The sequence below is a fragment of the Nocardia sp. NPDC059691 genome, from assembly GCF_042733915.1.
Taxonomy (GTDB): domain Bacteria; phylum Actinomycetota; class Actinomycetes; order Mycobacteriales; family Mycobacteriaceae; genus Nocardia; species Nocardia sichangensis.
Window position 1 is genome coordinate 54463 of record NZ_JBHWFB010000013.1, and the last position, 109919, is coordinate 164381.

Genomic DNA, 109919 nt, shown 5'->3' on the forward strand with positions numbered 1-109919 from the left:
TGTCGACGGAATCGATACCGTTGACGCCGCGCAGTGACGATTCGATCGCGGACGCGGACTCGCGGGTAACGTTGTGCAGAGTAACCGTGTACGTCATGTAATTCGCATTGACCGATCGCGCTCGCTCAAACTTTCCTTTCCGTCCCGTTTGATCGTGGAGACCCCGGGAATAGCCGGGTTGTCAAACGACTCGACGCAACAGGGATTGCCATGATCATCATCATCGGGCTCATCGCCTTGATCGCGGCCGTGATTATCGGAGTGGCCGCGGTAGTGGGCAACACCGGCCCCGCTCAGCAACTGACGAGCGATTTCGCGGTATTCGACTATCACTTCCACGGTTCCACCGGAGCACTGTTCGGTTACGGAGTAACGCTCGGTGCGATCGGGGCGTTCGGACTGGCCCTCGTCCTATCCGGCGCCTGGCGGGTCACCCGCCGCGGCGTGGCCGCGCGTCGTGAACTCGCACAGTCCCGTCGCGAGATGGCGGCGGTGCGGCGCGATCTGGCCGCAGGCACTACCGCGCCGGTGGAGCGCACCTCGCAGGAGCCGGCTTGGCGGCGGTGGTTGCGCACAGGCGGTTCGGGTACTGCCCGCACCGATCGCGGCGCCACGGTATCGACCTCGAAACCCGTGACCGCGAAATAATTGAGAAGAAAAGGAATACGACAATGATCATTCTCGGCCTCATCCTCCTGGTCTTGGGTTGGCTGCTCGGAATCGGGCTGCTCACCACGGCGGGCATCATCGTGCTGATCATCGGGCTCGTGCTGCTGGTGGCCGGTTCGGTGGGCCGTCCGGTGGGTGGCCGCCGCTGGTACTACTAGGGATTCCGCATGAAGTTCGAAGATCGCCTCGCGCATCAAGTGCAAGCGACCAGGGGCAGCGTGAAGAAATTCGTCGGCCGTGCGACCGGCAACTCCCGGCTGGAGGCCGAGGGGCGGCGGGAGCAGGCCCGCGGCAATCTGAAACGCGCCGCGGACAAGGTGCGGGACGCGTTCAAGCGCTGACCGCGCACCGCTCGACCGGTGCCGGGCGAAGGCCGATGGCCTCCGCCCGGCATTGTCGTGTTCTCGCGAAGGAAACGCCCGAATTCGCGCGTGCGCGTCAGACTCCGGCGATTCCGGCCAGTTGCCCGATGCCGTAGGTGACGGCCATCGCCAGCGCGCCGCCGAGCACCACCCGGACCACCGCCCGGCCACGGGCACTTCCCCCCAACCGGGCGCTGACCGACCCGGTGAGCGCGAGCGCGGCGAGCACGGCCGCGAACGTCACCGGAATACGCGCGTCGACCGGCGGCAGCAGGATGGCCAGCAACGGCAGCAGCGCGCCGAGGGTGAAGGCCACCGCCGAGGAGAACGCCGCCAGCCAGGGGTTGGTCAGCTCGGCGGGATTGAGGCCCAGTTCGGCCTCCGCGTGCGCGGTGAAGGCGTCGTGCGCGGTGAGTTCCTCGGCGACCTTGCGCGCCGTTTCGGGCGTCAGCCCTTTTGCCTGGTAGATCCCGGTGAGCTCGATCAGCTCGTAGTCCGGCTCGTCGCGCAGCTCCCTGCGCTCTTTCGCCAGCAGAGCCCGCTCGGAATCGCGCTGAGTGCTGACCGAGACGTATTCGCCCACCGCCATGGAGATCGCGCCAGCCGTCAGACCCGCGATGCCCGCGGTGAACAAGGCCGGTGTATCGGTGGTGGCCGCCGCGACGCCGACGACCAGACCCGCGGTGGACACGATGCCGTCGTTCGCGCCGAGCACACCGGCGCGCAGCCAGTTGAGTTTGGACGCGAAGCCGTTGCCGTGCGGTTCGTGCGGATGTGCGCCGGAGGCGTCGGTCGTGCGATCCATGAAACGCACCCTAATCACCACCGTGCGACGCGGGCGGGAATCGCGACAGCTCGAACCGCTAAGCGCGGGGTTGGCGGGGGACCGCCAACGGATGCGGCGGCATCGTGCGGTGGATGATCTGGAGAATCAGCAGGAACAGCACCGAGAGTCCGGCGGTGGTGAAATCCCCGACCAGAACCGCCAGTACGGCGAACGCGCCGAACACCGGAAACTCCAGCACCGCGCACCAGCGCAGGATCCGCAGCCGCCTGGCGTTGGCGGCCAGCCGTTGCACACCGTCGTCGATGATGGTCAGCGCCGTCTCGTAGCGCACCATGCCGTCGCCGACCTGGACGAACATGTGCACGGCCTGGTCGCGGCTGAGCTCGCCGAGCCAAGCCCGGTCGATCAGCCGCTTGCCCTCCTCGGCGACCTCCTTGATAACCGCGTCCATGCGGCCCCCTTCCCAGTCGTCCGGAGAGTCTAGCGGCCGAATCGCGCCTTCCCAGTGACGATTCAAGCGGGCGGGAAGACGTAGACGCGCTCCGGCACCATCCGCACGATCACCCGCCGCGCCTCCGGTTCCGGCGGCGGCGTCGCGCCGCCCATGTACTTGGCGTACATCGCGGTGAGCAGGGTCTTGTCCGGGTCGTCGGTGAGCTCCACCCGGCCGCGCACCTCCGCGTAGCGGCCGTCGGCGCGGCTGAGCACCAGCAGGCTCACCCGCGGATCGCGCCGCATGTTGCGGGTCTTCAGGCGCCCTTCGATCGTGCTGAACAGCAGGGTGTCGCCGTCGTGGTCGACGAAGATCACCGAGGACTGCGGGCGGCCGTCCGCGTTCGCGGTGGCCAGTACGGCGGCGTGCGGGCCGTCGATCAGGGTGCGCACGATGTCGTCGAGTTGCATCGGAAGTCTCCTCGGTCGGTGCGGAATCACGGTGATTCCCGTAATGCGGACTTCCGCCGCGATCGGAAGGAATCGCCGAGAGCGATTCTTTTTCGGGTCCCGTCCGGTCCATATCTGCGACGGCTCACGCTTCGTGAACCGGGAAAGGACCCGCGGATGACCTCGACCAGTGCGCTACCGGACGCCGAATTCACTCGCCGTACTCAGCCGTATCGCCGGGAACTGCTCGCGCACTGCTATCGCATGCTCGGCTCGATCCACGACGCCGAAGACGTGGTGCAGGAGACCTATTTGCGGGCTTGGCGTTCGTTCGGCGCCTTCGAGGGCCGCTCCTCGGTGCGGACCTGGCTCTACCGGATCGCCACGAACGCGTGCCTGACCGCGCTCGAGCACCACGGTCGGCGCGTGCTGCCGTCCGGTCTCGGCGCTGCGGGCACGGACCCACTGGCGCGGCCCGTGGCCGCGGCGGGCGTCCGGTGGCTCGAGCCGCTGCCGGACACCCTGGTGACGCCGGAGTCGGCGGACCCGGCGGGCGTCGCGGTGGCTCGCGACAGCCTGCGCCTGGCGCTGATCGCGTGCCTGCAACACCTGAACGGCAGGCAGCGTGCGGTGCTGTTGCTGCGCGACGTGCTCGGTATGCCCGCGGCCGAAGTCGCCGGAGTGCTCGATACCAGCACCGCGGCGGTGAAGAGCACATTGCAGCGCGCGCGAGCCCGGTTGACGGAGGTATCGGCGGCGGCCGAGCAGGCGGTGCCGCCGAGCGAGCCGGGGCAGCGCGCGCTGCTCGAGGAGTATCTGACGGCCTTCCGGCGCGCCGACCCGGCCGCCATCGAACGCCTGCTGCACCGGGACGCCGTGCTGGAGATGCCGCCGTCGGCCACCTGGTTCTCGGGTAAGCGGACGTGCGTCGCCTACCTGGCCGAGCACGTCCTCGGCGCTCCCGGCGCGTGGTTGCTGTTCCCGGCCGCGGCGAACGGGCAGCTCGCCGCGGTCGCCTTTCACCGGCAATCGGATTGCGTCTACCGCGCTTTCGGCGTCGCGGTGCTCACCACGACCACGGACTCGATCATCCGGATCACCGCGTTCGGCGACCCGGATCTGGTCACCGCGTTCGGATTCGCCCCGGTCCTCGGGTGAACGAAGGTCGCGATACTCGCACGTGCGCGGTACTTCTTGCCGCGAGTCGGATCGGTCGTGGAGCGCTACCCGCCGCGCTGGATCTCCGGCCGGTCGTCTCGAATGCCGATCCAGGCGTAATCCCGCGCCCTGGTGATCGCGACGAGCTTCTGCCGTTCGGCGAGTTCGGCTCGTTCGCGTCCCGCGCCGGTGCGTGAGTCCGCGCCCGCGGGCCAGGTCGGATGGAAGACCGCCGCGAAATCGAGTCCCTTGGCGCGATGCACCGTGCCGACCTTGACCGCCGCCCGCGGTGTTCCGTCGTAGTCCTCCAGGGGCAGTGTCGCGATGCCGACGGCCTCCAGCGCCCCGGCGAGCCGCCCGGCCTCGTGCCGCGTCCGGGTGAGTACTGCGATATCCGACAACGGCTTTCCGCATCCGCGAATACCGTCGACCAGCGCGGCCTCCAGGTACTGATCCGGTCCGCGCCAGATCCGCACCACGCCGTCGGGCAGGGTGACGTCGGCATCGCGCAGCGGCACGCCGGGCGCGTCGTCGAAATCGCCGAGTTCGTTCACCGCATCGATCCCCGCGGCGTTCTCCCAGACGCGGCGGCGGTTGCGGTAGTTCACCCGCAGGATCTCGCCACGGCCGCGCAGATCGATGCCCGCCTCGGCCATGCGCCAGCCTCCGGCGTACACCTGCTGCTGGCCGTCGCCGAGCAGCAGCAGCGGACTCGACCCGTTGCCGCCCGCGATGGCGTGGGCCAGCCGCAGCCCGGCCAGCGTGATGTCCTGCACCTCGTCGACGACGACCGCGTCATAGGGTTCCGGGAGCGGTTCGTTGCGGATCTCGGCCAGCGCGATGGCGATGACGTCGCTGTAGTCGGAGATGCCCCGCTCGCGCATCTCGCTGACGTACGGCACGTACAGCTTGTGCCACACGTCGGCGCGCCGGTCGTCGCCGAGACGAACAGCGTTGCGCCCGTATCGGTCCGCGCGCTGGTAGACGTCCAGGTCGTCGATCTCACGCCCTTTGATCACCCGGTCGATCTCCTCCCGCCAATAGCTCGCGTGCGGCTCGATGTCCTCGAAGTCGGCCCTCGCCCGTTCCCAGACGCGGCCGAACACGCGGTCGGCTCCGTGCGGGTCGAGTTTCGGCGCGGCGATCCGCTGTGCGAGGAAATCCAGGGCCCAGGCGTGCAGACCGGCGAACTGGACGCGGCTCTCGGTTCCCGGGGCGAGCCTGCGGAAGTAGGTCTCCTGACAGTTCGCGAGCGTCTTCACGAACGTCGTGTACAGCTGACGGCCGGTGGATCGCCGCGCCTGCCTGGCCATTCGGTGCAGCGCCACGACGGTCTTCCCGGTGCCCGCAGGGCCGGTCAGCCGGGCGGGGCCGGTGTAGTTGCGCGCGACCAGGATCTCCTGTTCGGGATCCAGGAAGGTCATCCAGTGCTGGAACGGCCTCTGCAACGCCGTATTCCGCTGCGGCGTGAGCACCTCCGACCGATCGAGCAGAGCGGGATCCGGTGCGCCCTGCGCCGCTTCCTCGAACTCCAGCAAGTCGTATTCGCGGGCCGACTGGTGGGCGACGGTGTTCGCGATGGCCTGTACCCGGGTGGGTCGCAAGTGCCGCTGCCGTGCGCGGATCACCCGATCGAGCTCGCCCGGCCCGGCCACGGCGAACCGGCCGTCCACGCGCACCCCGATTCCGGCGGGTACGAGCAGGACGAGCTGCACGTCATGGGGGACCAGCTTCTCGCGCCCGAACTGCAATCGACCGAATCGCGCCTCGACGTCGCGGTGGATCTCGTCGAGTTCGGCCGGGACGCCCTCGGCGAAGCGCAACGCGAAAAGTCCTGTCCCGCAGAACAGCAACGCATGGGCGTGCGTGGCGGGCAGGTCCACGGGGTCGCGATGGACGAGCAGGTATCGGCCCGGTTCGGCCAGCGCCTCGGCGAGAAATGTGCGCTGGTGCGATGTCAGGCCGGGAATGCGGGTCAGCGTGTCCGTGACACGCGAAAGCCAGGCGTTCATGGAGTCCCCCTTCCGGTGCACACCTACCCCGTCTTCGACGGTAAAGACACCGCGTCGAGGAGGGAATGCGCCGAGGGCTTTCCGGGACAACCGTTATCGAAACGGGCGGATCGGACACCGGACCGTTGTCGGCCTGTCACCCGAAAGTGTTGTGCTGCTGTGTTCTTCCGTCGGATTCCACGCGGCGCAGGGTGGTCGGCGTTGTGCCCCACCATCTTCGGGCGCATCGGGTGAAGGTCGCTTGTTCCGACAGCCCGATCAGCGAGGCGACCTGACTCATCGGCATATCCGTCGTGGTCAGATAGCGCCGGGCCGCGTCCCGGCGGACCTCGTCCAGGATCGCGGCGAACGAGGTGTGTTCGGCGGCGAGGCGTCGTTGCAAGGTGCGCGGGTGCACGGTGAGCAGCCGTGCCACCGCGCCTATCTCGGGCGCGGATGTACCCAGGAGCTGCTGGACGGCGGCGCGCACCTGCGGGGCGAGCGCCGCCGCCGCGTCGCCGGACTGCTCCGCGAGGAAGGCCATCGCCAGCCGGTGCAGGTTCTCGTCACCGCCGGTGAGCGGCCTGCCCGCCAGGCTGCGCGGCATACGTAGCGCCGCGAAGGGCCGCTCGACCCGCACCGGGGCGCTGAAGAATTCCTCGTAACCGGCGAGCGCGGCCTCGGGCCGATAGGGCAGCTCGACCGAGCGCAACCCGTATCGGTCGCCCACCAAGCGCTGAATGGTGCGATGCACGAACGCCAAGCCCAGGTCGGTGCCCTGGACGGGGGTGGGAAGTCCCGGCCGCACGCTGTAGCGCAGCGCGATCACGCCGCGATCCCCGTAGGGGTCCGGTTCCAGCGTCAGGCTCAGCGACCGCGCGTGCAGGAACAGGTACCGTGCCGTGCACTCGAGCACGTCGGCCAGCGACGGGGAATTCCGGATGGCCAGCGCCAGCGGGCCGAGCATGTCCAGATCCTGCCGCTGGGAGATCCGCAGACCCAGATCGGGGCAGCGCAGCTGATGCGCGGCCAGTTCCAGGACGGCCGCGACGCGCTCGTCCGGCACGAGCAGATCGTCGGCGTCCAAGGCGGCCACCGGCAGACCGCACGCCGTGGCCAGCGCCTCCGCGTCGCCACCGAGTTCGGCCACGGTCGCGCGGAAACCGCGCAGCCCTGCGGATCGAATCACCGACATGTCGTCGAGGATCAAATAGTTGTCGCGCAAAGTCAAGATAGCGACCCCGTGGGGCTCGCACACTGGACACATGACGCAGACCGACACAGCACCGGAACACCTCGATGTCGTGATCGTCGGCGCGGGACTATCCGGTATCGGCGCTGCCTACCGCTTGCAGACCGAGTGCAGTGGCAAGACCTACGCCATCCTCGAGGCCCGCGACACGCTGGGCGGCACCTGGGACCTGTTCCGCTACCCGGGCATCCGCTCGGACTCCGACATGTTCACCCTCGGCTACCCGTTCAAGCCGTGGCGGGACGCCAAGTCGATCGCGGACGGTCCGTCGATCCTGCGCTACATCACCGACACCGCGACCGAGAACGGCATCGACCGGCACATCCGCTTCCGCACCAAGGTCCTCGCGGCCGATTGGGACAGCGGCGCCGCGCGCTGGACGCTGACGCTCGAGCAGCGCGACGCGACCGGCTCCACCGAGACGCGCACGCTGACCTGCGGCTTCCTCTACGCCTGCGCCGGGTACTACAACTACGACCAGCCGCACGCACCGGAATTCCCCGGCATCGCGTCGTTCGCGGGCGAGGTGGTGCACCCGCAGTTCTGGCCCGAGGACTTCGACTATCGCGGCAAGCGCGTCGTCGTGATCGGCAGCGGCGCGACCGCGGTCACCCTGGTCCCGGCGATGGCGGAGCAGGCGGAGCTGGTGACGATGCTGCAACGCTCGCCGACCTGGATCAGCGCCGTCCCGGGGCGGGACAAAGTGGCCGACAAGATCCGCGAGCTGCTGCCGCCGCGGCCCGCGCATCGGCTGATCCGAACCAAGAACATCCTGTTCGGCATCGGCTTCTACCAGTACTGCCGTCGCAGGCCGGAGGCGGCGCGCAAGCTGCTCACCGGCCTCACCACGCGCATCCTGAAGGACGAACAGGCCGTCGCCGAGCACTTCACGCCCAGCTACAACCCCTGGGACCAGCGTCTGTGCGCGGTCCCGGACGCGGACTTCTTCAAAGCCATGAAGAAAGGCAAGGCCGAGGTCGTCACCGATCACATCGACAGCTTCGTGCCGGAGGGCATCCGGCTGAAGTCCGGCCGGGTGCTGGATGCGGACGTCGTGATCACCGCGACCGGGCTGCGACTGCTCGCCTTCGGCGGCATCGCGCCCAGTGTCGACGGCGTGCGGGTCGACTTGTCCGAGCAGTTCGTCTGGCAGGGAGCCATGCTCACCGGCGTCCCCAACTTCGCCGTGTGCATCGGGTACACCAACGCGTCGTGGACGTTGCGCGCCGACCTCACCTCCCGGCTGGTCTGCAAGGTGCTCAACCACATGGACCGCAAGGGTTACGCCTCCGTGGTGCCAGAGCCACGGGGCACGCTCGAGGAGCACCCGCTGCTTGATCTGGCCTCCGGTTACGTCCAGCGCTCCATCGGCGACTTTCCCCGGCAAGGCGGCCGTCATCCGTGGAAGGTGCGCCAGAACTACCTGCTCGACTCGGCGACCACGCTGCGCACCGACTTGGACAAGACGCTCACCGCGACGCCGAAATCGGCCGTTCGGCGGCCGGTGCCCGTCGCCTGACCCGTAACGGAGGAGTGGGGTCAGCGCGCCCGGAGTACGACGATGCCCGGTGTCGACCGCACGTACTCCGCGAAGGGCGAGTCCACCACCTTGTCATTGCCCGCGAGCGAGGACGCGTTGCGGAAGACCGGACCGGCGTCGGTCATGACGAAGATGCCGACGTGGGTGACGTCCAGGCCCGGTTGGTCGGCATAGGCGCCGATGTAGTCGCCGGTGCGCAGCCCGCTCACGACGTCCTGGCCGACCGCGGCGCTGGGAATGTAGGTGATCGCGCGATCGACCACGGGCAGCCCCGGAAGATAGGTGCCGCCGTCGGCTTTCGCGTTGAGGTGTTCGGTGACGGTCACCGCAGCGGTGCTCAACGTCGCCGTGATGTCGGTGGCCGCGACGTCGGTGACGTTCGACCAGTCGGTGAAGAAGTGCTTGCGCTGCTGGAAGTCCACGTGGCCGCCCGCGTAGCGCGTGCGGATCAGGTTCGTCGTGAACTGCTCGCGGTCGGTGGAGCGGGTGAGCGCCTCGACGTAATCGAGGAAGGTGAAGCAGTCCACCCGGCGCAAGTCGATGACCAGCTGTTCGGGCTGGGTCGCCGATCCGACGAGCATGTTCGCGCCGTAGGGCGTGCCGAGGAACCGGCGCGACAGCAGCTCGATCAGTTCCGCCTTGCTCGCCGACGCGGGCGCCTGAGCGCGCAGCGACAGCAATTCGTCGAGCTTTCTCGCGGTGACGTCGTCGAGGCGCACGGCCTCCGGAGCGCCGAGTGCCACGGTCGGTGTGGACACCGCGGCGCAGACAAGGGCCACGAGGACGAGCAGTACACGAGCGATGGTGCGCAAGACGCCTCCAGCGGAGTGGGCCGGCCGATCCGTACACGACAGCGACACCAACGGTAGGTGATGAGGGTCGGCAAGACCTAGCGCCGTCCAAACACCCCTTCTGGTGGACTGAACGCCGGGTCACGAGGTGGTGGCCCCACGTCCCCACCGAAAGGGTTATCCGACATGACGAGAATCGTTCGAGCCACCTTCGCTCTGGGCGGTCTGCTCGCCGCGGGCGCGCTGCTGGTTCCGGCGACCGCCTCCGCGCAGCCGCAGCCGGGCGGACTGCTGGAGACGACGTGCAGCTTCGCCCAGATCGATGCCGCCGTCCATGCCCAGTTCCCCGACGCCGCCGCCCGGCTCGACGCGCACCCGGACCGGAAGGCGAAACTCCAGGAGCTCCTGAGTCTCCCGGTCGAGCAGCGCAAGCAGCGCGCCAAGGAATTCCTGGACAAGCACCCGGAGGCCAAGGCCAGGTTCGAGGAGCGCCGCAACTCGCCGGAGGCGCAGCAGCACCGCGAGAAGCTGCGCGTCATCGCCGACACCTGCCACAACTACTGAGCACGCTGCGGGCGAGGTGTCGGACTCGCCCGCACCTCGCTACGCCCGCGCGCGGGGGAGGTCGACGGTGACCGCCAGACCGCCCTCCTGGCGGGCCGTCGCGTGAACGACGCCGCCGTGGGCCTGTGCGACCGAGCGCACGATCGACAAGCCGAGCCCGGCGCCGCGGGTATCGGAATCGGCCGAGCGTTCGGCGGTGGCGAGTCTGCGGAACGGTTCGAAGAGACTGTCGACTTCGAACGCGGGCACCGGGGGACCGCTGTTCGCCACGGCGAGCACCGCGCGCTCGCCTGCCGTTCTGGTCCGGATGCTCACCCAGCCGTTCTCGGGCAGGTTGTAGCGCACCGCGTTGTCGAGCAGATTGTGGACGAGGCGTTCCAGCAAGAGCGGATCTCCCTGCACGGGCGCGGTTTCGAGATCGGCGGTGATCTCGGCCCCTGGCCGTTCGGCTCTGGTCCCGACCGCGTCGGCGGCGAGGTCGGCGAGGTCGGCGCGGCGGTGTTCGGTCAGCCGCTGTTCGCTGGTGGCCAGCACCAGGAGGCCGTCGATGAGCCGTTCGTGACGGCGGTTGACCTCGAGGAGCGTGGCGCCGAGCCTGCGGGTGGACTCGGGAACCTCGGGGTCTTCCAACGCCACCTCGATCAGGGTCCGGTTGATGGTCAGCGGTGTGCGCAGTTCGTGGGAGGCGTTCGCCACGAATCGGCGCTGTCCGTCGAAGGCCCGGTCCAGGCGCTCCAGCATCGCGTCGAAGGTGTCTGCCAGATCCTTGATCTCGTCCTGCGGACCGTCGAGGGCGATGCGCTCGTGCAGGCTGGTGTCGGCCACGCGCCGCGCGGTCGCGGTGATCCGCTGCAAGGGATGCAGGGCGCGTCCGGCCAGCAACCAGCCGAACCCACCTGCGGCGATCCCCACCGCGCCCAGAGATACCAGCGACCACACCAGCATGGCGCGCAAGGTGTCCCGCCGATTCCGCTGGGCTTGCTCGCCGAGCGCCTTGAACAGTTCCGCGGACACCGGAGCACGGTTGCGCTCCGCCCGCTCGAGGAGATACTCCCGCACCACTTGCTGCGCACCGCCGCCGGGCCGTCGCTCCAGCGACTGATTCAGGTAGAAGTACATCAACGCGATCAGTACCGCGCCGGCCAGGAAGAACGCCGTCGCGTACAGCAGCGTGAGCCGCAGCCGGATCGTGCGCCCGCTCATCGGATCCGGTATCCGACGCCGGGCTCGGTCTCGATCAGCCGCGGGTCGCCCAGCTTCCGCCGCACGTTCATGATCGTGTACCGCACCACGCCGGTGAACGGGTCGATGTGCTCGTCCCATGCCTTCTCCAGCAGCTGCTCGGCCGAGACGACGCCGCCGTCCGCGCGCAGCAGTTCGGCCAGCACCGCGAATTCTTTGCGCGACAGGGTGAGCGGTTCACCGTTCCTGGTGACGGCGAACCGGTGCTGGTCGAGCCGGATGCCGGACCGCTCCAGCACCGGGGGAGCGGCGCTGCGTGCCCGCCGCCCGAGCGCCTGGATTCGGGCGACCAGTTCGGCGAAGGCGAACGGCTTGGTCAGATAGTCGTCGGCGCCAAGCCCCAGACCGGCTACCCGCTCCGCCACCGCGCTCGCGGCCGTCAGCATCAGAATCCGGGCCGAGCCGCCGGACTCGACCAGCGTGCCGCACACCTCGTCGCCGGAGACGCCGGGCAGATCCCGGTCGAGTACCACCACGTCGTAGTCGTGCACGCCGGTACGTTCCAGCGCCGCGGCGCCGTCGTACACCACGTCGACCGCCATGGCATGCCTGCGCAACCCGTCGGCGATCGCGTCGGCCAGCAATCTCTCGTCCTCGACAACAAGTACCCGCACCCCGCCATCGTGCCCTCTACCGCTGTTGGGTGGACGTTAGTCCGGCCCCGGCGGGCAGATCTGGGTAGGCTCGCGGACGAACCGGCGCACCCGACTCCCAGGAGAGACAAGCCATGGCAGGCGACTGGAACACCCAGATCATCGAGGAATTTCGCGCCAACCAGGGCAAGGTCGGCGGCCCCTTCGCCGGTCGCGAATTGCTGTTGCTGACCAGCACCGGCGCGAAGTCGGGTCGCCCGCGCACCAATCCGCTCGCGTTCGTTCGCGACGGCGACGACATCGTGGTGATCGCCTCCAAAGCGGGCGCTCCGACCAATCCCGACTGGTTCCACAACGTCCGGGCGAACCCGGAGGTCACGCTCGAGATCGGCACCGAGACCCTGGCGGCGACCGCGACTCCGGTCACCGAAGGCGCGGAGCGCGACCGTCTCTACGCCGCCATGGTCGAGGTGATGCCCGGCTTCGCCGAATACCAGGAGAAGACCGACCGGGTGATTCCCGTCGTCAAGCTGACGCCGCACTGAGCGGAGCTGGGGCGGCGCCGTTCCCGATCGTGGCCGAACCGAAGCGTCAGCCTGCCGTGATTCCGGTGATCAGCGTTTGATCCGTGCCGGTACGGGTCGTGATGAACTGCGTGAAGGTGTTCGCCTCCTCGCCGGGGAACTGCTGCGTCAAGCGGACCTCCCACCGTGCCTGGCCGTCGGGGCCGTCCCCGGCCCGGGAAATCTGCACGCAGTATCGGGTGCCCGCAGGCACCTGGTTGATGCCGCGCTGGATCTGGTCGGCGGGCGATACCGCCGCGTCGGGGGCGACCACCGCGCGAGCCCGGTACCCGGATCGTTCGGCGTAGTAGGCGTACTCGAAGGCGAAGATGGCGTCGGGGCCGTTGCCGGTGCCGCCCGGATCGGTGCCGGAGACGACGTCGGCGGTGCGTTTCTGCTCGCATCCCGGCGTGGCGATGGCCCACGGCGGCCTGACCCGTGAGGTGGACGTCGAGGTGGTCGGCGCGGGTCCGGCCGCGCGCGGCGGTGATGTCGCCGCCGCTGTGCGCGAATTCGCCTCGGAGCCATAGATCATGGCCAGGCCGATCGAGACGGTGGCGATCACGATGGCGAGCACGATCAAGACCGTCAGCGAGCGGTTGCCGCGTTGCTGTTCGGTGCGCCGCGGGTGGCGCACCGGGGTGCCGGGATGAATGCCGGATCGGTTGACGATGACGGGCGCCGTGACGTGGCCGTCCTCGGGCTCGGCCTGCACCGGCTCGGTGGGTGCGCCGCGCTGCTGCGGGGCAACGGGTTGCGGCGGTCGCACAGCGGCGGGCGCGGGTTCGAGCCATTGCTCCCACTCGCCGAGGCGCGGCCGGGTGTCTTGCCGCTCCGGCGGGCGCGGTGGCTCCTGCGCCTCGTACTGCGGCTCACGACGACGAACCTGCTTGCGCCGGCCGGGTGAACGACGTCGTTTGGACGGCTTGCCTGCCGGAATGCGCAGCATCGGCAGACCCGTGTCGAACGGATTGGCCTGGCTCGCGCCCTGACTGGGATGCTCCCGGTCAGGGGGCGTCATCGTCGAATTCGCCCAGCACCGGTACGACCGCTGTCACGGCGGACGGGATGGTCACGCCGAGTTGTCCGTCGCGCGGCTTGTGCTCCTGGTCTTCGCCGCCCGGCGGCGGAGCGGGCGGTACCACCATGCCGCCGGTCGGGCCGGGATGAGCGGGATGGTCCGGGCTGCTCGCGGGCGCGGGTGGCGCGGAGTCGACGGCGGGCGGCGCGACCGCGGGCGCGGGCCTGCTCTCCGGCTTCGGCGCATCCGCTCGCGCGGCGGGCGACGAATTGCCGGGCGGGATCGGCGAACCCGGGCCGCTGGTCGACGACTTGTGCTCCGGCGATCCGCCGAAGTCGAACAACTTCGAGGAATTCTTCGAGTCGTCGCCGGTCGTGCCGGAGTTGGTGGTGGAGCCCGGGTTGATCAGTTCCGGGATCGCCTTGTCCGCGGCCGCGGCGACGGTGTCGATGCCGTGGATGCCGACCTCGGCGATCTTGTCGATGATGTGTGTGCCGATGTCGACGCCCGCGTTGATGGCCGTGGTGCCGAGGTCCACCCCCGCGGAGATGAGCTGCTGCTGCAATTGCAGTTGCGCGACCATGGCCGGGTCCATGGGCTGTGTGGTGGCGGGTGTCGTGGTGCCGGGCACGACTTGCCCGGTGCTACCGGGATAGACGGCTTGCCCCTGGCTGACACCGGACGGCGTGGTGACCGTGAGCGGTCCCATCTCGTCGAGTTTCCTGGTGTGGTCGTCCATTTCGGTGCGCGCGGCCGTCACGGTGGTGAGCGCGTCGCGCAGCGCCTGGGTGGCGCGGGTGATGACGGCGTCGGTCTCCGGTGCGGAGGTCGCGTTGTCCAGGATCTCCCGCGCGTCGCGCCGGAAGTCGGCGATGATCTGGTCGACGCGCCGCGCCGCGCGCCCGGAGGTGGCGTGCGCGTCGGCGAGAACGGACAGGTAGGCCGGACCTCGGTCGGAGATGTCGCCGATCTGGGTCTGCGTGGTGCGCATCGCGGGCACCGCGCTGTCGGCGGCCTGGGAGGTCCAGGTCGATTCCAGTGCGTGCAGCCCTTCGCGGTGCGGGCCTTCGGTGTCGGCCGCCTGGGCGGAGGCGGCCGAGAGCGCCCCGGTCGCGGCCGCGCTCGGCACGCCGACACCGGTGCCGAGTGCGGATCGCAGCGTCAGCAGTGGCTTGACCAGCGCGGCGACGATCGGCGGATCGACGCCAGGTTCGGTGCTCACCGGCCTGGTGGTCTCGGCGGCGGGCTGGGTGGTGTGGGCGCGTTTGCGCAGTCCCATCAGGCTTCTCATGCCGGTGCCTCTCCGGACCGCGTGATCGCGCTCGCCGTCGCGGCGTCGACATCCTGCGCGTTCTCGCTGTAACCGCGCAGCACCCGGCCGTATGCGCTGACCAGCTGTCCGGCCGTCGACAACGCTTCGGCGTGTTCGGACACGGCCGCGGAGAAGCGCGCCGCGAATTCCGCGCCGACGACGCCGAGATCGGCGGCCAGCCGTTCCGGATCCACCGCGCCGGAGGCGACCGTGGCCGCCGACGCCAATTGTTCGGACACCGCGTCCGCGATCGCGGTGTAGGCGGCCACCGCCGCCGGGTCGAGCCTGAGCGTATCCACTGTTCCCCTCCCGGATCCCAGTCTGTCGCTACCGCGCCATGATTCACCGCCAAGGGTACTGTGCCGAAGCCCCGCCATGCGCCTGTTCCTCGGTGGTCGGTTTCGCGCACGGGCCACTCTTTCGCGTGTCGGATACTCCGCGCGGCGCGGGCGCCATCTCGAAGCGTCCGCGGGCGCGTCCTGGCGCGGCGGCCGACATCCCTGTTCATGAGCCCTCCTGCGCCCCTTGCCGATCCGGCCGCGGTGGCGTCCACCTGAGCGAACGCGTGCGTGTCGAGATTGTTATTCGGAACAACAAATTAGCTGTTGTGCGCTGCGTCACAGTCCAATATGTTGCTGTGAACAACATTTGATCCACTCCGACCGGCCGGGGCATCGTCCCGGCCGGTGATGAAAGGCCCACTTATGCGTAAGGGCATCTTCAGCGCCGCCGCGCTGTCGTTCGCGCTCCTGGCCGCCACGCTCACCGCGTGCGGCGACTCCGGGGACTCCGGCGGCAAAACCCAGATCGGCGTGATCCTTCCGGACAGCAAGACCTCCGCCCGCTGGGAGACGGCGGACCGCAAGTACCTGCAACAGGCGTTCGAAGCCGCTGGCGTCAAGGCCGATATCCAGAACGCCCAGGGCGACAAGAACGCCTTCCAGACCATCGCCGACCAGATGATCACCAACGGCGTCTCGGTACTGGTGATGACCAACCTGGACAGCGGCACCGGCAAAGCGGTGATCCAGAAGGCGAAGTCGCAGGGCGTCACCGTGATCGACTACGACCGGCTCACCTTGGGCGGCGGCGCGCAGTATTACGTCTCCTTCGACAATGTGAAGGTCGGCAGGCTGCTCGGTGCGGGAGTCGCGCAGTGCCTGACCGATCACAACGCGGTGCGCCCGGTGGTCGCGTACCTGAACGGCGGACCGACCGACAACAACGCCGCCCTGCTGAAGACCGGCTACGACGGTGTGCTGAAGCCACGATTCGACGCGGGCCAGTACGTCAAGGGCCCCGACCAGGCTGTCCCCGAGTGGGACAACACGACAGCGGGCACCATCTTCGAGCAGATGCTCACCGGCAGGCCGGATATCGGAGGCGTCGTCGCGGCCAACGACGGATTGGCCAACGCCGCGATCGCGGTGCTGAAGAAGCAGAAGCTCAACGGTCAGGTGCCGGTCAGCGGGCAGGACGCCACGGTGCAGGGACTGCAGAATGTGCTGGCGGGCGACCAGTGCATGACCGTCTACAAGGCGATCCAGAAAGAGGCCGACGCGACCGCGAAACTGGCGGTGGGCCTGGTGAAGGGGGAACCCGGCACGACCAACGGCACCGTGCGCGATCCGGAGTCGAACGCCGACGTGCCGTCGGTGCTGCTGGAACCGAAGGCCATCTACCCGCGCAACGTCAAGGACGTGGTGGCCGACGGCTATGTCACCAAGACCGAGCTGTGCACCGGCGAGTTCGCGAAACTCTGCGCGGACAACGGGATCTGATATCGCACGCCCCTTCCGCGGTTCGATGAGGGGATTGCGGAAGGGGCTCCATCCTTCGGAGGAGCCACCCCATGTCCGAACTGCCGGTCATCGAATTACGCGGATTAGAGAAAAGTTTCGGTCCGGTCCACGTCCTGCACGAGGTCACCTTCAGCGCCTTCCCCGGCGAAGTGACCGCACTTGTCGGCGACAACGGCGCGGGCAAGTCCACGCTGGTCAAATGCATCGGCGGCACCCATCCGATCGATGCGGGCGAGTTCCTCTTCGATGGCGCGCCGGTGCAGGTGCACAGCCCGCGCGACGCGGCGGCGCTGGGCATCGAGATCGTCTACCAGGACCTCGCGCTCTGCGACAACCTCGACATCGTCCAGAACATGTTCCTCGGCCGGGAGCGCAAGCGCGGTCTCGTGCTCGACGAGTACGCGATGGAGGAACTGGCCGAGAAGACGTTGGCGAGCCTGTCGGTGCGCACCGTCAAGTCGGTCCGGCAGCAGGTCGCCAGCCTGTCCGGCGGCCAGCGCCAGACGGTGGCCATCGCGAAAGCCGTGCTGTGGAACAGCAAAGTGGTGATCCTGGACGAGCCGACGGCCGCGCTGGGCGTCGCGCAGACCCAGCAGGTGCTCGAACTGGTCCGCAAGCTCGCCGACCAGGGCCTGGCGGTGGTGCTGATCTCGCACAACATGAACGACGTCTTCGCGGTGTCCGACCGGATCGCCGCACTCTATCTCGGCCGGATGGCCGCCCAGGTACGAACCTCCGACGTGACGCACGCGCAGGTCGTCGAATTGATCACGGCAGGCCGTAGCGGCGCGCTCGGCCTCGAGGCGAGCGGAGCGACCCGATGACCGCGGTGACCACCGAGCGGCGACCGGTGGCGGCGCAGGTGACCGACCTGATGAGCGACTACGTCGGCCGCGTGCGCGGCGGCGACATGGGGGCGTTGCCCTCGGTGATCGCGCTCGTCGTCCTGTCGGCCGTCTTCTGGGCGGCGCGCCCGGTCTTCATGTCCGAGGCCAATTTCGCCAATCTGTTCACCCAGGGCGCGGCGATCGCGGTGATCGCGATGGGATTGATCTTCGTGCTGCTGCTGGGGGAGATCGACCTGTCGGCCGGGTTCACCAGCGGGGTCTGCGCCGCCGTGCTCGCGGTGCTGCTCACCGACGAAGGGTGGCCGTGGTATTCGGCGGTGCTGGTCTCGTTGCTCACCGGGATGGTGATCGGACTGGTGATCGGCACGGTCGTGGTGAAGATCGGGATCCCGTCGTTCGTGGTGACGCTGGCGGCATTCCTCGCGTTGCAGGGCGTGGCGCTGAAGATCATGGACAACGGCCGCAACATCTCCATCCGCGACGAGACGATCGTCGCCATCGCGAACAAGAACGTGCCGCCCTTGCTCGGCTGGGCGCTGTACGCGGCACTGGTCACGGGTTTCGCCCTCGTGCAATACCGGAAGTGGCGGGCGCGCACGAAACTCGGGCTCACCGGCACGACGGCGCGTGTGGTCGTGGTGCGAGTCGTGCTGCTGGCGCTCGTGGCCGGCGCGGCGGTGCTGGTGCTCAACGGCGAGCGCAGCCGCAATCCCGCGGTGCACTCGCTGACGGGGATGCCCATCGTGGTGCCGATGATCGCCGCGCTGTTGCTGCTGTGGACGTTCGTGCTGGACCGCACCGCGTTCGGGCGGCACGTCTACGCCGTCGGCGGCAACGCGGAGGCCGCCCGGCGCGCGGGCATCGCGGTGGATCGAGTGAAGATCACCGCCTTCGTGCTGTGTTCGACGATGGCGGCGGTGGGCGGACTGATCGCTGCCTCGCGCGCCAACTCCGTCGACCCGAACACCGGCGGCAGCGACGTGCTGCTCACCGCGGTCGGCGCGGCGGTGATCGGCGGCACCAGTCTCTTCGGCGGCCGCGGGCGGATGCTGGACGCGGTGCTCGGCGCCGCGGTGGTCGCCGTGATCAACAACGGCATGGGGCTGATGGGCTACAGCGCGGGCACGAAATTCGTTGTGACAGGATTTGTGCTGCTCTTGGCGGCCGGAGTGGACGCCCTCTCCCGTAAGCGTGCGCTCCCGCGGCGATGAATCCCAGCCCTGTGACGAAAGCCCGGTGAATGCGAGCAGCACCTTCGCCCGATGAGATCCGCACGCGCAACCTCGCCGCGCTGCTGCGGCACGTCCACCGTGACGGGGCGGTGTCGCGTGCCGCGCTCGCCGAGCGAATGGGATTGAATCGCAGCACGATTCTCGCGCTCACCACGGATCTGGCGGCGGCGGGCCTGGTCAGCGAGGAATTGCCGGGCCAGACCGGACGGGCGGGCAGGCCGTCGCTGGTGGTGCGTCCGCAGGCCGAGCGGGTCTACGTCGTCGCGCTGGACGTCGGCGCGGACCGGCTCGCCGCCGCACGCGTCGGACTGGGCGGGTCGGTGCTCGAGCGCACCGCGACCGCCCGTCCCGGCGGCGCGTTCGACCCGGACGACGTGATCGCCGCGCTCGCGGCGATGGCGCGGGAGATGATCGCGGCGGCCGCTCCGGACGCTCGGTGCGTCGGCGTCGGGGTCGCGTTCTGCGGCATGGTCCGCGAGGCGGACGGCGTCGTGCGGTACGGGCCGAATCTCGGCTGGGTGGACGTCGCGTTCGGCGCCGAGCTGACGCGGGAACTCGCACTCGGCCTCCGCGTCGCGGTCGGCAACAACGCCAACCTCGGCGCGCTGGCCGAACGCGAACGCGGTGTGGGCGAAGGCTTGGCGAACCTGATCTACCTGCACGGTGATGTCGGCATCGGCGGCGGCATCATCATGAATGGCGAATTGCTCGGCGGGGAAGGCGGTTACGGCGGGGAAGTCGGGCACATGATCGTGAATCCCGGTGGGCGGCCGTGCGCCTGCGGTTCCCGCGGCTGCCTCGAGGCCGAAGCGGGTGAACTCGGGTTGATCGCCGCGGCGGGACGGACCGATCCGGCGGGACAGGCGGCGGTCGACGCGATCGTCGAGTCCGCCGCCCGTGGCGACGCGGTGGCCCGCGACGCGCTGCACCAGGTCGGTGAATGGCTCGGCTACGGCGTCGCCAATCTGGTGAACATCTTCAATCCGTCGATGGTGGTGTTCGGTGGCGTGCTGCGGGAGATCTATCTGGCCTCGGCGGCCCAGGTGCGCAGCCGCGTCGCGGTGAACGGCCTGCAAGCCGTCCGCGAGCGGGTCAGGTTGCGCACCAGCGCGCTGGCGGGCGACGCGACCTTGATCGGAGCCGCGGAACTGGCCTTCACCGACGTGCTCACCGATCCGTTGCAGACCTTGTCCCGCAAGCAGGCCGCGCGCGCTTGACGGGTTCAGGCGGCGCCCGCCGCGCTGAACTCCGACAGGTGGGCGGTGAGCAGTCGTACCCGCACCCGCTGTTCCTCGGTGGTTTCCTCGGGGTGGTGGATCTCTATGCTCAGCCGGTCGTCGAAGGTGCTGATGATGATGGTGCCGCTCGGCTGCTGGAGCCGGTGCCCGGTCTTGTCGGGCTTGCCGAGCATGATCGAGCGGAAGTCGGTGATCCGCAACTCGTCCGGCACCCTAGGCCTGCGCACTCGTCCCCAATTGGTGGCCAGCACGATTCCCGGTGCGCGCGGCGGGGGACCGGCGGCGATCTCGGGTATGTGCAGTGGGGTCTGCTGCACGATGCCGGTGTCCAGGCCGGCGCGCAGCGTGTCGCTGATGCCGCGGGCCAGTTCGACCAGTGTCGTGCCGGTCCGCGGCGCGGGGATGAAATTCGCGAAGCCGAGCACGTTGGTGCCTTCGGTCATCCCGATCGGCGGGGACACCCGGGTACGCAGGTCGACCGAGTAGGTGTAGGCCAGCTCGGTCAGCGGCAATCCGCGCAGCTCGGCCTCGGTGAGCAGGATCGCGGCCGAGGCGAGACCGTTGATCGTGGTGTGCTCCCGGTGCCCGAGTTCGATCAGCGCGGTGGTCTGCTGCCGGGTCAGTCTGCAGCGCGCGGTGCGCGGGACGAGGTAATCGGGATCGTCCGGGCCGGAGTAGCTCCGAGCGACGCCCACCGGGCGGTGCGGCATGACCGGTGTGTCGATCTTCCGCACGCCGCGCTCGCGCAGCAGGTCCTCCACCGACCGCGGGAAGCCGTGCGGCGGCAGTTCGGCGGATCGCCTCTCGGTGCGGTCGGTGTAGCACGACCACAGCTCGCCGAACACGGCCAGCGAATGATAGGCATCCGCGACGCTGTGGTGGGTCACCAACGTGATTCCGGCGGTATCGCCGTCCCGCACCACGCACAGCGAGGAGAGCGCTCTGCGCTGGTCCAGCCTGGCTCCGGTGAGCAACCGCTCGGGATCGCCCGCGGCGACCGTCAGCTCCGGTGTGGCGCCGTGGGATTCGAGCAGCAGGTGGCCGCCGCGGCCGTCCGGCTCGAGGTGGGCGCCGAGGATGGGACGGGAGCGAACCACGGCTTCGAACGCCGCCGACAGCGCGGCGAGATCCAACCGACCCGCGACCCGAATCGAGTAGCCGACGAGTACTTCGCTGTTGGCGAAGATCGCCTCGCTCGGCGCCAGCGGGCGGATGACGGTTGCTGCGGTCATGTCGCTTCCTTCACCTGAGCCTGTCCAGAGGCTAGCCCGAAGCCCGGACGCGCCAGGCTTTTTCGGCAGCATCGTGTGTTTCCTGTATCGGGCGGCCGTTGGCCGCTGTTTCGCGTCGTTGTCACAACGACACCTTGTTCGGGTCCGGTCGTCCGACCCCGCAGCTCGCGGTTAGCCAGCGGCCCCTAGAGTGATACTCTAGAGTCCTGCTCTAGAGGAGGCTGCCATGACCGAACTCGTCACCTACCGGCTGGACGGCGGCGTCGCCACGATCACGCTGGACGACGGCAAGGCGAATGTGATGTCCGAGAACATGCTCGGCGCCATCGCCGCCGCCCTGGACCGGGCCGAGGCGGACCGGGCGGTCGTCCTGTTGACCGGCCGCGCGCGCGTTTTCTCCGCCGGCTACGACCTGGCGACGTTCTCCCGATCCGCCGACGACATCCGCCGCACCTTGCGTGCCGGCGGCAACCTGGTGCACCGGCTGCTCGGCTTCCCGTATCCCGTCGTGGCGGCATGCCCTGGGCATGCCATCGCCCAAGGCGCGTTCACGCTGCTGGCCACGGACGTACGGTTCGGCGTAGCGGGGGATTTCAAGCTGGGTCTCAACGAGGTCGCGATCGGGCTGACCATTCCGCACTACGGTGTGGAGCTGGCGCGGCACCGGCTCACCGCGCCTGGCTTCGACCGGGCGGCGAACACCGGGATCCTGGTCTCGCCCGAAGAAGCCAGAGAACTGGGCTTTCTCGACGTGCTCACCACCGATGCCGATGACCTGCGCACGCGCGCGACGGCCGAAGCGCACCGGTTGACCGGAATCGACTTCGCGGCGCACACGGGTACGAAGCTGCGTGTGCGCGCTCAGGTGCTCGCCGCGGTCCGTTCCGGCATCGATGCCGAGTTCGGCGGGTAGCTCGCCGTGCGCACCCGCGAGCGCATTCTGGCCGAAGCCACGGAACAGCTCCTGGCCAAGGGGTATGCGTCGTTCACGGTGGCCGGTGTGCGGGATCGGCTCGGTTTGTCCAGCGGCAGCATGTTCCACGCGTTCGGTTCGAAAGCCGAATTGGCCGCCGCGGTCTATGTCTCCGGGATGCTCGACTACCAGCGGACGATGCTGGCGTGCCTCGATGCGCCGGATGTCGGCGCCGAGCAAGCGATCCGCGCGATGCTCGCGGCTCATCTCGGCTGGGTGGAAGACCGTCGCGACCTGGCCCGGTTCCTGTTCGCCACCTTGCCGGACGAGGTGACCGGCTTCGCGGAACCAGAACTCGCCCAGCACAATCGGGTCTTCTTCGATGCGCTGGCACGCCGGTATCGAGAGCTGCTCGGAACCGCGGAACCGGGTGGCGGCGGCTATCCGATGGCCCATGCGATCTGCGCCGGACCGGCGCAGGAGTACTGCAGGCAATGGGTGCGCGGACGTGTCACGGCGCGACCGCGCACGCTGACGGCGATCTTTCAAGAGGCCGCCATCGCCGCCCTCGCCACGCTGACTCGCTAGGCGGCGGCCGCCGTAGGCCAACCGGCGCAGCGGGTTCGGGTGCGATGCGGCGAACACCGCGTTTGCCACGGCTTCGGCCGAGTGGCGCGTCCCGCCTCGGCGAGCCCGAGATGTGCAGCCGTCGATGACACCGAACCGCCGGTCGGTCTCGCGTGCAGTCGGACCGCGCCGGGCGGCGGGGAGTCGGGAGCATCGGGGCCCGTCGATGCGCCGCGAATCGGTTGCGGAACGGCGACGGGTGATCAACAGTGGTTGTCGAGTTTCGGTGCTGCGACGGGAGGCCACCATGGACCGTACGGACGTCGTTGTCGTCGGTGCGGGATATGCCGGGCTGTGCGCGGCGCGGGCGTTGCGAGCGGTAGGCCGGGATGTCGTCGTCCTGGAGGCGAGCGATCGCGTCGGCGGTCGCACCCGGACCGCGCGGGTCGGCGCCGGATGGGCCGTCGACCTCGGCGGCCAGTGGATCTCGGGCGCGCACACGCGATTCGCCGCGCTGGCCGAAGAGTACGGGGCCGCGACGTACCCACCGCCGGAAGGAGTCGACCTGCTGGTCGAGGGCGTGGTCCGGCGGCGCTTCACCGGAGCCCGCCCACCGCTTCCGACGTTCGTCCTCGTCGTGCTCGCCCAGGCGATGTGGCGGCTGGAACGGATGGCCGCACGGGTGGATCTCACGCGGCCATGGGCCGCGCCGGGCGCCGATCGGCTGGACGCGATGACGGCGGCCACCTGGTTGCGCCGGAATCTGCCGGAGCGGCGGGCGCGGAACCTGGCCGAGGTGATGATCGGCGAGGAGTTGTGCGTTGACGTCGGCAGCATCTCGATGCTCGGTCTGCTCACCACGATCCGTTCGGCGGGCGGCGTCGAGGCCGGAGTCGCCGCCGAGACGGTGAACCGCCTGTTCGTCGACGGCGCCGACGGGCCCGCGCTGGCCGTCGCCGCCGAACTGGGGGACGCGGTGCGTCTCGGTGTGCCGGTGACGCGTATCCGCAGGCGAGCGGATGGCGTTGTGGTGAGTGCCGACTCCGGTGACGTGCACGCCGAGCACGTGATCGTGGCGGTGCCGCCCACCCTCGCCGGACGTATCGCCTACGATCCGCCGCTGCCCGCCGCGCGCGACCAATTGACCCAGCGCATGCCGATGGGCTCGGTGCTGAAAGCGTTCGCGGTCTACGAGCGGCCGTTCTGGCGGGACGACCTGCTCACCGGCCAATCGCTGAACCTGCACGATCCGGTGCCGGTCACCTTCGACGCGACCCGGCCCGGCGGTCCGGGCGTACTCGGCGCGCTGGTGCCCGGCCGGGCCGCTCAGCGGCTCGCCGCCCTGCCCCCGGCCGAGCGTCGCGCCATGATCATCGGTTCGCTCGTCCGAGCCTTCGGGCACGCCGCCCGCGAGCCGATCGAGTGGCACGAGAAGGTATGGGCGGACGATCCGTACACGCGCGGCGGCTACGGGGCCTTCTTCCCCCCGGGCGTCCTGACCACCGCGGGCTCCGCGCTGCGCGACCCGGTCGGTGCGATCCACTGGGCCGGAAGCGAAACCGCGACGGAGTGGTCGGGCTACATCGAGGGAGCGATCCGCTCGGGCGAGCGCGCGGCCGCCGAAGTGCTCGCGTCCGATCGCTCCACGGCCACGGCGTGATTGCCGCGGTGTTGCTGGAACGCTGGCTCTGACCCAGCCGAGGGCTCACAATGGAGAGGTGTTCCAGCGGATCGTGGTGGGCTACGACGATTCACCCGGCGCCAGGGCCGCCTTGACGATGGCGCTCGAGTTGGCGACGGTGCACCACGCCACGCTCACGGTCGTCGCGGTCGAGGAGTACCTGCCGCACTACGGACCGGTGGTCGGCGAGATCGAGGACGAACGCTCGATCGGCGAGGTCACCTGCCGCCGCTGGCTCACCACGGCGGCCGAGACCGCCGAACAGCACGGCATAGCGGTGCGGGCCGAGGTGCGGGCGGGTCAGGCCGCGCGCGAACTGGCCACGGCCGCCGCCGATCACGATGCCGACCTGCTGGTGCTGGGGCGCACCGGGCACTCGGGCATCTGGGGACGGTTCATGGGCAGCACCGCGGAGAAGGCCGCCCGGCACGTCGGTTGCTCGGTTCTCGTCGCGCACGACGGCGACGCAGGGGCCGAGCGCCGGTGAGCGCGGCGGCAGTGGTGCCCGGCGGTGGCGCCGCCGCGGACGGTCGGGTAGAAGATCTGCGTGGCGGGTGAACTGACCGAGGAACCGACCGGCATCGCCGATCGCGCGGCCGGCCGCGCTCGCCGGTGGGAATTCTGGCGTACCCACGGCCCGGTATCGGTCGTCGTCGCCTTCGGCGGGGCGCTCGGCGCGCTCGCCCGCTACGGCCTGGCGCAGGGGTTGCCCGCTCGCCCCGGGCACTTTCCGCTGGCCACCTTCATCACGAATGTCGCGGGCTGTTTCGCGATCGGAGTGCTCATGGTCGCGGTAACCGAGATCTGGGCTGCTCATCGGTTGCTGCGTCCCTTTCTCGGAGTGGGTGTGCTGGGCGGGTTCACCACCTTCTCCACCTATGTCAACGAGATCCGCGCCCTACTGCGGCCCGGCACGATCGTCGTCGCGGCCGGTTACCTCGCGGGCACGCTGATCTGCGCCCTGTCGGCGACCCTCGCCGCCATGTGGCTCACCAGGGCGGGATACGAACGTCTGCGACGCGCGCGAAAGGCGGCTCGATGACGGTGTTGCTGGTCCTGGTGGGCGGCGCGATCGGCGCACCGCTGCGGTATCTCATCGATCGCGTGGTGCAGGATCGCCGCGACAGCCTGTTCCCGTGGGGCACCTTCGTGGTCAACCTGATCGGGTGTCTCGTCCTCGGCGCCCTCAGCGGAGCGGGATCGGCGCTGTCCTCGCCGCTTTTCCTGCTGCTCGGCACCGGGTTCTGCGGAGCGCTGACCACGTACAGCACGTTCAGCTACGAAACCGTGCGACTGGCCGAGCGGGCCGCGTATTTCTACGCGGCGATGAACGTGGTCGTCAGTGTCTCCGCGGGGTTGATCGCCACTGTGTCGACTTATGCGTTGGTGCACGCCCTGTTCGGGTGAGGCGTTCCGTCGATTACCTCTGCGACGTGATCCAGCTCACTAGGCTGCTCTGTCGCCCGCCGCTGGTGGTGGGTTAAGCTGACGGAACAGATGCAGATATGCGCATACATCAGATGCGGGAAGGGCTGGGTCGATGGGACACGAACACGGTCACGCGCACGGGCACGCGCTCTCCGGTCAGGCCGATCGCCGGTGGCTGACCATCGCGCTCGCCCTCATCGTCGGCTTCATGTCGGTCGAGGTCGTGATCGGTCTGCTGGCCAACTCGCTGGCCCTGCTGTCCGACGCGGCGCACATGCTCACCGACGCCGCTTCCATTGTCCTCGCGCTCGTCGCGATCCGGCTCGCGGCGCGTCCGGCGAACGGCAAGTACACCTATGGCTACAAACGCGCCGAGATCCTCTCGGCGCAGGCCAACGGCGTCACGCTGCTCGTGCTGGCGGGCTGGCTCACCTACGAGGCCGTGCGCCGCCTGCTGGAGCCGCCCGAGGTGACCGGCGGGCTCGTGCTGGCGACCGCGCTGGCCGGTGTGGTGGTCAACATCGCGGCCACCTGGGCGATCAGCAAGGCCAACCGCGCCAGCCTCAACGTGGAAGGCGCCTTCCAGCATGTGCTCAACGACCTGTACGGGTTCATCGCCACCGCCGTGGCCGGCCTCGTCGTGCTGACCACCGGCTTCGCCAGGGCGGACGCTATCGCCACGCTCATCGTCGTCGCGCTGATGGTCAAGGCGGGGCTCGGGCTGGTACGCGAATCCGGCCGGATCTTCCTGGAGGCCGCTCCCGCGGGCGTCGATCCGGACGCGTTGGGGCGCGGGCTGGTGGGCATCGATGGCGTCGACGAGGTGCACGATCTGCACGTCTGGCAGATCACCTCCGGTGACATCGCGCTGTCGGCGCATGTGCTGGTCCGGCCGGGCGCCGACTGCCACGGCCTGCGCCAGCGGATCGAGCACCTGCTCGACCACGACTACGGCATCACCCACACCACGTTGCAGGTCGACCACTCCCATGCCGTCGCCTCCTCGCCCGCGGTGGACGCGCAGCGCCTGCTGCCGGTGCTGGAGGACCACTGCGACGACGCCCACGGCCCGGTGCACCGCGACCGTCCGTCGTCCGCGGCGAATGTCGTCTGACCCACCGACCGCCACGCCCACGGGCGACGCGAACATCGGATGGCTCAGCGATCCAGGCGGGGGAACGGTCGTTCGGCCTCGATCAGGTAGGCCAGCTCCAGCAGGGTGCGCTCGTTGCCGCGGGTGGCGGCGAACTGTACGCCGATCGGCAGTCCCGCGTCGGTCAGGCCCGCCGGAACCGTGATCGCCGGCGTTCCCGTGATGTTGTTGATCGGCGTGAAGCAGACGTAGGCGCGCAACCGCTCGATGAGTTCGTCGAAAGGCACGGTCGGGCTGAGATAGCCGAGCTCCGGCGTGGTGTGACCGAGCGTGGGGAGCAGCACCGCGTCGTAGGGTCCGAGCGCCCGCTCGTAGGTGGCCGCCGCCGCGCGGAGCCGGTAGAGCGTGAGCGGGGCGTGCAGTGCCCGGCGCAGGAACAAGGCGCGCAGGCCCACGGTCAGGTCGTCCACGCGGCGCGCGTCGAACCGGCGGTCGAGGAACCGGCCCGTCGTGGTGATCGCGGCCGCGAGCAGGCCCCAATAGTGCAGGAAGGCGCTCTCGATCGCGGCGTCGAACGGCAGCGGCACCGGCTCGACCGAATGGCCGGCTGATTCGAGTGTGCGCGCGACATTTTCGACGGCCGCCCGGGTGGGCCCGGCGGCCAGCGGCCCCGCGAGATTGTCGAGCACCAGCGCTACCCGCATGCGCCGGGTCGGGGGACCGTCGACGCGGCCGATCGGCCGGAGCGCGGGATTGCGCCAATACTGTTCGGCCGCAGCGGCGTACGCGGCCGTATCGCGCACCGTCCTGGTCAGCACACCTTCGCTGACGATGTCGACCGGCAGCGTGCGGGCCAGCCCGGACACCACGTGCCGCCCCCGCGTCGGCTTCAAGCCGACCAGGCCCGCGCACGCCGCCGGAATACGGATCGAACCGCCGCCGTCGTTGCCGTGCGCGATCGGGACGACACCCGCCGCCACCAGCGCGGCCGCACCGCCCGACGAGCCGCCCACGGAATGGCCGGTGTGCCACGGGTTGCGCGTTGGCGCGAGATGCGGGGTCTCGCTGCTGGCGTTGAAGCCGAATTCGGGCATGGCGCTCTTGCCGAGCACGGTGAGGCCGGTGCTGAGGAACTGCCGGGTGTAGCCGCTGTGCGCGCGGGCCGGCCGCGCGCGGAACGCGGCCGTGCCCTGATTGGTCGGCATGCCCGCGACGTCCGTGTTGTCCTTGACGAAACTGGGCACGCCGTAGAAGGCGCCGGTCCGCTCGGCGGGCAGCAGCGGCTCCGCGTAGCTCCGGTAGGCGACGGCCGCCAGCTGTTCCACCCGCTCGGCGCGCGCCACCGCGGCGGCGGCGAGTTCGCGCGGCGACACCGCACCGTCGCGTACCAGCGTGGCCAGAGCGACGGCGTCGTGATCACCGAGTGCGTCGTCGGCGAAGGCGTGGACGCGCGAGGGTAGCGGAAGATGAGCGTCGGCGGTCATGACCCGAATCTAATGTGTCCAGCAGGTAGATCGTCCAGAACAGAAAGGACAGCAGGTGGCCGCGACATACCCGGATCCGGTGCCACCGAAGGGCCGAGTCGGCTCGCTGTTGTTCGCTTTGCCGCCCGCGGGCCGGCGGTGGAGCGTGGCGTTGCGTGCCGCGCTCGCGTTCGCCGCTCCCGCCACGATCATCACCGGTCTCGGCCATCCGGAGGCGGCGGTGTTCGTCATGTTCGGCGCCTTCGCCGTGCTCTACGGCGAGGGGCGGCCGTTCCGGGTGCGCGGCCGGGTGGTCCTCGCCGCGGGCTCGGCGCTGCTGGCCGCCTGCGGGGTCGGCGCGGTGGTCGGCAGTCTGCTGGACACCGGGTTCGGGTCATCGCTGCTCATGGTCGTCGTGGTGTCGGCGATCGCGGTCGTGGCCGTGTTCGTCATCGACGCGCTGCGGCTCGGTCCGCCCGGTGCGCTGTTCTTCGCGCTCGTCTGCGCGGGCGCGATGAGAGCCGCCGAGGTCGGGACCTCAGTATTGACGCTGTTGTTCTGCACGGCCTGCGGTGTCGTCGCGTCGATTATCGTCTCGATGGCCGGGGTGCTGCGAGATCGCCGCAAGCCCGAACGGGTGGCGGTCGGCGCTGCGGTCCGGGCGGTCGACGCCTATGTCGCGGCGCGGGAGGCGGGAACGCCCGCTATCGACCTGCGCCACCGGGCGGGAGCCGCGATGGCGGACGCGTGGGCCGCGGTCTACGACGCGGGCCTGCCCTCGGACCCAGGGGAAGCCGAGCTGCTGGCGACCTTGCAGGAGGCGCGGCGCAACCTCGCCGGGCACGCCCCCGACGACGACACCGACGATCTGCTGGTCGATCCGTTGGTCTCGTTCGCCCGCCCGGGCATCGGTTTCCGGCTGGAGCGTTCCCTGTCGTTCTCCTCGCACGCGGCGATCAGCGCGATGCGCGTCGCCGTGGGCTGCCTTGGCGCGGGTGCGCTGAGCGCGCTGCTCGGTCTGGAGCGGCCGCACTGGGCGGTGCTCAGCGCCCTGATCGTTCTGCAGACCGGACCGGATCGAGTGCGCGGACAGGTGCGGGCCATCCACAGGTTCGTCGGCACCATCGCGGGCCTCGGTCTGTTCGCGCTCATCTACCAGCTGGGGCCGACCGGTTACGCGCTGATCGCGCTGGTCGCCGCGCTGCAGTTCTGCATCGAACTGTTCGTGCCGCGCAATTACGCGCTGGCCGTCGTCTTCATCACGCCGGTCGCCCTGATCGCGGGTGGAGTCGCCACGACGGGCGGGCCGATCGGACCCGTGATCCGTGATCGGTTGTGGGAGACACTGCTCGGTGTCGCCGTCGCCGTGCTCGCGCTGCACGGCGTCGCGCCCCACGGGCACCGGCGCACCTTTCGCCGGCTGGAAAACCGGGTGCGCACCACCGCGCGCGCCCTGCTCGACCGGCTGCGCCGTAAGCCGATGGACGCCGAAGCGTGGGTGCTGGTCCAGCATCTGCAATTCGAGTTGGTCGGCGTGGTGCGCAGCGGCATCGACTCGGCGACCGACGATCCGGAGTGGACCCGCGAATACTGGCCGGAGCACACGGCCCTGGCGCACTTCGGTCATGACCTGCTCGCCGCCTGCTGGGTACTGCGGCCGGGCCAGCGGCTGGCGGACGTGGACGGCTGGGCGGCCCGCTTGGCCGCGGCCCGGTCGGAGCCGGGAGCGGCGTCCGGACCGCCTGCTAGCGTTCGGCGCATGCACGACAGCGTCACGGTCCGGATGGCCGCCCCGGCCGACAAGATCTGGGAACTGGTCAGCGACATCGAGAACACCGGGCGATTCAGTCCGGAGACGTTCGCCGCCGAGTGGCTCGGCGGCGCGACAGGGCCCGCGGTCGGCGTGAAGTTCCGCGGCCATGTCAACCGCAACGGCTGGGGACTGAAATACGCGACGGTGTGCCGCATCGTCGCCTGCGAGCCGGGTCGCGAGTTCGCCTTCACCGTGCTCGGACCACAGGGCATGCCGATCAACACGTGGCGCTATGTTTTCCGGCCGGTGGACGGCGGCACCGAGGTCACCGAGTCGTTTCAGCTGCACAGCAATCCGGTGCTGCGGCTGTATTGGTTGCTGGCCGGGTGGGCGCGCGGCAAGACGAACGTCGAGGGAATGCGCGAGACCCTCAACCGGATCAAGGCCGTCGTCGAATGATCGGGACGCACGAGACCCGAGGCGGGAAAGCATGACCGCTCCCGTGCTCTTCGTGCTCGGCGCCGGTCCCGGTGTCGGGCTGTCGGTCGCCCGCCTGTTCGCCGCCGACGGCTTCACCGCCGTGCTGGCCTGCCGGTTGCCCGAAGAGGCCGAGCCTCTGGCCGAACAGTTGCGGGAGCAAGGGGTCGACGCGGAGGGCGTCGGCGTGGATCTGCGTGATCCCGCCGACGTGGCCCGAGTCGTCGCGGGGGCGGGTGAGCGGCACGGCCGCATCGACGTGCTGCACTTCAATCCCAGCGTCTTCCGCGAGGCCGATCCGTTGCGGCTGTCGGTCGCCGAGTTGCTAGAGGACCTCACCGTGGGCGCCGGGGCGCTGCTGCCCGCCGTGCAAGCGGCGCGTCCCTTCCTGTCCGAGGGCGCCCGCGTGCTGGTCACCGGCAGCGCGGCAGCGGACAAGCCCTGGCATCGGGCCGCTTCGCTCGGTGTCCAGAAGGCGGCGGTGCGCAACCTGGTGACCAGTGTGGACGCCACCCTCGCGCCCGAGGGCATCCGAGCGGTCGCGGTGCAGATCAACGGCGTTCTCGGCGAGGGAGCGTTCACCAGGGACCGGGTCGCCGGGGCGCTCTACGCGGCGGCCACCCGCCCCGCCGAGGGATGGACGCCACACGTCTCCTACGACGGCTGACCTACCTGGGCCGGATCGCCGTGAACTGGATGGGCAGGTGCGCGGGCCCGCGCAGATTGACGTGCTCCCGATACGGTGGCGGGTCGACCGTCAGCCTCGGTGACTCGACTCGTTGCGCGAACCGGGTCAACGCCACCCGCGCCTCCAGGCGCGCCAGGGGAGCGCCGACGCAGAAGTGAGCCCCGAGGCCGAAGGCCAGATGGCGGTTTTCGCGCGCGGGGTCGAATCCGTCGGGGTCGCCGAACATCGCGGGGTCGCGGTGCGCGGCGGCGATCAGCAGCACCACCAGATCGCCGCGCTGAATGTCCGCGCCTCCGATGGTCAGATCGTCGGCGGCGATGCGCGGGATCAACTGGACCGGCGGGTCGAAGCGCAGCGTCTCCTCGACGACGCCGGCCGCGCGGTCCGGTTCCGCGCGGAGGGCGGCGAGTTCGTCCGGCCTGCGCAGCAGGGCGAGGGTCGCGTTGGCGATCAGGTTGACCGTCGTCTCGTGCCCGGCGACCAGCAGCAGCGCGCAGGTCGAGATCAGTTCCGCATGGGTGAGCACGTCTCCGGCGTCTTCGGCGGCGATGAGTTCGGACAGCAGATCGGGGCCGGGAGTGTGGCGGCGGCGGTCGGTGAGTTCTTCGAAGTAGGCGTACAACTCGGTCCCGGCGCGCTGGATCTCCGCCGGGTCGGCGCGGAATTGGGCGGCCGCGCGAGAAGTCGGGTCGAGCGTGCGGGACAGCAGGGCGGACCAGGCGCTGAGCTTGGCTTCGTCCGCCAGCGGGACGCCGAGTAGTTCGCAGATCACGGTCACCGGCAGGGGATAGGCGAAGTGATCAACGGCGTCGAAGCCTCCCGCGCGGGCGCGCTGGTCGAGCAGGTCGTCGACGATCTCGATGATCCGAGGCTCCAGTTGCCGGACGACGCGTGGGGTGAACGCCTTGGACACCAGGCGGCGCAGGCGAGTGTGATCGGGCGGATCCAGGAACAAGAACGAGGGTTTCGCTTGGGCCGCACCGTCTTCCCGCGTGCCGTCGTGGATCGGCATCGAGCCCAGCTGCAACCGGGCCAGCGACCGGTCGACGCTCGCGCGCGGATCGCGCAGCACGGCGGCGCAGTCGGCGTAGCGGGTGAGCACGACGACCGGAGCCGTGCCGATCCGGAACGCGCCGGAGTCACGCAGCCGCGCGAAGACGGGGTACGGGTCCGGCCGCACGGCGGGGTCGAGCAGGCGCACGTAGTCGTCGGTCGGGTGGTTCGTGGTCGTCATCGACACTCCCAGCTGTCCGGCCCGGAGCGGGCACCGGTCTTGCTCGGTATTATTCCGATACCGTCGGTAGGAAAGCAATACCGATGCGGGATGCGAAAATGTCGCCATGACACTGCGGCGCCCGGTCGACGATTCGGTCACCCGCGTCGTCGAACTACTCGGCGACCGGTGGACCATCCTGCTCATCGCCGAGGCGTTCTTCGGGGTGCACCGCTTCAGCGATTTCGCGCGCAATATCGGCATCACCAACCGCAACCTGCTCACCAGCCGCCTGCGCATGCTGATCGACGCGGGAATCTTCACCCGCACCGACCACGGCGGCGGCCGGGTCGACTATCACCTCACCGCAGCGGGCCGCGAACTGTATCCGATCGTCACCGCGATGATGGTGTGGGGCGACAACCACCTGACCGGGCCGGAGGGCAGGCCGATCGTCCTGGAACATCGCACCTGCGGACACGAGACCTCGCCCATGCTGGTCTGCGACCACTGCCGCGAACCGATCGATCCGCGCGATGTGGAACCCAAGGCCGGGCCCGGCTTCCACCAGCCACCCGGGGCCGAACAAGCAGGTTGAGGGATGTGTGAACCCGGACTGGCCCGCGCTCAATCCAGCTGGTTGACGAACGCCTCGGCCAAGTACAGCGGTAGGAGTAGGTAGTACAGCAGCATCGCCATCGAGCCGGCTCCGATCGTCAACGCGGGTCCCACGCGGTGCCGTCGCGGGAACGTCGCGCAGGGATGGGAGACCGGGTGGTCTCGCGAGTGCAGGAATGTAGTGCAGCTTCCCACCATCGGCAACACCGGGCAGCGTGTCGGCTCTAGTGGAGCGCGCTGCCCTGCACCCACTGCTCCCAGGGCACACCCCAGTCACCGTTCTGCCAGACCTCCAGCGGGGCTCCGCCCGTATTGCGGATCTCCACCACGTCACCGGGGACGGCGAAATTGAAGAACCACTGGGCGTTCTCGCCGCTGAGGTTGAGGCAGCCGTGCGAGACGTCGGTGTTGCCCTGGGCCCAGACGGTGGAGTCGAGCTGGTGCAAATAGATGCCGTCGGTGCTGATCCGGGTGGCCCAGCCGATGGCCTCCTTGTAGCCGAGCCGGGAGTTGATCGGCAGGCCGTAGGTGGAGGAGTCCATGATCACCGGATTGGCCTTGTCCATCACCGTGTAGATCCCGGGCTGGGTCCAGAACGTGATCGTCTTGCCTCCGACGACCTCGCTGCCGCCCCTGCCCATCGAGGTCGGCATGGTGCGGATCAGCCTGCCGTTCTCGAAGACCTGGACCTGTTTGGTGTTGTCATCGGCGATCGAGACGTGCGCCGCGCCGATGGTGAACGTGGTCTTGGTGTCCTCTTGGCCGTAGAGCCCGCGGCCGAGTTCCTGGCCGTAGACGTTCGCCGCCACGCTGACCTTGGTGCCCGGCGAGTAGTACTCCCTCGGACGCCAGTGCGCGTTGCGGTCGTCCAGCCAGTACCAGGAGCCCTCCACCGGCGGATCGGTGGTGACCGCGAGGTGCTTCTCCGCCGCGGCGTGGTCGGGAATGTTCTCGTCGAAGTGCGCCACCACCACGGTGCCCACGCCGAACGTGCCGCCGTCGGACAGTGGCGTGCCGCCCGTGGTGGTCAGTGACACCTTCGTCTGGTTGTTGGGGGTCAGCGTGGAGAAGGTCGAGGTGGTCGGGCCGGTTCTGCCGGTGATGCTCAAACCCTCCGCGGTCACGGTGTAGGTGCGGCCGTAGCCGAGCGGCTCGGTGGGTTTCCACGCCGTCTTGTCCGGCGTCATGATCCCGTCGACCGTCTTGCCCTGCTCGTTGGTCATGGTGACCCGGGTCAGCTGGCCGTCGGCCGTGCTCACCTGCACCGGCGCCAGCGGATCGACATTGCCCGCGCCCGAGGAGGGCGTGATCGTGATCGGCGCGGGCGCTGGGCCCGCCGCACCCGGTGTCTTCCCCGGCCCCGACGAGGACGAGCACGCCGCCACGAGCACCGCCATGATCAGGGCGAACCCCGCGACGATTCCGGATCGGACGCGACTGGTCGCCATGAAATCTCCTGTATCCGCCCAGCGCAACGAATGGCGCACCCGCGCCTGTCTATCCCCCTCGCAGTTTACCGACCCGTTTCGCGCGCGAACCCGTGCGGAGCGGGCCCACGGCAGACTCCCAGCCACTACACAGGAAGGGCCTCGGCGGAAAACCGCTGGCTCCCGGGCGGTCGACCTTTCTACCGTCGCGGGGTATGGAGATCGACTACCGATGGCGAGGCGCTCTGAGCGACAGCGAACTGGCCGACTTGACGCGATCGCACGGCGGCGACGCGGACCCGGGATGGTGGGACCGCGCGGCGCGGCACAGCCTCGGCTGGGTCACCGCCCGGACCGGCGCTGACGCGCTCGCCGGTTTCGTCAACGTGGCGTGGGACGGCGGCGACCACGCGTTCCTGCTCGACCCGAAAGTGCGGTCCGAATGGCAGCACCGAGGCATCGGCACCGAACTCGTCGCCAGGGCCGCGCACGGCGCCGGGGCGGCGGGCTGCACCTGGTTGCACGTCGATTTCGAGGATCGCCTCGCGCCGTTCTACTTCGATGCCTGCGGTTTCCGCGCCACGACAGCCGGACTTCTGCGACTGCGCGGCCACGGCTGACGGCCGAAAGTACCGATCGGGACCGCGCCGGTGCGTGCCATGCTGAGGGCCGGAGTCGACCGAGGGGAACGAATGCAGAATCGCCCATCGGCAGCGGAGTTGCTGGACTCGCTCGCCGAGCTGCTCGAGGAGACGCTGCTACCCGCCCTGCCCGCGGGGTTGCAGCACAAGGCGCGGGTGGGGGCCAACCTCGCCAGGATCGTGCGCAGGGAGATCGAATCGGGCCCCGGGGCCGCCGAGCGGGAGCGCGAGCTGCTCGCCGCGGTGGCCGAGGGCGATGACGAGCGACTCTGGGCGGCCCTGGTCTCCGTCGTGCGGGCGGATCTGGCGATCGCCAAGCCGGGCTACGACGCGTGGGCGGCCGAGTGAGCGCCGATCCGGCGCGCGGCTTGGCCGAATTCCTCGGGTCGGGAACCCGCGAGGTGACGGTGTCGAACCTCGAATACCTCTCCGCGGGCGCTCGCCGCCGCAACGTCGCCTTCGAGGCCGATCTGGGCGGCGGGACGCGTCGCCTGGTCGCGACCATCGTGCCGAGCTCGATCGAGCTGGTTCCGGTGGACGTGGAGGCCGCCGTCCGGGAACTGGCGCGCACGCACGGTGTTCCGGCGCCGCCCGTGGTGGCGATCTGCACCGACGCCGCCTATGTCGGGGGCCCGTTCGTGATCTCCGAGCGCGTCGATGGAGAAACCGTGCCGCGCAAGGTGTTACGGCTGGTCGAGGCGTCGGATATCGGCGAACGGGTCGCCGAGCAATTGGGCGAGGCCATGGGGCGTCTGCACGCGATCGACCCGGCGGACGCGCCCGCACGGCTGCCCGTCGCGGCGGCCGATCCCGAGCGCCAGCTGATCGAGGCCGACGAGCAGGTGCGCGCACTCCTGCCGGACCGCCCGGTGTTCGCCCTCGCGCTGCGCTGGCTGGAACGCCACTGCCCGCCCGCGCCGCCACGCACCGCGCTGCTGCACACCGACCTGCGCAACGGCAACATCGTCGTCGGTCCCGACGGCCTGCGCGCCGTGCTCGACTGGGAAGGCGCGCAGCGTCAGGGTGATCCGATGCGCGACGTGGCTTGGCCCGCGCTGCGCATGTGGCGCTTCCGCGCGGACGACCGCGAATTCGGCGGCCTGGCGGGCCGCGAGGCGTTCGTGCGCGGCTACCACCGCGGTGGCGGGAGCTTCGACGAAGACCGGTTCCGCTGGTGGAAGGTGCTGTGCACGCTCGGCTGGGGCGTCGGACTGGCCGGGCAGGCCGCGGCCCATCTGGACGGCAGTGTGCGCGACATCGTGATGGCGGCCAGCGGACGCCGCGTGTCGGAAATCGAATGGGACCTGCTGATGCAGATCCGACCCACTGCGAAAGGCTGAATGCCCGATGGATTTCGAGCTACCTGCGGAACTGGTCGATTACCTCGCCGAACTCGACGCGTTCATCGATCGGGAGATCACCCCGCTCGAGCAGGCCGACGACAACATCCGCTTCTTCGACCACCGCCGTGAGGACGCCCGCACCGACTGGGAGCGCGGCGGCCTGCCGAATGGGGAGTGGGAGGAACTGCTGGCCGAGGTCCGCAGACGCGCCGACGCCGCCGGTCACCTGCGCTACGCGTTCCCAGCGCACTACGGCGGGCGGGACGGCACGAACCTCGGCATGGCGGTGATCCGCGAGCACCTGGCCCGGCGTGGCCTCGGATTGCACTGCGATCTGCAGAACGAGCACGCCATCGTGGCCAACAATGTCGGCCTGTTGCTCATGCTCGAGTACGGCACGCCCGAGCAGCAGGCGGAGTGGGTGGACGGACTGGCCTCGGGAACGAAGTTCTTCGCCTTCGGCATCACCGAGCCCGAGCACGGCTCGGACGCGACGCACATGGAGACCTCGGCGGTCCGCGACGGCGACGACTGGGTGATCACCGGGCGCAAGACTTGGAACACCGGTGTGCACATCGCCGACGCCGACTTGATCTTCGCGCGCACCTCGGGCGACCCCGGCGACGCGACGGGCATCACGGCGTTCCTGGTGCCCACCGACGCACCCGGGTTCGTCGTCGAGGAGTACCTCTGGACCTTCAACATGCCCACCGACCACGCCCGGGTCGCGCTGGACGGCGTCCGGGTCCCGGGCTCCGCCGTCTTCGGTGGCGAGGGACGCGGCTTGGCGGTGGTCCAGCACTTCTTCAACGAGAACCGCATCCGCCAGGCCGCGTCCAGTCTGGGCGCGGCGCAGTACTGCATCGACCAGTCGGTGGCCTACGCCAAACAGCGCAAGCCCTTCGGCAAGCCGCTGGCCACCAACCAGGCGATCCAGTTCCCCTTGGTGGAACTGCACACCCAGTGCGAGATGTTGCGCGCCCTCATTCACAAGACCGCGTGGTCGATGGACACCTACGGCACGTTCGCCGTCTCCGAGCAGGTCTCGATGTGCAACTACTGGGCCAACCGGTTGTGCTGCGAGGCCGCCGACCGCGCGATGCAGGTGCACGGCGGCCTCGGCTACTCCCGGCACAAGCCGTTCGAGCACATCTACCGCCACCACCGGCGCTACCGGATCACCGAGGGCGCCGAGGAGATCCAGATGCGCCGCGTCGCGGGCTACCTGTTCGGCTTCATGGGCAGCAAAGCGCCGAAGGGCGTGTGAGCCGGGTCAGAGGCGGCGGATCCGGGCCAGCCACGCGGCGGCGTCGACCTGGCCGGACTCGGAGATCTCCAGGTCCGTCGCTTCTTGCGCGACCAAATCGGTGACCCGTCCGCGGTACTGGGTCGCTCGTAGGTCCTCCACCGACCAGCCGTCGCGGAACGACTCCCGGATCAACGTGTCGCTGATCCGCGGCCCGAACCCCGGCTCGACATCCGAGAGCGCGAGAACGTAGAGCGTTCCGCCCGGCTTGCAGACGGCGTGCAGGCTGCGGACGTACGCGGCGCGCGCCTCGTCCTCGGTCCCGAAGACGTGGAACAGCGCGCTGTCGACGACGGTGTCGAACGCGGGCGCGGAGCCGGGCGGGTCACCGGAGAAGTCCGGCCGGTCGCCGAGGGCCAGCGCGTCGGCCACCTCGAACACGGCCGACGGCACACCCTGTTCGGCCGCGTTGGCGCGCGCGTACGCCACCGCGCTCGGCGACATGTCGACGCCCCGCACGTCGTATCCGAGGCGGGTCAGCAGGATCGTGTGCTCACCCGCGCCGGAGCCCGGGTCGAGCACGCGTCCGGTGATGCCGCCGTCCTGCTCGAGCGCGACGATTGCCGGTTGCGGCTCGCCGATCACCCAGGGTGCGGTGTCGTTGTCATAGACGGTGTTCCAGAAATCAGCTGGACGAGTCATGCCACCATGCTTCATCCTCAACCACCGTTGAGGTCAACCCGACGCGGCCGGGATTGTGCGAGGTCCGGACCACGTACGCTGCGTCGACGCGATGGTCGCGGGTACGCGCCGGGTATGAGCACACCGAATATCGATCCCGAAACGGCGGAGTCGATGCAGCAGGACGCGGATTTCGCCGAGGAGCACACCAAACCGACGCACGCCGACGAGCACCCGGCCGGTGAGCAGCTCGAGACCGATGAGTCGACCCCGCGCGGCCACGGCGGAATGGATCGGTGAGCACGGCGTGGCACGGTTCCACGCGGAAACCGTGCCACGCGCCCGCGCTCAAGCGATGGCGACCATCCGAGCCGCGTTGGCGGACTCGTCGTCGGCCGCCTGATTGGCGGCCAGTTCGGCGCGCACCCGCTCGCGGTACCGGGTGATCTCCCGCTCGGTGGCGGCGGCGTCCCAGCCGAGGTGCCCGCCGATCAGCCAGGCCACCTCGGGCGCGGCGGCCAGACCGCGGTCGGCGGCCTCGATGGAGACGCGGGTGCGGCGGGTGAGCACGTCGTCCAGGTGCAGCGCGCCTTCGTGCGTCACCGCGTACACCGCCTCCGCACCGAGGTACTCCGGCGCGCCGGTGATTGGACGGCCCAGGTCCGGTTCGCGGGCGATCAGGTCGAACAGGTCGGTGATCGCCGAGCCGTAGCGGCCGAGCAGGCGCTCGACCGTCGCCCGCGGCAGGCCCGCGCGTTGCGCCAGGCTGTCGAGGTCGGCCGCGAGTTCCTGGTAACCCACCGCGCCGAGGATCGGCAGGTGCTCGGTCACCGACGGCGCGACCGCGCGGCCCAGTCCCGCCACCGCCGCGTCCACGACGTCGGCGGCCATCACCCGGTAGGTGGTGTACTTGCCGCCCGCGATCACGAACAGACCGGGAGCCGGTTCGGCGACCGCGTGCTCCCGCGAGAGCGTCGCGGTGTCGGCCGACGCGCCGGACAGCAGCGGGCGCAGCCCCGCGTACGTGCCGACGATGTCGTCGCGGGTGAGCGGCTCGCGCAGCACCTGGTTGACGTGGTCGAGCAGGTATTGCACGTCGGCGTCGCTGGCGGCCGGATGGTCCTTGCTCAGCGACCAGTCCGTGTCGGTGGTGCCGATGATCCAGTGGCCGTGCCACGGGATGACGAAAAGCACGCTCTTCTCGGTGCGCATGATCAGGCCGGTGTCCAGATGCAGGCGATGACGCGGCACCAGGATGTGCACGCCTTTCGACATGCGGACGTGGAACGGGAACTCGACGCCGGTCATCCGGTTCATCTCGTCGGTCCACACGCCGGTGGCGCTGATCACCCGGCGCGCGCGCACCGTGTGCACCCGGCCGGTTTCCAGGTCGGTGACCTCCGCGCCGACGACGCGCTCACCGTCGCGCAGCAGCGCCGTCACCTTGGTGCGGGTGAGCACGGTTGCGCCGTGCTGGGCGGCGGTGCGCGCGATCATCATCGTGTGCCTGGCGTCGTCGACCTGCGCGTCGAAGTACCGGATCGCTCCGGTCAGCGCGTCCTCGCGCAGCGCGGGCGCCAGCTCCAGCGCGCGGGTGTGCGACAGGTGCCGATGCATCGGCAAGGCGCGAGCACCGCCGATCGTGTCGTACAGGGCGACGCCCGCGCCGATGTAGGCGCGTTCCCAGACGCGATGGCGTAGCGGCAGCAAAAACGACACCGGCCGCACCAGGTGCGGGGCCAGCCGGCGCAACAGCAGGCCGCGTTCCTTCAGCGCCTCCCGCACCAGCCAGAAGTCCAGCTGCTCCAGGTAGCGCAGCCCGCCGTGGATGAGCTTGCTGGAGCGGCTCGAGGTGCCTGCCGCGAAGTCCCTGGCCTCCACCAGGGTCACGGTGAGGCCGCGGGCGGCGGCGTCGAGGGCGGCGCCCGCGCCGACCACGCCGCCGCCGATGACGAGTACATCGATCTCGGTGTCGCCGAGTGCGTTCACCGCGCGGGCGCGGTACTGGGCGTCCAATCGTGCGGACACAGCGGTATCTCTCCTTGTTTCGGGGTTATTCGGGTAGGACGGCGTCGCCCCTCATTCGTCGACGTCGATCCAGTCGAGGGTGCGGGCGACGGCCTTCTTCCAGCGCGCGTAGCCACGCTCGCGCTGTTCCTCCGACCAGGTCGGATGCCAGCGCTTGGCTTCGTTCCAGTTCTGTTCCAGCTCGTCGGTGTCGTTCCAGAAGCCGACCGCGAGCCCCGCCGCGTAGGCCGCGCCGAGCGCGGTGGTCTCGGCGACCACCGGACGCGACACCGGCACACCGAGGAAGTCGGCCTGCAGCTGCATGCACAGCTCGTTTGCGGTGACGCCGCCGTCCACCCGTAGCACGTCCAGCCGCACTCCGGAGTCGGCCTGCATCGCCTCGACCACGTCGCGGGTCTGGTAGCAGATCGATTCCAGCGTCGCCCGCGCGAGATGGGCGTTGGTGCTGTAGCGGGACAGACCGACGATCGCGCCGCGCGCGTCCGAGCGCCAGTACGGCGCGAACAGTCCGGAGAACGCGGGCACGAAATACACCCCGCCGTTGTCCTCGGCCTGCCGGGCGAGCGATTCGCTCTGCGCCGCGCCGGAGATGATGCCCAGCTGGTCGCGCAGCCACTGCACCGCCGAGCCGGTCACCGCGATGGAACCTTCCAGCGCGTACACCGGCTTCTCCCCGCCCAACTGGTAGGCCACCGTGGTCAGCAGGCCGTGCTGTGAGCGCACGATCTCGGTTCCGGTGTTGAGCAGCAGGAAGTTGCCGGTGCCGTAGGTGTTCTTCGCCTCGCCGGGACGGAAGCAGACCTGTCCGACGGTGGCGGCCTGCTGATCGCCGAGCACGCCCGCCAGCGGCACCGCGCCGCCGAACGGTCCGTCGGCGCGGGTGGCGCCGAACAGTTCCGGGTTGGCCGAGGGAGCGATCCGGGGCAGCATCGCGCGCGGCACCCCGAACAGGGACAGCAGTTCGTCGTCCCAGTCCAGGGTCTCCAGATTCATCAGCATGGTGCGGCTGGCGTTGGTCGGGTCGGTGACGTGCACGCCGCCGTCGACGCCGCCGGTCAGCTGCCACAGCAGCCAGGTGTCGGTGGTGCCGAACAGCGCGTCGCCGCGTTCGGCGTCCTCAGCCACCCCGGGGACGTTGTCCAGGATCCAGCGCAGCTTGCCGCCGGAGAAGTAGGTGGCGGGCGGCAGGCCCGCCTTGCGCCGGATGATGTCGCCGTGCCCGGCTCGTTCCAGTTCGGCGGCGATCCGGTCGGTGCGGGTGTCCTGCCAGACGATCGCGTTGCAGTACGGCCGCCCGGTCTTGCGGTTCCACACCACCGTGGTCTCGCGCTGGTTGGTGACGCCGACCGCGGCCAGGTCGCTCGCGACCAGATCGGCCTTGGTCAAGGTGGTCTGGATGACCGCGCGGGTGCGCTCCCAGATCTCGGTCGGATTGTGCTCCACCCAGCCCGGGCGCGGCAGGATCTGCTCGTGCTCGAGCTGGTGGCGGGCGACCTCGTTGCCACCGTGATCGAACACCATGAAGCGGGTGCTCGTGGTGCCCTGGTCGATGGCGCCGACGTACTGGCTCATCGCGGTCCTTTCGGGAAATTACTGGGAAAGAGCGGGATTCAGAACAGGAACTGCGCGGCGAGTCCGGCCAGCGCGCCGCCGAGCAGCGGGCCGAGCACCGGCACCCAGGCGTAACCCCAGTCGGAGTCCTTGCCGTGCGGTGCGGCGTCGGGCGATTCGGCCGGAGCGGGCGCACCCGCGCCCACGGGGACCAGGACCGCGTCGGCGGGGGCGGGCTTGCTCACCGGCAGCAGCGCGTGCGCGATGCGCGGACCGAGATCGCGAGCGGGGTTGATGGCGTATCCGGTCGGCCCGCCCAGGGAGGCGCCGATGCCGACGACCAGGAGCGCGGCGGCGGCCGGGCCGAGCCCGCTCGGGGTGTGGCCGAAGGTGAGGATCACCAGGACGAGGATGAAGGTGCCGATCACTTCGGTGACGAAGTTCCAGCGCAGGGCGCGAATCGCGGGGCCGGTGGCGAACACCGCGAGCTTCTTCTCCTCGTCGGTCTCGGCGTCGAAGTGGCGCTTGTAGGCGACGTAGGCCACGGTCGCGCCGAGGAACGCGCCGGCGAATTGGCCGCTCAGGTACGCGAGTGTCGTCGAGCCGGAGATCGCGATGCCGGGGGCGAACTCGTCGGCCCCGCTGAACAGGATGCCGACGGTGACCGCGGGGTTGAGATGGCCGCCGGTCTTGTAGGCGACGTAGACGCCCGCCAGGACCGCGAACCCCCATCCCATGTTGATCAACAGCCAGCCGCCGTCCAATCCCTTGGACTTCGCCAGCAGTACGTTCGCGACCACACCGACCCCGAGCAGCACCAGCACGCCTGTGCCGAGTGCTTCACTGAGGAAGATCGAGCCGAAGTTCATCGTTGAGCCTCCGTTTCGCCCCGCAGGTCGCGGGCGCGACCGTGCGTGAAACGGAAACTACGGCGGGATGCGGAACCCGGATACAGCTGCCGTTCGACAATGTCGAACGCCTCGACTGGTTGCCGGAAGGCGGCGACGCTACCGTCCGACGCGCGAGGAGGATGTATGGCGCAGCTCACACTGGGTTTCAATGATGTTGCTCAGGTATCACCAGCCGTTCGACATTGTCGAATCACGACACGGGTAGGTTCCCCGATATGCCAGGTGCTATCCAATCGATCGAGCGGGCGGCGGCCGTTCTGCGGCTGCTGGCCCGCGGCTCAGGGCGGCTCGGCGTCGGCGACATCGCGGGCGCGCTCGACCTGCCCAAGCCGACCGCGCACGGCATCCTCCGCACGCTGCAAGGCGTCGGCTTCGTCGAACAGGATCCGGCCACCGGCAAGTACCAACTCGGCGCGGCGCTGCTGCACCTGGGCACCAGCTACCTCGACGCGAACGAGTTGCGCTCCCGCGCGATCAACTGGGCCGACGCGCTGGCGGCGCGCACCGGCGAATCGGTGCGGATCGGCGCGCCGATGGACGGCGCGGTGGTCGTGGTGCATCACGTGTTCCGGCCGGACAATACCCAGCAGGCGCTCGAACTCGGCGAACTGCTGCCGCCGCACGCCACCGCGCTGGGCAAGGTCCTGCTCGCCTACGACGCCGAGCTGGCCGCCACGACGCGCCGCGCCGAGCTGGCCCCGCTCACACACCGCACCCTGGTCGACCGCACCGCGCTCGCCAGGGCGCTGGGCGGCGTCCGGCAGGCCGGATGGGCGGGCGACACCGAGGAATTCCGGACGGGCGAGGCGGGTATCGCGGCGCCGATCCGGGCGCCCGGTGGCCTCGTGGTCGGCGCCATCGGCATCACCGGCGCGGTGGACCGGCTCTGTGACGCCCAGTTGCGGCACCGGCCCGCGCTGGTCGGTCAGGTGCTCGACGCCGCACGGGCGGTGTCGCGCGATCTCGGTACGAGTCACTGACTTTCGTCCCCGCGGTGACCGTCCGATGTCGATCAGGAGCAGCCGAGCATGAAGCAGCGTTACGTGCTGGCCATCGACCAGGGCACCACCTCCACGCGGTGCATCCTGTTCGACCAGCGTGCCCGGCTCGTCGGCGTCGCGCAGCGCCCGCACCGGCAGCACTATCCGCGGCCGGGCTGGGCGGAGCAGGACGCGCTGGAGATCTGGCGCAATGTCGAGCGGATCGTGCCGCAGGCCCTGCGGGATTCCGGTGTGACGGCCGACCAGATCGCCGCGCTGGGCATCGCCAACCAGCGCGAGACCACCGTGGTGTGGGACCGCCGCACCGGCACGCCAATCGGACGCGCCATCGTCTGGCAGGACGTGCGCACCGAGGAACTGGTCCGCGAGCTCGGGGACAAGCCGGGCGCCGACCGGATCCGCGAGCTGTGCGGCCTGCCACTGGCCAGCTACTTCGCCGCGCCGCGGCTGCGCTGGATGCTGGACTCGGTGCCAGGTCTGCGCGAGCGCGCGGAACGGGGCGAGGTGCTGTTCGGCACCATGGAGACCTGGCTGATCTGGAACCTCACCGGAGGCCCCGACGGCGGGCTGCATTGCACCGACGTCACCAACGCCAGCCGCACCCTTCTGATGAACCTGCGCACCCTCGCCTGGGACGACGAACTGCTGGAGTTCTTCGGCATCCCCGCCCGCATGCTGCCGCGCATCCAGCCCTCGATCGCGTCCTACGGCAACACGCGCCGGGTCGTGCCCGGCATCCCGATCGCCGCCGCCCTCGGCGACCAGCATGCCGCGTTGTTCGGCCAAACCTGTTTCGCGCGTGGGGAGACCAAGTGCACCTACGGCACCGGCGGCTTCCTCATGATGAACACCGGACGCGACCTGGTGCGTTCCGAGCACGGTCTGCTCACCACGATCGGCTACCAGATCGGCCCCGAGCCGGTCTACGCGCTGGAGGGGCCGATCGCGGTCACGGGATCGCTCGTGCAATGGGTGCGCGACAACATCGGACTGGTCACCAGTGCGCCGGAGATCGAAACCCTCGCGCGCACCGTCGAAGACAACGGCGGCTGCTACGTCGTGCCCGCGTTCTCCGGGCTGTACGCGCCGCATTGGCGCAGCGACGCGCGCGGTCTCATCGCCGGGCTGACCTCCTACATCACCAAGGGCCACATCGCGCGCGCCGTGCTGGAGGCGACCGCTTGGCAGACCCGGGACGTGGTGGAGGCGATGAACGCCGACTCCGGCCTGCAAGCCGCGGCACTGCGCGTGGACGGCGGGATGACCTCGAACAACCTGCTCATGCAGATCGTGTCCGATGTGCTGGATGTTCCGGTGCTGCGTCCGTTCGTCGCCGAGACGGTCTCACTGGGCGCGGCGTACGCCGCGGGCCTCGCCGTGGGGTATTGGCCCGACCTCGAGGGATTGCGCAACAATTGGCGCCTTGCCGCCCAATGGGTTCCGCGCATGGACGCGGAGCTGCGGGAGGACGAGTACGAGAACTGGAAACGCGCGGTCGAGTTGACCTTCGGCTGGGTGCGGTCGAAGAAGCGGGCGCGGCGGTGAGTCCGGGGCCCGGCGCTCGTGTCGGGAGCGTGGGTTAGCGTCGAGAGCATGCGGCTTCACGTGGGATGTGCGATGTGGACGCACGCGGCCTGGCAGGAACGTCAGCTCTCCCCGGGGGAGCGGTTGCGCTGGTACGCCACGTGGTGCAACGCGGTCGAAGGCAATACGACGTTCTACGCGACGCCGTCGCTGCGCACAGTCGAATCATGGGCGGCGCAATGCGATCCCGCGTTCCGCTTCGTGCTCAAGTTGCCCAGGTCGATCACCCACGAACGCAGGCTGACCGGCGTCGAGCAGGAGCTGCGGTCCTTCCGCACCGCGATGGAGCCGCTCGGCGAACGCGTCCACGCCCTGTGGATCCAGCTGCCGGGTTCGTTCGGACCCACCGATCTCGGTGTGCTGGCCGGTTTCCTGCGCGACTTCCCGCGCTCGTACCGGGTCGCCGTCGAGGTGCGTCACCCCGCGTTCTTCGAGGACGAGCAGGCGGCGCGCAGGCTGGAATACGTACTGTCCAGGGTCGGCGCCGAATGGGTGCCGTTCGACACCACCGTGCTTTTCGACGGTCCGCCCGTCAGCGCGGCGGAACAGGAGGCGGCCGCGAAGAAGCCGCGGGTGCGGCGCAGGATGCGCGCGCTGACCGAATACCCGATCGTGCGCTATCACGGCCGCGACGACGTCCAGCGCACCGTCGACGGCTGGCGGCCGTGGGTCGGCACGGTCGCCGAATGGCTGCGTGAAGGCCGCTCGCCCACCGTGTTCCTGCACACGCCGGACAATGCGGGTTCGCTGGAGCTGGCCCGCCGTTTCCATGACGCGGTCAGGGCCCGGCTGCCCGAGCTCGAGCCGCTGCCCGAGCCCGCCGCCGCCGAGCCCATGACGCTGTTCTGACGGAAAACGCCTCCCGCGGCATCGAGCCGCGGGACCGCGCGGCTCAGGCCTGCAGGCCGACCTCGACCTCCAGGGTGAGCGTGATCTTGTCGCCGATCACCGCGCCGCCGTCGGGCAGCGGCATGTCGATGGTGATGCCGAAGTCGCGGCGGTTGATCACGGTCTTGGCCTCGAAGCCCGCGACCGGACCCTGACCCATGCCGGGGTTGACGCCGAGGAACTCCACCTCGAGCGATACCGGCTTGGTGACGCCGCGAATGCTGAATTCGCCGTCCACCACGAAATCGTCACCCTTCACCCGGAAACCGGTGGACTTGAACGTGGCCACCGGGAACTGCTCGGCCTGGAAGAAGTCCGCGGTGCGCAGGTGGGCGTCGCGCTGTTCGTTGTCGGTGGTGACCGAGTCGACCCGGATCTCGGCCTCGGCCGAGGCGCTGCCGTCCTCGCCGATCACCAGCTTGCCGGAGAAGTCGGTGAAGCGGCCGCGCACCTTGCTGACCATCAGGTGGCGCACCGAGAAGCCGAGCGTGGAGTGGGCGGGGTCGATGGCCCAGGTGCCCGCGGTGAGAGCGTTGGTGGTTCCGGTCGACATGGCGTTCTCCTTGATAGTTGAGATTTGAACTAGTTGGCTGTGAATTGGGGTGGGATCGGTCGGGGGAAGATCAGTGAGTGCCGAGCAGCTGTGCGAACGGTACCGGGTCGTCGTACGGATCGGCGGCACGCGCTCGCGGCGTGTTGGTCAGCGCGGCGGCGAATTCCGCTGCGGCGCGGTCGATCCGAGAGCTCAACCCCTCGGTCGCCGCGGACGCCCAGTCTTCCGACGCCGCGTACACCGCGGTGGGCGCGACCACCGCGTGCAGGTAGCTGAACATCGGTCGCAGCGCGTGTTCCAACGCGAGGGAGTGGCGCGCCGAGCCGCCGGTCGCGCCGAGCAGCACCGGCATCCCTGCCAGCGCGTCCGGTTCCAGTACGTCGAAGAACGTCTTGAACAGGCCGCTGTAGGAGGCGTTGAAGATCGGCGTGACGGCGATCAGGCCGTCGGCGCCTGCCACGGTGTCGAGCGTCGCGCGCAACCCGGTCGGCGCGAATCCGGTCAGCAGGTTGTCGGCCAGATCCCGCGCGTGCTCGCGCACCTCGACCACGTCGACGGTCGCATCCGCGCCGGACGCGGACAGCGCCGCCGCGGTGGCCGCGGTGAGCCGGTCGGCGAGCAGCCGGGTCGACGAGGGCTGCGACAGGCCCGCGGAGACGACGGCGATGCGGGTCATCGGGTCGCCTCAACGGCAGCGTCGCGGGCGGCGACCAGGCTCGCGTGCGTCGGGGCGTCCGGCACGTGCGCCGGGCGCAGGGCCGCGAACTCTTTGCGCAGCACCGGCACCACTTCCTCGCCGAGCAGGTCCAGCTGCTCGAGCACGGTCTTCAGCGGAAGGCCCGCGTGGTCCATCAGGAACAGTTGGCGCTGGTAGTCGCCGAACGTTTCGCGGAAGGTGAGCGTCTTGTCGATGACCTGCTGCGGGCTGCCCACGGTGAGCGGGGTCTGCTCGGTGAATTCCTCCAGCGACGGGCCGTGTCCGTACACCGGCGCGTTGTCGAAGTAGGGGCGGAACTCGCGCACCGCGTCCTGGGAGTTCTTGCGCATGAACACCTGTCCGCCCAGGCCGACGATCGCCTGGTCGGCGGAGCCGTGGCCGTAGTGCTCGTAGCGCTGCCGGTACAGCCGGATCAGTCGCTGGAAGTGCTCCTTCGGCCAGAAGATGTTGTTGGCGAAGAAGCCGTCGCCGTAGTAGGCCGCCTGCTCGGCGATCTCGGGGCTGCGGATCGAGCCGTGCCAGACGAACGGCGGAACGTCGTCCAGCGGGCGCGGTGTGGAGGTGAACGACTGCAACGGCGTCCGGAATTTGCCTTCCCAGTCGACCACGTCTTCGCGCCAGAGCCGATGCAGCAGGTGGTAGTTCTCGATGGCCAGCGGGATGCCGTCGCGGATGTCCTTGCCGAACCACGGGTAGACCGGGCCGGTGTTGCCGCGGCCGAGCATGAGGTCGACGCGCCCCTCGGCCAAGTGCTGCAACATCGCGAAGTCCTCGGCGATCTTCACCGGATCGTTCGTGGTGATCAGGGTCGTCGCGGTGGAGAGCTGGAGCCGCTCGGTCCGCGCCGCGATGTAGCCGAGCATCGTCGTCGGCGACGACGGCACGAACGGCCGGTTGTGGTGCTCGCCGGTGGCGAACACGTCCAGACCGACCTCCTCGGCCTTGCGCGCGATCGTCACCATGGCGGTGATGCGTTCGTGCTCACTCGGCGTCCGGCCGGTCGTGGGGTCGGTCGTTACATCACCGACCGTGAAGATTCCGAACTGCACGACGCCTCCTTCGTTCTCAGTCTGACTCAATTTGGTGGATATGGCAACCAAAGGAACCGGGTGGGGTGCCCGAGTATTCCCCGCGCGGCGGTGTGACGCCGGTTACGGCAGGTATTCCGCCAGCCAGGTCCTGGTGAGTTCGCGGGTGACCCGCGCGCCCGTGTCGAGTTCGGTGGTGCCGAAGGCGTGTTCCACGTAGGGCAGCTCGACGTAGCGCTGCGGGACGCCCGCGGTCTCGAGCGCGGCGGCGTAGGCCGCGGTGTGCTCGGCGCGCACCAGGTGATCGCTGGACCCCTGGATCAACAGGGTGGGTGGGGAGGCTGCGCTGACGTGCGGAGCGGAGCTCGTCGCGGTGTAGCGCTCGGGATACTGCTCGGGCGTACCGCCGAGATACTGCCGGGCCGCGTCGACGCCGAGCGCGGTCTCGGTGCCGGAAGCGGTGAGATCGACCGCCGGGTACAGCGCGACCGCGGCGCGCACCTCGGGCAGCTCCTCCGCGCTGCCACAGCTGGGCCGCAAGGCGTTCGCGTTGATCTTGTTCGCGACGTTGACGGCCAGATTGCCGCCCGCGGACTCACCGAACGTGGCGATCCGCCGCAGGTCCCAGTTGTACCGCTGCGCGTTCGCGGCGGCCCAGGTCAGCGCGCAGGCGACGTCGGCGTCCGCGGTGTCCCAGCGGTGCTCGGTCGCGCCGGAGAGGCGGTAGTCGACGTCGAGGACGGCGTATCCGTTGTCGGCCAGCCAGGTCGTGTAGGCGTCGGTGCCGCGGCTGCCCGCGACGAACGCGCCGCCGTGGATGCTCACCACCAGTGGGGCCGGGGCCGGTCCCGGGGCGGGCAGATACAGATCCGCCTGGATCGGCTGCCCGTCGACGGTCGCGTAGGTGACGGTCTCGTCCGGCGCGTCACCGACCGTGCTGAACGGGACGGCCGGGGCGAACGGAACCCAGACGCCCGCCGCGTCGTGCGCCGCGAACACCAGCGTCGCGCTCGTGACGACGGACAGCACCAGGCCGACGACGGCCACGCCGGTCACCGCGGCCGCCGGGCGCCGTCCCCGGTCGCCGGAGCGAAGCGCGGTGAGCGCGAGCCCGGTCGCGGCCACCGCCAGCACCATGTTCCACGAGCCGAGCGCGTCACGGACCGAGCCGAGCAAGAGCACCGCCGACTGCACGATCGCGTTGCCCAGCAGCGGCATCATCCAGGAAACCGGCAGGATCGCGATCAATTGGCCGAGCGCGAGATACACGGCGAGGACTCCGGCGGATACCAGCAGCGCGAGGCGGGCCAGGCGACGCGGGGTCGCGGATTCTCCGGGCACGGTCACATCCGCTCCTGGCTCGTCTGTCATCCAAGGTCTCCGTTTCCGGGTCGGGGCTGCCCTCCAACCTAGGTCGGTCTTCGTGCGTGCCGGATGCGGGTGCTGGTGAGTCGGGGCGGAATCGGGTAGCCGACTACGCGCGTTTTCCCGTGTCTCGTCCGCAGAATCGGTCGCCACAGGGTTTCGACATCGGGGTTTCGAAGGGATTTGCATGGCTGGTTATCACGATTGGTTGGCGCCTGCTCCGAATCCGGAGCCGCCCTTGGACAGCCGCGGGCACGCCGAAGTTCGCGATCCTGCGCCCGCTCGGGTGCTACCGTGCCGCACGCGGCCGCGCGCCGTGTCCGGCCGGTCGAGTGCCGGGATCCGTAGCGCGGTGCGGCGCAGTCATGCGTCCGCCGCGCAGGCGGGGGACGAAACCCGCTCGGCGGCACGCCGGTTCGCCGAGTCGGCGGTGCGCATCGTCCTCGAGGTACTCGACCGTAGGAGACCCGTACCGCAACTGGCCGCCGTCGCCGACGCCACGGTCGTCGCCGCGGTGCGCACATTGCTCGACGCCGGTCTGGTGCCCGGTCACGCACTCGGCGTCGCGATGCCGATTCGGGTGAGCGTGGCGCTGGTGGATGCCAGGACCGCCGAGGTCTTCGCCGCATATGCCCGCGGCGGTCGACGTTTCGCCGTGGCGGCGAGGATCGTCCGGACGCGCTCGGCGGGCTGGCGGCTGACGGCGCTGCGCATCCGATGACGTGGTGCGTCAGCCGAGCTGGACGGATCGGCGCGCCATGCCGAACCAGTAGCCGTCGATGACGGTGCGCAGCGCGCCGAGGTCGTCTTCGCCCGCGCCGAGTGCGACGAACAGCGGTGCGAAGTGCTCGGCGCGGGGGTGGGCCAGGCGCGCGGCGGGAGCTTTCCGCTCGAAATCGAGCAGTGCGTCCAGGTCGTGTGCGGCCAGCGCGTCGCGGCCCCACTCGTCGAATTCGGCGGTGAAGGAGTGCACGTGTTCGTCGTCGGCCGTCAGGGCACGCAGGTTGTGGGTGAAGAAACCGCTGCCGACGATCAGCACGCCGTCGTCGCGCAGGGGCGCCAGCTTCCGTCCGATGTCCAGCAGCGCCCCAGGGTCCAGCGTCGGCATGGACAGTTGCAACACCGGGACGTCGGCGTCCGGGTACATCTCCTTCAGCGGCACGTAGGCGCCGTGGTCGAGCCCGCGCTCCGGGACGTCGGCCACGGCGACGCCGGGTCCGCGCAACAGGTTTCGCACCTTCTCGGCCAGCTCCGGCGCGCCCGGCGCGGGATAGCGCACCTGGTAGTACCGCTCGGGGAAGCCCCAGAAGTCGTAGACCAGCGGCACCGTCTCGGTGGCGCCGAGCGCGATCGGCGCGGCCTCCCAGTGCGCGGAGACGATCAGGATCGCCCGAGGGCGCGGCAATGCGCCCGACCACGCCGCCAGCTCGGTGGGCCAGCTCGCGTGATCGGCCAGTGGCGGAGCGCCGTGGGAGAGATAGAGCACCGGCATTCTTCCGGTGTTCACGCTGGTCATGGCGCTCCTCCTCGCTCGGCCGCAGGTAGTTCGAATTCGAACTCAACTCTAGCTGATTGTTCAAATTTGAACAATACGGTTAGGGTGGAGCTGTGGAGACCAGGTGGCTGAACGCGCGCGAGATGCAGGTGTGGCACAGCTTCCTCGCGGCGGGCGCGCTGGTGGGCCGTGAGGTGGAACGGCAGCTCAAGCGGGAAGGGCTGTCGCACACACAGTACGAGGTGCTCGTGCGGCTCGCGGACGCGCCGGAGGGCCGCCTGCGGATGACCGAACTCGCGGACGCGCTCTACACCTCCAAAAGCGGGCTGACCTACCAGGTGACGCAATTGGAGAAGGCCGGACTGCTGGTGCGCGAGGCCTGCCCGACCGACGTGCGCGGGGTCATCGCCGTGCTCACCGGCGCGGGCCGGGAACGGCTGGCGCAGATCGCGCCGGACCATGTCGCGACCGTCCGCCGCGTCCTCGTCGACGTGCTCAGCGCCGCTCAGCAGAGCGCCGTCGCGGAGGGCCTGGGCGAGGTCGCGCGGCGGCTCGCGCCCTGACTCAGGCCAGCGACGCCAGCCAGTCGTGCATCCACGACAGCGCGGTCGCGCCGCCGCCGACGCGGTAGCTGCCGTAGGCGGTGTGCGCCTCGGAGCGGTAGAACTGGTCCAGCAACCGGGCCCGTTCCTGGTTCGCCGACTCCGACAACTGGCTCTGCAGCAACGGGATTCCGCCGTTGGACATCAGATCGCCGACGATGGCGCCCATTTCCATCTGGTAGCGCCAGAGATTGGCCGGGTCGGGATGGGAGGTCTGGGCCAGGAAGCCGGCGAACCGGGTCACGAAATCGTCCGACGCCGTGGTGCAGTAGAGATCGCCGACCGCGCAGATGGTGCGGGTCTGCGGGCTGACGAAGCCGAAGCCGCCGATGCGGGGACCGCCCGCGCCCGCGCCGCCCACCGGCGGACCGACCAGCGCGTCGGTGGGGGAGCGGCGCGGATCGGAGATGAGTCCGACCGCCGCGATCCGGTACGGCGGCACGACGCCGATCCCGGTGCCGATCTCGGCGGCCAGATCGCCCGCGGCGTCCGCGCCCTGGCTGTAGCCGAGCAATGCGATCTTGGTCGCGCCGCACGCCCTGGCCATCGCTCCGATCATGCTGCGCGCGTTGTCGACGGCCTCGCGTTTGGACGCGCCGTAAACCTCGGTCTCCCAAGGGAAGGCGGTCGCGGCGTAGCTGACGTAGTCGACCCGCACCGAGGACGGCAGGCCGTTGGTGACTCCGGCCAGCATCCCGGGGCCGGGGCGCTCGCCATCGGTGGTGGTTTCCCAGGTGCCCGGGATGGCCACCACGTACATGCTCGGGCACTCGGGCTCGGCGACGGCGGGCCCGCTGCCCGGCCCTACGCACGACAGCGCCATCGCCGTGAAACCGATGGCCGCCGAGATCCACTTCGATCGCATGGCGTTTGCTCCTGGTAGTACAGGCGCCGCAGGCGCTCCCCGGCAGGAAAGGCCTTCGCCGGGCGCCGCGCGGTGGTCGAACCCGGCCCCGTCGAAGGCTGCATTGAGACTCGGTGGTCTCAAAGTGCAGCCAGGATAGCGAGAGTGTGTGAGACGGCACAATCCGGAGCGCAAGTGACGCGTATCACAGCGAGTTCGGTCGCCTCGACGCTCTCTGATTGCTAAATGCCCGGTGCGAGCAGAACTGCGATGGCCTGTGCCCATCGGTCGATGGTTGCCGTGGCGGCGCGCTCCGAAGTGCGCAGCGGACGGGACATCGCGGTGCCGCGCAGGATCGCGATGGTGAGATCGCGGACGGCCGGATAGCCGGGGTGGGCGACGAGGCTCGGGCCGAACAGCGCGTCCACCACGCGCCGCAAGTCGCGCCCGGCTTCTCGTTCGGCCACGCGCAACGCCTCGGCAAGCGCCGGATCGGTCCGCGCGGCCGTCCACAGTTCGAACTCGGCTTGCGCCGCCGGTCGCGCCATCGATTCGTAGAGGGCGGTCAAGGCGCGCAGCACGGGATCGGCTCCGTCGCCGAGTCCGGCCGCGATCTCTCGGACCGCCGCTTCGTTGCGCGCGACCAGATGGCCGACCAGGTCGGTGATCAACGCGCCGAGGGTCGGGAAGTGATGCAGCAGCGCTCCGCGGCTGACCTGCGCGGCACGCTGAACGGAGAGGGTGGACAGTGCCCGGTAGCCCTGTTCGGCCAGCAGGTCGGCGGCGGCGTCGAGGATGCGGGCGCGGGTCGCCCGTTTCCGCTCCTCGCGTAGTCCGGCCATTCCGGCTCCCTCCGTCGGCGCGACATTTTCACAGTCAATGTTGACTGTCAATCGGCGTTTGCGCCAGACTGCGGAGACGGGTTCGGGACCAGCGTCGAAGGGAAAGCGATGACCGACAGTGACATCAGGGCCGATGGCGACTCGGGCGCGTGGTATCGCGGGTGGACCGAGCAGCCGGACTCACCGTGGGCCGGACGCCCGGGCCCGGACGACGCAGGCGAGTACCGGACGCTGACTTACGAGCGGGACGGCCGCATCGCGCGCATCACCTTCAACCGGCCGGAGAAGGGCAACGCGATCACGCCCGACACACCGAACGACCTGGCGCACGCGGTGGAACGCGCGGATCTGGACCCGCGGGTGCACGTGATCCTGTTGTCCGGGCGCGGCAAGGGATTCTGCGGCGGATACGACCTGAGCATGTTCGCCGAGCAGAGTTTCGCGGTGGCAGGCGGTCCCGGCGACGCGGCGGGGACGGTCGTCGACCCGGTGGTGCAGGGCCGCAATCACGATCCGGCGCGGACCTGGGACCCGATGATCGACTACGCGATGATGAGTCGGTTCAACCGCGGTTTCGCCAGCCTGATGCACGCGAACAAGCCGACCGTGGCCAAACTGCACGGCTTCGCCGTGGCGGGCGGCAGCGACATCGCCCTGTTCGCCGATCAGATCATCTGCGCCGACGACACCAAGATCGGCTACCCGCCCACCCGGGTCTGGGGTGTCCCGGCGGCGGGCATGTGGGCGCATCGCCTCGGCGACCAGCGCGCCAAGCGTCTGCTGTTCACCGGCGACTGCCTTACGGGCAGGCAAGCGGTCGAATGGGGTCTGGCGATCGAATCCTGGCCGGCCGACGAACTCGACGCGCGCACCGAGGAATTCGTCGCGCGGATCGCGCGCATGCCGATCAACCAACTGATGATGGCCAAACTGGCGCTGAACTCGGCGCTGTACGCCCAGGGTGTGGCGAACTCCGGCATGATCAGCACCGTCTTCGACGGGATCTCCCGGCACACCACGGAGGGTTACGCCTTCCAAACCCGCGCTGCCACCGCCGGTTTCCGCACGGCGGTCCGGGAACGCGACGAACCGTTCGGCGACCACAAACGCGACCGGCCGGAGGGATGATTCGCTTCTGAGCCGAGTGAGAATCGGCCGAATCCACCGGCGCGAACGGCGAGGGGCGGTGGTCCGGTGACCACCGCCCCTCCTCCGTACGCCGGAAAATCCGTCAGCGGACGGGCGGGACCTTCCCGGTCGCCTCGTCCTCGAGGTCGTAGCCCAGCCGCACGTCGTGGGCGACCTCGCCGCCGCTCACCGTGATCCGGCTGGTCACCGCGGGATAGCCCCGGGCGACGACCGTGTAGTCGCCTTCGGCGAGATCCGCGACGACATAGCGGCCGTTCTCGTCGGTGCGCGTCGTCGCGGTCAGCACGCCCGCCGCGTCGAGCACGCTGATCTGCACGTCCGCGACCGCCCGGCCGCCGTCCGCCCACGCCGACCCGGCCAGCACCGCCATCGGCGTGAGAACGATGTCGTGGTGCAGCAATCCGCTGTCCGGCACGGTCAGCGCGGTCGCGCTGGGACGCATGTGCTCGGCGACCGCCACGACGGTGTACGTGCCGGGCACCACGCCGTGGCAAACGTAGCCGCCGTCGCCCTCGGCGGTCGCGGATCCGACGACCTCGCCGTCCAGATCGGTCAGCGTGATGGTCGCGCCCGGCAGCGGCTCGCCCAGGGTGCTGGACCGGACCACGCCGGACACCTCGCCGGAGCCGAGCAAGGTGATGTCGAATTGCTGCGGCCGGTCTGCGACGGTCACGTTGACCGCGGCGGGCTGATGTCCCGCGGCCGACACGATCAGCACGTAGTTGCCCGCGTCGGGCACGCCGACGAGGTAACTGCCGTCCGCGCCGCCGTTCGTCCGCGCGGCCTGCCGCCCCTGATGGTCGATCAGCGTGAGTGCGGCGGCGGGCACCGGCCTGCCGTCCTCGCGATGGACGTAGCCGTTGAGCGAACGGCCTTCGTGCTCGGCGCCGTCGAAATTCGCCCTCGGCTCGCGCAGGTACGCGCCGTTGGCCGCCGGTTCGCCCGAGGCGTAGCCGCCCGCGGCCGCGGCGAGCACCGGTTCCGGCTCCGACAGCGCCTGCGCGGCGCCCTCCCAGACCTGATCCGCGTCCCAGTGCGACTCGGCGGCCTCGGTCTGCTCGACCGGCGTCTGCGCGGCGGGCGCCGGAGTGTCCTGGAGCGGGATCTCTTTCATGAACATCAGCACCACGCAGGCCAGCAGCGCGACCGCGCCCGCCGCGTAGAACACCCCGTGCATGGAGTTGGTGAAGCCGGTGAGGATCGGCACCTTCAGCGCGTCGGGCAGCGCCGCGATGCCGCTGGTATTGGACTGCATGCCGCTGAGCTGCTCGGTCCCGAACCCGGGTGGCAGCGCGCCGCCGAACGCGTCGGTGATCCGGTGCGGCAGCAGATTGAACAGAATGGTCAGGAACACCGCGACGCCGAGCGTGCCGCCCATCTGCCGGAAGAAGGTGGCCGACGCGGTGGAAACACCCATGTCGGAGCGCGGACCGGCGTTCTGCGCGGCGATGATCAGCGTCTGCATACAACAGCCGAGCCCGAGCCCGATCAGTCCGCCGATGGCCAGCGGCTGCCACAGCGGGCTGTCGTAGTGCACCTGCGCGTACAGGACCGCGCCGACCGCGACGATGAACGTGCCCGTCACCGGCAGGATCTTGTAGCGGCCCGTGCTCTTGGTGATCCGTCCCGCGGTCTGCGAGCCGATCATGATGCCGAGCACCAAGGGCAGCATCAGCAGACCGGCCTTGGTCGGCGAGTAGCCGCGCACGACCTGGAAGTACTGCGGAACCATGGTGATCGCGCCGAACATCGCGACGCCGACGATGAATCCGCCCGCGATGGTGACGCTGAAGGTCGAATTCTTGAACAGCCGCAACGGGATCAGCGCGGAGTCCTTCATGAAGAACTCGACCAGGAGGAACAGCACCAGACCCGCCGCGCCGATGCCGTAGCAGAGCAGCGAGCGGTGCGAGGACCATCCCCAGTGCCTGCCTTGTTCGGCGACGATCAGCAGCGGCACCACGCAGATGGTCAGCGTCAGCGCGCCGAACCAGTCGATCCGGTGATGCTGGCGCTGGTGCGGCACGTTGAGCACCTTGGCGACCACGAGCAGGGCGAGCACGCCGACCGGGACGTTCACCAGGAACACCCACCGCCAGCCCTCGATGCCGCCGAGCTGTTCGTAGTCGGAGAAGAAGCCGCCGAGCACCGGGCCCAGCACCGTGGCCGTGCCGAAGACCATCATGAAATAGCCCTGGTAACGCACTCGTTCGCGCGCCGGGACGATGTCGCCGATGATGGTGAACGCCAGCGACATCAGGCCGCCCGCGCCCAGGCCCTGGAACGCGCGGAACGCGGCGAGCTGGTACATCGAGGTGGCGAAGGTGCACGCCACCGAACCGATGACGAACAGGCTGATCGCCGTGAGGTAGAACGGCTTACGGCCGTAGATGTCGGCCAATTTGCCGTACAGCGGCGTGGTGATCGTGGCGGTGATCAGGTAAGCGGTGGTCGCCCAGGCCTGTTCGTCGAAACCGTGCAGGCTGTTGGCGATCTTGACGATCGCGACGCTGACGATGTTCTGGTCGAGCGCGGCCAGGAACATGCCGAGCAGCAGCCCGGACAGGATGGTCAGGATCTGCCGGTGCGACAGTGACGTGTCCGCGCCTGCGGCCGGGTTCCGCGGAGCCCGGGTGGTGGAAGTCGTCATGAATGAGCCCTATTTCGGATCGGCTGGGTGTCGGGTGGTGGTCTCTATTCCTGCGGTGAGCCGGTCGAGCAGCGCGGTCAAGGTGTCGCGGTCCGGTGCGGGCCAGTCGGCCAGGATGTCGGCCAGCCACCGGTTGCGCTGGGCGCGATTCTCCTCGAAGACGCGAACGCCTTCCGCGGTGGCCGCCAGCACGCACGCCCGGCCGTCGACCGGGTCGGCCCGGCGCTCGACCAGGCCGTGTGCCACGAGTTGTCTGCTCTGTCTGCTGATGGTGGATGGCTCGGCGTGCAGCACTTCGGCGAGCCTGCCCGCGCGCTGCGGTCCCTCGTGCACGAGGGAGAACAGCACGGCGTAGGCGAGTCGCTCCAGTCCGTCCGGACCCGGCCGGACTGGCTGCCATTTCGCCCGGTTGACCGCGCGCATGAACCGGACCAGCCGCTGACCGAGTTCGTCGGCGGCCGCGAGTTCGGCCGCCGTGATCCGGCGCTCGCGAGCGGTTGCGGACATGACACTCACCTCGATGTTCCCCACCAGCACATTGATTGGCAACCACAACTAGTTGCTTTAAGCAACTATACATCCGGGTTGCCGGAGGTCTGCGAGGTGGGTCACGCGCCGGTTCCGTTGCTACCGTCGATGGCGTGTCCGAGTCGCTTGTCCGCTTCCGTGCCGCCTTGCCGTCCGATTGCCGATGGGCGCCGGTCGGCAGCGGGGAGTCCGGCGCCGAGGTGTTCCGGTCCGCCGACGGCTCCCGCTACGCCAAGTGGGTCGATCCCGGTGGGGTCGCGGACCTCGCGCTGGAGCGGGACAAGATCGTCTGGCTCGACGGCCACGATATCCCCGGCCCTCGAGTGCTGGACTGGCGGGCCGGCGACGATGGCGCCTGCTTGGTGACCAGCGCGGTGCCGGGCGTGCCCGCGGACGCGGTGTCCGGCGAGACGCTCGGCCGCGCTTGGGAATCCATCGCGGACACGGTGCGGCGCCTGCACGAGGTGCCCACCGAGCAGTGCCCGTTCGATCGTGGCCTGGCGCGGATGTTCGCGATGGCCCAGGACGTGGTGGTCCGGGGTGCGGTGCACACCGAGTTCCTCCCCGTGGAACAACAGGGCACTCCGCCCACCGTCCTGCTCACCAGGCTGGCCGGTGAGCTGGAGCCGAGGATGACCCAGGAGTTCGCCGAAGCCGTGGTGTGCCACGGCGATCTGTGCCTGCCCAACATCATCCTCGATCCGGAAACGCACACGGTGGCCGGTTTCGTCGACCTCGGGCGTCTCGGCATCGCCGACCCCTACGCCGATATCGCCCTGCTGCTCGCCAATTCCCGGGAGTCATGGCAAGACGAGCGGCGCGCCGAACAGGCCGACCGGACATTCGCCGCCCGCTACGGCATCGAGCTGGACGCCGATCGTCAGCGCTTCTTCCTCCATCTGGACCCGCTGACCTGGGGTTAGCTCGATCACGCGGAGGGTTTGAGCAGCACGGCGGTGCCGTACGCCGCCACCTCGCTCATCGTCCCGGCGATCTCGTTGCAGTCGAAGCGCATGGCGATGACCGCGTTCGCGCCGAACGACATGGCGTGCTGACACATCCGCATGATCGCCTCGTGCCGCGACTGGTAGAGCAGCTGGGTGTACTCGGGGATCTCCCCGCCGCCCAGCGAGCGGAAACCGGCGCTGAAGTTCGAGCCGAAGCTGCGGCTGCGCACGGTCAGCCCGGCGACCTCGCCGAACACCCGGGCGATCTCCTGTCCGGGAACGTCGTTCATGGTCGAGACCAGGATGGGGAACTGCGGTCCCGGCGGCGGGGGCGGAGGATACGGCTGCGGCGGCTGGTGCGCGGGATGTTGCGGATAGGGCGGCGGCATCGGCTGGCTCATGTGCGGGATGCTACGGCGGCAGGGCGGCCGCGTCGCTTCCGTCCGCGGCGAGATCGCCCGGAGGCCCGGAATCGCACCGACCGCCCGGTCCCGATCGGCCGGTTTCGCGTGTTCCGGGGCTGTCGTGGCGGAGTTCGTCCTTGCCTGTTGAGCATTCGACCGACAGAATCCGAAGAGATATGCAATGTTGTTATTGCGCAACGGCATTGAGAGGGAACCCACGGTGGCCGAATAGGCATCGGTAAAAGGGGGTGCGGCGAGATCATGTCGTCGAACACGTCCGAGCCCGGCGGCCGACGCGCCCGCCCGGGCCAGGTCGGGGCCGAACGCGTGCCCACGTGGCCCGGGATGATCTCCGCCAACGAGCCGCCGCGCCGGGAACGCGACCGGCATCGGACCCACCGCGATCGACGCCGTGCCCGGCGCGGCGCTCGGCGCGCGTGGCTGGTCGGCGGTGCCGGGCTGGCCGCCTCGCTCGCCGCGGCCGCGCTGGTCCTGGTCTACACCGACGCGGCGTCGGCTCCCCGGCAATCGGCCACGGTAGCGGACCCGGTGCTCGGCGGCGGTCCCGGCTGTGAGCCGACCCGAGGCGCACAGTTGGTGCGCGGCAACGGGACCGGCTCCACGGCCTCGGGACCGGACGTGATCCTCGCCTTCCAGCACGCCTACTACGCGACCCGGTCCGGAGCGGTAGCGCGATCGTTGACGGCGCCCGACGCCGTGGTGCCGCCGGTCGCCGTGATCGATGCGGGCATCGCCTCCGTCCCCACCGGAACGCAGCACTGCGTCATGATCACCCCCATGCTCGACGGACGCTACGACGTGGTCATCACCGAGTTGCGCCCCGACGCCACGAGCCGCACCTACCGGCAGTTCGTCACCGTGGTCACCGCCGACGGCGGATCCACCATCGCCAAGATCACCGCACCGAACTGAGTCCGATCTCCCGTTCGAGCGCGGGGACTTTCGTTACGATGCCACTGCCGGGGCGGTCGATCGGCGCGAAATGCGGTGCATAAGCGATCGATTCCGAGGGGAGGTCGTCGGTGGTGTTCGCACGGTGGTGCGCGGTTGTCGGAACCGCTCTTTCGGTGCTGCTGGCGATACCGGGCCCGCCGTCGCAGGCGGAGCCGCAACTCCCGGCGGTGGCGGATCCGGCGCCGCCGGAGCAGGACCCCTTCTATCGGCCGACCGCCGAGCTGGTCGGCGCCCAGCGGCCCGGCGGAATCCTCGCCGCGCGACCGGTCACCATCGCGAACCAGGCGCCCGGGGCGCTGGATGCCGAGGCATGGCAGATCTCCTACCGGTCGAACAACAGCGCCGACCAGCCCATCGCCGCCGTCGCGACGCTGCTGAAACCGCCCGCGGCGAACGGGAAGCTGGTGTCGCTGCACGCCGCCGAGGATTCCACCGGACTGTTCTGCGCGCCGTCCTATACCGTGCGCCGGTCGATGGGGGCCGGTCTGCTGGACGGGCAGATCGACCCGTTGCGCAGCGCTGCGGCGCTGTTGGCGCAGGGGTGGACGGTCGTGGTGCCGGATCATCAAGGGCCGAACTCGGCGTTCGCCCACGGCCCGCTGGCCGCGCGGATCGCCCTGGACGGCATCCGCGCCGCGGAGCGGTTCGGTCCGCTGGGACTGCCTGGACCGGATACCGAGGTGGCGATGTGGGGCTATTCCGGAGGTTCGGTCCCCACGTTGCACGGCGCCGAGTCGCGCAGCTCCTACGCGCCGGAGGTGAACCTGGTCGGCGTCGTCTCCGGCGGTACCGACGTCGACCTCGAGGCGTTGTCGCTGGCGGCGAACAAGGGCCCGGGCGCGGGCCTGGTCGCGGCCGCCATCATCGGCCTGGCGCGCGAGGAACCGGAATTGGACGCCTACCTGCGGGCGAACGCGACGCCGCCGGGACGGCTCTTGCTCGACGCGAAGGACAGCGGCTGCGTGCTGTATCAGGCCGCGACGGAACCGTTCCTCGACATCGACAGCCTGGTCCAGGGCGGTCTACTGCACACGCCGGTGCTGCGCGCGGTCTTCGACCGCACCAGAATGGGCAAGTCGGTGCCCGACGCACCGGTCTTCCTCTACCACGCGACCGCGGACTGGCTCGTCCCGATCGGTCCCGCCGACGCACTCGCCGCCGCCTACTGCCGCGACCCCGCCGCTCGCGTCACCTACATCCGTGACCACGCGAGCGAACATCTGACCCTCAACACCCTTGCCGAGCAGAGCGTGGTCGCTTGGCTGCGCGACCGATTCGCCGGGATACCGGTCGCCAACGGCTGCGCCGTCACGGATATGGGGTCCATCGCGCTCGGTCGATGACGGAGTTCGCGTGACGCGTTACTCGAGGCCCGCGACCTTCCGGCAGCGGAAATCCAGGTAGTTGATCATCTTCCAGAAATCCTTGAACGCCGGGTTCGTGGTCTGGCCGTGGTGGTAGCGGTAGTAGATCTGCTGGGCGATGACGGCCAGGCGGAACAGCCCGAAGACCTCGTAGAACGGCCAGTTCTCGGCGGAACGGCCGGTGCGCGCGCAATAGTGTTCGACGATCTGCGCGCGGGTCAGCATGCCGGGCAGGTGACTCGGCTGGCGGCGGGAGGCCCGCATGACCTCGTCGTCGTCCGCCTGCACCCAATAGGCCAGCGCGCCACCGAGATCCATCAGCGGGTCGCCCAGCGTCGCCATTTCCCAATCGAGCACACCGACGATCGCGCCGGAGCCCGACGGATCCAGCACCAGATTGTCGAGCCGGAAGTCGTTGTGGATGACGGTGGTGGCGACGTCCGCGGGCTGGTTGGCATCGAGCCAGGCCATCACCGCGGCGAAATCGCTGACATTGTCGGTGCGCGCGTTCACGAAGCGCCGCGACCACCCCGCGACTTGGCGGCCGACATAGCCCGCGCCTTTGCCGATTCCGGTGAGACCGGCCGCCTCGGGGTCGACCTGGTGCAATTCGATCAGGCAGTCGAAAGCCGTGGTGGACAACCGCTTCGCCTGATCGGGGGACAGGCTGGTGCCCTCCGGCAGATCGCCGCGCAGAATCGTCCCCGCCACCCGCTCCATCACGTAGAAATCGCTGCCGATCACGTCCGGATCGGCGCACCGGGCCACCATCCGCGGCACGTAGCGATAGTGCGGACGCAGCCGCTCCTGCACCAGGAACTCACGGCCCATGTCGTGCGCGGAAGCCGCCTTCGTTCCGCTCGGCGGACGGCGCAGGATCAGGTCACGATCCGGGTAGCGCAGCAGATACGTCAGATTGGACGCGCCGCCGGAGAATTGGCGCACCTCGGGCGGCTCGCTCAGACCGGGAACCCGCTCGGCGAGCCAGGTGTGCAGGGCGGCGACGTCGAAGGCGTCCTCCGCGCGGACGGCGGTGGCCTCCGGAGCGCTCACCGGTCGGTCCCGTATTTACGCAGCTCCTGCCGGGCGATCACGCCGAGGTGCACCTCGTCGGGGCCGTCGGCGAAGCGCAGCGAACGAATGCCGGCGAACGCGCGCGCCAGCGGGAAGTCATCGGAAAGTCCCGCCCCGCCGTGCAATTGGATCGCCATGTCCAGCACCTCTTGGGTCATCCTCGGCACGACCGCTTTGATCTGGGAGACCTCGCTGCGCGCGCCGGCCAAGCCCTTGGTGTCCAGCAGCCAGGCGGTGTGCAGGACCAGCAACCGCGCCTGATCGATCGCGACGCGCGCGTTGGCGATGCGCTCGCGGTTCCCGCCGAGGTTGGCCAGCGGCTTGCCGAACGCGGTGCGCGACAGGGCGCGGCGGCAGCCCAGTTCGAGCGCGCGCTCGGCTAGGCCGATGGCGCGCATGCAGTGGTGGATGCGGCCGGGACCGAGACGGCCCTGCGCGATCTCGAAGCCACGTCCTGGCCCGGCGATCACGGCGTCCAGCGGCAGCCGCACGTCGGTGAAAGTGACCTCGCCGTGGCCGAAGGGCTCGTCCAGGTAGCCGAAGGTGGTGAGCATCCGTTCGACCCGCACGCCCGGGGTGTCCAGCGGAACCAGCACCATCGAATGCCGCTGGTAGGGGTGCGCCTCCGGGTCGGTGAGGCCCATGAAGATGACGAACTTGCAGTTCGGGTGGCCGATGCCGGTGCTCCACCATTTGCGGCCGTTGAGCACGATCTCCTCACCGTCCACCACGGCGGTCGCGGCCATATTGGTCGCGTCGGAGGAGGCCACCTCGGGTTCGGTCATGCAGAACGCCGAGCGGATCGTGCCGTCCAGCAGCGGTCGCAGCCACTGCTGCCGCTGCTCGATGCTGCCGTAGTGCAGCAGGACCTCGGCGTTGCCGGTGTCGGGTGCGTTGCAGTTGAACACTTCCGGCGCCCACCCGGAACTGCCCATCGCCTCCGCCATCGGGGCGTAGTCGACGTTGCTCAGGCCCGCGCCGAGTTCCGGATCGGGCAGGAAGAGGTTCCACAGACCCGCATCCCGCGCCTTCTTCTTGAGCTCCTCGACCACCGGCGGAACCGCCCATGGCGATTCCCGCAGGGCGGCGGCGTGCTCCTCGTCGCGCGGCTCGATCTCGTCGCGCACGAACTGCCGCACCTGATCGGTGAGGCGGACGGCTCGATCGGAATGCGTGAAGTCCATACCCATCCTCGAGGTCTGCTGAGCATTGCTCAACTTCCGGTCAGGTCATTGGTAGCATATTGTTGAGCATTGCTCAATAGAGGAGGGTGGATGACCGAGGTCGCCGTGGAGCCGGGCGGCCGGCGCTCGGCGGACGACCGGCGCAGGCAGCTGATCGGAATCGGCCTGGGCATGCTGATCGACCGGCCCTGGCACCGGATCACCGTCGACGCGGTCGCGCAGCAGGCGGGCATCTCGCGCGGGCTGCTGTTCCATTACTTCCCGACCAAGCAGGACTATTACGCGCAACTCGTCCGCGCCGCGTCGCAGCGATTCCTGCGCGCCACCGGCCCGGACCCCGACGCCGCGGACCCGCTCGCGTCGATGATCGCGAACTTCGTGAGCTACATGCGCAAGCGCAGCGGACCGCTGGTGGGGCTGCTGCGCGCCGCCGGGCAGGACCCGGTCCTCGAATCGATCATGGAGCGGATGCACGACGAACTGACCGATCGGGTGTTCGCCGCGCTCGGCAGGCCCGCGCGGTCGACCGCCGAGCGCCTGGTGGTGCGTTCGTGGTGGGCGATGGCCGAGGACCTGACGGTGCAGTGGTTGTCCCGCGACGACGTCGACCAGGACCGGCTGGACTCGTTGCTGTTCGACACGTTGTCGCGGGTGCTCGACTCGGTGGACGCCGAATGCCGGGCGGATCCGCCCGCGGAGTGAGCCGCCCGGTGCGAGAAGGTCTCCGCGATTCGGCGGGCCGGAATGGCCGCGCGAAATACTCGGTGCACGTAAATGGCGGAACGCGGTCGGCCCGGTGCCGCCGAGGGGCGAATCTCGACGGCACCGGCGTATCCGAACGCGCTGCGGGAGCGCACGCGCCGCCGCGAAGGGAAAGCGCGCCAGTTCAGCATAGAGCGATCAATGGTCTGGCGCGCGGGGAAGGAAGTGCCTGCGACCGCCGGGAAATCACGTCGCACAGCGTGTGTCGTCCGCGGCACGCCGAATAGTTTTGCGAGATGGCAAATGAACAGTTTCGCCGGTAGCGGTGGATCGACTATGAATGAAACGTGCCGTTGCCATACGTGATCACTTGTCTGCCATCGCGTCTCCCGTGCGGGGAGCGCTGATGGTCATCGAACATCCCATCGAGGACGAGGTTACACAGCTGGCGAGGCGGGTCGAGAAGGCCCGTGGACGGCTCGCCTACCAGTTCGATCCCGCGCTCACCGAGGCGCTGTCGGAGGACGAACTGTATGCCGAACGTGAGCTCGCCGAACGGATCCGCACCCAGGAGCGCGGACAGCGCTGGAAAGAGGCGCAGGCTGCCGCCGCGGCATCCGACCGCGCCAGGCAGACCACCGAAGCGATCGAGAAGGCCGACATGCGAGATCTCCTGCTCGCCCGCAAGGCGATTGCCGCGCAGCGACGCGAATCCAGCCCGCACGCGAAGCTGGCCTCGCTGTATCGGCATCGGTCCTGGTCGCTGCGCGCGCTGGCGGGTGTCGTCGCGGCGGGCATGTTGTGGTCGGCGGTCAACGTCCAGCACAACATCGCTCCCGGCGGCGCGACCGATCCGCTCTACTGGTTCAGCTACCTGCTCGAAGGCATGATCAGCGTCTGCCTGATCATCATCATGATCGGCACGAACAAGGTCGCCGAATGGGGTGTGATCGACAACCGCCGCCAGGTCGCGACGGCCGAAGTCGCCCTGCTGGCGCTGACCGTCAGCCTCAACACCTATCCCTACTTGCGCGCGGGCGCCTGGTACGACGCGGCCGTGCACGCCATCGCGCCGGTGATGATCGGTGTCGCGCTGCTCATCCACGACGCCGCGAGCGCTCGCTACGGCCTCGCCATCGCCAGGGCCACCGAGCAGGTCCGTGACCTGCCCGACCCGGCCGAGCAGATCCGGCTCACGCTGCCCAGATACCGCGCGCCGGTCGCGCCCGAGGCGCCGAGCGCTCCACCCGAACAGAGGCACTACGAACCGCCTCCTGTTGTCGCGGCGCCCCCGGAGGAGGTCGTCGAGCAGGACGTGGTCGAGGTCGCCGAAATCCAGTTCCTGCCGGAGGTCTCCGACGAGGAGCTCGTGGCCACGGTGAAGGCCGAGAAGAAGCGGCCTCCGGTCGAGGCGCCGCGCAAGCCCGTGCTGCCCGAGTCCATCGAAGATCTCGACGCGATGGCGGCTTTCGACGCGCGCCCCACGTCGCCGGTGCAGGTCAAGGACACCGACGTCATCGTCACCAATGGCGGTGCGCCCGCCGCCAACGGGAAGAAGCTCGCTGCGAACGAGCCCGCACCGGTATCGGCCGCGAAGGCCGAGTCCCGGCCGGCCGCGCGCGTGCCCGCCGAAGACTCCGCCGCGGCGAAGGTGGTCGTCCGGCAGACGCCGCCGGCCAAGCCGCGTACGCCGGTGGCCGAGGCGGAGGTCTCGACGGCCGAGATCCCGGCCGTCACCCGGCAACCGCTGGCGGACAGCAAGAGCGACAGCTCGACGCCGGAACCGAAGAACGGCAAGGACAGCCCCGCGCCCGATGTCGCGCAAGCGCCGACGGCTCGCCCGCCGGACATCTACGACACCGGTTCGTTCCGCGTCGCCGACATCCTCGAGCAGGAACTCGCCGAACTGCAGGCCGAACGCCGCCGCGCCCGCACCAGCAGGCAGCGTTCCGCCTCCACCGCGGGTCGCGAGTCCTAGCGATTACGCCCTCCGGTAAGGATGCCCGCCGGCGCATCACGCGCCCGGCGGGCATCGGCGTCTTCCGGTCGGAATGCGCTGGGATCGTTAGGATTCCGGCTCGGACAAAGGCGCTGTCTTCGCCCACTCCGCCCACTCTGCGAGTGCGTCGTACAGTCGGACCGCGGCTTCGACCGTGACACGCATCGAGCGGGTCTGCGGGGAGTCGCCGAAGTCCCCGCGGTCTTTGGCGTTCGCGTACTCGCGGTAGATTTCCGCCTTCTCCCGGTAGAACCGGGCTTCCCTGGTGAGGTGCGCCTCCAGTTCGTCGGAGTTCAACAGCCAGAAGAACAACGAGCGCAGGACCGGTTCCAGACGGATGGTGTGGTCCACATCGACGTGCACCAGCCAGCGGCGCAACTCGGCGACGCCGTCGTCGGTGATGCGGTACTCCTTGCGCCGGCGCGGGCCCTCCGCCGCCGCCTCGACCAGTCCTTCTTCCGCGAGCCTGGTCAGCTCCCCGTAGATCTGGGGATGCTTGGCGGGCCAGATCGCGCCGAGCATCTCCTCGAATCGGCGCGTCAGGTCGTAGCCGCTGCCGGGCTGGTCGGCGAGAAGTCCGAGTAACCCGTGACGCAGTGACATCGACGCTCCCTATTCCGTGATCGGTGGCCCGGCTGGAGCGTACCTCTGTCGTTCTGCCGTAGTTCACCGTCTTGACTGTTCCGACATGTAGCTTTATACATGTTGCATGGAACATGTGGTTGCTTACTTATGGAGGCTGATATGACGACTCAGGGTTCGAAGGCGGTGCTGATCACCGGTGCGGGCGGCGGAATCGGTTCGGCCACCGTCGAGGCATTCGCCGCGCGGGGCTACCGCGTCTACGCCGGAGTGCGGACGCTGCGAAACGCCCCCCGGTTCGGGCACGCGAACGTCGTGCCGGTGGAACTCGATGTGACCGACAGCGCGGGCGTTCGCCATGCGCTCGACGCGGTCGCGGCCGACCGTGGCCCAGCCGGGTTACAGGTGCTGGTGAACAACGCGGGCGTCATCGTGCAGGGGCCGCTGGAGCTGGTCCCCGACGCGGAACTGCACCGGCAGTTCGACATCAACGTCTACGGCCCGCACCGGGTCCTGGTGGCCGCACTTCCGCTGTTGCGGGCTGGCGGCGGCCGGGTGATCAACATCAGCGCGGCGAGCGCTCGCACCGCGATGCCGTACCTGGGACCGATCTCGGCGAGCAAGGCCGCGCTCGAATCGTTGTCCCACGCGGCACGCGTCGAGCTCGCGCCCTGGGCCATCCCGGTCTCGGTGGTGGAGCCGGGCGCGCTCGAGACGACGATTTTCGCCAAGGCCGAATCGGCTGCGCGCGAAGCACTCTTGCTGGCCGACGCCGACCGTGTCGAGCTCTACCGCGCACAATTGGCCGCCGTCGAAAAGGCGCTGGCGGAACAGAAGACACGGCCGGTCGGCACGGTGGTCGACGCGATCGTGCGGGCAGCCGAGGCCAGGCGGCCCAAAGACTGCTACGTCGCGAGTTCGGACGCACGCATGCTGCGGATGCTCGCGTATCTGCCTTTCCGCCTGCGCGATCGGGTGATCGCCGGTGCATTGGGCTTGGGCAAATCCGACGTGGCGGCCGGAGCGGCGCGATGAGCCGGATCGTGTTCGCCGGAGCCACGTCCGGGCTGGGACGGCAAGCGGCACTGCGGCTGGCTAAGGACGGCCACGACCTCGTGCTGGTCGGCCGCGACGCGGAAAAAGGCGCGCGGCTGGCTCGCGAGACCGGTGGCCGGTTCGTGCGCGCGGATCTGGCGGTCTCGACGGGTATCGACCACGTCGCGGAGCAGGTCGCCGAGCGGTTCGACGGCGTGGACATCTTGATCAACAACGCCGGTGTCATGACGCCCGAACGTCGCGTGACCGGCGAGGGAATCGAGCTGAATCTCGCCGTCCATCATCTCGCGCCGTTCTCCTTGACCGGACGACTGCTGCCGTTGTTGTGTCGCGGCGGCGGCCGGGTGGTCAACGTCAATTCCGAAGGCCACCGGCAGTCGATGTTCCGCGCGGGCCCGGTGCGCATCGACTTCGACGACTTGCCCAGCGAGCGGAACTTCGACCCGTTCGTGACCTACAGCCGTACCAAGTTGGCCAACCTGTTGTTCACCTACGAACTGCGTCGCAGGTACCCGCAATTGACTGTGGCCGCACTGCATCCCGGCTTCGTGCGCACCGACCTCGGCCGGGAATTCCCACGGGCGCGGGTGGCGATGCTGCACCTGACGGCGTTGTCCGCGCGGCAAGGCGCCGCGCCGGTCGTCCACCTGGCGACGACGCGGGATGTGGTGAACGGGGCCTATTACAACCGCTTCACCGAGACGCGCAGCTCGGACGCGTCCTACGACCGGGATACCGCGCTGCGGCTGTGGGAGGTGACCGAACGGCTGCGTGGCCCGTTCGCCGCCCCGGTTCGGGATCCCTCGCTCGACTGCTGAGAGCGGATCTGCCGAGGGCAGCGGGGGAACGGTCCGGCGCCACGCGTGCGGCACCGTGGAGCCATGGCTCACGATGACAAGACTCCGATGTTCAGCTGGCGGGCACGCGAGCAACTGCTCAGTCGCCGCATCGTCGTGCTCGACGGCGCGCTCGACGACGACAACGGGACGCTGCTGATGACCCAGCTGCTCACGCTCGCCGCCGAGGATCCCGAGGCGGGTATCTCACTGTGGATCCATTCGCCGGGCGGATCGGTCCCCTCGATGCTCGCCATCCGCGACGTCATGCGGCTGGTGCCGTGCGAAGTCGCCACGCTCGCGCTCGGATTGGCTTGCAGCGCAGGACAATTTCTCTTGTCGTCGGGCACCAAGGGTAAACGTTTCGCGCTGCCGCACGCCCGGGTGCTGATGCACCAGGGATCGGCGGGCATCGGCGGCACGGCCGTCGACGTCGAGGTCCAGGCCGACGATCTGCGCTACACCGTGGACACCGTGCTCGGGATCATCGCCGAGGACACCGGCCAGCCGTTCGATCGGATCTACGAGGATTCGCTGCACGACCGGTGGTTCACGGCCGCGCAGGCCAAGGAGTACGGCTTCATAGACCACATCGTCGACTCGTTCGGGCAGATCGTCCCGCAACGCCAGCGAATCGGGATCTCGGCATGATCGGTCAGCCCCGGAGGCGGCAGCGCAGCGTGACCACGGAGGGGCCCGATCATGCCGGAAGCGGGCACAGCATGATCGGTCAGCCCCGGAGGCGGCAGCGCAGCGTGACCACGGAGGGGCCCGATCATGCCGGAAAGGACACAGCGTGAGCACCTACACCATCCCGAATGTGATCGCGCAGCATCCGCGTGGCGGGGAGCGGATCACCGACATCTACTCCCACCTGCTCGCCGAGCGCATCGTCTACCTCGGCACGCCGATCGACTCCGGGGTCGCCAACGCGCTCATCGCTCAGCTGCTGCACCTGGAATCGGAGAGCCCGGAGCAGGAGATCAACCTCTACATCAACTGCGAGGGCGGCGATCTGTCCTCCATGCTCGCCGTGTACGACACCATGCAGCACGTTCGTTCGCCCATCCAGACCACCTGCGTCGGCCAGGCGATCGCGGTCGGCGCGGTGCTGCTGGCGGGCGGCGAGCCGGGCCGTCGCGCCATGCTCCCGCACGCCAGGGTGGTGCTGCACCAACCCGCCGCACGTGGACAGGGCGCGATTCCCGACCTGATCCTGCAGGCCGACGAGCTGGTGCGGCTGCGGGCCGAGATCGAGTCGATCCTGTCCCGGCACACCGGGCAGTCGGTGGAGCGACTACGGCACGACACCGACCGCGACCGGGTCTTCACCGCGTCGGCCGCGATCGAGTACGGCCTGGTCGACCAGGTCCTGGGACGGCGCGACTGATCAGGCCGCCAGCGCCATGAGCGTGGGCCCGGTGCCGGAACGCGGCGCCGACCGCGGCAGGAGGGCGATGCGGCGGCGCGCGCGTAGTTCGTCCGCCACCTGGCCGGTGAGCTCACCCAGCGTGGTGGCGAGCGATCCGGCCAGGGCGGCGATCATCTCGCTCGACGGCTCCTTGCGTCCCCGCTCGACCTCCGACAGATACTGCGGGGAGATGCCCGCCCGCCGGGCCGTCTCGACCAGCGTCTCGCCGCGGTCCTGCCGCAGGGTGCGCAACTGTTCGCCGAGCACCTCGCGCCACAAGGGTTCCGGCGGCGTTCGCGAGTCCGGTTGAGGGGTGCGGTCATCGCGTCCACCGGGAATCGAGTGCAGTCTCGGGTGCTCGCTCATGAGCAGAGCGTACGGTTCCGGGCCGCCGGAGTGCCCGGCATTACGCTCAGGGCGGACGAGCGGCGGGTCTTCGCGAATTCGGCGTGGTCGTCGCGGTAATCGGCGCGGAGGCGAGCATGATGGGAAACCGTGCCCGAGAACTCGAAAGTCCCCGATCTGAAACCGCGCAGCCGTGACGTCACCGACGGGCTGGAGAAGACCGCCGCTCGCGGGATGTTGCGCGCGGTCGGCATGGGCGACGACGACTGGGAGAAGCCGCAGATCGGCGTGGCCTCCTCGTGGAACGAGATCACGCCCTGCAATCTGTCTCTGGAGCGACTCGCCCGGGGCTGCAAGGACGGCGTCTTCTCCGGCGGCGGCTTCCCCATGCAGTTCGGCACCATCTCGGTGTCCGACGGCATCTCCATGGGACACGAGGGGATGCACTTCTCCCTGGTCTCACGTGAGGTGATCGCCGACTCCGTCGAGACGGTGATGCAGGCCGAGCGGCTCGACGGTTCGGTGCTGCTGGCCGGCTGTGACAAATCGCTGCCCGGGATGCTGATGGCCGCGGCCCGGCTGAACCTGGCGAGCGTGTTCCTGTACGCGGGGTCGATCCTGCCCGGCATCGCGAAGCTCTCCGACGGCAGCGAGCGCGAAGTGACGATCATCGACGCATTCGAAGCGGTCGGCGCCTGCGCCCGAGGGTTGATGAGCCGTGACGACGTCGCCGCGATCGAGCGGGCGATCTGTCCCGGCGAAGGCGCATGCGGCGGCATGTACACCGCCAACACCATGGCCAGCGCGGCCGAGGCGCTGGGCATGTCGCTGCCCGGCAGCGCGGCGCCGCCCGCGACCGACCGGCGCCGCGACGGTTACGCCCGCCGCAGCGGCGAGGCCGTGGTCGAGTTGATCCGCCAGGGCATCACCCCGTCGGACATTCTCACCAAACCCGCTTTCGAGAACGCGATCGCGGTCGTCATGGCGTTCGGCGGCTCCACCAATGCCGTGCTGCACCTGTTGGCCATCGCGCACGAGGCGAATGTCGACTTGTCGCTGGACGACTTCGCGCGCATCGGTCGGCGTGTGCCGCACCTGGCGGACGTCAAGCCCTTCGGCAACCACGTGATGACCGATGTGGACCGGATCGGTGGCGTGCCGGTCATGATGAAAGCCTTGCTCGATGCCGGGTTGCTGCACGGCGACTGCCTGACCGTGACGGGACGGACGGTGGCGGAGAACCTGGCCGACATCACCCCGCCGGACCCCGACGGCAAGGTGATCCGCGCGATGGCCGCGCCGATCCATCCGACCGGTGGCATCACCATCCTCTCCGGTTCTCTCGCGCCGGATGGCGCCGTGGTCAAGTCGGCGGGTTTCGACTCCGACGTGTTCACCGGCACGGCACGGGTTTTCGATCGGGAACGGGCCGCGATGGACGCCCTCGAAGACGGCACGATCGCGGCCGGCGACGTGGTCGTCATCCGGTACGAGGGGCCGAAGGGCGGTCCCGGGATGCGCGAGATGCTGGCCATCACCGCGGCCATCAAAGGCGCGGGCCTGGGCAAGGACGTGTTGCTGCTCACCGACGGACGGTTCTCCGGCGGCACCACGGGCCTGTGCGTCGGGCACGTCGCACCGGAAGCCGTCGACGGCGGCCCGATCGCCTTCGTGCGTGACGGCGACCCCATTCGGCTCGATGTCGCCGAGGGCACGCTCGACCTGCTGGTCGATGCCGACGAACTCACCCGCCGCCGCGCCGGCTGGGAACCGTTGCCGCCCCGCTACACCCGCGGCGTCCTGGCCAAGTACACGAAGCTGGTGGGCTCGGCGTCGATCGGTGCCGTCTGCGGCTGACGGATGCTCGATGCCGCGCACGACAGGGCCGAGTATCGAGGCCGCGCAGGCTGAGAACCGTTGCCGCCGATTGCATCGCAATGTCGTATCGAAGTACGCGGAGCTGGTGGCCCGGGCCGATCAGGGCTGTGCGGCTGAGGAATTCGGTGCAGCGCAAGGCATCCGGTCCAGTACTGCGACAGTGCCTTGCTCTGTGAACTGGTTGTACGGCTCGACGGCTCGCCGCCAGTCGAGCTACGGACGAGGGGATGGGTCGGGCCCGCGCGGGGGAATCTCCCACCGCGCGGGCCGCTTTGCGTGACCGCGCGGATCCCTAACCGGCGGCGGCTCGGGCGATCAGCTCACCGACCACGTCGGGAGCGGACACCGAGACCGCGTGCGAGGCCGAGACCTCGACGATTTCGGCGCTCGCGCGTTCGGCCATGAACCGCTGCGCTTCCACCGGAATGTTCTTGTCCTCGCCGGTGACCAGCGCGAACGACCGGATATCCCGCCAAGCGGTGGCGGTCGCGGGCTGTTGCAACGCGTCGAGGGCGACCGGTCGCTGGGTCGCGGCCATCAGCTCGGCCGTGGCGGCGGGCACGTCGGCGGCGAACTGCCGGTGGAATTCCGCCTGCCGGATGTAGAGCTCGGTACCGGTTCCCCCCTCGGGAAGCGGATAGGACGCGGCCCGGGTAGTGGGCCCGAGCGTCGATCCGGGGAACTTGTCGGTCAATTGCAGTGCGCTCTCGCCTACATCCGGAATGAACGCGGCGATATAGACGAGCGCTTCGACGTCGCTCCGTCCGGCGGCGGCGACCGTGATGACGCTTCCGCCGTAGGAATGGCCGACCAGGACGCTCGGCCCTTCCACGGAATCGAGTACCGACGCGACATAGGCCGCGTCACTGTCCAGACCGCGCAGTGGATTAGCGGCCGCGATCACGGGATGTCCTTGTGCGCGCAGCCGTTCGACGACCCCGTTCCAGCTGGACGAGTCGGCGAACGCGCCGTGGACCAGCACGATGGTCGGCGTGGAAGGACTGACGGGCTCGGTGCTCACAAGTGTGGTTCCTTCGAATCGGGTGGTCGGGGACCGGTCAGTCGGTGTACAGCGCGGACCGCAACGTCGCGACGGCCTGCGCCACCGCGGCTTTGGCGGCATGGGTGTCGTGCAGCGAGTTGACCATCACGAAGTCGTGGACGATCCCGCCGTAGCGCACCTGGGTGACCGGCACGCCCGCGGCGCGCAACTTGCCCGCGAAGGCCTCGCCCTCGTCGCGCAGCACGTCGGCTTCGGCGGTGATGACCAGCGCGGGCGGCAGCCCGGCCAGTTGCTCGGTGGTCGCCCGCAGCGGTGAGACGGTGATCTGCGCGCGCTCGTCGGCGCTGGTGGTGTACTGATCCCAGAACCACTTCATGCCCTCGCGGGTGAGGAAGTAGCCCTCGGCGAACTGCTGGTAGGAGCCGGTGTCGAAGTTGGCGTCGGTGACCGGGTAGAACAGCACCTGCTGAATGAAGGAGACGTCGCCGCGCTCCTTGGCCATCAGGGTCAGCGCGATGGCCATGTTGCCACCGACCGAGTCACCCGCGATCGCGATCCGGGACGAGTCGAGGCCCTTCGCCGCGCCCTCCGCGGTAACCCACTGCGCCACCCGGTAGGACTGCTCGTTGGCCACGGGATACCGCACATCGGGCGACCGGTCGTATTCGGGGAAGACCACGGCGGCGTGCGTGCCGACGGCCAGGTCGCGAACCAGGCGGTCGTGGGTGTGCGCGTCGCCGAAAACCCACCCCGCGCCGTGGGTGTAGATGATCACCGGCAGCGTTTCGGTGATGCCCTGCGGCTTGACGATCCGAACCCGCACCGAGCCCGTCGGCCCGCCCTCGACCGTGATCCACTCCTCGTCGACCTCGGGCTTGAAGATCGGCGCGTCCTGCACGGAGTCCACCGCCTTGCGCCCCTCTTCGGGCGGGAGCTGGTAGAGGAACGGCGGCTGCGAGGTCGCGTCGACGAACTCCTGCGCCGCCGGTTCGAGCGAGATGCCCAGCGGGTTACCTGACATGATCGTGCCTCTCGTAGAAGTGGTGGAACTGCGGTGATTCAGGCGGATTGATCGATCGCGTCGGTGATGACGGCCACGACTTCGTCGGGGTGGGTCTGCATCACCAGGTGTGGTCCGTCGATCTCGACCACCGCGCGCATTCCGGCTCGCTGGTAGCCGAATCGTTCGACGTCGGGATTGATGGTGCGGTCGGCGCCGGACACGATGCCCCAGGCCGGTTTCGTCTTCCACGCGGCCGCCGAGGCGGGCTCGGTGAACGCGAACGCCGACAGCGGCCGCTGCGAGACCGCGAGGACCGCGGCCTTCGCCGGGTCCAGGCCCGCGGCGAAGACGTCGGGGAAGGCATCGATGGCGACCGAGACCTCTGTGCCGGGCTCGTCACCCTCGCTCGGGTACGGCGCGTAGACGAGGTTGGCCGCCAGATCGGAATCCGGGAATCCGCCCTGTAATTGCCCGAGGCTCTCGCCTTCTTCCAGGGCGTAACCGGACACGTAGACCAAGCCCACCACGTTGTCGGCGACGCCTGCCACGGTGATGACGGCGCCGCCGTAGGAGTGGCCGGCCAGCAGGACCGGGCCGTCGATCCGTTCCACGAACGACTTGATGTAGGCCGCGTCCGCCGACAGGCTGCGGTTGAACACCGGGGGAACCACGACGCGATAGCCCTGGTCGAGCAGCCGTGCGGTGACGGGGGACCAGCTCGAGGCGTCGGCGAAGGCGCCGTGCACCAGAACGATGGTCGGACTTGCCGGGGCGGACATCGGTTTCCTTTCTCCAGCGCTCGGTGAGCGGCGCTGTGGCCGACTCAGTCTCGGCCGTAGGCCCCGCCGCGCGCCCCTCCCCACGGGCCACAAAAGCCTCCGTTCAGGACACGGCCTGCTCCAGCGCCGGATCGATCCGGGCGGTCGACCGGAAACGCTGCTGGTACTTGCGCGGGGAAATGCCAACGCGTGCCACGAAGGCCCTGCGCAACGCCTCGCTGGTGCCGTACCCCGCGGCCATGGCGGTCTCCGTCACGCTGTATCCGGCGTGCAGCATGTCCCTGGCCGTGCCGAAGCGGATGAACGCGACGTATTCCGCGGGCGAGCGTTCCAGTTCCGCGCGGAACAGCCGGGTCAGATGCCGGACGCTGACCCGCGCGTGGGCGGCCAGCGTCTGCACCGTATGCGGATAAGCGGGGTCCGCGCAGATCAGATCCACCACCCCGCGCACCAGCGGGCTGCGCGGCGCAGGTCCGGTGAGCGACGCGGAGAACTGTGACTGACCGCCCGCGCGCTGCATGTAGACCACCAGCGCCTGCGCGACGCGCCGCGCGACGTCGGCGCCGTGGTCCTCTTCGACCAGCGCCAGCGCGAGATCGACGCCCGCGGCGACCCCGGCCGAGCTGTACAGATTGCCGTCCCGCACGAAGATCGCGTCCGGGTCCACCTCGATCGACGGATAGCGTCGCGCGAGCTCGGTCGCGAATTTCCAGTGCGTCGTCGCGCGGCGCCCGTCGAACAGGCCCAGATCGGCCAGGACGAACGCACCGCTGCAAATGGACGCCAGCCTGCGGGTGTTGCAGGAAAGATGCCGCGCGGCCGCCAAGACCTCCGGTGTCATGAACTTCCCTGGTGGCAGCTCGCTGCCCGGAATCACCACGGTGTCGAAACGACCCGCGTCGGCCGCCGCGCAGCTCACCTCCACCCGCGCGCCGATCGAGGTCTGCGCGTCCTTGCCGTCGGCCGAGACCAGCACCACCTCGTACCCCGCCACCGACTGATTGGCCTCGACGAACACCTCGGCGGGCCCGACGAAGTCGAGCATCTTCACGCCGTCGAAGACCAGGATGCCCACCCGTTTGCTGGGCGAGGCGGCGAATTTGTTGGACATGTCACCATTATTGTGGAGGCACGGCTCCAGAACAAGCGATGTGCCGCAGTTCGCACGCCGATTGGTACGGTGAGCACATGGGACGGCCGCGACGATTCGACGAGTCGAACCTGCTCGACGCCGCGACCGAGTTGTTCTGGTCGAAGGGTTTCGACAGCACTTCGGTGGAAGACGTCTCGCTCGCGACCGGCGTCGGGAACGGGAGCATCTACGCCGCCTACGGCAGCAAGCGCGGACTGTTCCTGGCCGCGTTCGAACGCTATTGCGAGGGCCGTGCGCGTCTGGTGCGCGATGCCATCGGTACGGCGGGCGGTTCGGCGCGCTCCGCGGTGCGCGCGCTGTATCAAGCGATCATCGAAGACTGCGCGGCGCAACCGGATCGGCGCGGTTGCCTGATGATCAACAGCATCGCGCAGCTCGGCACCCGGATTCCCGAAGTCGCGACCATCGGCAGCCGCACCACCACCGAGATGGAGCGGGGCGTCGCCGACCGGCTGCGGCCCGCGATGCACGACGCGGGAGACGACGACGAAGCCACGCTCTCGGCGGTCAGCGCCGCTGTCGTGGTGGTCGCCCAGGGCCTGATCCAGCTCAGTCGTCAGGGATTTCCCGCACAGCGGCTGCACGAGATCGCCGATGTGTCGAGCGCGGCCTTACCGCGGGAATGGGCCGATCAGCTCGTGCACTGACCCGGGACGTCGATGGCCGTGCGTTCAGGGCAGTGTGCCCGCCGCGCGCCCGTTGGTGACGCGCAGGAGGTCGAGCTTCCCCGCGTCCTCGCTGCCGCCTGCCGCCGTGTAGGTGACCATGCGGAGGTCGGCGCCCGGGACGACGAGGACGTCGCAGTCGAGGGTGATGTCGCCGAGCTCGGGATGCCGGACCGTCTTCCGGTCGCTGGTGTGCTGCGACGCTGTCGCCGTCGTCCACAGCTGGGCGAAGGCGGCGGAGGTGTCGCGCAATTCCCGCACGAGACGATCGAGTCCCGCGTCGGCGGGATAGCGGGACACCGCGTCCTTGAGATCGGCCACGATCGACGCCGCGAAGGCGCCGTGCCCGCGGTCGGACCGGAACGGACGCATCGAGGCGCGCGCCGCGCCGGTGCCGAAAACCGCACGGGCGAGGTTGCGCTCGCCGACCGGGACCAGCGCGGGGTCACCATGCAGCCCGCTCCACATGCCGTTCCACCACAGCAGCGTCCAGTCGGCGCCGAACACGCCGATCGGGACGTCGCCGAGGCGGGCGGTGAGCCGTTGGATGCCCGGCGGGACATGCGTGCCGATCGTCCCGTCCCGCGGGGGCAGCAATCCGGCTGCGCGATACAGCTCGTCGCGCTCGGTCCTGGACAGTTGCAGGGCCCGCGCGAGGGCGCCGACCACCTGCGCGGAGGGGTTACGCGCGCGACCCTGCTCCAAGCGCAAGACGTAGTCGACCGAGAGTCCGGCCAGCTGCGCGAGCTCCTCACGGCGCAATCCCGGAGCACGACGGCCGCCGGTCACCGGGAACCCGGCGTCGGCGGGCGCGAGACGATCCCGCCAGGTGTGCAGGAGCGCGCCGAAATCGGAGCGAGCGGAAGCCATGCGCTCATTCTCGCCGCCGCGCGCCGCATCAGCCTGGGTACTGTCAGTCCTGGTGACGGGCGCGGCACTGGCTGCCGAGGGCCGCGGCGGCGACCATCGAGGCGACCGACGGGCTGTCATCCAGTGAAGGAGCCGCTATGCCCTCGACCATCGTGATGACCGGGGCGAGTCGCGGGATCGGCCGCGTCGCCGCGGAGCGCATCGTGCACGCGGCGTCGCAGGCGCATCTCGTCGTCGCCGCACGCGGGTCCACCGGTGCGCGACTCGCGGCCGAACTCGGCGCGGGCGGGCACCGGGTCTCGCACGTCCCGGTGGACCTCGATTCGCTGGACAGCGTGCGATCGGCCGCGGACGAGATCCGCAGCAGGCTCGACCTGGGCGAGCTGCCGCCGCTGCACGGTTTCGTGGGCAATGCGGGAATCCAGTACACGAACGCGCTCACCGAAGGGCCGGACGGATTCGAGTCCACCTTCACCGTCAACGTGCTCGCCAACCACCTGTTCATCCGCCTGCTCGAGGATCGCTTCCGCACTCCGTCGCGCATCGTGATCACCGTGAGCGACACTCACTTCGGCGACTTCCGGCACAACTTGGGCATGGTTCCCGGCCCGGTCTGGCGGTCCGCGGACGTCCTCGCCCGCCCCGGCGCGTTCTCCGAGCCGGGCGCCACCGCCGCCGGGCGCACCGCGTACTCGACGAGCAAACTCGCCGCCATCCACCTCCTGCACGAGTACGCCCGCCGCCTGCCGGACGGCATCGATGCCATCGGCTTCAACCCGGGCTTCGTTCCCGGCACCGACCTCGCTCGCAACGCGGGTCGGGTCTCCCGGTTCGCGATGCGCCGCGTCCTGCCGGTATTGACCCGCACGCCGTTCGCGACCAGCCGCGCTGCCGCCGGGCGCCATCTCGCGGACGTCGTCCTCGGCGCCACCGCCGCGCCGACCGGCTCCTACGTCGACCGCGACCGGGTCGCCCGCTCGTCGGAGGAGTCGTACGATCCGCCGCGCGAAGCCGAACTCTGGGACGCTGTCGAGCGGCTCATCGCGCCTTATGCGGCCTGAGCCGGCGCAACTTTCCCTCCTGATCGGCAGGACCGGCCGGGTGATCGGAGAGAACTCGACGCAGGTCTTCGGAGCCGGGTAGGTCGAACCGCTCCGGATCACCGAGCGTATCTCCGCGAGTCACCTCACAGGTAGGGGAAGCAATCGATATCGCGGTGCGTCAGGCAGGGCTGCTCGACGGGCCGCAGCCAGCGGGCGGGGACTCGCAGCGGTTCGACCTCGGGCAGGCGCACGGGCCGATCCTCGCCGTCGAACAAGGTCCCGCGCACCCGGAACACACCCATCGGCAGTCCGAGCGCGTCGGCTTGCTCGCTGGTCAGGACCACCGCGATGCGGGAGTTCGCGGTGATCCGCAGCCCTTCGACGGTGGTCGGCTCGCTGGTGTGGTCGATGCCGGTGACGGTGAGCCGGAACCGGCCGCCGCGCAGCCACGACCACGCCCACGTGAGCGAACCCGGCTGGTCGCAGTCGGGGTAGCGACTGCGTGGCAAGCGCTGCGGGACCAACACCATATAGGTGCACCCGACCTCGATATCGCGGGTCCGCATACCTTTCAGCGTGGCCGCAGCACCGGCTCATCGCAAGGAAACCAGCAAATCAGCGCTACACCGGGGCGGACCCGAAGGCGTAGGCGCAGCCGGCCGCCGAAACCGCGCCGGAGTCGGGTATGAAAGCCGCCGCGCGGGGTAGGCGGCAGGTGTGCGACTGGGTGTGCTGGACATCGGTTCGAATTCCGCGCAGTTTCTGGTGGTGGACGCCTCTCGCGGGGCGCCTCCGTTGCCACTGCGCGCGTTGAAGGAGCCGGTGCTGCTCGGCGAAGACATCGACGCGGCCGGGGTGATCACCGCGGACGGGGCGCAGCGGGTCGCCGACGCCGTCGAGCGGGTGCTGTCCGAGGCCACGCGCTACGACGTCGACAGCTTCTACGCGTTCGTCACCGCGGCGATCCGCGACGCGCCGAACCAGCAGGCGGTGCTGGACAAGATCGAGGCCGCCAGCGGCATCCGGCCCCAGTTCCTCAGCGGCGTGCAGGAGGCGCGACTGACGTATCTGGCCGTTCGCCACTGGTTCGGCTGGTGTGCTGGCACGCTGCTCATGCTCGACATCGGCGGCGGCTCCATGGAGATCGCACTCGGCCGCGACGCCGAGCCGAGCCTCGCGCTGTCGCTGCCGCTCGGCGCGGGCAGGCTCACACGGGCGTTCTTCGCCCAGGACCCCCCGCGCCGGTCGGAGCTCGAGCTGATGCGCAGGCACATCCGCGACTGCCTCGGACAGGTGCGCGACCGCTTGCTGTGGGAAGGCACCCCACGACACGTGATCGGCAGCTCGAAGACGTTCAAACAGCTCGCTCGCCTCTCGGGAGCCGCACCGCAACGCCACGGGCCCTTCGTCGCGCGCACCTTGCGGCGGGGCCAAGTGCATGGCAGCGTCCGCAAGCTGGCCGCCATGCCTGCCGAGAAGCGGGCGGCCCTGCGCGGGGTCTCACCGGCACGCGCGAGTCAAATCCTGGCCGGAGCGATGGTGGCGGACGCGACCATGGTGGCACTGGACATCGACTGCCTGGAAGTGAGCCCGTGGGCCTTGCGAGAAGGGGTCGTCCTGGAACACATCTCCACGCGCGTCGACAGTGACCGGACGCTGCCGTTGCACGCGCTCGAGCTGCCGCGGCACGGCCCGGAGTCCCCGGTCAGCGTGCTCCCGCGACGGATGTGATCAGGGGATCAGCGGTTGCCGAACGCTTTGCCGCCGAATCGTCCGAATGCGGCATTCATCAGTGGCGAGCGGGTGACCGTCACTTTGAGGCGGTTCAGAATGGGGGCGATGGGGCGGGGGTCGACGTCGCGAAGCGCCTCGGTGAGCAGGCGGACGAGTTCGGCGCAGGAGTCGTAGCGGTCACCGGGGGCTTTCGCGAGTGCCCGGTGGAGGATCGCGTCGACCTCGGGCGGGATCCAGCGGTGCTGTGCGGAGAGCGCCGGGGGAGGCTCGCGCAGCTGCGCTTCGGCGGTGGCCATGAGGTTCTCGCGAGAGAACGGCGTGTGGCCGGTGAGCAGCTCGACGGCGGAACAGGCCAACGCGTACTGGTCGGTGGCCGGTGACACCGTCTCCGCCCGCAGCAGTTCCGGCGCGGCATACGGCACCGATACGACGACGAACCCGTTGGTGGCCAAAGGCGGTTCCGGCCGATCCAGCCACCGCGCCGAATCGAAATCCGAGATCTTCACCGTCGACTCGTCCGTCCCGACCAGCACGTTCGCCGGTTTCACGTCGAGATGGACCACTCCGTTGGCGTGCGCGAAATCCAATCCCGCCGCGACGTGCGTCAGTACGTGGAGCACCCGCCGCAGGTCCGGGTACCGATGCGGTGAACGCACCAATGTCGAACCCGTCGCGCCTGCCACGTACTCGTGTGCCGACCACAGCCTGCCGTCGGTTTCCCCGTGCGTGTACATCCGCACGATGTCGGGGTGTCGCAACGCCGACAAGATGTCGAACTCGTGCACGAATCGGGCGCGCGCCTCGGGTGACCGACTGTCCTCGGGCCCCAAGATCTTCAAGGACACCGGGCGTGACCACTCCGGATCCTCGGCCAGGTACACGTGGCTGCTGCCACCGTGTCCCAGCGGGGCCCGCACGACGAAGCCCGCGAACTGGTCACCTGGTTCTAGCAGCACCGCCTCACCATAGTGCGACGCCCCCAGCCGCACGCCCGTGTTTGCCTTCGGTGTGCCCAACGGCACTGCGCCCGCGCGGTGAGCGCGATGATGCCCGCCGCCGCGCAGCCTGCGGGACGCGAGACTGCTCCCGCCGGCCCGAAGGTCGTGGCACGACACATCAGGCCGACGGGCAGCACGGCGGTGGGTCAGACGAGGGTGATCTTGAGGGTGTAACCGGCCGCCGAGCCGTCGGCGGAGGTGACGAGGATCTGGTAGTCGTTGCCGTCGGCGACGAGATCGGCGTGCGGTGCCTCGTTGGCGACCTGCGGCCCGATCAGCGGGGCCACCGAGACGCGGGCATTGCCCGCGACGTCGAAGCTCAGGCGCTGCCCCGGCGCGGTGGCGATGGAGTAGCTGTCGGCCTTGCCCTGCCCGACGTTGCCGCTGATCTCGGCGCTGTTCTGGCCGGGAGCGATCTGCAGGCGTTGCACGACGCCGGGAACCGAAGGAATACCGGGCGCGGCCTGGGCGGTCGCTGCCCCTCCGGCCGCGGTGAAGCTGACGACGGCGAGCACCGCGGGCACGGTACCCACCAACGAACGAATCAGTCGAGAAGCGGTCATGGGCACCATCTTTCCTCAGCGCGTGTGCGAGATCTCATGCGGCTGCGGTAAACCGATGGCTACGCCCGGGGATCGCGCGTGGTCACCGCACAGACGAAGGCGCCCCAGTGGCCGATCACGGATGGAAACACCGGTAATGGACTGGAGATGTCGGTGCCTCATGCCACACTGGCGGTGTAGTCACCTGGCCAGAGGAGAACGAATTGGCCGACATTGATGACCGCCCCGTGGTGCGACTGGTCGCGCATTGCCGTCGCTGTCACGGTTGGCTGCTGTCGCCACAATCGGTCGCACAAGGAATCGGCCCGACCTGTGCGATCCGTGAACGCGCGGAGCTGCGCGCCCAATCTACCCGAGAACTGACTCTTTTCGACGTCGCGGCGTAGCCGGGGTTCGGTGCGTTGTCCGGCCGACCCGGAGATGCTGACCGGGTCGTCCCGCATCGAGGCCATAGCCGAGCTGTGGCATGGGGAGCGAGACGGCCCGGCGGGCCGATGCGTTCAGGTCGTCGCGATCAGAATCTGTTCCGATTCGGCCGGTCGCAGCCCGTCGGTCCGGTCGGCGAAGTAGCGGCCGGTCAGCTCCGCGGCGGAGACGTGCCGGGTGGCGGCGAATCCCGCGTCTTCGGCCAGCCGCACCATTTCCTCGGGACGGAAGAAACTGATGAACGGCGTGCCGGATCGGCGGGCGCCCTCCTCGGCGAATCCGCGCATAACCTGTTCATCGGCGTCGACGAGTTCGAGCGGCAGCAGGAAGGTCGTGACCAGAGCGGAGCCCGGCGCGAGCGCCGAAAGTTGCTGCAGAGTAGCGATATTCGCCTCGCGGGTCAGGTACATCGACACACCGGTGGAGGCGACGAGCGCCGGACGGGCGGGGTCGAAACCGGCCTCGAGGAGCCGCTGCCACCACGCGTCCACTTCGAAATCGACCGGAACCAGCCGCAACCACGGCGGGATGTCGAAGCCGAGTTCGCTGAGGCGCTGCCGTTTCCATGCCTGCGGTCCGGGTTGATCGACCTCGAAGACGGTGAACCGTGCGGCCAGCTCCGGTCTGCGCTGGGCGAAGGTGTCCAGTCCCGCGCCGAGTACCACGTACTGATCCACGCCGCGCTCGGCCTGCTCGGCCAGCAGATCCTCTACGAAACGCGCCCGGGACACGATGCCCGCGCGCATCGGCGCGGTGGACCGCGGATCCATGTCCGGGCGGTCCCGCCAGCCGTCCTCGGGCGCGGCCAGGCGTAGGCCGACGCGGTCGTCGAACACGTGCGGCGCCTGGTCGTGCAGCGCGTGCACGGCTCGCCACAGCGCGACCCGGACCGCGGTGCTGTCCGGCGCGATCGTCTCGGGTGTCATCGGCTCACTCCTCTCCCGGGGCCTGCAGGCTCCATACCCGCCCGTCCGGGTCGTGGACGGTCATCTCCCTCGTCCCGTAATGGGTCGGCTCGAAGTCGGTGCGGACCTCGACACCGTCACCCGGACGTACCTCTGGGCTCGCCACCTTCAGCACCAACCGGGTGCTCGTCTGCTGTGTCGGCGGCACCTCGGCCACGAAGACGTAAGCTCCCTCGCCGTTGCGGAACTGGCCGGAGTTGTGATCGGTCTCGAAGTCGACCGTGAAGCCGAGCCCTTGCAGGAATTTCGCCATCCGGCCCCAGTTGTGGGTCTCCAGGAACACGGCCTCGATGCCATCGGTGGTCATTGTCGATCCTCTCCTTCGTCGTCGAGGTAGGCGCGCAGCGCGGCGGTGACCAGCGCCGACAACGACATCTCCGACTCGATCGCCCGATACTTGACCTGCTTGATCAGCTCGATCGGCAGGTAGACGTTGAACTGCTTCACTTCCTCGGCCACGAGGCTATGCTAGCAAACTAGCATGCTAAGGGACAGGGTTCCAGCATCGACCGTCGATCGGGTCATCGAACCCGAGTTCGAGCACGACGCCGGTCGCTGTGGTTAAGATGAGCGACGCTCATTTTCCGTAGACGGGCGGGAGGAAGTCATGCCGCCGAAGGCTGTCGGTCAACGTCGTCGCCCCTCGCAGGCGCGGGCCAAAGCGACCAGGGAGCACATCCTGGACACAGCGGCGCGGCTGTTCGGCGAGCGCGGTATCGCCAATACCTCCACGAACAAGATCGCGGCGGAAGCGGGCGTGAGCATCGGCACGGTCTACCGGTACTTCGCCGATCGCGGTGTCCTGGTCGAAGAACTGCTCGAGCGGTTGCTCGAAACGGTGGAGCGGCGTTTCACCCAGCGTGTCTTCGACTTGTCGGGAAAAACGATGCATCAGGTCGCCGCCGACATCCTGGGCGTGATCACCGAAGAGCTGGTGGCCAATGCGAAGTTGGTGCGCGCGCTCGTCGCAGGCGTGCAGTTCTACAGCAGTGGCATTCCCGAGTTCGAACCGCGGCTGCGGCTACTGGTGAAAGTGATGCTGATCCAAGTGCTCGGTCCGGGCGACGATCACGAGTACGACGTGATGACCTTCGTCGTGATCAATACCGGTTTCGCGGCTGTCTTGCGCGCGTCCGCCCTGGAGGTCGACGACCCCGCGCGCGCGGAGGCGATCGACATGACAGCGCGGATGATCGGCGCCTGGGCCGAAGCCGAGGCGGCGGCGCGCGCCGCCGTCTGAGCAGCTGTGGCGCTCTGCGCAAAAAAGTGAGCACCTGACCATGTATGTGGTGCGCATGAGCTTCCCAAATCGGGCTTTCCTTCATGATCTTCGCTGGTCAGAGCTTATTTTTCCGTTACTTCCCCAGCCGCCCGAAGCGGAGTAGCAGCTGAGTCGGCCTGCGGTTTACCGTTTTTCCACGGACCGAACGGCAGATAGTGCCGCGGACACCGCGAGGTAGTCACGGTCGCCGATCGAGCGCGAACCCGACGCTCCCTCGGTTCCACGGCGACAAGGAGGTCACCAGTGACGATCGAGAGCATCGCCCACGTCGAATCCAACAAGGCGCGGCGCGTCACGCCGCAGACACCGAAAACCCACCGGGCCGCCGCGAAGGTCGTCGCGCACCTCATCGATTCCGCCGCGTTGCCCGGCGGCACGGCCGAGGCGGAAGCCGCTGCCGTGGTTCGGATGTGCTTGGAGTGGGCCGTCCAGCGATTGAACGGGCAGGAATCGACCGGACGAACCGACATTCTGCAGACAGCGGCGGCGGGATGGGCCAGGAAGGGGATCCCGATCGACGGCATCCTCCATGCGATCCACGCCGGGTTCAAATTCGGATTGGGCATGCTGTTCGCCGACGAAGACGGCCGCGCCGACCTCATCGCGGGCGCCGCCGTCACGCTCGAGCTCTTGAACCTGATCACCGCGACGGTCAGTAAAGCGTATGTGCGAGAGTGCAAAGCCGTGGCGGCCGAGGACCACGCCGCGACGCACACCTTGACTTCGGCGCTGCTCGGCGGGCACGCGTCCTCGATGATGGCTCGCGAATGCGGAATACCGGTCGCCGACGAGTATTTCGTGCTCGCGGTCGCGGTGCCCGCGCATCCCGACGAAAGCCTTCCCCAGCTCGACAGCCGAGTCGTCGCCCGGCGTAAGCTGCGCCGCCTGCAGTCCGGCCTCGCCGACCTGTTCGACGGCCGGGCGCTGTCGCTGCTGTCGGTCGACGGAGGAACGATCCTCATTCCCACCACCCAGCTCAGCGCCCTCGATCTCGACGGCGTGGTCGACAAGCTGTCCGCGGCGGCGCGCGTGCCGGTCACCGCCACCGTCGTGACCGCCGGTCCCCGGCAGGTCTCCGTCGCCGCTGCCCAAGCCCATGAGTTGCTCGACACCGTAGAGCAACTCGGACGCGAACCCGGGTTGTACAGATTCACCGAACTGGCGCTGCAATATCAGCTCACCCGGCCCGGCATCGGCCGCGATGTGCTCGGCACCCGAGTCGCGCCGCTGATGGAACATCCGGACCTGTTGGAGACGCTGCGGATCCACATCGACAACGACCTCAACCGCCAGCGCACAGCTCGGCAACTCCATGTGCATCCGAACACCGTCGATTACCGGCTGCGCCGAATCGCGCAGCTCACCGGACTCGATCCCGCCGACGCCAGGGGACTGTGGTACCTGCGTTCAGCGCTGATCGTCTGGACCGACGACGGCACCCGGCGGCTCCCCGCCGATGCCAGGCGAATGGCCGACTCGCGGTAGTCCGCAGGCCGCCTCGCCCCCTCGACAATCCGCGATGGAGGTGCGAAGAATATCCGGACGCGCGACGCACGCGCGGATGCTCATGGAGGTGCGTGCCGTGGCCGATCGAGTGCCCGGAGGACGTCTGGTCAGGAGCGGTCGGTTGGGCAGACTGGCCGCAGGCCAAGCCGTGCGTGGGGTCGGAGCCCGGTTGTCGATGATCGGCCGGACCGAAGAGGCCCGGCGCGTACTCGCCGAACGTTCCACACTCGCGACCGCGCAGCAGGTTGTCACGGTGCTCGGCAGCATGAAAGGCGCGGCGATGAAGCTGGGCCAGATGCTGTCGGTCCTCGATGTCGACCTCGTTCCGGAATCGCATCGCGAGCTCTTTCGGACCAAGCTGGCCGAACTCCGCGATCAGGCGCCGGCCGTGCCGTTCGGGGAGATGCTGAAAGTCATCGAGGACGATCTCGGGCCGCCTGCGCGCGTATTCGCCGACTTCGACGAGACACCGATCGCCGCGGCATCGATCGGCCAGGTCTATCGGGCACGACTGCACGACGGGCGCACCGTCGCGGTCAAGGTTCAATATCCCGGTGTCGATCGAGCCGTCCAGGCGGACATGCGCAATCTCGAGATGCTCAGCAAGCTGTGGAAGTCGATGTTGCCCAGCGCCGCCGACAATGCCGTGCTGGACGAGATCTCGCGCAATATCGGTAACGAACTCGACTATCCGCGGGAAGCCAGGACCCAGCATCGGGTCGCGATGCGTTATCGGGGGCATCCGTTCATCACGGTGCCCGACAGTATCGAAGAGTACTGCGCGCGCAGAGTTCTCGTAACCGAGTTCGTCGAAGGCGGCACTTTTCAGCAGATCCGGACGCTGCCCGACACCGAGCGTGACCGGCTCGGTGAGTTGATCTACCGCTTCTATATCAGTTCGCTGTTCTGCGACAACGAATTCTGCGGTGATCCGCATCCGGGAAATATACTATTGGCAGCCGACGGCAGGCTCGCGTTCGTCGATTTCGGACTCTACGACCGGATGGACCCTCTGCATGTCGACTTCGAACGCGCGTGTCTGCGTGCGGCCGGGGAGCATCGCGCCCGAGACCTCTACGAGGCATGGGTCGGGCGCGGCATCATCGACCCGGATGTGGGGGTCACTGCGGAGGAATGCTTGGAATACGTATGGGCCGCGACGGGATGGCATTTGCTCGACGAGCGAATAACGATCACCCCCGAGGTCGCGACCGGTACGGTGATTCTGGCTGTCGACCCTCGTGCCGCCCAGTTCAAAGGCATGCGGCAGCAGTTGCTTCCGCCCGAGCACGTGTTCTCGCGACGCGCGGATCTGTTCACCTTCGCCGTGCTCGGTCAGTTGCGGGCCACCAACAATTGGCATCGGCTCGCGCGTGAGTGGCTCTATCACGAGGACCCCGTCACCGAGATCGGGCAGGCCATCTCGAAATGGCGGGCCGGCTTGTGACGCCGTTCGGGTTTCCGGACCCCGCAATCCACTGATGCGCTGAATCCGGTAACCGACTCCGACGCCTTGCGTTTCGGATTTCGGTCCGGAAATGGGACTGCGTGACCGCGGTATCTCGTCGGCGGCCCATGCCATGTGGTCGATCTCGGTTTTCCTCGTTCTGTGGCCGCTCATATAGGTAGCCGCAACTTCGCAGTGAGCCGCCCAGAATCCGTTGCTGACCAGCATCTTTCGCCGAATTCCGTCTTATCGTTGCTGCCGTTCGACATTGCGAGGCGCGCCTGCCGGCAAGGACAACCATGCCGAAATACGGAAAGGCATTCGATGAGATCAAGCGTCAGTCGGCGAATATTGCGCACCGCCGTATTCACCGTAGCCGCGACCATGACGATGGGGTTGAGCGTGCTGACCGTGCACGCGGCCCCGGAGACGGGTCCGACGGAGCAGCAGTTGGCCGATTACATCGCGGCGGGCCGTAAGGCAGCGCCGGTGGCGGATTCGGGGAGCGCGGGGTCGGGGTCGGCGTGTACGTCGGGGAGTGGTGCGGGTTCCGGGAATGGATCCGGTGACTGCTACGGGGGTTCGGGCAGTAGTTCCGGGTCGTCGGGTGGCTATGCCAGTGACACCGTGGGATTCGGTCCGCCGATGACGTCGTGGGTGGCGGCGTTCGGATACGGATTGACTCATCCGGATGTCGCGCCGCCGGGAGCGAACGACTGGAACTGCAAGCCGACGGCGGAGCATCCGCGTCCGGTGGTGTTGGTGCACGGGACGTGGATGAACGCCTACAACGGATTCGCGTTCATGGGGCAGCCGATCAAGGACGCGGGGTTCTGCACGTTCACGTTCAACTATGGACGGTCGAATCTGGTGGAGGGCGGCGGTCTGGGGTCGGTGTTGCCGGGGGTGATGGGCACCGGTTACATCCAGGATTCGGCCAAGCAGTTGGCGGTCTTCGTGGATCGCGTGCTGGCGGCGACGGGGGCCTCGGAGGTGGATCTCGTGGCGCATTCCCAGGGTGGGTCGATGTCGAACTGGTACACGAAGTTCGAAGGCGGCGCGGCGAAGGTGAAGAACTTGGTCACTTTCGGTGCGACGCATCACGGGACGAGTCTCGACGGGATCGGCGCGCTGGGGCGGGCGATCAACAACTTCGGAATCGATGTGCTGGGTTTCATCGAGATTTTCGTGGGGCATGCGGGAATTCAGCAGACGATCGGTTCCGACTTCGTCAACAAGCTGAACGAGCACGGTGACACGATCGCGGGGGTGGACTACACCGTGGTCGGTACCCGGTATGACGAGATCACCAATCCGTATGACCTGACGTTCCTGAAGGCGGCGCCGGGGGTGTCGGTGCAGAACATCACGTTGCAGGACGGGTGTGAGCAGGATGTGTCGGATCATCTGACGATGATGTATTCGCCGCGAGCGTTGTCGATCGCGCTGCGGGCATTGGACCCGGTGGGTCACCCGAATCTGGAGTGCACGTTCAACCCGTGGCTGCTGGGCGGGGGAGGCTCGCTGTAAACACCGCGGCGAAGTGCCCATCGAGCGACCTGGACCCTCGCTCGATGGGCACACCCATGCGGTCAGTGAGCATGTCTGGCGAGCACCGGCCGACCGACCGGCTCAGACCGCCGTCTCCCAGGCGAACCCGTCCGGGTCCACGAAAGGGCCGATATTGCCGCGGATGGCGATCCGGTGCGACCCGGTGCCTTCCGGTGCGATGCCGGCGTCCTTGGCAGCGGCACGGCGCCCGTAGAGCGCCAGTTTGACCGACGCGGCCGGGGTGGCGAACTCCACGTACTTGCTGCCGAAGCTCTTCGCCACAGCCAGGCCGTGGTCGATGTAGAACTGCTTGGTCGCCTTGACGTCGTCGACCCCGAGGAGCACGACGAAATCATCGACTTCCCGGGTGGCCGGGCCGGTGTCCTTCTTCGATGACGTCGCCACCTTCCAGAGCGCACCGTCCGGCGCCTGGACGACACCGCCGTAGCCCCAGAAGCTCTTCTTGACGGGCTTGAGCGTCGTCGCACCGGCGTCGACAGCGGTACCGACGAGGCTGTCGACGGTGCTCGGCTGAGACACCACCAGCGACAGCACATAGCCGCGGAAACCGCTGGTCGGAGCGTCGGAGGCGCGGAAGCGCAACTTGCCGCCGAGTCCGAACGCGGCGGCGTAGAAAGCCTCGGCGGCGCCCGGATCGGGCACCTCGAGCACGACGGAATCGATTGCGGCCTGATCAGTGGTGAGGTTCATGGCACCAACGCTAGGCGGCGCGCGGCGAGCGACGCTTCTCGATTCCTGACCGGTCGGTTCCGGCGGCCAGAGATCCCGCCCGAGACCGTCCGGCGGACGTGCCACAGCTACCTGGCGGCCGCGGTGATCAGCCGCTTAATCCCGAGGCGGCCGTCGAGGGCGCGAGGTGCGCTTGGTCGCCAGCTGCGGCGGGGCGCAGGGATCGGCTTGCTCACGTACGCCATGGGTGTTTACTGGGGGAGCGGTTCGGTTCGTCCACCCTTCGATGGCGGTTCGAGGTGAGTATGCCGGTATGGCGGATTCGCGAGTTTCGTGACGCTGATCTGGATCAGGCGATCCAGATCTGGGAGCAGAGCCGTATGGACACCGCGGGTGAGCCGGTGTTCGCGTTGGCGGAGGTGCTTGCGTCCGCGCGGGCGGGGCAGCCGGCGGTGGTGGCCGAGGTCGGCGAAGAGATGGTGGGTATGGCCGTCGCGCAGGTCCAAGGTGAGCGGGCGTGGGTGTTGCTGGTGGCGCTCGGTGCGCAGTGGCGGCGGCGCGGTATCGGCAGTGCGTTGCTGACCGAACTGGAGAGGCGGCTGCGGGCGGACGGGGTGCGGCGGATCTGCACGCTCGTTCCCGAGGGCGCCACCGGGTCGGTCGCGTTCGAGAATTCCGGCTATCTGCGCAGGACGGGTTTGGTCTTCTACGAGCTGGTCGAACCGTTGGCGCCCGCGCAGTCCAGTCTGCTGAGCGAGCTGGGCGGTCGGCTGTTGCCACCGGGGTTGTGGGAGTCCATGGCGGGCATGGACCGAGAGAAAGAGGTCATCGAGCGGCGGATCGTGTTGCCGTTGGCGCGCCCGGATGTCGCGGAACGTTATCGGGTCAGGCCACCCAAGAGCGTGATCTTGTTCGGACCGCCGGGTACCGGGAAGACCAGTTTCGCGAAAGCGGTCGCTTCACGACTGGGTTGGCCGTTCGTGGAGTTGTTCCCGTCTCGGCTGGCCGCGACGGCCAGCGGTGGTCTCGCGGCCTCGCTGCGTGAGGTGTTCGCGGATTTGAGCGACCTCGATGAACTGCTGTTGTTCATCGATGAGGTCGAGGAGATCGCCGGCGCGCGCGAGGGGACGGCGACCAGCCCGGCGCACGGGGTGACGAACGAGTTGCTGAAGCTGATCCCGGTTTTCCGGGAGGACTACAGCCGGTTGCTGATCTGCGCGACCAACTCGGTCCGGTCTCTGGATTCGGCCTTCCTGCGGCCGGGCCGCTTCGACTACGTGATACCGGTCGGCCCGCCCGACGAGCCTGCCCGCAAGGCGATCTGGCGGCGCTACCTGGGTCCGGCAGCCGAGACCATCGATCTCGCACGCCTGGTCCGCGCGACAGTCCACTTCACTCCCGCGGACATCGAGTTCGCCGCGCGTGCCGGTGCGCAGTCGGCGTTCGAACGCGCGGTCCGCGAGGAAACGAGCGAACCCGCCGACCTCGAGGACTATCTGGCCGCCGTCGCCAACACTCGCCTGACGCTGACACCGGAAATCCTGACAGCGTTCGAGCAGGACCAGGCCGACTACACCCGACTATGAGATTCGGCCACATTCGAGGCGTGCTTACGGAGATTCAGGACTCGATACCGAGGAGTGGTCCGCAGCCTGTGGTGGACGCCTTCGCCGATCACCTCTCCGAGGCGTGCCGAAGGGAGTGCGACTCCATCAACAGTTCATAAGATCTGCGGCGGTCGCTCGGGTCGTACAGGTCGGTCTTGATCAACAACTCGTCGGCACCGGTGGCATCGACCAGCGCTTGCAACTGCGGTAGCACCGTGGCGGCGCACCCGACGAACACACCGGTCAGCTTGTCATCGGTGTTCCGACTATTCATATACCCGTGTGCTTCAGCGGTTTGCGGGCTGGGCAGTTGTATCGGTCGGCCCTGCCGTCGCCGGGCGACCTTCATTCTCAGCGATCCGGCCAGCCACTGGGCTTGCTCGTCGCTGTCGGCGACGATAACCGCCACACTGATGACGATGCGCGGAGCCGGGCACAGCGATGACGGCTGGAACGTTTGCAAGTAGCTTCGGACCGCATCAATCGTGCTCGAGGGTTTCAGATGGTGGGCGGCGGCGAACGGGAGCGCGAGGCTCCCAGCGATCCGGGCGGTATGGTCGCCGCTGCCGAGCATCCAGATTTCCGGCCTATTGCCCACGGCAGGCACAGCCGCCACGCGGCCACCGGCTCTATCCACCTCGAACAGCGCGAGCAGCGCTCGAACCTGATCTTCGAACGATTCGGCCGTGCGGTCGTGCTCGCTGCGCACGCGGTCGGTGATCTCGCGAGGTCCGCCGAGCGCTCGTCCGAGTCCGAGATCGATTCGCCCCGGGTGAAAAGCCTCCAAGGTGCCGAACTGTTCGGCGACCACGATCGGAGCGTGATTCGGCAACATCACCCCGCCGGCGCCGACCCGAATCCGCCGCGTCACCGAGGCCACGCGTTCGACAACGACTGCCGGTGCCGCGCAGGCCACACCCGCCATCCCGTGGTGCTCGGGCACCCAGTACCGGTAGTAGCCGAGATCGTCGACGAGCTGTGCCAGCTCAACGCTATTGCGCAGCGCCATCCTCGCGTTCGATCCCTGCGTGACAGGAGCCGTGTCCAGAACCGAGATACGAACCTCACGAGGGTGTTCGACCATTCAGAGCACCTTTCCGCAGCGGTATCCCGCGCTTGCTCAGTTCCCGCCGGCCGTTGAGCATCCGTCGTGCTCGATGCCGCGACGGTATCCGCGCTGACGCTGTGGATATCGTCGCACTGCCTCGTGCAGTCGCACCGGGCCGCAGCGTCCGCTCCCACGAATGCGGGTCCTCGGAGAGGCAAGCGGCCGCGGTAGTTCCTCCCGGTCAGGAACCCCGAACTCGCGCATGGAATCGCGGTCGGGGTTCCGTCGCGGGCTCTCGACAGTTCACCCGAGAGGGGCGGCGACGAGTGTGCGGAGGGTCATCGGCTCGGCGAGCACGAGTTCGAGCACCTGCTTCACATGTCGGAAGTGCGCTGTCGTGAAGTGGTCGGCGAGAGACTGAGCGCTGGTCCACTCCTCGACGATCACCATCCGGCCGACGTGGTTCGGGTCGAGGTAGGGCCGGTAGGCCAGGCAGCCGGGCTCCTCCAGCGAAGGCTCGATCATCGCTTCCAGCGCGGTGCGAAGCCGATCCTCCTGTCCTGGCGCGGCCAGGCACTCGGCGATGACGGTGAGCGACATGTGATCTCCTGTGCGGTAGGGGTTCTCACGGCCGAGTGGGACCGGCGCCCGCGCCGGAGGCGGTGATCGCCGCGGCGATCTCGGCCAGGTCCGACGGCGTCAACGCCACCGAGTCCGCGCCGATCCAGCCGTCGACCTGGTCGGACTTGCGCGCACCGACGATGGCTCCGGTGATACCGGGCCAGGCCAGCACCCAGGCGATGGCCACCTCGGCGACGGTCACGCCGTGTCGTGCGGCGATGGGGCGCAGCGCGTCCGCCAACTGGAGGTTGGCGGTCAGACCGGTTGTGAAGTCGTGGTGGGCGGTCCGCCAGTCCTCTGCGGGCAGACCGGCCACACGCTCGGCGGAAAAGGCCCCGGTCAGCAGGCCGGACTGCAACGGCGAGTAGACGATCACGCCGGTTTCGTGTGCGTGTGCCCAAGCGATCTCGGCGGCGGACGACCGGTTGATCGCCGAGAACGGCGGCTGGATGACGTCGACGTGAGCGATCCGCTCGGCGGCCTCGAGCAGGTCTGGCGTGTGGTTGGACAATCCGATCGCCCGAACCTTGCCCTCGGCCTTCAGGTCGGCCATGACCTGCCAGTACTCCTCCAAGGGGGTGGCGTTGGGCGACACCGCCCCGAAGCCGCCGCCGGCGTACTCCAGCGATTCGCCGGTGTCGGGATAGTGCACCTGGTACAGGTCGATGTGGTCGACCCCCAGCCGCCGCAGGGAGTCTTCGACCTCGCGGCGCACGCTCGCGGGTTTCATGATCCGCCGAGGCGCGGCCGACGGGTTCTCCGGGTCCCAGACCAGGCCGACCTTGGTGAAGATGTACGGGCGGTCGGCCTGCGGCAGGCCGGAGATGGCCTTGCCGACCAGTTCCTCCGAATGGCCCAGGCCGTACACGGCGGCGGTATCGATCCAGTTGACGCCCGCGTCGAGCGCGTGGCGGATCGCGGCGACCGATTCGGTGTCGTCCGTGGCGCCCCAGCTGAAGGTCCAGCCCGATCCTGAAACGGCCCACGAACCGAAGCCGAGCCGGGTGATGTCCATACCGGTGGTGCCGAGGGGGACGGCGGTCAGGGTGGTCATTGCGCAGTGCTCTTTTCTTGTCGGCGTTCGTTTTCGGTGCCTCCAACCTTGGCGGCCGCGTCCCGGGCTACCCAGTGCCAGCTGGAGCCTGGGCACCGCATGACCAGGCTCGCGTCCGGCAGGCGCGGGGATACTGGCCGCATGCCATTGGACAGACGGGCGGAACTAGGCGAATTCCTGCGCTCTCGGCGGGCCCGCTTGCGGCCCGAGGAACTCGGCCTGCCGGACTACGGCGGTCGCCGCCGCGTTCCCGGGCTGCGCCGGGAGGAACTCGCGCAGCTCGCCGGAGTGAGCGTCGACCACTACGTGCGGCTGGAACAGGGGCGCACTCTGCACTTTTCCGAAGCGGTACTGGATGCGGTCGCCCGGGCGCTGCGCCTGAACGATGTCGAGCGGCAACACCTCTACCGGCTCGCACGACCTTGGTCGGAAGGCGACCGCGCGGATGCGCCGCAGCGGGTCCGGCCGGGGTTGCGGCGGCTGCTGGACTCGGCCGCCGACGTGCCCGCGTACATCGTCGGCCGCAACACCGACGTCCTGGCCTGGAACCGACTCGCCGCCGCGCTGATCACGGACTTCGGCGCACTGCCACCCGCCCAGCGGAACCTGGCCCGCCTCGTCTTCCTGGACGAAGGCATGCGCAGCCTCTACGCCGACTGGCCGCAGAAGACCCGCGACGTGGCCGCCTACCTCCGACTCGACGCCGGGCGTCACCCCGACGACCCGGAAACGGCGGCGTTGCTCGACGAGCTTTCCGCGAGCAGCCCGGAATTCCGGAAAGTGTGGGCAGAGCACCAGATCAAGGACAAGACCCACGGCCGGTACGTCTACCGGCACCCGGTGGTCGGCGAACTGGACCTCGGCTTCGAAACCCTGCGCTTCCCGGACGATCCGGACCAAGCGCTGATCGCGCACACCGTCGAAGACGGGTCGGCCTCGCAAACCGCCTTGCGGTTACTGGCGAGCTGGGCTGAGGAAACGCGGCCGGTGAGTTGAGACCACTCTTGCCATCGCGAGTTCCCCTCGTCGGGCAGCGCGCCACCACCGCCGTCCGGAGTCGATGGCACGCCGGATCTTGCGCATAGTGGGTATCTGTGTGAGCAGGTGTTGCTGATATCGCCACGGCATTTGTGGCCCGTGCCGAGCCGCCATCGCATAGGCGAGTCGCACGGGGCTGCGGTCGAGATACCGGTCAGCGTGTTCGAACCAGATCATGCTGGTGCGGGCGGCCGCCTGGATCGGGCGTAGCGCAGCGCGGCGCTGCGCGTCGTAGTTCTCCAGCGCGTCGGTGAGCTCGGCATGCTCGTACAGGTTCTGTGCGAGCACGACGGCGTCGACAATTGCCAACCGGGTGCCGGAACCGATGGTGAAGTGCGTCGTGTGCGCTGCGTCGCCGAGCAGCACCACGTTGTCGTGATACCAGATCTTGTTGGTCACCTCGGGAAAGCGGCTCCACCTCGCCGCTTCGCCTCGTGTGGTGCTGAGCAAGGAGTGATCGTCGAGAGTGCGCGTGAATATGTTCTCCAAAACGCGCAAGTTCTCCAGATTGTCCTGGGAATCGAATCCCAGTCCACGCCAAGTCTGCGGTTGGCACTCGACGATGCAGGTGCTGATTTTCCCGGCAATCGACGGGTAGGCATGGAACCAGATCCATCCGGCCGAGGTGTGTTCGAAGGCGAAGGTGAATCGGGTGAAGACCTTGTCCGTACCGAGCCAGACATATCGATTCTCGCCGAGTGTGACGGACGTGCCGAAACGATCGTCAACCAGCCGCCGTACCCGGCTGTTCGCGCCATCGGAGGCGACGATGAGATCGGTGTCGCCGAAGCCGGACAGATCGTGCACCTCTCGCCCATGCTGGACATCGACGCCCAGGTCGCTCGCCCGCCGGGAAAGTACGTCGAGCAATGCCGCGCGCCCCATGCTGAACCCGTAGCCCCCGAAATACGCGGCTCGGTCGTCACGCACATGAATTTCCTGCTCACGCCATAGGACCGATCCGGCCCGCACCGCCTGGGCGCTGTCGGGGTCATTCCGATACAGAATGTCGAGCAGGTCGTCCCAATACACGACGCCCCAGCCATAGGTGGACCCAGCGGGATCGCGGTCGATCACCGTGATGTCATGAGCCGGGTCGCGCCGCTTCATCGAAATCGCGAAGTACAGTCCGGCCGGCCCGCCACCGACGCACACGATCTTCATCTCGTCACCAGCTCCAGCCCGGTCGGTCGAACTCGGCTTCACATGAGCCCTGCTCGATGCGACCGAGCCCGGCACGCTGTACGTGTCCGGGCCCGGTCACCGGCGCTAGAAGCTGCCCCAGCCACCCCAGCCGGGGTTCCACCACCCCCAGCCACCGTTACCCCAGCCGCCGCCCCAACCCCAACCCCAACCGCCGCGGCCCCAGCCGCCGCCGCCCCACCCCCAGCCGCCGCGGCCCCAGCCGCCGCCGCCCCAACCCCAGCCGCCGCCGTGACCCCAACCAGGGCTGTCGACGAGCTGGGTCGCAGACGTGGGCGTCGTTGCGCGGGCGGTAGGCGCTTGCGCCGCGGCTGCGACGACCGGAACTGCGGCAACTGCGGCTATACCGGCGGCGGCCGCTAACCGGGCGAACTTTGTATGTGAATTCTTTCTGTCGAACATGATAGGGCTCCAGGGACAGTCCCGACCTGCCCGAATTGTACGCGTTTTAGCGGAATTGTAGAAGTTTCCGTGTTGCCCAATTTATAATGCTCGCCGCATTCCCTACCGCTGCCTGATCCGAGGATGCCCGCGTGCCCTGGGGAGGGGATGGAATCGTCAGTAAGGCCGGTGTATTCGGTGGCCGGGATCGATGAGGATCTTGCCTTCGATCCGGCCGGCGGCCAGCTGGTCCAGTGCGTCGCCCAGCTCGGCGAGCGCTATCGGGGGTCGGACGAATTCGTTGCCCAGTTCCGGGGTGGCGGTGAGGATGTCCAATGCCGCCGGAAGGTCGGTGTCGCAGATGTGGGCCAAGGTCGTGTCGAGGGTGATCTCGCGGAAGATCATCGAGTGCAGGTCGAGTGTGGGATGTTGTTTCGGGATGCCGACGGCTTGGACTCGACCGCCGTCGGCGACCATGTCGAGGGCGGCGGCCAGTTGGCCCGGCGCGCCACTGGCTTCGATCACCACATCGGGCTTGCGGCCGCCGAGCGCGTCGCGGACGTCGGCGCTCAGCGCTGAGGAGGGCGGCAGGGTTCGGGCGGCGCCGAGCCGTCTGGCGCGTTCGAGGCGGGTGCCGGGGAAGTCGATGACGGTGATGTCGTAGTCGCCGAGATGTTTCAGGCCGGCCAGGACGAACGAGCCGATCGCTCCGGCGCCGATGACCACGACATGGTCGCCGTCGCGTACCCCGGCTCGGCGGGCGGCGTGGATGCCGACGGCCAAGGGCTGCGCGAGTGCGGCGTGGTCGAGGGGGAGGCCGGGCGGCAGTCGGCGCAATGTTCGCACCGGAACGGCGACGTATTCGGCCATGCCGCCGTCGAGGTCGAGCCCGAGGGTCTGGTATCGCGCGCACCGGTTGGTGCGGCCTTCGTGGCAGCGTCGGCAGGTGCCGCACCAGATCCCGGCTCCGCTGGCCACGAGTGTGCCGGAGGCGAGGTCTGTTCCGGTGTCGACTTCCACGATCTCGCCGACGAATTCGTGCCCGGGGATGATCGGGCCGAGGTGGCGGCTGTGGGGGTGACGGTGGTGGACGGGAAAGATCTTCGGCCCGGCTGTCCACTCGGCGGCGTCGGTTCCGCAGATGCCCGAGCGCAGCACACGCACCAGCGCTTCGGTCGCACCCGGGGTGGGGATGGCGACGTGTCGCAGACGGATATCGCGGGCGCCGTGGTAGACGGCGGCTTGCATCGTCGATGGCACAGAAGGTCCTCGAGGTCGGGGGGTGTTGCCGGACAGCGCCGTCGGGCCGGTCGTATGACGAGCGGCCCGACGGCGTTTCATACGGTGACGGGTGCGTCGTCGCGAGGGTCGGTCATCGGTCGGATGACGACCGTGTCGTCGGTGGCGCCGGAACGGGGCAGCAGCAGGGCGACGACGGCGGCGAGTCCGAAGAAGCAGGCACACAGGATGAGTCCGCCGCTGAAACCGATGTCGGCGGCCAGTCCGGCCAAGGCGAACGGCGCGAGCGCGGAGATGCCGCGGCCGACGTTGAAGCAGAATCCGGCTCCGGTGGCGCGGGCTCGGGTGGGGAACAGTTCACCGAGGTAGGAGCCGAACAGGCCGAAGAAGGCGGTGAACGCGCCGAACAGCGGTCCCAGCCACAGCAGACTGGTTTGGTGGGTGGTCACCGCGTAGATCGGCAGTGTCAGCGAGACCCCGGCCAGGGTCAGGATGATGGTCCGGTGGCGGCCGATGTGGTCTGCGAGGAACCCGAATCCGTTGTAACCGGCGAACATTCCCAGGTTCAGGATGGTCACGAAGACCGCGACCGAACTCGAGGGCAGGTCGCGTTCGGTCGTGAGGTAGGTGGGCAGCCAAGTCGTCGCGCCCCAGTAGCCGAACAGCGCGAGGGCCGCCATCAGGGTGCCGAGCAGGGTCGTGCGGCGCAGGTCGGGTCCGAGGACATCGCGCACGGAGACGACCTCGCCGGTGTTGGCGGCCTTGTGCACCGCCCAACCCGCGGATTCGGTGAAGAAGATCAGGACCACGACGACGGGGAGTGCGACCGCGGCGCCCGCCACGAGGAACATCAGTCGCCAGTCCGGCAGGAACCAGCCGGAGATGGTGGCGGCCATCGCGCCACCGGCAGGGAAGGCGCTGATGACGAAGGCGGCGGCGCGGCCTCTGCTGTGTTCGGGCCAGGTCTCCACGACGTAGGCCGAGACCACGCTCCACACCGCGCCCAGGCCGATGCCGGCGAGGAACCGCAGCAGCAGGACGGTCTCGAAGTTCGGGGCGACGGCGATCACGGCGGTGAAGACACCGAAGGTGACCAGCGACGCGATCAGTGCCTTCTTACGTCCGAAGTTGTCGGCGACGTAACCGCCCAGGACGCTGCTGACGCCGATGCCTATCAAGGTGGCGGTGGCCAGCAGTCCGCCCTGGGTGACCGATAGCCCCATGTCCTTGCGGATGGTTGGCAGGGCCATGGACAGCAGCACTATCTCGAGCGCGTCGAACAGGTAGGCGAGAAAACACCCGCCGAGCACGATCCAACGACTACGTCGCATCGCGACACCTCCAAAGTGGCCTGCCGCGGACATGACTGCGCGGCAGAGAAAATCGTGTTCGCAGGGAATGAAGCCCGCCCTGCCGGGCAGATCCGGGATCCGCGTGCGCGGACGGCGCGGTGTGCGGCCCGCGATAGCCGGCTAGGAGCCGTCGTGGGCGGCCAGGACGAGGTCGAAGTCGATGCTCGTCCAGCCGCGTTCGGAACGGGTGCCATCGGGCGTGGGGTCGACGGCGTCGTGGCTCACGACGTCGACCACCAGGTTCTGCTTCACCCCGAACACCGCGTCACTGTCCAGGTACGGGTCGCCGGCGACGAAGATGTGGGTGATCAGGGTCCGGTATCCGGGTGCGGTGACCATGAAGTGCAGGTGGGCGGGCCGCATGGGGCCGCGGGCAGTGGCCGCGAGCAGGTCGCCGACCGGGCCGTCGTGCGGGATCGGATAGGGCGCGGGGAGAATCGAGCGGAAACGGTATTCGCCGTCGTGGCCGGACCGCAGCCAACCGCGACCCGCCGAGCGGCCGTCGGGATACTGGACGTCGTAGAAGCCGTCTTCGTCGGCCTCCCACACCTCGATGCGCGCACCCTCGATGGGGACGCCGGTGACCGAGCGCACCTGGCCGGACACATAGCAGGGGATTCCGGCCGCACCGCGGGCGATGTCACCGCCGAGCGGCACTTCAGGGGCTGTGTCGACGAAGAACGGGCCGAAGACTGTGGATTCGGTGGCTCCGGGTTCGCGCGGTTCGTTGATGGCGATGGTCAGCATCGACAGGCCGAGCACGTCGGAGAGCAAGATGAACTCCTGGCGGCGCTGGTCGGTGATGCGCCCGGCGCGGGTGAGGAAGCCGATGGCGACTTCCCACTCGCGTTCGCTGAGCCGCACGTCGCGGGCGAAGGCGTGCAGGTGCTCCACAAGGCTGTGCATGATCTCGCGCAGGCGGGGATCGGGGGTGGCGTCGAAGCTGGCCAGCACCTCCTCGGTGACGGCTTCCTCTCGGTCGGTGGTCAGGGTTCGGTCGATGCTCATGTGGTGTGCCTCGAAGGGTCGGATCCCGACCATGCGGCGTGCAGCAGGGCACGGAGGCCGGCAGGAGTGACGGGAGTGGGGTTGTCGGCGGGTGCGATCGCGAGGATGTCGTCGCCGACCGCGGCAATGTCGAGTTCGGTGACGCCGAGTTCGCATAATCCTTTGGGAATTTCGAGCTTCTCGCTGAGTTCGCGCAACGCGGTCACCGCGTCGGGGCGGGCGAGCGCGTTGGCGATCCGGTCTCCGGCCTGCGGCGCGTTGGGCAGGTTGTAGGCCAGCACGTACGGCAGGACGATGGCGTGTGTCTGCGCGTGGGGCAGATCGAACGCGCCACCCAGGACGTGGCAGATCTTGTGGTGCAGACCGGATCCGGCGACGGCGAACGCCGATCCTGCGAGGTAGGCGCCGAGCAGCAGTTCACCGCGTGCCGCGAGATCCGAGGGCGCGGCGTGGATGGTGGGTAATCCGTTGATCAGATGGCGAATACCGGCTTCGGCGACAGCACTCGAGATCGGGTTGCGCTGCGGCGCCCAGAACGCTTCGACGCAGTGGGCCATCGCGTTGAGACCGCTGGCGACCGAGAGGTCCACCGGGAGCGAAACAGTCAGTTCGGGGTCGTAGATCACCGTGCGGGGCAGGACCCGTTGATCGGTGCCGGTGGTCTTGCGGCCTCGATCGGTCAGCCCCCACACCGGCGTGACTTCCGAGCCCGCGTAGGTGGTTGGCACCGCGAGGATCGGCAGCCCGGTGGTCAGGGCGACGGCCTTGGCGGTTCCGGTGGTCGACCCGCCGCCGACCGACAGCACGAGATCGGCATGTTCGGCGGCGGCGCGGGCGCGTTCGGCGACCTCGGTGGGCACGTGCGGACGCACGTCGGTGAATGTCGCGATCACCCTGTCGGCGAACGGCGCGCACAACCGCGCCCCGATCACACCTTCCTGGCCGGTGCCGATGAGCAGGATCCGTTCGGCGCCGATACGGTCGATCTCGCCGAGCAGCTGGGTGCGCGCTGCGCCCGCACCGAAGACGACGCGGCCGGGCAACCCGTCGTAGGTGAAACTCGTCATCGGCGTTCACCCGCCGGGATGACGGTGGGCTGGAATGCGAGTAACAGCCATTCGTCGTTCTCGTACACCCAGACCGCGAGTACTCGGTTGGCCAGCGTCTTGCGGACGCCGGCGGCGGTGATCTCGGCGTGCATCTCACCGACGACGATCGCGGTGTCCGCGGCGACGACGACCCGTGTCACCGGGTGGTCGATGCGGTGGTAGCGGTAGTGACCGGTGCGGAGTTTCTCGAGGTAGCTGTCGCGGGTGTCGACCTCGGCGTTGGAATGGGTGTAGACGAGGTCGGGGTGGGCCAGCGCGGCGAAACGGTCGAACTCGCCGGTGAGGACCGCGGCGTAGCGCCGATCCTCGAGCTCCCGGATGGCGGTCGCGATGCTGGCAGCGGTCATGGTTGCGCCGCCGGTCATGGGCGCGCTCCTGTCTGTTCGAGTTCGGAAGCGGTCGTGTGGTTCGGTTTCTCCGCGCGATCGCGCAGGGCGGTGAGTACTCGGGCCATGTCGGCCTCGGCGAGACCGGCGTCCACGGCCTTGTCGAGGACGGACAGCGCCGCTTCAGAGCCGGGCAGGTCGAGCCCGTGTCGGTGGGCGAGGTCCAGTGCCAGACCGAGGTCTTTGCGGATGAGGGAGACCGGGGCCGCGACGGCGGTGGACTCCGGTGTGAGATACGTCTGGCGTTTGTAGCCGACGTACGGGGCTCCGGCGGCGCTGCCGCTCAGGATGTCGTAGAAGACACTGAGGTCGAGATCGGCGGCCTCGGCGATCAGCAGGCCTTCGGCGACAGCCTGGTTGAGCCCGGCCAGCACCGCGTTGACGGCGAGTTTGGCCGCCGAGCCCGCACCGACCGGGCCCGCGTGGAACTGGACCGCGGTCATCGCGGCCAGTACCGGACGGGCGCGCTCGAACTGTTCGGCCGACGCGCCGACCATCGTGGTGATGGACGCGGTCTCGGCCATGGAGACGCTGCCCGAGACCGGCGCGTCGATGAGTTGGAGGTGGGGCAGTTCGCCGAGTGCGCGCACGGCTTCGGGGCCGATGGTGCCCATCACGATGTGCAGGTGACCGGGCCGCGCGGCGCGCAGCACTTCGCTCACCACGGTGAAGGTGGAGGGACCGTCTGGCAGCATGCTGATCGACAGCGTCTACGCCCTGGTCACCCACCTCGGCGTCTCACTCGACGAGTTGCTGGGGATCGGACAGACGCGCCCGGACGCCGACCGCGCCGCAGAACCCCGCCGCCAATCCACGGGGGTCGTGCAGCGGGCCGCCGACAATCCGGTGTTGGAGATGGCAAACGGGGTCCGGTGGGAGCGGCTGGCGGTCGATCCGCGCGCCGACGTCGACGCACTGCTGGTGACCTATCAGCCGGGTGCGGCCAGTTCCGTCGACCGGACGATGATGCGCCACCAGGGAACCGAGTACGCCTACCTGCTCGCGGGTGAGTTGACGCTGCTGCTCGACTTCGACCGGCATCGTATCGCCGCAGGCGACTCGCTGTGCTTCGACTCCACCAGGCCGCACATGTATGTCAATCAGGGGGCCGAACCGGCTACGGGAATGTGGTTCGTCTCCGGTCGCCACAATCCTGGTCCATCGCGGACTTGGGTCGCCGAACAACTCGGCGAGGCCGGAGCGCAGGCGTCCCCGCGGGTCACCAACGCCGTCGACGTGCTGAGCCTGCTCGGAGCGGTGGGCGCGCCGCCCGGCGAACGCGACACGGGGGTCGCGCAGCACGGGGACGCCTGAGCAACCCTCGCTCAGGCGAATCCGAGCAGGCAAGGCCTTCTCGGTGGCGGGGATCGGTCCGATGCCCATGGTGGCGGGCGGAATTGCCACCGCCGCGGAGTTCTTGCCGCCCATGGTGATTCGATCGCGGGCGAGGTGGTCGTGCAGAGCCGCGCCTTCGCCTCGGACGCCCCATCGGATGTCGGTGGCGTAGAACTCGCTGCGGCTCATAGATTCCACGCCGCCAGCCAAGATGGGGTCGCTGTCACCGAAGCGCGTCTGCACGCGCACGTCGAGCACGGCCTGCAAACCCGATCCGCAGCGTCGATCCACCTGTTGACCGGGCACGATGACACCGCGGCCTGCGGCCAGCGGGGCGATCCGCCCCGATCGCGGGGCCTCCCCGTTCGGGTTGAGCGCAGTCGCCGAATTGCCGGACCGTCAGCGGGACACCCCGTGCAGGATGAGCGTGTGCTCGATGCAGCGCGCGATGAATTCGTCGTCGAGCGCACCATCGACCACCAGAAGACGGAAATATATGGGGGCTGAGAGGGTTTCGAGTACTTCGCGGGGATCGACGTCCGACGGCAGCTCGCCGCGGTCGACGGCCCTGCCGATGACGTGCGCGGTTCGGTCGAAGCGGTCGACCCAGAAGCGTCGGCGCGCCTCGGCGACCTCGGGATCGGCCGACAGCGCGATGGTCGTGCCGAGCAGCCGCGCGATGCCGGGTCGCGAAATCAGGTGGGAGATCTGTTCGGCGAGTTGCCGGAGATCGCCGCGCAACGTCCCGGTATCGGGTGCGGGGTTGCCCGCCGCCGCCAATTCGGTGACGGTCTCGGCGATCAGGGTCGTGCGCGTGCCCCATCGCCGGTAGATCGTCGTTTCCGCGACTCCTGCCCTGGCGGCGACATCGCCGATGGTCAACCCCTCGATCCCGTGTTCGGCTACCTGCTCCAGGGTGGCCGTCAGTACCGCGTCGCGCACGCGCGCCGACCGTCCCCCGGTCCGCTTACGCGGGGCCGGGGGCGGTGACGATTCGTCGATGCTCGCGTCGCGTCCGCGCTGATCCATGCCCCTGTTCTACTCGATGCGCACCCTGCGATGGGCGGACCGGGCCGCGAACGGCTCGGTCAGCGCAGGTAGGCGGTGATCCAGTTGCCGAACTCGCAGGCCAGATGCCACTCGTGTTCGGCGATGTACGGGCCCGGAACGGCCGCCGGAAAGGCCACCGCGAGACGGCTGCGGAAGCCGCCGCCGGGCTCGTCGCGGAACTGGTGCCGCACGCCCCCGACGACAGTGCCATCGGCGAGTGCGGCGGTTCCGGCGACGGCGAGCGGATAGGCCGGGTCAGCGGAAACGGGAACTCCGGTCGAGTCGGCGTAGTCGACGAAGAAGCGGCTGGCCAGGACCGCTCCACCGGTCACCTCGACGACTTCCTGACGTCCGTCCGCCAGGGTGGCGATGATGTAGTGGTCAGGGCACGCGTCGGTCCAGATCGCGCGCGCGTCGGTCGTGCGCGCGAGGCCGAACCATTGGACGAAACCCGCGGCGCTGCCCCGGTCGCTGACGATCTCGGAGGTCGAGATCGCCCATTGCCCGCCCGAGGCGGCGAGCGCGGTCCGCGTGGCCGCCTCGGAGGCGGCGAGTTCGGCGGCGAGCAGTTCCCGCAGTCCGTCCGAGCCGATCAGGGCGCGCGCCTTCGACAGCGCCGATCGCGCGGCGGCGATGTCGTCCACGGCGACGGCGAACCGACCGAGCAGGGAATCGAGCTCACCCCGCAACAGTCCGGCGAAGTCGGTCGACAGTCGAGCCGCCGCCACCGACAGTCGTCGACGCTCCCATTCCACGACCCCGGACGGCTCGACCGGCGCACCGCCGATGAAGGTCCGCAGCCCGGTTCCGAAGGCCGGGGACCCTGGATTCGCCCCCGCTGCGCCGCAGGCCAGGTACATCGCGGTCGCCGCGGTCGCGGCCGCTCCTGCGGTCCGGTTCATGAAGTTTCGCCTGGTCAGCATTGACCGATTCCTCTCGCCTGCCGCCCTGTTCGCGCGCGTCGACGACGTGCTCGCACGGGGATGAAATGTTAATGCAAGGTGGACTTGCGTTAAGGTAGCATGGGTGACTCGGGTCACTCTGTCAACAGTTCCGGGACATTAAAGCTAGGAAAACTTGCGTTTGCGAGGGGGTGGGATTACGTTGACGCTGGTCTGCTCGGCGTTAGCCACCGTGCTTCCCGAGCGGGCGGACGTTGGTTCATCCCCCGCCGACGGGAAGTGGTCGGGACGGAAACGGAGAGGAAGGCGAGGCTCATGGGCGAGTCCATCGCGATTCGGACGTATATCGGCGGCGAGCAAGTCTCGCGGGAACAAGTACGAGCATGGGAAGCCCGCCGGGCCGCGGTGGTGTTGACCAAGCTCGCCCGTCGTCTGGGAGCGCGAGCCTTCGCCGAACTCGCGCCGGGAAAGCGTTTGGACGACCTGCTCGGCGCTCCGCTCGACGCGCAACGATCCGCGTTGACCTCGATGAAGACCCGCCTGGGTCACGCGGGCGTGTACGCCGCCCTCAGGCGTGACCTCGAGATCTCCGAGCGGATGACGCGCACCGGCGTCGCGCTCAGCCGGGGCCGCCCCGAGCACGCCGTCACCCGCCTCGAGGTTCCCGGTTACAGCGCCGAACGATTCGCCGCCTGGTTCTCCGACCTCACCGCCACCAACGCCGAGACCGATATGGTCGACGCCTGCCCCGACCACTACCTCCTGCGCGGCCTCCCCGACGGCCGCCAGGAAGTCGTCGAAACCACCGGCGGGTCAATCCTTGCCACCCGATTTCTCGTCGACTACGGCAGAACCGAAGCGCTCACCATCCCCGCCGACCCCCGCTATCCCCAGCAGATCGCGGGCCGGGCCCTGCTCGATGACGGCCTCGTGATCGGCGGTGTACGACACCAATTCCTCGACCGCCGCGGAACGATGGAAGCGCTGCTGACCGTGCAGTTCCCGGCGAGTCTGCCCGCCCGGTTCATCCGCGAGCACCGATGGCACCTGGCGGTGGAATTCGGCAACTGGATCACCGCCGCCGCGCCCACAGCCTGCACGTCGTGAGCCGACTTCGGCTTGACGCCGATCCCTCCGCGGGCATGCAAATTGGAACATGCAGCGCTGCAACGCAGTACTGTCCGCAACTTCGGTGCCCGTGTTGATGTGAGGCAGCCCGGCAACGGAGTCATCGGCGCACCTCCTCGAGCAGTCGCCGGCGGCCACGCACAACTCATCGAATGCGGTGAGGGGCAGCAGCCTTCCGGCATCGAGCCGAGTCGGTTCCAGGCGAATGCTCGGCTGCCGGTCGAGAGCAGCGACGGGGTGCTTGTCGAGGATGCGGCCTCGGTCTCCGGGTGTGCAGATTCCGTGGACGACATCGCCGTCGGCGGTACGAACCACGCGGTTCGTGACCTGCGGTCGGTGAACACGTTCCTGCAACGGCGACTGTGGCGGGATGACCGGCGCGATCACGGCTGACCACCACCGCCAGCAAACTTTTCGCAGAAGGCAAACGTGTCGCGATCCGGCACATGTGGCATGGATCGCGGCAGGTCAGAGCGTGTTCAGCTGGTCGACTCCGTGTGTGCGCCTGCGCTCCCACACGCGGCTCGGGAAGCTGTCACGACTGACGGGAATCTGTGCGCGAGAGGGGACTTGAACCCCTACGTCCGTGGACACCAGAACCTAAATCTGGCGCGTCTGCCAATTTCGCCACTCGCGCTTGATGGTACGACCGTCCAAACTCTACCGGGCCAATCGGTCATCGCGAAGCATTGGGTTGGCGTGGCGTACTCGTCAGTAACCTCACCTGGGATTATAACGATTTGGCAAACCTCAATGTGAGGGGCACTCATGTTTCGTACGTGTTGGTAACCCGATGGACCAGCGTGTTCAAACATGAGGCGGAGTCATGTTTATCACTATTCTGGTACGTACGTACTTAAATACTCTCTAGTAGTGGGCGCGCCCAGGGGCAAACGTGAGGATTTCCTCATGATTCTGTGTCATCCTCGCCCGTATCAGGCCGATCAACCGCGATCACTCGTGAACCGGTAGGGACCGGCGTGTCGCCGAGGCATGTCGCATGGAGAAGGAAGTCGAAGCGTCTTGACGATCAACGAGAGCACCAAGACCGAAGCCGGACAGAGCACGAAGGTGGCTGCCGCCGCCGGGAAGGCCGCGTCGGGCGGGGCGCGGTCGCCGCTGTTGGATCGTCTGCTCGGCGGCGTGCCGTACGCGCTCGCCTTCGGTGGGCAGGGTGCGCAGTGGCTGAGCGAGTTGGAGGAGATCGCGCGCGACAGTGCGCTGGAGCCGGAGCTGACCGCGCTGGTCAACGAGGCGGCGGCGCTGTTGGAGCCGGTCGCGGCGCAGTTGCTGGTGGTTCGTCCGGTCGGCTTCGACCCGATCGGCTGGATGCTGGAGAACGAACTCGCCGACGGTGACGAGGGCGAGATCTCCGCGGCCCCGTCCGACGCCGTACTGCGCTCGGCGGCGGTGTCCATGCCCGGTGTGCTGCTGACCCAGGTGGCGGCCGTGCGGGCGCTGCGGCTGCAAGGCTTGGATCCGGCCGAGCACGCGCCGGTCGCGATCGTCGGGCATTCGCAGGGTCTGCTCGCCGCCGCCGCGGTCGAAGCCGGTGGCGCCCGCGACGCGGAGCTGCTGGCGGTAGCCCAGATGGTCGGCGCCGCAGCGGGTTTGGTCGCGCGGCGGCGCGGGCTGATGCCGGTGGGCGAGCGCTCGCCGATGGTCGCGGTGTCCAATGTCGATCCCGAGCAGCTCGGCGCCGTGGTGGCCGAGGTGTGTGACGGATCCGATCCCGCTGCGGCCGTGGTGGTCTCGATCCGCAACGGACGTCGGCGCGCGGTGCTGTCCGGGCCGCCCGCGCAGCTGGAGCGGGTGCGGCAGCGGTGCGCGCAGATCCACGACGAGCAGGCGCGCGAGCGCGACGCGAAGGTGCGCGGCGGCTCGGTGTTCGCTCCGGTCTTCGAGGACGTGGCCGTCGACGTGGCGTTCCACCACCCGGCGCTGGCCGACACCGTCGACCTGGTGAGCAGCTGGGCCGACCAGTGCGGCCTGGACAAGGAGCTGGCGGGCGAGCTGGCGCGGCAGATCCTGGTCGATCCGATCGACTGGGTGGCCGTCGTCGAGGGCGTGATCTCCGCGGGCGCGGAGTGGATCCTGGACCTGGGCCCGGGCGACCTGCTCTCCCGCGTCACGGGGGGCACGCTGAAGGGCACCGGCCTCGGCATCATCGCGGCCGCTACCCGCGCCGGACAGCGCAGCCTGCTCACCCCCGGTGCCGCGCCGGAGCCCGCGGCCCCGTGGTCGGCGTTCGCGCCGCGGCCGGTGCGGCTGCCCAACGGGCGCATCGTGGTCGAGACGGCCTTCACCAAGCTGACCGGGCGCTCGCCGATCCTGCTCGCGGGCATGACTCCGACCACGGTCGACGCGAAGATCGTCGCGGCCGCGGCGAACGCGGGCCACTGGGCGGAGCTGGCCGGCGGCGGGCAGGTGACCGAGCAGATCTTCGCCGACCGGGTGGCCGAGCTGCGGACGCTGCTGCACCCGGGGCGCTCGGTGCAGTTCAACTCCTTGTTCCTCGACCCCTACCTGTGGAAGCTGCAGCTGGGCGGTAAGCGACTGGTGCAGCGGGCCCGCACGGCAGGCGCCCCGTTCGACGGCGTCATCGTGACGGCGGGCATTCCCGAGCTGGAGGAAGCTGTCGCGCTGATCCAGGAACTCACCGAGGTCGGGATCAGCCACGTCGCGTTCAAGCCGGGCACGGTCGCCCAGATCCGGGCCGTGCTGCGCATCGCCGACGAGGTCCCGGACTACCCGGTGATCATGCACATCGAGGGCGGCAAGGCCGGTGGTCACCATTCCTGGGAGGACCTGGACGATCTGCTGCTGGACACCTACTCCGAGCTGCGCAACCGCGCCAACGTCGTGGTGTGCGTCGGCGGTGGCATCGGAACCCCCGAGCGCGCGACGGAGTACCTCACCGGCCAGTGGGCGGTCCGGCACGGCTACCCGGTGATGCCGCTGGACGGCGTGCTGGT

114 protein-coding genes, 1 tRNA gene and 2 pseudogenes (2 of these 117 only partly in view) are annotated in these 109919 nt (G+C 69.0%); 56 read left to right on the forward strand and 61 right to left on the reverse strand.

Annotation, left to right across the window (positions count from 1 at the left end; all coding sequences use genetic code 11):
- Positions 1–97, reverse strand: the 5' portion of a protein-coding gene (locus ACFV2O_RS26855) for a heavy-metal-associated domain-containing protein (RefSeq protein ID WP_067802986.1). The gene continues 98 nt to the left of window position 1, outside the view; only the first 97 of its 195 coding nucleotides appear in the window; the start codon lies at positions 95–97; its stop codon lies off the left edge, out of view.
- Positions 98–210: 113 nt separating this feature from the next.
- On the opposite strand from ACFV2O_RS26855, the gene ACFV2O_RS26860 reads away from it, so the two are divergent.
- From ACFV2O_RS26860 to ACFV2O_RS26870, 3 genes are read left to right on the forward strand one after another with little or no spacing between them, the layout of a single operon-like run.
- A complete protein-coding gene (locus tag ACFV2O_RS26860; protein WP_356966932.1) occupies positions 211–648 on the forward strand; it encodes a hypothetical protein in 438 nt (145 codons plus the stop codon).
- Between the two features lie 23 nt (positions 649–671).
- Entirely contained in the window at positions 672–827 is a 156-nt protein-coding gene (locus ACFV2O_RS26865) for a DUF6131 family protein (protein ID WP_086006372.1), read from the forward strand.
- A 9-nt stretch (positions 828–836) separates the two neighbouring features.
- Positions 837–1010 (forward strand): CsbD family protein, encoded by a 174-nt coding sequence (locus tag ACFV2O_RS26870; protein WP_355075646.1) that lies wholly within the window; start codon positions 837–839, stop codon positions 1008–1010.
- 97 nt (positions 1011–1107) lie between these two features.
- On the opposite strand, the gene ACFV2O_RS26875 is transcribed toward ACFV2O_RS26870, so the two are convergent.
- From ACFV2O_RS26875 to ACFV2O_RS26885, 3 genes are all read right to left on the reverse strand, one after another.
- On the reverse strand, positions 1108–1836 hold the full coding sequence (locus ACFV2O_RS26875; RefSeq protein WP_355075648.1) for a VIT family protein: 729 nt from the start codon (positions 1834–1836) through the stop codon (positions 1108–1110).
- Positions 1837–1894: 58 nt separating this feature from the next.
- Positions 1895–2269: a hypothetical protein gene (locus tag ACFV2O_RS26880; RefSeq protein WP_379254129.1), complete on the reverse strand. Its 375-nt coding sequence runs from the start codon at positions 2267–2269 to the stop codon at positions 1895–1897.
- A 62-nt stretch (positions 2270–2331) separates the two neighbouring features.
- Entirely contained in the window at positions 2332–2721 is a 390-nt protein-coding gene (locus ACFV2O_RS26885; RefSeq protein ID WP_356966937.1) for a PPOX class F420-dependent oxidoreductase, read from the reverse strand.
- 156 nt (positions 2722–2877) lie between these two features.
- Between ACFV2O_RS26885 and ACFV2O_RS26890 the strand changes: the two genes are divergently transcribed.
- Positions 2878–3858: a sigma-70 family RNA polymerase sigma factor gene (locus ACFV2O_RS26890; protein ID WP_379254130.1), complete on the forward strand. Its 981-nt coding sequence runs from the start codon at positions 2878–2880 to the stop codon at positions 3856–3858.
- A 65-nt stretch (positions 3859–3923) separates the two neighbouring features.
- Here the strand turns inward: ACFV2O_RS26890 and ACFV2O_RS26895 are convergent, their stop codons facing one another.
- Positions 3924–5870: a UvrD-helicase domain-containing protein gene (locus ACFV2O_RS26895; RefSeq protein WP_379254131.1), complete on the reverse strand. Its 1947-nt coding sequence runs from the start codon at positions 5868–5870 to the stop codon at positions 3924–3926.
- A gap of 136 nt (positions 5871–6006) precedes the next feature.
- The gene (locus ACFV2O_RS26900) at positions 6007–7080 is read right to left on the reverse strand and encodes an AraC family transcriptional regulator (protein WP_356966943.1); all 1074 of its coding nucleotides are present in this window, start codon (positions 7078–7080) and stop codon (positions 6007–6009) included.
- A gap of 34 nt (positions 7081–7114) precedes the next feature.
- On the opposite strand from ACFV2O_RS26900, the gene ACFV2O_RS26905 reads away from it, so the two are divergent.
- Positions 7115–8620, forward strand: a complete 1506-nt coding sequence (locus tag ACFV2O_RS26905) for a flavin-containing monooxygenase (RefSeq protein ID WP_379254132.1) — start codon at positions 7115–7117, stop codon at positions 8618–8620.
- 20 nt (positions 8621–8640) lie between these two features.
- Here ACFV2O_RS26905 and ACFV2O_RS26910 read toward each other — a convergent pair whose 3' ends face one another.
- Positions 8641–9453, reverse strand: a complete 813-nt coding sequence (locus ACFV2O_RS26910; RefSeq protein WP_379254133.1) for a DUF1460 domain-containing protein — start codon at positions 9451–9453, stop codon at positions 8641–8643.
- Positions 9454–9618: 165 nt separating this feature from the next.
- Between ACFV2O_RS26910 and ACFV2O_RS26915 the strand changes: the two genes are divergently transcribed.
- Positions 9619–9996, forward strand: a complete 378-nt coding sequence (locus tag ACFV2O_RS26915) for a hemophore-related protein (protein WP_364430061.1) — start codon at positions 9619–9621, stop codon at positions 9994–9996.
- A 39-nt stretch (positions 9997–10035) separates the two neighbouring features.
- Here the strand turns inward: ACFV2O_RS26915 and ACFV2O_RS26920 are convergent, their stop codons facing one another.
- Both ACFV2O_RS26920 and ACFV2O_RS26925 read right to left on the reverse strand, forming a co-directional pair.
- A complete protein-coding gene (locus tag ACFV2O_RS26920) occupies positions 10036–11199 on the reverse strand; it encodes a sensor histidine kinase (RefSeq protein WP_379254134.1) in 1164 nt (387 codons plus the stop codon).
- On the reverse strand, positions 11196–11852 hold the full coding sequence (locus ACFV2O_RS26925) for a response regulator transcription factor (protein WP_379254135.1): 657 nt from the start codon (positions 11850–11852) through the stop codon (positions 11196–11198). Before ACFV2O_RS26925 ends, ACFV2O_RS26920 begins: the two co-directional genes overlap by 4 nt.
- Before the next feature lie 113 nt (positions 11853–11965).
- Between ACFV2O_RS26925 and ACFV2O_RS26930 the strand changes: the two genes are divergently transcribed.
- Positions 11966–12376: a nitroreductase family deazaflavin-dependent oxidoreductase gene (locus ACFV2O_RS26930; RefSeq protein ID WP_355075669.1), complete on the forward strand. Its 411-nt coding sequence runs from the start codon at positions 11966–11968 to the stop codon at positions 12374–12376.
- Between the two features lie 46 nt (positions 12377–12422).
- On the opposite strand, the gene ACFV2O_RS26935 is transcribed toward ACFV2O_RS26930, so the two are convergent.
- Genes ACFV2O_RS26935 through ACFV2O_RS26945 form a run of 3 tightly spaced genes read right to left on the reverse strand, consistent with a single transcriptional unit; the run spans position 12423 to position 15026 of the window.
- The gene (locus tag ACFV2O_RS26935) at positions 12423–13415 is read right to left on the reverse strand and encodes a hypothetical protein (RefSeq protein ID WP_379254136.1); all 993 of its coding nucleotides are present in this window, start codon (positions 13413–13415) and stop codon (positions 12423–12425) included.
- The gene (locus tag ACFV2O_RS26940; RefSeq protein ID WP_379254137.1) at positions 13402–14706 is read right to left on the reverse strand and encodes a hypothetical protein; all 1305 of its coding nucleotides are present in this window, start codon (positions 14704–14706) and stop codon (positions 13402–13404) included. The genes ACFV2O_RS26935 and ACFV2O_RS26940 overlap by 14 nt, the downstream gene beginning before the upstream one ends.
- Complete coding sequence (locus ACFV2O_RS26945) at positions 14703–15026, reverse strand: hypothetical protein (protein ID WP_355075675.1); 324 nt, start codon at positions 15024–15026, stop codon at positions 14703–14705. The genes ACFV2O_RS26940 and ACFV2O_RS26945 overlap by 4 nt, the downstream gene beginning before the upstream one ends.
- A 405-nt stretch (positions 15027–15431) precedes the next feature.
- On the opposite strand from ACFV2O_RS26945, the gene ACFV2O_RS26950 reads away from it, so the two are divergent.
- From ACFV2O_RS26950 to ACFV2O_RS26965, 4 genes are all read left to right on the forward strand, one after another.
- Positions 15432–16508 (forward strand): sugar ABC transporter substrate-binding protein, encoded by a 1077-nt coding sequence (locus ACFV2O_RS26950; protein ID WP_379254138.1) that lies wholly within the window; start codon positions 15432–15434, stop codon positions 16506–16508.
- Between the two features lie 71 nt (positions 16509–16579).
- Positions 16580–17353: an ATP-binding cassette domain-containing protein gene (locus tag ACFV2O_RS26955; protein WP_356966957.1), complete on the forward strand. Its 774-nt coding sequence runs from the start codon at positions 16580–16582 to the stop codon at positions 17351–17353.
- On the forward strand, positions 17350–18588 hold the full coding sequence (locus tag ACFV2O_RS26960) for a sugar ABC transporter permease (protein ID WP_379254139.1): 1239 nt from the start codon (positions 17350–17352) through the stop codon (positions 18586–18588). Before ACFV2O_RS26955 ends, ACFV2O_RS26960 begins: the two co-directional genes overlap by 4 nt.
- A 29-nt stretch (positions 18589–18617) precedes the next feature.
- Positions 18618–19826: an ROK family transcriptional regulator gene (locus tag ACFV2O_RS26965; RefSeq protein ID WP_356966961.1), complete on the forward strand. Its 1209-nt coding sequence runs from the start codon at positions 18618–18620 to the stop codon at positions 19824–19826.
- Positions 19827–19831: 5 nt separating this feature from the next.
- On the opposite strand, the gene ACFV2O_RS26970 is transcribed toward ACFV2O_RS26965, so the two are convergent.
- Entirely contained in the window at positions 19832–21079 is a 1248-nt protein-coding gene (locus tag ACFV2O_RS26970; RefSeq protein WP_379254140.1) for a hypothetical protein, read from the reverse strand.
- A 226-nt stretch (positions 21080–21305) separates the two neighbouring features.
- Between ACFV2O_RS26970 and ACFV2O_RS26975 the strand changes: the two genes are divergently transcribed.
- The 7 genes from ACFV2O_RS26975 (at position 21306) to ACFV2O_RS27005 (ending at position 26782) form a co-directional block, all read left to right on the forward strand.
- Complete coding sequence (locus ACFV2O_RS26975; RefSeq protein WP_379254141.1) at positions 21306–21992, forward strand: crotonase/enoyl-CoA hydratase family protein; 687 nt, start codon at positions 21306–21308, stop codon at positions 21990–21992.
- Between the two features lie 6 nt (positions 21993–21998).
- The gene (locus ACFV2O_RS26980) at positions 21999–22580 is read left to right on the forward strand and encodes a TetR/AcrR family transcriptional regulator (RefSeq protein WP_379254142.1); all 582 of its coding nucleotides are present in this window, start codon (positions 21999–22001) and stop codon (positions 22578–22580) included.
- Positions 22581–22866: 286 nt separating this feature from the next.
- Positions 22867–24219, forward strand: coding sequence for a flavin monoamine oxidase family protein (locus ACFV2O_RS26985; protein ID WP_355075691.1), 1353 nt, complete (start codon positions 22867–22869; stop codon positions 24217–24219).
- 58 nt (positions 24220–24277) lie between these two features.
- A complete protein-coding gene (locus tag ACFV2O_RS26990) occupies positions 24278–24727 on the forward strand; it encodes a universal stress protein (protein ID WP_355075693.1) in 450 nt (149 codons plus the stop codon).
- A 60-nt stretch (positions 24728–24787) separates the two neighbouring features.
- Positions 24788–25282: a CrcB family protein gene (locus ACFV2O_RS26995; protein ID WP_355075695.1), complete on the forward strand. Its 495-nt coding sequence runs from the start codon at positions 24788–24790 to the stop codon at positions 25280–25282.
- Positions 25279–25647, forward strand: a complete 369-nt coding sequence (gene crcB / locus ACFV2O_RS27000) for a fluoride efflux transporter CrcB (protein WP_379254143.1) — start codon at positions 25279–25281, stop codon at positions 25645–25647. Before ACFV2O_RS26995 ends, crcB begins: the two co-directional genes overlap by 4 nt.
- A 133-nt stretch (positions 25648–25780) precedes the next feature.
- The gene (locus ACFV2O_RS27005) at positions 25781–26782 is read left to right on the forward strand and encodes a cation diffusion facilitator family transporter (RefSeq protein ID WP_356966975.1); all 1002 of its coding nucleotides are present in this window, start codon (positions 25781–25783) and stop codon (positions 26780–26782) included.
- Between the two features lie 44 nt (positions 26783–26826).
- On the opposite strand, the gene ACFV2O_RS27010 is transcribed toward ACFV2O_RS27005, so the two are convergent.
- Positions 26827–28245, reverse strand: coding sequence for an amidase (locus ACFV2O_RS27010; protein ID WP_356966977.1), 1419 nt, complete (start codon positions 28243–28245; stop codon positions 26827–26829).
- Between the two features lie 943 nt (positions 28246–29188).
- On the opposite strand from ACFV2O_RS27010, the pseudogene ACFV2O_RS27015 reads away from it, so the two are divergent.
- From ACFV2O_RS27015 to ACFV2O_RS27025, 3 genes and pseudogenes are all read left to right on the forward strand, one after another.
- A pseudogene (locus tag ACFV2O_RS27015) lies at positions 29189–29584 on the forward strand (FUSC family protein); the annotation flags it as partial.
- 399 nt (positions 29585–29983) lie between these two features.
- Positions 29984–30436, forward strand: coding sequence for an SRPBCC family protein (locus tag ACFV2O_RS27020; RefSeq protein WP_355075977.1), 453 nt, complete (start codon positions 29984–29986; stop codon positions 30434–30436).
- A gap of 31 nt (positions 30437–30467) precedes the next feature.
- Positions 30468–31121 (forward strand): SDR family oxidoreductase, encoded by a 654-nt coding sequence (locus tag ACFV2O_RS27025; protein WP_379254144.1) that lies wholly within the window; start codon positions 30468–30470, stop codon positions 31119–31121.
- A 1-nt stretch (position 31122) separates the two neighbouring features.
- Here the strand turns inward: ACFV2O_RS27025 and ACFV2O_RS27030 are convergent, their stop codons facing one another.
- Positions 31123–32376 carry a cytochrome P450 gene (locus ACFV2O_RS27030; protein WP_379254145.1) on the reverse strand — a complete coding sequence of 418 codons (1254 nt, stop codon included), beginning with the start codon at positions 32374–32376 and terminating at the stop codon, positions 31123–31125.
- A gap of 106 nt (positions 32377–32482) precedes the next feature.
- Between ACFV2O_RS27030 and ACFV2O_RS27035 the strand changes: the two genes are divergently transcribed.
- On the forward strand, positions 32483–32953 hold the full coding sequence (locus ACFV2O_RS27035; RefSeq protein WP_356966983.1) for a helix-turn-helix domain-containing protein: 471 nt from the start codon (positions 32483–32485) through the stop codon (positions 32951–32953).
- A 244-nt stretch (positions 32954–33197) separates the two neighbouring features.
- Here the strand turns inward: ACFV2O_RS27035 and ACFV2O_RS27040 are convergent, their stop codons facing one another.
- The gene (locus tag ACFV2O_RS27040) at positions 33198–34421 is read right to left on the reverse strand and encodes an Ig-like domain-containing protein (protein WP_379254146.1); all 1224 of its coding nucleotides are present in this window, start codon (positions 34419–34421) and stop codon (positions 33198–33200) included.
- Positions 34422–34615: 194 nt separating this feature from the next.
- Between ACFV2O_RS27040 and ACFV2O_RS27045 the strand changes: the two genes are divergently transcribed.
- The 4 genes from ACFV2O_RS27045 (at position 34616) to ACFV2O_RS27060 (ending at position 37651) form a co-directional block, all read left to right on the forward strand.
- Positions 34616–35020 (forward strand): GNAT family N-acetyltransferase, encoded by a 405-nt coding sequence (locus tag ACFV2O_RS27045; protein ID WP_379254147.1) that lies wholly within the window; start codon positions 34616–34618, stop codon positions 35018–35020.
- Between the two features lie 72 nt (positions 35021–35092).
- A complete protein-coding gene (locus tag ACFV2O_RS27050; protein WP_379254148.1) occupies positions 35093–35389 on the forward strand; it encodes a DUF6285 domain-containing protein in 297 nt (98 codons plus the stop codon).
- The gene (locus tag ACFV2O_RS27055; RefSeq protein WP_379254149.1) at positions 35386–36381 is read left to right on the forward strand and encodes a phosphotransferase family protein; all 996 of its coding nucleotides are present in this window, start codon (positions 35386–35388) and stop codon (positions 36379–36381) included. The genes ACFV2O_RS27050 and ACFV2O_RS27055 overlap by 4 nt, the downstream gene beginning before the upstream one ends.
- A 7-nt stretch (positions 36382–36388) precedes the next feature.
- Positions 36389–37651, forward strand: coding sequence for an acyl-CoA dehydrogenase family protein (locus ACFV2O_RS27060; protein ID WP_379254150.1), 1263 nt, complete (start codon positions 36389–36391; stop codon positions 37649–37651).
- Between the two features lie 6 nt (positions 37652–37657).
- On the opposite strand, the gene ACFV2O_RS27065 is transcribed toward ACFV2O_RS27060, so the two are convergent.
- Positions 37658–38332, reverse strand: a complete 675-nt coding sequence (locus ACFV2O_RS27065; RefSeq protein ID WP_379254151.1) for a class I SAM-dependent methyltransferase — start codon at positions 38330–38332, stop codon at positions 37658–37660.
- A gap of 114 nt (positions 38333–38446) precedes the next feature.
- Between ACFV2O_RS27065 and ACFV2O_RS27070 the strand changes: the two genes are divergently transcribed.
- The gene (locus ACFV2O_RS27070; RefSeq protein WP_355075720.1) at positions 38447–38611 is read left to right on the forward strand and encodes a hypothetical protein; all 165 of its coding nucleotides are present in this window, start codon (positions 38447–38449) and stop codon (positions 38609–38611) included.
- A gap of 48 nt (positions 38612–38659) precedes the next feature.
- Here the strand turns inward: ACFV2O_RS27070 and glpD are convergent, their stop codons facing one another.
- The 3 genes from glpD to ACFV2O_RS27085 are packed head-to-tail and all read right to left on the reverse strand — an operon-like array spanning position 38660 to position 42759.
- On the reverse strand, positions 38660–40339 hold the full coding sequence (glpD, locus tag ACFV2O_RS27075) for a glycerol-3-phosphate dehydrogenase (protein ID WP_379254152.1): 1680 nt from the start codon (positions 40337–40339) through the stop codon (positions 38660–38662).
- Positions 40340–40390: 51 nt separating this feature from the next.
- Entirely contained in the window at positions 40391–41911 is a 1521-nt protein-coding gene (gene glpK / locus ACFV2O_RS27080) for a glycerol kinase GlpK (RefSeq protein WP_379254153.1), read from the reverse strand.
- 38 nt (positions 41912–41949) lie between these two features.
- A complete protein-coding gene (locus ACFV2O_RS27085) occupies positions 41950–42759 on the reverse strand; it encodes an MIP/aquaporin family protein (protein ID WP_356966999.1) in 810 nt (269 codons plus the stop codon).
- 257 nt (positions 42760–43016) lie between these two features.
- Here ACFV2O_RS27085 and ACFV2O_RS27090 point away from each other — a divergent pair, with 257 nt between their 5' ends.
- The 3 genes from ACFV2O_RS27090 to ACFV2O_RS27100 are packed head-to-tail and all read left to right on the forward strand — an operon-like array spanning position 43017 to position 46235.
- Complete coding sequence (locus ACFV2O_RS27090) at positions 43017–43781, forward strand: IclR family transcriptional regulator (RefSeq protein WP_379254154.1); 765 nt, start codon at positions 43017–43019, stop codon at positions 43779–43781.
- A gap of 48 nt (positions 43782–43829) precedes the next feature.
- On the forward strand, positions 43830–45347 hold the full coding sequence (gene glpK, locus ACFV2O_RS27095) for a glycerol kinase GlpK (RefSeq protein WP_379254155.1): 1518 nt from the start codon (positions 43830–43832) through the stop codon (positions 45345–45347).
- A gap of 48 nt (positions 45348–45395) precedes the next feature.
- Complete coding sequence (locus tag ACFV2O_RS27100) at positions 45396–46235, forward strand: DUF72 domain-containing protein (protein WP_379254156.1); 840 nt, start codon at positions 45396–45398, stop codon at positions 46233–46235.
- A gap of 43 nt (positions 46236–46278) precedes the next feature.
- On the opposite strand, the gene ACFV2O_RS27105 is transcribed toward ACFV2O_RS27100, so the two are convergent.
- From ACFV2O_RS27105 to ACFV2O_RS27120, 4 genes are all read right to left on the reverse strand, one after another.
- A complete protein-coding gene (locus ACFV2O_RS27105; protein WP_379254157.1) occupies positions 46279–46827 on the reverse strand; it encodes a YceI family protein in 549 nt (182 codons plus the stop codon).
- Positions 46828–46897: 70 nt separating this feature from the next.
- Positions 46898–47503, reverse strand: a complete 606-nt coding sequence (locus ACFV2O_RS27110) for an FMN reductase (RefSeq protein ID WP_379254158.1) — start codon at positions 47501–47503, stop codon at positions 46898–46900.
- The gene (locus tag ACFV2O_RS27115) at positions 47500–48594 is read right to left on the reverse strand and encodes an LLM class flavin-dependent oxidoreductase (RefSeq protein ID WP_379254159.1); all 1095 of its coding nucleotides are present in this window, start codon (positions 48592–48594) and stop codon (positions 47500–47502) included. Before ACFV2O_RS27115 ends, ACFV2O_RS27110 begins: the two co-directional genes overlap by 4 nt.
- 102 nt (positions 48595–48696) lie before the next feature.
- Positions 48697–49944, reverse strand: a complete 1248-nt coding sequence (locus ACFV2O_RS27120; protein ID WP_379254160.1) for an alpha/beta hydrolase fold domain-containing protein — start codon at positions 49942–49944, stop codon at positions 48697–48699.
- A 346-nt stretch (positions 49945–50290) separates the two neighbouring features.
- On the opposite strand from ACFV2O_RS27120, the gene ACFV2O_RS27125 reads away from it, so the two are divergent.
- Positions 50291–50659, forward strand: coding sequence for an Rv3235 family protein (locus ACFV2O_RS27125; RefSeq protein ID WP_379254161.1), 369 nt, complete (start codon positions 50291–50293; stop codon positions 50657–50659).
- 9 nt (positions 50660–50668) lie between these two features.
- Here ACFV2O_RS27125 and ACFV2O_RS27130 read toward each other — a convergent pair whose 3' ends face one another.
- Positions 50669–51454, reverse strand: coding sequence for a class III extradiol ring-cleavage dioxygenase (locus ACFV2O_RS27130; protein WP_356967015.1), 786 nt, complete (start codon positions 51452–51454; stop codon positions 50669–50671).
- Between the two features lie 92 nt (positions 51455–51546).
- Between ACFV2O_RS27130 and ACFV2O_RS27135 the strand changes: the two genes are divergently transcribed.
- A complete protein-coding gene (locus tag ACFV2O_RS27135) occupies positions 51547–51996 on the forward strand; it encodes a MarR family transcriptional regulator (RefSeq protein WP_355075745.1) in 450 nt (149 codons plus the stop codon).
- A 1-nt stretch (position 51997) separates the two neighbouring features.
- Here the strand turns inward: ACFV2O_RS27135 and ACFV2O_RS27140 are convergent, their stop codons facing one another.
- Complete coding sequence (locus ACFV2O_RS27140; protein WP_379254162.1) at positions 51998–52900, reverse strand: cutinase family protein; 903 nt, start codon at positions 52898–52900, stop codon at positions 51998–52000.
- A gap of 221 nt (positions 52901–53121) precedes the next feature.
- The gene (locus ACFV2O_RS27145; RefSeq protein ID WP_379254163.1) at positions 53122–53721 is read right to left on the reverse strand and encodes a TetR/AcrR family transcriptional regulator; all 600 of its coding nucleotides are present in this window, start codon (positions 53719–53721) and stop codon (positions 53122–53124) included.
- A 108-nt stretch (positions 53722–53829) separates the two neighbouring features.
- Here ACFV2O_RS27145 and ACFV2O_RS27150 point away from each other — a divergent pair, with 108 nt between their 5' ends.
- Entirely contained in the window at positions 53830–54849 is a 1020-nt protein-coding gene (locus tag ACFV2O_RS27150; RefSeq protein WP_379254164.1) for a crotonase/enoyl-CoA hydratase family protein, read from the forward strand.
- Positions 54850–54952: 103 nt separating this feature from the next.
- On the opposite strand, the gene ACFV2O_RS27155 is transcribed toward ACFV2O_RS27150, so the two are convergent.
- Both ACFV2O_RS27155 and ACFV2O_RS27160 read right to left on the reverse strand, forming a co-directional pair.
- Positions 54953–57520 carry an MFS transporter gene (locus tag ACFV2O_RS27155; RefSeq protein WP_379254165.1) on the reverse strand — a complete coding sequence of 856 codons (2568 nt, stop codon included), beginning with the start codon at positions 57518–57520 and terminating at the stop codon, positions 54953–54955.
- A gap of 9 nt (positions 57521–57529) precedes the next feature.
- A complete protein-coding gene (locus ACFV2O_RS27160; RefSeq protein ID WP_379254166.1) occupies positions 57530–58027 on the reverse strand; it encodes a MarR family winged helix-turn-helix transcriptional regulator in 498 nt (165 codons plus the stop codon).
- 134 nt (positions 58028–58161) lie between these two features.
- On the opposite strand from ACFV2O_RS27160, the gene ACFV2O_RS27165 reads away from it, so the two are divergent.
- A complete protein-coding gene (locus tag ACFV2O_RS27165; protein WP_379254167.1) occupies positions 58162–58971 on the forward strand; it encodes an APH(3'') family aminoglycoside O-phosphotransferase in 810 nt (269 codons plus the stop codon).
- Between the two features lie 5 nt (positions 58972–58976).
- Here ACFV2O_RS27165 and ACFV2O_RS27170 read toward each other — a convergent pair whose 3' ends face one another.
- A complete protein-coding gene (locus tag ACFV2O_RS27170) occupies positions 58977–59300 on the reverse strand; it encodes a YbjQ family protein (RefSeq protein ID WP_355075979.1) in 324 nt (107 codons plus the stop codon).
- A gap of 360 nt (positions 59301–59660) precedes the next feature.
- Between ACFV2O_RS27170 and ACFV2O_RS27175 the strand changes: the two genes are divergently transcribed.
- Positions 59661–60332 carry a hypothetical protein gene (locus ACFV2O_RS27175; RefSeq protein WP_379254168.1) on the forward strand — a complete coding sequence of 224 codons (672 nt, stop codon included), beginning with the start codon at positions 59661–59663 and terminating at the stop codon, positions 60330–60332.
- A 110-nt stretch (positions 60333–60442) separates the two neighbouring features.
- A complete protein-coding gene (locus ACFV2O_RS27180; protein ID WP_379254169.1) occupies positions 60443–61717 on the forward strand; it encodes a lipase family protein in 1275 nt (424 codons plus the stop codon).
- 18 nt (positions 61718–61735) lie between these two features.
- Here the strand turns inward: ACFV2O_RS27180 and ACFV2O_RS27185 are convergent, their stop codons facing one another.
- Positions 61736–62791 (reverse strand): phosphotransferase family protein, encoded by a 1056-nt coding sequence (locus tag ACFV2O_RS27185; RefSeq protein WP_379254171.1) that lies wholly within the window; start codon positions 62789–62791, stop codon positions 61736–61738.
- Positions 62788–63996 (reverse strand): acyl-CoA dehydrogenase family protein, encoded by a 1209-nt coding sequence (locus ACFV2O_RS27190; RefSeq protein WP_355075763.1) that lies wholly within the window; start codon positions 63994–63996, stop codon positions 62788–62790. The genes ACFV2O_RS27185 and ACFV2O_RS27190 overlap by 4 nt, the downstream gene beginning before the upstream one ends.
- 90 nt (positions 63997–64086) lie before the next feature.
- Between ACFV2O_RS27190 and ACFV2O_RS27195 the strand changes: the two genes are divergently transcribed.
- A complete protein-coding gene (locus ACFV2O_RS27195; protein WP_356967033.1) occupies positions 64087–64698 on the forward strand; it encodes a TetR/AcrR family transcriptional regulator in 612 nt (203 codons plus the stop codon).
- 406 nt (positions 64699–65104) lie between these two features.
- On the forward strand, positions 65105–66676 hold the full coding sequence (locus ACFV2O_RS27200; RefSeq protein ID WP_379254172.1) for a hypothetical protein: 1572 nt from the start codon (positions 65105–65107) through the stop codon (positions 66674–66676).
- A gap of 87 nt (positions 66677–66763) precedes the next feature.
- Here the strand turns inward: ACFV2O_RS27200 and ACFV2O_RS27205 are convergent, their stop codons facing one another.
- Entirely contained in the window at positions 66764–67300 is a 537-nt protein-coding gene (locus ACFV2O_RS27205) for a PadR family transcriptional regulator (protein ID WP_379254173.1), read from the reverse strand.
- Positions 67301–67441: 141 nt separating this feature from the next.
- Between ACFV2O_RS27205 and ACFV2O_RS27210 the strand changes: the two genes are divergently transcribed.
- The 4 genes from ACFV2O_RS27210 (at position 67442) to ACFV2O_RS27225 (ending at position 70561) form a co-directional block, all read left to right on the forward strand.
- Complete coding sequence (locus ACFV2O_RS27210) at positions 67442–68314, forward strand: SDR family NAD(P)-dependent oxidoreductase (protein ID WP_379254174.1); 873 nt, start codon at positions 67442–67444, stop codon at positions 68312–68314.
- Positions 68311–69153 (forward strand): SDR family NAD(P)-dependent oxidoreductase, encoded by an 843-nt coding sequence (locus ACFV2O_RS27215; RefSeq protein WP_379254176.1) that lies wholly within the window; start codon positions 68311–68313, stop codon positions 69151–69153. The genes ACFV2O_RS27210 and ACFV2O_RS27215 overlap by 4 nt, the downstream gene beginning before the upstream one ends.
- A gap of 63 nt (positions 69154–69216) precedes the next feature.
- Positions 69217–69822 (forward strand): ClpP family protease, encoded by a 606-nt coding sequence (locus ACFV2O_RS27220; protein ID WP_379254177.1) that lies wholly within the window; start codon positions 69217–69219, stop codon positions 69820–69822.
- Positions 69823–69967: 145 nt separating this feature from the next.
- On the forward strand, positions 69968–70561 hold the full coding sequence (locus ACFV2O_RS27225; RefSeq protein ID WP_379254179.1) for a ClpP family protease: 594 nt from the start codon (positions 69968–69970) through the stop codon (positions 70559–70561).
- Here ACFV2O_RS27225 and ACFV2O_RS27230 read toward each other — a convergent pair whose 3' ends face one another.
- Positions 70562–70948 carry a helix-turn-helix transcriptional regulator gene (locus ACFV2O_RS27230; protein ID WP_355075777.1) on the reverse strand — a complete coding sequence of 129 codons (387 nt, stop codon included), beginning with the start codon at positions 70946–70948 and terminating at the stop codon, positions 70562–70564.
- A gap of 129 nt (positions 70949–71077) precedes the next feature.
- On the opposite strand from ACFV2O_RS27230, the gene ilvD reads away from it, so the two are divergent.
- The gene (gene ilvD / locus ACFV2O_RS27235) at positions 71078–72784 is read left to right on the forward strand and encodes a dihydroxy-acid dehydratase (protein ID WP_379254181.1); all 1707 of its coding nucleotides are present in this window, start codon (positions 71078–71080) and stop codon (positions 72782–72784) included.
- 313 nt (positions 72785–73097) lie between these two features.
- Here the strand turns inward: ilvD and ACFV2O_RS27240 are convergent, their stop codons facing one another.
- The 4 genes from ACFV2O_RS27240 to ACFV2O_RS27255 all read right to left on the reverse strand — a co-directional run bounded on the left by ACFV2O_RS27240 (position 73098) and on the right by ACFV2O_RS27255 (position 76701).
- A complete protein-coding gene (locus tag ACFV2O_RS27240; protein ID WP_379254183.1) occupies positions 73098–73826 on the reverse strand; it encodes an alpha/beta fold hydrolase in 729 nt (242 codons plus the stop codon).
- A gap of 37 nt (positions 73827–73863) precedes the next feature.
- Positions 73864–74829: an alpha/beta hydrolase gene (locus tag ACFV2O_RS27245; RefSeq protein ID WP_379254185.1), complete on the reverse strand. Its 966-nt coding sequence runs from the start codon at positions 74827–74829 to the stop codon at positions 73864–73866.
- Positions 74830–74867: 38 nt separating this feature from the next.
- Positions 74868–75590, reverse strand: coding sequence for an alpha/beta fold hydrolase (locus ACFV2O_RS27250; RefSeq protein WP_379254186.1), 723 nt, complete (start codon positions 75588–75590; stop codon positions 74868–74870).
- A 103-nt stretch (positions 75591–75693) separates the two neighbouring features.
- Positions 75694–76701 carry a GlxA family transcriptional regulator gene (locus tag ACFV2O_RS27255; protein WP_379254187.1) on the reverse strand — a complete coding sequence of 336 codons (1008 nt, stop codon included), beginning with the start codon at positions 76699–76701 and terminating at the stop codon, positions 75694–75696.
- Positions 76702–76778: 77 nt separating this feature from the next.
- Here ACFV2O_RS27255 and ACFV2O_RS27260 point away from each other — a divergent pair, with 77 nt between their 5' ends.
- Positions 76779–77390: a TetR/AcrR family transcriptional regulator gene (locus ACFV2O_RS27260; RefSeq protein ID WP_355075788.1), complete on the forward strand. Its 612-nt coding sequence runs from the start codon at positions 76779–76781 to the stop codon at positions 77388–77390.
- 24 nt (positions 77391–77414) lie between these two features.
- Here ACFV2O_RS27260 and ACFV2O_RS27265 read toward each other — a convergent pair whose 3' ends face one another.
- Positions 77415–78278, reverse strand: a complete 864-nt coding sequence (locus ACFV2O_RS27265) for a helix-turn-helix transcriptional regulator (protein WP_379254189.1) — start codon at positions 78276–78278, stop codon at positions 77415–77417.
- A 137-nt stretch (positions 78279–78415) separates the two neighbouring features.
- Between ACFV2O_RS27265 and ACFV2O_RS27270 the strand changes: the two genes are divergently transcribed.
- Positions 78416–79339 (forward strand): SDR family NAD(P)-dependent oxidoreductase, encoded by a 924-nt coding sequence (locus ACFV2O_RS27270; RefSeq protein ID WP_379254191.1) that lies wholly within the window; start codon positions 78416–78418, stop codon positions 79337–79339.
- Positions 79340–79464: 125 nt separating this feature from the next.
- Here the strand turns inward: ACFV2O_RS27270 and ACFV2O_RS27275 are convergent, their stop codons facing one another.
- Positions 79465–79887 carry a hypothetical protein gene (locus tag ACFV2O_RS27275; RefSeq protein WP_379254193.1) on the reverse strand — a complete coding sequence of 141 codons (423 nt, stop codon included), beginning with the start codon at positions 79885–79887 and terminating at the stop codon, positions 79465–79467.
- 151 nt (positions 79888–80038) lie between these two features.
- Here ACFV2O_RS27275 and ACFV2O_RS27280 point away from each other — a divergent pair, with 151 nt between their 5' ends.
- Positions 80039–81052 (forward strand): Ppx/GppA phosphatase family protein, encoded by a 1014-nt coding sequence (locus tag ACFV2O_RS27280; RefSeq protein WP_379254195.1) that lies wholly within the window; start codon positions 80039–80041, stop codon positions 81050–81052.
- A gap of 8 nt (positions 81053–81060) precedes the next feature.
- Here ACFV2O_RS27280 and ACFV2O_RS27285 read toward each other — a convergent pair whose 3' ends face one another.
- Entirely contained in the window at positions 81061–82011 is a 951-nt protein-coding gene (locus ACFV2O_RS27285) for a serine/threonine-protein kinase (RefSeq protein ID WP_379254197.1), read from the reverse strand.
- Between the two features lie 188 nt (positions 82012–82199).
- Positions 82200–82616, reverse strand: coding sequence for a hypothetical protein (locus ACFV2O_RS27290; RefSeq protein ID WP_355075798.1), 417 nt, complete (start codon positions 82614–82616; stop codon positions 82200–82202).
- A gap of 230 nt (positions 82617–82846) precedes the next feature.
- Here ACFV2O_RS27290 and ACFV2O_RS27295 point away from each other — a divergent pair, with 230 nt between their 5' ends.
- On the forward strand, positions 82847–83002 hold the full coding sequence (locus ACFV2O_RS27295) for a DUF6011 domain-containing protein (RefSeq protein WP_355075981.1): 156 nt from the start codon (positions 82847–82849) through the stop codon (positions 83000–83002).
- Between the two features lie 114 nt (positions 83003–83116).
- On the opposite strand, the gene ACFV2O_RS27300 is transcribed toward ACFV2O_RS27295, so the two are convergent.
- Genes ACFV2O_RS27300 through ACFV2O_RS27310 form a run of 3 tightly spaced genes read right to left on the reverse strand, consistent with a single transcriptional unit; the run spans position 83117 to position 84466 of the window.
- Positions 83117–83968: a class I SAM-dependent methyltransferase gene (locus ACFV2O_RS27300; RefSeq protein WP_379254198.1), complete on the reverse strand. Its 852-nt coding sequence runs from the start codon at positions 83966–83968 to the stop codon at positions 83117–83119.
- Positions 83969–83972: 4 nt separating this feature from the next.
- A complete protein-coding gene (locus ACFV2O_RS27305; protein WP_379254200.1) occupies positions 83973–84314 on the reverse strand; it encodes a VOC family protein in 342 nt (113 codons plus the stop codon).
- Positions 84311–84466, reverse strand: a complete 156-nt coding sequence (locus ACFV2O_RS27310) for a CopG family transcriptional regulator (RefSeq protein ID WP_355075803.1) — start codon at positions 84464–84466, stop codon at positions 84311–84313. Before ACFV2O_RS27310 ends, ACFV2O_RS27305 begins: the two co-directional genes overlap by 4 nt.
- Positions 84467–84614: 148 nt before the next feature.
- Here ACFV2O_RS27310 and ACFV2O_RS27315 point away from each other — a divergent pair, with 148 nt between their 5' ends.
- The 4 genes from ACFV2O_RS27315 (at position 84615) to ACFV2O_RS27330 (ending at position 89772) form a co-directional block, all read left to right on the forward strand.
- On the forward strand, positions 84615–85247 hold the full coding sequence (locus ACFV2O_RS27315) for a TetR/AcrR family transcriptional regulator (protein ID WP_379254201.1): 633 nt from the start codon (positions 84615–84617) through the stop codon (positions 85245–85247).
- 285 nt (positions 85248–85532) lie between these two features.
- Positions 85533–86774, forward strand: coding sequence for a PucR family transcriptional regulator (locus tag ACFV2O_RS27320; RefSeq protein WP_379254202.1), 1242 nt, complete (start codon positions 85533–85535; stop codon positions 86772–86774).
- 97 nt (positions 86775–86871) lie between these two features.
- Positions 86872–88242 carry an ABC1 kinase family protein gene (locus ACFV2O_RS27325; protein WP_379254203.1) on the forward strand — a complete coding sequence of 457 codons (1371 nt, stop codon included), beginning with the start codon at positions 86872–86874 and terminating at the stop codon, positions 88240–88242.
- Between the two features lie 384 nt (positions 88243–88626).
- Entirely contained in the window at positions 88627–89772 is a 1146-nt protein-coding gene (locus tag ACFV2O_RS27330) for an esterase/lipase family protein (protein ID WP_379254204.1), read from the forward strand.
- Positions 89773–89874: 102 nt separating this feature from the next.
- Here the strand turns inward: ACFV2O_RS27330 and ACFV2O_RS27335 are convergent, their stop codons facing one another.
- The gene (locus ACFV2O_RS27335; RefSeq protein ID WP_379254205.1) at positions 89875–90504 is read right to left on the reverse strand and encodes a glyoxalase; all 630 of its coding nucleotides are present in this window, start codon (positions 90502–90504) and stop codon (positions 89875–89877) included.
- A gap of 284 nt (positions 90505–90788) precedes the next feature.
- Between ACFV2O_RS27335 and ACFV2O_RS27340 the strand changes: the two genes are divergently transcribed.
- Positions 90789–92069 (forward strand): ATP-binding protein, encoded by a 1281-nt coding sequence (locus tag ACFV2O_RS27340; protein ID WP_379254318.1) that lies wholly within the window; start codon positions 90789–90791, stop codon positions 92067–92069.
- 88 nt (positions 92070–92157) lie between these two features.
- Here ACFV2O_RS27340 and ACFV2O_RS27345 read toward each other — a convergent pair whose 3' ends face one another.
- The 3 genes from ACFV2O_RS27345 to ACFV2O_RS27355 all read right to left on the reverse strand — a co-directional run bounded on the left by ACFV2O_RS27345 (position 92158) and on the right by ACFV2O_RS27355 (position 94813).
- A complete protein-coding gene (locus ACFV2O_RS27345; RefSeq protein ID WP_379254206.1) occupies positions 92158–93174 on the reverse strand; it encodes an LLM class flavin-dependent oxidoreductase in 1017 nt (338 codons plus the stop codon).
- A 267-nt stretch (positions 93175–93441) separates the two neighbouring features.
- Positions 93442–93738: a putative quinol monooxygenase gene (locus ACFV2O_RS27350; protein WP_379254208.1), complete on the reverse strand. Its 297-nt coding sequence runs from the start codon at positions 93736–93738 to the stop codon at positions 93442–93444.
- 25 nt (positions 93739–93763) lie between these two features.
- A complete protein-coding gene (locus ACFV2O_RS27355; protein ID WP_379254210.1) occupies positions 93764–94813 on the reverse strand; it encodes an aldo/keto reductase in 1050 nt (349 codons plus the stop codon).
- Between the two features lie 141 nt (positions 94814–94954).
- Here ACFV2O_RS27355 and ACFV2O_RS27360 point away from each other — a divergent pair, with 141 nt between their 5' ends.
- Positions 94955–95809, forward strand: coding sequence for a helix-turn-helix transcriptional regulator (locus tag ACFV2O_RS27360; protein ID WP_379254211.1), 855 nt, complete (start codon positions 94955–94957; stop codon positions 95807–95809).
- On the opposite strand, the gene ACFV2O_RS27365 is transcribed toward ACFV2O_RS27360, so the two are convergent.
- From ACFV2O_RS27365 to ACFV2O_RS27400, 8 genes are all read right to left on the reverse strand, one after another.
- The gene (locus ACFV2O_RS27365) at positions 95768–97015 is read right to left on the reverse strand and encodes an FAD-dependent monooxygenase (RefSeq protein WP_379254212.1); all 1248 of its coding nucleotides are present in this window, start codon (positions 97013–97015) and stop codon (positions 95768–95770) included. The genes ACFV2O_RS27360 and ACFV2O_RS27365 overlap by 42 nt on opposite strands.
- Positions 97016–97120: 105 nt before the next feature.
- Entirely contained in the window at positions 97121–97456 is a 336-nt protein-coding gene (locus ACFV2O_RS27370) for a hypothetical protein (protein WP_083880437.1), read from the reverse strand.
- Between the two features lie 156 nt (positions 97457–97612).
- Positions 97613–98695: a zinc-binding dehydrogenase gene (locus ACFV2O_RS27375; protein WP_379254214.1), complete on the reverse strand. Its 1083-nt coding sequence runs from the start codon at positions 98693–98695 to the stop codon at positions 97613–97615.
- 77 nt (positions 98696–98772) lie between these two features.
- Positions 98773–100005: an MFS transporter gene (locus ACFV2O_RS27380; protein ID WP_379254215.1), complete on the reverse strand. Its 1233-nt coding sequence runs from the start codon at positions 100003–100005 to the stop codon at positions 98773–98775.
- A gap of 141 nt (positions 100006–100146) precedes the next feature.
- Positions 100147–101034, reverse strand: a complete 888-nt coding sequence (locus ACFV2O_RS27385; protein WP_379254217.1) for an intradiol ring-cleavage dioxygenase — start codon at positions 101032–101034, stop codon at positions 100147–100149.
- Positions 101031–102101: a maleylacetate reductase gene (locus ACFV2O_RS27390; RefSeq protein WP_379254219.1), complete on the reverse strand. Its 1071-nt coding sequence runs from the start codon at positions 102099–102101 to the stop codon at positions 101031–101033. Before ACFV2O_RS27390 ends, ACFV2O_RS27385 begins: the two co-directional genes overlap by 4 nt.
- Positions 102098–102508 carry a nuclear transport factor 2 family protein gene (locus ACFV2O_RS27395; protein ID WP_379254220.1) on the reverse strand — a complete coding sequence of 137 codons (411 nt, stop codon included), beginning with the start codon at positions 102506–102508 and terminating at the stop codon, positions 102098–102100. The genes ACFV2O_RS27390 and ACFV2O_RS27395 overlap by 4 nt, the downstream gene beginning before the upstream one ends.
- Complete coding sequence (locus ACFV2O_RS27400; RefSeq protein ID WP_379254221.1) at positions 102505–103224, reverse strand: NAD(P)-dependent oxidoreductase; 720 nt, start codon at positions 103222–103224, stop codon at positions 102505–102507. The genes ACFV2O_RS27395 and ACFV2O_RS27400 overlap by 4 nt, the downstream gene beginning before the upstream one ends.
- On the opposite strand from ACFV2O_RS27400, the gene ACFV2O_RS27405 reads away from it, so the two are divergent.
- Complete coding sequence (locus ACFV2O_RS27405) at positions 103223–103843, forward strand: cupin domain-containing protein (RefSeq protein ID WP_379254222.1); 621 nt, start codon at positions 103223–103225, stop codon at positions 103841–103843. The genes ACFV2O_RS27400 and ACFV2O_RS27405 overlap by 2 nt on opposite strands.
- A gap of 99 nt (positions 103844–103942) precedes the next feature.
- Here ACFV2O_RS27405 and ACFV2O_RS27410 read toward each other — a convergent pair.
- From ACFV2O_RS27410 to ACFV2O_RS27420, 3 genes and pseudogenes are all read right to left on the reverse strand, one after another.
- Positions 103943–104236: pseudogene (locus tag ACFV2O_RS27410) on the reverse strand (acetyl-CoA C-acyltransferase); the annotation flags it as partial.
- Positions 104237–104263: 27 nt separating this feature from the next.
- A complete protein-coding gene (locus ACFV2O_RS27415; RefSeq protein ID WP_379254223.1) occupies positions 104264–104893 on the reverse strand; it encodes a TetR/AcrR family transcriptional regulator in 630 nt (209 codons plus the stop codon).
- Between the two features lie 59 nt (positions 104894–104952).
- Positions 104953–105837: a hypothetical protein gene (locus tag ACFV2O_RS27420; RefSeq protein WP_379254224.1), complete on the reverse strand. Its 885-nt coding sequence runs from the start codon at positions 105835–105837 to the stop codon at positions 104953–104955.
- 294 nt (positions 105838–106131) lie between these two features.
- Here ACFV2O_RS27420 and ACFV2O_RS27425 point away from each other — a divergent pair, with 294 nt between their 5' ends.
- Positions 106132–106923, forward strand: coding sequence for a hypothetical protein (locus tag ACFV2O_RS27425; protein WP_379254225.1), 792 nt, complete (start codon positions 106132–106134; stop codon positions 106921–106923).
- A 576-nt stretch (positions 106924–107499) separates the two neighbouring features.
- On the opposite strand, the gene ACFV2O_RS27430 is transcribed toward ACFV2O_RS27425, so the two are convergent.
- Positions 107500–107581: transfer RNA gene (locus tag ACFV2O_RS27430), tRNA-Leu, on the reverse strand.
- A gap of 386 nt (positions 107582–107967) precedes the next feature.
- On the opposite strand from ACFV2O_RS27430, the gene ACFV2O_RS27435 reads away from it, so the two are divergent.
- A protein-coding gene (locus tag ACFV2O_RS27435; RefSeq protein ID WP_379254226.1) for a fatty acid synthase subunit beta domain-containing protein crosses the window boundary here: on the forward strand, positions 107968–109919 show its 5' portion. Its footprint extends 7366 nt past the window's final position; the window shows 1952 of its 9318 coding nt (coding positions 1–1952); its start codon is at positions 107968–107970; its stop codon lies beyond the right edge, outside the window.

Bases quoted from the DNA above. Each gene is read 5' to 3' on its own strand.
- ACFV2O_RS27255 (WP_379254187.1), bottom strand. From the start codon at position 76,701: ATGTCCAACAAATTCGCCGCCTCGCCCAGCAAACGGGTGGGCATCCTG.
- ACFV2O_RS27175 (WP_379254168.1), top strand. From the start codon at position 59,661: ATGTCGTCGAACACGTCCGAGCCCGGCGGCCGACGCGCCCGCCCGGGC.
- ACFV2O_RS26895 (WP_379254131.1), bottom strand. From the start codon at position 5,870: ATGAACGCCTGGCTTTCGCGTGTCACGGACACGCTGACCCGCATTCCC.
- ACFV2O_RS27290 (WP_355075798.1), bottom strand. From the start codon at position 82,616: ATGACCGCTTCTCGACTGATTCGTTCGTTGGTGGGTACCGTGCCCGCG.
- ACFV2O_RS27130 (WP_356967015.1), bottom strand. From the start codon at position 51,454: ATGACCAGCGTGAACACCGGAAGAATGCCGGTGCTCTATCTCTCCCAC.
- ACFV2O_RS27395 (WP_379254220.1), bottom strand. From the start codon at position 102,508: ATGACCGGCGGCGCAACCATGACCGCTGCCAGCATCGCGACCGCCATC.
- glpK (WP_379254155.1), top strand. From the start codon at position 43,830: ATGAAGCAGCGTTACGTGCTGGCCATCGACCAGGGCACCACCTCCACG.
- ACFV2O_RS27025 (WP_379254144.1), top strand. From the start codon at position 30,468: ATGACCGCTCCCGTGCTCTTCGTGCTCGGCGCCGGTCCCGGTGTCGGG.
- ACFV2O_RS27360 (WP_379254211.1), top strand. From the start codon at position 94,955: ATGCCATTGGACAGACGGGCGGAACTAGGCGAATTCCTGCGCTCTCGG.
- ACFV2O_RS27105 (WP_379254157.1), bottom strand. From the start codon at position 46,827: ATGTCGACCGGAACCACCAACGCTCTCACCGCGGGCACCTGGGCCATC.
- ACFV2O_RS27275 (WP_379254193.1), bottom strand. From the start codon at position 79,887: ATGCGGACCCGCGATATCGAGGTCGGGTGCACCTATATGGTGTTGGTC.
- ACFV2O_RS26920 (WP_379254134.1), bottom strand. From the start codon at position 11,199: ATGAGCGGGCGCACGATCCGGCTGCGGCTCACGCTGCTGTACGCGACG.
- ACFV2O_RS26865 (WP_086006372.1), top strand. From the start codon at position 672: ATGATCATTCTCGGCCTCATCCTCCTGGTCTTGGGTTGGCTGCTCGGA.
- ACFV2O_RS27400 (WP_379254221.1), bottom strand. From the start codon at position 103,224: ATGCTGCCAGACGGTCCCTCCACCTTCACCGTGGTGAGCGAAGTGCTG.
- ACFV2O_RS27340 (WP_379254318.1), top strand. From the start codon at position 90,789: ATGCCGGTATGGCGGATTCGCGAGTTTCGTGACGCTGATCTGGATCAG.
- ACFV2O_RS26870 (WP_355075646.1), top strand. From the start codon at position 837: ATGAAGTTCGAAGATCGCCTCGCGCATCAAGTGCAAGCGACCAGGGGC.
- ACFV2O_RS27140 (WP_379254162.1), bottom strand. From the start codon at position 52,900: ATGCGATCGAAGTGGATCTCGGCGGCCATCGGTTTCACGGCGATGGCG.
- ACFV2O_RS27050 (WP_379254148.1), top strand. From the start codon at position 35,093: ATGCAGAATCGCCCATCGGCAGCGGAGTTGCTGGACTCGCTCGCCGAG.
- ACFV2O_RS26985 (WP_355075691.1), top strand. From the start codon at position 22,867: ATGGACCGTACGGACGTCGTTGTCGTCGGTGCGGGATATGCCGGGCTG.
- ACFV2O_RS27230 (WP_355075777.1), bottom strand. From the start codon at position 70,948: ATGAGCGAGCACCCGAGACTGCACTCGATTCCCGGTGGACGCGATGAC.
- ACFV2O_RS27420 (WP_379254224.1), bottom strand. From the start codon at position 105,837: ATGCTGACCAGGCGAAACTTCATGAACCGGACCGCAGGAGCGGCCGCG.
- ACFV2O_RS27090 (WP_379254154.1), top strand. From the start codon at position 43,017: ATGCCAGGTGCTATCCAATCGATCGAGCGGGCGGCGGCCGTTCTGCGG.
- ACFV2O_RS27205 (WP_379254173.1), bottom strand. From the start codon at position 67,300: ATGTCACTGCGTCACGGGTTACTCGGACTTCTCGCCGACCAGCCCGGC.
- ACFV2O_RS27190 (WP_355075763.1), bottom strand. From the start codon at position 63,996: ATGGACTTCACGCATTCCGATCGAGCCGTCCGCCTCACCGATCAGGTG.
- crcB (WP_379254143.1), top strand. From the start codon at position 25,279: ATGACGGTGTTGCTGGTCCTGGTGGGCGGCGCGATCGGCGCACCGCTG.
- ACFV2O_RS27210 (WP_379254174.1), top strand. From the start codon at position 67,442: ATGACGACTCAGGGTTCGAAGGCGGTGCTGATCACCGGTGCGGGCGGC.
- ACFV2O_RS27305 (WP_379254200.1), bottom strand. From the start codon at position 84,314: ATGACCACCGATGGCATCGAGGCCGTGTTCCTGGAGACCCACAACTGG.
- glpK (WP_379254153.1), bottom strand. From the start codon at position 41,911: ATGAGCCAGTACGTCGGCGCCATCGACCAGGGCACCACGAGCACCCGC.
- ACFV2O_RS27425 (WP_379254225.1), top strand. From the start codon at position 106,132: ATGGGCGAGTCCATCGCGATTCGGACGTATATCGGCGGCGAGCAAGTC.
- ACFV2O_RS27045 (WP_379254147.1), top strand. From the start codon at position 34,616: ATGGAGATCGACTACCGATGGCGAGGCGCTCTGAGCGACAGCGAACTG.
- ACFV2O_RS27010 (WP_356966977.1), bottom strand. From the start codon at position 28,245: ATGACCGCCGACGCTCATCTTCCGCTACCCTCGCGCGTCCACGCCTTC.
- ACFV2O_RS26960 (WP_379254139.1), top strand. From the start codon at position 17,350: ATGACCGCGGTGACCACCGAGCGGCGACCGGTGGCGGCGCAGGTGACC.
- ACFV2O_RS27335 (WP_379254205.1), bottom strand. From the start codon at position 90,504: ATGAACCTCACCACTGATCAGGCCGCAATCGATTCCGTCGTGCTCGAG.
- ACFV2O_RS27330 (WP_379254204.1), top strand. From the start codon at position 88,627: ATGACGATGGGGTTGAGCGTGCTGACCGTGCACGCGGCCCCGGAGACG.
- ACFV2O_RS27100 (WP_379254156.1), top strand. From the start codon at position 45,396: ATGCGGCTTCACGTGGGATGTGCGATGTGGACGCACGCGGCCTGGCAG.
- ACFV2O_RS26965 (WP_356966961.1), top strand. From the start codon at position 18,618: ATGCGAGCAGCACCTTCGCCCGATGAGATCCGCACGCGCAACCTCGCC.
- ACFV2O_RS26935 (WP_379254136.1), bottom strand. From the start codon at position 13,415: ATGACGCCCCCTGACCGGGAGCATCCCAGTCAGGGCGCGAGCCAGGCC.
- ACFV2O_RS27250 (WP_379254186.1), bottom strand. From the start codon at position 75,590: ATGTCCGCCCCGGCAAGTCCGACCATCGTTCTGGTGCACGGCGCCTTC.
- ACFV2O_RS27035 (WP_356966983.1), top strand. From the start codon at position 32,483: ATGACACTGCGGCGCCCGGTCGACGATTCGGTCACCCGCGTCGTCGAA.
- ACFV2O_RS27380 (WP_379254215.1), bottom strand. From the start codon at position 100,005: ATGCGACGTAGTCGTTGGATCGTGCTCGGCGGGTGTTTTCTCGCCTAC.
- ACFV2O_RS27220 (WP_379254177.1), top strand. From the start codon at position 69,217: ATGGCTCACGATGACAAGACTCCGATGTTCAGCTGGCGGGCACGCGAG.
- ACFV2O_RS27350 (WP_379254208.1), bottom strand. From the start codon at position 93,738: ATGTCGCTCACCGTCATCGCCGAGTGCCTGGCCGCGCCAGGACAGGAG.
- ACFV2O_RS26880 (WP_379254129.1), bottom strand. From the start codon at position 2,269: ATGGACGCGGTTATCAAGGAGGTCGCCGAGGAGGGCAAGCGGCTGATC.
- ACFV2O_RS26950 (WP_379254138.1), top strand. From the start codon at position 15,432: ATGCGTAAGGGCATCTTCAGCGCCGCCGCGCTGTCGTTCGCGCTCCTG.
- ACFV2O_RS26975 (WP_379254141.1), top strand. From the start codon at position 21,306: ATGACCGAACTCGTCACCTACCGGCTGGACGGCGGCGTCGCCACGATC.
- ACFV2O_RS27020 (WP_355075977.1), top strand. From the start codon at position 29,984: ATGCACGACAGCGTCACGGTCCGGATGGCCGCCCCGGCCGACAAGATC.
- ACFV2O_RS27200 (WP_379254172.1), top strand. From the start codon at position 65,105: ATGGTCATCGAACATCCCATCGAGGACGAGGTTACACAGCTGGCGAGG.
- ACFV2O_RS27270 (WP_379254191.1), top strand. From the start codon at position 78,416: ATGCCCTCGACCATCGTGATGACCGGGGCGAGTCGCGGGATCGGCCGC.
- ACFV2O_RS27245 (WP_379254185.1), bottom strand. From the start codon at position 74,829: ATGTCAGGTAACCCGCTGGGCATCTCGCTCGAACCGGCGGCGCAGGAG.
- ACFV2O_RS26885 (WP_356966937.1), bottom strand. From the start codon at position 2,721: ATGCAACTCGACGACATCGTGCGCACCCTGATCGACGGCCCGCACGCC.
- ACFV2O_RS27070 (WP_355075720.1), top strand. From the start codon at position 38,447: ATGAGCACACCGAATATCGATCCCGAAACGGCGGAGTCGATGCAGCAG.
- ACFV2O_RS26915 (WP_364430061.1), top strand. From the start codon at position 9,619: ATGACGAGAATCGTTCGAGCCACCTTCGCTCTGGGCGGTCTGCTCGCC.
- ACFV2O_RS27355 (WP_379254210.1), bottom strand. From the start codon at position 94,813: ATGACCACCCTGACCGCCGTCCCCCTCGGCACCACCGGTATGGACATC.
- ACFV2O_RS26860 (WP_356966932.1), top strand. From the start codon at position 211: ATGATCATCATCATCGGGCTCATCGCCTTGATCGCGGCCGTGATTATC.
- ACFV2O_RS27060 (WP_379254150.1), top strand. From the start codon at position 36,389: ATGGATTTCGAGCTACCTGCGGAACTGGTCGATTACCTCGCCGAACTC.
- ACFV2O_RS26905 (WP_379254132.1), top strand. From the start codon at position 7,115: ATGACGCAGACCGACACAGCACCGGAACACCTCGATGTCGTGATCGTC.
- ACFV2O_RS26955 (WP_356966957.1), top strand. From the start codon at position 16,580: ATGTCCGAACTGCCGGTCATCGAATTACGCGGATTAGAGAAAAGTTTC.
- ACFV2O_RS27385 (WP_379254217.1), bottom strand. From the start codon at position 101,034: ATGAGCATCGACCGAACCCTGACCACCGACCGAGAGGAAGCCGTCACC.
- ACFV2O_RS27215 (WP_379254176.1), top strand. From the start codon at position 68,311: ATGAGCCGGATCGTGTTCGCCGGAGCCACGTCCGGGCTGGGACGGCAA.
- ACFV2O_RS27065 (WP_379254151.1), bottom strand. From the start codon at position 38,332: ATGACTCGTCCAGCTGATTTCTGGAACACCGTCTATGACAACGACACC.
- ACFV2O_RS26875 (WP_355075648.1), bottom strand. From the start codon at position 1,836: ATGGATCGCACGACCGACGCCTCCGGCGCACATCCGCACGAACCGCAC.
- ACFV2O_RS27110 (WP_379254158.1), bottom strand. From the start codon at position 47,503: ATGACCCGCATCGCCGTCGTCTCCGCGGGCCTGTCGCAGCCCTCGTCG.
- ACFV2O_RS27005 (WP_356966975.1), top strand. From the start codon at position 25,781: ATGGGACACGAACACGGTCACGCGCACGGGCACGCGCTCTCCGGTCAG.
- ACFV2O_RS27265 (WP_379254189.1), bottom strand. From the start codon at position 78,278: ATGGCTTCCGCTCGCTCCGATTTCGGCGCGCTCCTGCACACCTGGCGG.
- ACFV2O_RS27120 (WP_379254160.1), bottom strand. From the start codon at position 49,944: ATGACAGACGAGCCAGGAGCGGATGTGACCGTGCCCGGAGAATCCGCG.
- ACFV2O_RS27370 (WP_083880437.1), bottom strand. From the start codon at position 97,456: ATGTTCGACAGAAAGAATTCACATACAAAGTTCGCCCGGTTAGCGGCC.
- ACFV2O_RS27260 (WP_355075788.1), top strand. From the start codon at position 76,779: ATGGGACGGCCGCGACGATTCGACGAGTCGAACCTGCTCGACGCCGCG.
- ACFV2O_RS27405 (WP_379254222.1), top strand. From the start codon at position 103,223: ATGCTGATCGACAGCGTCTACGCCCTGGTCACCCACCTCGGCGTCTCA.
- ACFV2O_RS27390 (WP_379254219.1), bottom strand. From the start codon at position 102,101: ATGACGAGTTTCACCTACGACGGGTTGCCCGGCCGCGTCGTCTTCGGT.
- ACFV2O_RS27085 (WP_356966999.1), bottom strand. From the start codon at position 42,759: ATGAACTTCGGCTCGATCTTCCTCAGTGAAGCACTCGGCACAGGCGTG.
- ACFV2O_RS27150 (WP_379254164.1), top strand. From the start codon at position 53,830: ATGACCGACAGTGACATCAGGGCCGATGGCGACTCGGGCGCGTGGTAT.
- ACFV2O_RS27145 (WP_379254163.1), bottom strand. From the start codon at position 53,721: ATGGCCGGACTACGCGAGGAGCGGAAACGGGCGACCCGCGCCCGCATC.
- ACFV2O_RS27365 (WP_379254212.1), bottom strand. From the start codon at position 97,015: ATGAAGATCGTGTGCGTCGGTGGCGGGCCGGCCGGACTGTACTTCGCG.
- ACFV2O_RS27160 (WP_379254166.1), bottom strand. From the start codon at position 58,027: ATGTCCGCAACCGCTCGCGAGCGCCGGATCACGGCGGCCGAACTCGCG.
- ACFV2O_RS26940 (WP_379254137.1), bottom strand. From the start codon at position 14,706: ATGAGAAGCCTGATGGGACTGCGCAAACGCGCCCACACCACCCAGCCC.
- ACFV2O_RS27300 (WP_379254198.1), bottom strand. From the start codon at position 83,968: ATGACACCCGAGACGATCGCGCCGGACAGCACCGCGGTCCGGGTCGCG.
- ACFV2O_RS27345 (WP_379254206.1), bottom strand. From the start codon at position 93,174: ATGGTCGAACACCCTCGTGAGGTTCGTATCTCGGTTCTGGACACGGCT.
- ACFV2O_RS27030 (WP_379254145.1), bottom strand. From the start codon at position 32,376: ATGACGACCACGAACCACCCGACCGACGACTACGTGCGCCTGCTCGAC.
- ACFV2O_RS27195 (WP_356967033.1), top strand. From the start codon at position 64,087: ATGACCGAGGTCGCCGTGGAGCCGGGCGGCCGGCGCTCGGCGGACGAC.
- ACFV2O_RS27315 (WP_379254201.1), top strand. From the start codon at position 84,615: ATGCCGCCGAAGGCTGTCGGTCAACGTCGTCGCCCCTCGCAGGCGCGG.
- ACFV2O_RS26930 (WP_355075669.1), top strand. From the start codon at position 11,966: ATGGCAGGCGACTGGAACACCCAGATCATCGAGGAATTTCGCGCCAAC.
- ACFV2O_RS27155 (WP_379254165.1), bottom strand. From the start codon at position 57,520: ATGACGACTTCCACCACCCGGGCTCCGCGGAACCCGGCCGCAGGCGCG.
- ACFV2O_RS26890 (WP_379254130.1), top strand. From the start codon at position 2,878: ATGACCTCGACCAGTGCGCTACCGGACGCCGAATTCACTCGCCGTACT.
- ACFV2O_RS27415 (WP_379254223.1), bottom strand. From the start codon at position 104,893: ATGGATCAGCGCGGACGCGACGCGAGCATCGACGAATCGTCACCGCCC.
- ACFV2O_RS26970 (WP_379254140.1), bottom strand. From the start codon at position 21,079: ATGACCGCAGCAACCGTCATCCGCCCGCTGGCGCCGAGCGAGGCGATC.
- ACFV2O_RS27040 (WP_379254146.1), bottom strand. From the start codon at position 34,421: ATGGCGACCAGTCGCGTCCGATCCGGAATCGTCGCGGGGTTCGCCCTG.